This window comes from Panacibacter ginsenosidivorans (assembly GCF_007971225.1).
GTDB classification, from domain to species: domain Bacteria; phylum Bacteroidota; class Bacteroidia; order Chitinophagales; family Chitinophagaceae; genus Panacibacter; species Panacibacter ginsenosidivorans.
The window spans coordinates 3753677-3869019 of the sequence record NZ_CP042435.1 but is presented as its reverse complement, the minus strand read 5'-3'; the positions used below and the strand labels follow the sequence as shown (position 1 = coordinate 3869019).

Sequence of the window (115343 nt, the reverse complement as noted above, 5' to 3'; positions counted from 1 at the left end):
GCAGCGCAAACAGAATGAATATGCAGTTGTATTGTAATTCGCTAACACAGATAAGCAGGCTAAAAACAAGGGAAGTAAAGATCGGCGATCTGCTGGTCGGCAATTTCCATCCTATACGTTTACAAACGATGACGACAACAGATACCATGGATACGATTGGTACGGTGGAACAAAGCATCCGTTGTATTGAGGCTGGTGCAGAACTGGTACGCATTACAGCACCCAGTAAAAAAGAAGCAGAGAATTTATTGAATATAAAAAATGAATTACGCAAACGTGGTTATAACACACCACTTGTTGCTGATATTCATTTTACACCAAACGCCGCAGAAATTGCTGCACGCATTGTGGAGAAAGTAAGGGTTAACCCAGGCAATTATGTTGACAAGAAAAAATTTGAGCAGATAGAATATACGGATGCAGAATATGCAGAAGAAATAGACAGAATAAGAGAACGTTTTACACCACTTGTAACTATCTGCAAAGAATATGGAACTGCCATGCGCATTGGCACCAATCACGGGTCTTTAAGCGACAGGATCATGAGCCGTTATGGAGATACAGCGAACGGCATGGTAGAGAGTGCCATGGAATTCTTACGTATTGCACGTGCAGAGGCTTACCACAATATTGTGCTTAGTATGAAATCCAGCAATCCGCAGGTGATGGTGCAAGCCTACCGCTTACTGGTGCAACAGATGGATGCAGAATTTGGCGAATGTTACCCTTTGCATCTTGGCGTTACAGAAGCCGGTGACGGGGAAGATGGCCGTGTAAAAAGCGCAGCAGGTATTGGAACATTATTGGAAGATGGTATTGGTGATACTGTTCGAGTGTCGCTTACAGAAGATCCTGAATTTGAAATTCCTGTTTGTAAAGATTTAGTAAAACGTTACCAGGTAAATAGTCAACAATCAACAGCTATAAGCATTCCTGTAACCGACAAAATGCCTTACTCAGCTTTTGAATATAAAAGAAGAGAAACTTTTGCTGTAGACAATATTGGAGCTCATCATGTGCCGGTTGTAATTGCAGACCTAAGTAAAATAGAAAATATAACACCACAACATTTAGAAAGTGTAGGCTACAAATATGATGAAGCAACAGACAAATGGAACATCAGCGATGCAGCGGCAGATTATATTTTTACCGGCCATAATTTGCTGGATTTTGAATTGCCCGGCACGCTTAAAGTGATTGTATATCCTGCTGCTTATAACCTTGCCACAGATAAAACAACATACTTTCCCATATTTGATGGTGGCGGATTTTTACATGGCAAATGGAAAAGTGATCGCCTGAATTTTGTGATGCTTGATTGCTTTAATGATGAAACGCCTTTGAATGATTTTACTTATTTAACAGAGCTCGCAAACAATCCTTCTGTAGTGCTGTGTTTAAGTAGTACCAATGCACATGCCATGCCTGCCGTTCGAAGAATGTTTATTGAACTGATGAATCGTGAAATAAAAAATCCTGTTGTAATTATTTGTGACAGCAACTGGCAAACTGCTGATGAACATTTGATACACTACGCCACAGAATGTGGTGCTTTGTTATTGGATGGTCTTGGTGATGGTGTTTGTTTGGGCATGAACCAACATGCATATCAAACTTTTACTGATGAAAATAATTCTTTAACGGGCCGTCGCTACTCCTCACCCACCGGGGGAGGCAGGGAGGGGGCTGAACAATTCATCAACAACACTGCATTCAGTATTTTGCAGGCCACACGTACGCGCATTTCCAAAACAGAATATATCTCCTGCCCATCCTGCGGCCGCACGTTATTTGATCTGCAGGAGACCACTTCACTCATCCGTTCACGCACCAATCATTTAAAGGGTGTTAAGATCGCCATTATGGGCTGCATTGTAAATGGCCCCGGCGAAATGGCGGATGCAGATTTTGGTTATGTGGGCAGCGGCGTTGGCAAGATCACTTTATACCGCGGTAAAGAAATTGTAAAGCGCAATGTTGACAGCGCTATTGCCGTAGATGAACTTATTAATTTGCTGAAAGAAAATGAAGCGTGGATAGAGCCTGCTTAATTTTTTTATGAGCCGGGCATTTGTATTTCAATTAAACTTTTGTTGCGTCGCACTCTTGTACGTTTTGTTTGTATGGCATCATATTTCAAACAGGAATTAATTCATCGCCCCAATCCCTGATGGCATACGACTATTCCTACAACATCACCATTTTGAATATACCTGTCAACAACAATTTTATGTCTTGGATAAACTGCCATTATTTGTTCCATTGTTGCACCGGATGATTCCCCTATAACAACTGTTTTCATGAGATTTATAAGTATGTGTTGTTTGAGCGCTTAGTTCTTTTCTCTATCGGTCAGCCTAAGGACACCAACCGATAGAAAAACGAACAAACCAAGCTATAAGATTATTTGCATTATAGCCATTAACTTTTAAAATAATCGAAGTGTTATTGATCTTTACAAAGGTTTTCGTACTTGTATTTATTATTTAAAACTTGTCTCTGCATTAAATTTTGTAAGGTATCTGTCATATGTGTCGAACACATATAGACTAATACTTTTTTTGATTTTAGTTGCTGTCCATTGATTTTGATAATTATACCTGTTCCGTCATAGAAATTTGGATTTTGATAACTATCTTTTAAAGTGTCATACGAAATTGATTTTAAAAAATTATAAATACTGTCACTTTCTGCTTGTGTCAACAATCTTTTATAAACATCTTTTGTATGTCTATCACTTCTTTTTTCAGTTCCGTTTACAATAATAGAGTTTTGTGTCAAATTGTATTTTGTCGGATAAGCCCAAGGTGATGAATACTCAATTGAAATGGAAAATGATTTCCTACTATTTGTTTTGCAGCTAAATGTCAGAAAAGATATTGCCAATAAAAAGAGATTTATTAATAGTCTCATAGTTTAGGAAGTCACTCTAAAATGATGCATAACGTTTGTATTGCCCCAATAAATCTATAAAAAATTACTGGGTGTCAATAATGTTTTATAGTAACCATAAAGTTTTCAACTTACATTTTTAAATTATATAAATGTTTAAAAAAGTGTATCCTATTTTGCTTCCTATTTATTCCGAATGTACAAGTGAGTGACACAACAGGCGATGCCATAAAAAACCACAGCGGGTACACAAATAAAAAAAGCCGGCAGCATAGCTACCGGCTTTATATATGGCACATGAGATATCTTAATAACCTTCGTTCTGCACAAGGTTTTTATTTACATCAACCTCTCTTTGCGGTATAGGTAATACCAGTTTGGGATCGTTGTAAGGAAGACCATCTATATCGAGCTGTAAACGTTTAAGTGTCCAAACCCTGTCTCCTTCAAAACCAAGTTCGCGGAAACGTTCATCAACAAAATCATCAGCACTTACTGCATCAAGGTCCGATGCAAAAGAACGTTCTCTTACAATATTAATATCATCCAAAGGATTAACGCCGCCAACAGGTGCGCCGCCTTTTCTTTTGTTTGCTTCACCTCTTGTCAGATACATTTCCGCAAGTCTTACAACAGGAATGGTTCTGTATATTTCTTTGAATTTTCCTGTATAAATACCACCACCACTTATACCATCGCCGGGATAATTAAATTCAGATGCAGTGCCTCCGGCACCCACTGTTGCTCTTGCATCCTGCTCTTCAAAATAGGAGAAATAGTTATTGTTTATAATCACATCGCCGCGTCCAACCGGATAGGCTGAATAAAAAGTTGGCAAGCCATTATTGGTAGTGCCCGCATTGCTTTGTGAAGATTGCAGTATACCAAAAATATCTTCGGGAGAATAACCGGAACTGATATTGAAACATTTGCTGTAATCGCTCAGCAATGTAAAACCACCATTGGTAATAACATCATCAGCCATTTCTGCTGCAGACTGGTAATCGGCCATCTGCATATAAACCCTTGAAAGAAAAGCTTCAGCTGAATATTTTGTAGCACGGCCTGCATCTGCACTGGTGGGCAATGCATCAGCTGCTGCTTTTAAGTCATCCAATACCTGCTGGTAAACTTCTTCTGTTGTGGCCCTGGAAGGTTTAACAGTGGAATCATAAGCATACGTTGGCTGCAGAATAAGTGGTACACCTGAATTAGCAGCGGTTGTATTACCTGCTGAATAGGGCTGCGCATAAAAGTTTATGAGTTCAAAATAAACAATGCCTCTTATAAATCTTGCCTCCGCCTGGATTGCAGGGCGGATGTCTTCATCAACAATACTTATTTTATCCAGAACAGTATTCATGCTATTGATAGTAGCATATGCATTGATCCAGATGCCGGAAGCAATAGAATTGTCATCGATCTGTGTCTTCGATTGTATCTCTCCGTAATTGGTAAAGGTGCCTATAAAATCTTCCTGGTCCTGTGATGCAAGAAGATCAGCAATTAAAAGATAACGTTCCCCAAAAGCGTTCGGGTTTTGCAATTGGCCATAACCGCCTAACATTAGTGCTACCACATCTGCGGAGGTCGTTATTTGCTCTGGTGTTACATTGTTTTGTGGCAATACATCAAGCTTTTTATTACATGCAAACAGGAGTGTTGCTGTAACAAGCGATAAGGAAATATATTTTAGCTTTTTCATTTGTTCATGTTTTAATTAAAGATCAGAATCTGACATTAACACCAACTGTTATAGTTTTTGGTTGGGGTATGGTATAGAAATCCTGTCCGCCGCCAATATTGCCGAGTGTTTGCGTATTTACTTCGGGATCGCCTGCATAGTTGGTGGATGTCCATAAATTAAGTCCTGCAACATATATTCTTGCAGAAGTGATCTTTAATGTGTTAATAACAGATTTAGGCAACGTATAGCCAAGTGATACAGTTCTTAATCTAATATAAGAACCATCGTATAGCCATTGTGAAGAATTGCGGTTACCTGAACCATAGAAGTAGCCAATTCTTGGAATATTGGTGATATCGCCAGGTTTCTTCCATGCATTTAAGATATCCGTTGTTTGATTATCGAAACCATTATAAAAACCATCTGACATATAAATGGCTCCTGCATTATATATGTTATTGCCACTTACAAAATTGAACAGCGCATTCAGATCGAATCCTTTGTAAGAAAATGTATTACTGAAACCACCGGTCCAATCGGGATTTGCCTTACCTACAACCATTCTTTCTGCTGCTGAATAATCACTCGTTGGTTTGCCATCAGCATCTGCATAAAGTGCATCACCGGTTTCAGGATCAACGCCTACGAATTTTTGCATAAAAAATACACCAATAGGCTGGCCTTCAACAGCTCTTTGCAAACCACCACCGCCTTGTATAATTTGTCCTTTGATATTCTTAACGGTATTCTTATTATACGCTGCGTTAATGCTGGATGTCCATTTAAATGCACCGTCAAAAATTCTTCCGGTCAATGAAAATTCCCAGCCTTTATTATCCATGTTACCAAGATTCTGTAAAATGGTGGTGTAACCTGTTGTAGCGGGTACATTAACAGCTAATAAAAGATCGCTGGTTTTTTTACTATAATAATCAACTTCTCCTGATATGCGGTTCTTTAAAAGAGCGAATTCAAGGCCCACATCTGCCTGTGCTGTTTTCTCCCATTTAAGATCAGGATTTGCTAACTGCAAGGGCACATAACCTGGAAAGCCCGGGTAGTTTGAGATGCCATATAATGCAAGAAAATTACTTTCCCCTATTTCTGCGTTACCTGTTAAACCGTAGCTACCTCTTAATTTAAGAAAGCTAATAGCTGCAATATTCTCCATAAATTTCTCTTCAGAAATTACCCAGCCTACAGAAGCGGCAGGAAACCAGCCATACCTGTTATTGGCACCAAAACGTGATGACGCGTCAGTTCTTACACTTCCGCTAAACAGGTATTTGTCTTTAAAGGAATATGTGCCACGCAAAAAATAAGACAGGAATGTAAAACGGCTTGCTGTGGATGTACCAAAAGTAATATTGGTAGCAGCAGAGAGATTCTTTATAGCATCTGAAGGATAATCTTCACCATTTACAAAAGCCTGCTTTACATTTCCCTCGAGATAACTCATACCCAGTACTGCATTTATCTTATTATTATCTCCTGTCTTTGGAGTAAATGTAAAATAGTTGTTGGTGTTAATGTTTACATTCTGTGTATTGATATATCCGCCTCTTCCTATACCTGCACCATCCTGCGTTTCTTTACCATTAAAAGATTCCTGCACCAGGTTTAATATATCTGTTCCAAACTCTGAACGAAAAGATAAAGAAGGTATAATATTGTAGTTGGCAAAAACATTTCCAAGCGTTCTAAATGTTACCTGGTTATCACTGTTGAATTGTGCATCGAATAATCCATTTGCATATAATGTGTGACCATTAAGCTTACCAGTATTGGGATCATAAACAGGAGAGATTGGCAGTTGTGCAACCAATTGACCTGGTGTAGAAAATGCATTATCATTACTTACCCTTTTTAATTCAGAACGGCTTATGGCCAAATTCATGCCGAGCGTAAGTTTGGATGTTGCATTATGCTCAAGGTTAAACCTGCCACCATAACGGCTGAATTTATTATTGATCACAATAGCTTCCTGGTCATTATAAAAACCGGAAACAAAAAATCTTGTTTTGTCCGAGCCCCCGGAAGCTGAAAGATCAACTTGCCTTGAAGGAGCATTTTTGTTGTATAACAAACTTTGCCAGTCTGTGTTTACTGCACCGTTACGATAATCAAGTCCTAATGCATAATCATCTAACGAAATACCATAAGTGGGATAATAAACGTCGCGGTAATCTGCAATGGCATCATCAAGATTATCATAACCGGATAAACCATTTGTGAAATCGTATGTGGCATCGCTGATTATAGCCTGGTCAAAAAGACTTACATATTGTTTGGCATCAAGAAAACTTCTTTTCCTGGTGGGGTTGCTCCAGCTATGTGTAACATTGAGTTCAATATTTGTTTTCTGGCTGTTCCTGCCCTTTTTAGTAGTGATCAAAACAACACCATTTGCAGCACGTGCCCCATAGATAGCTGCTGCAGATGCATCTTTCAAAACTTCAACAGATTCAATATCGTTGGGGTTAATGTCTGCCAATGGATTGGTCGCTTCATTATTGGGATCAGATTGAGAAGTAGACGTAACAGGCAATCCATCCACCACATAAAGCGGCTGGCTGCTGGCACTTATAGAAGATGTACCGCGTATGCGTATCTTAATACCCTGCCCCACTTTACCACTTCCTGATTCCACTACAACACCCGGCGCTTTGCCTTGTAATGCAGATTCAAAACTTGGAGCAGGAAAATTAGAAACATCCTTACCGGCAATTTTGGAAATAGAACCAGATACATTTTTCTTTGTAGCAGTACCATAACCCACTACCACTACTTCATTCAGGCTCTTTTCTGATGCAGACATTACTACTGCCATTTTATCTGATACAGGCACTTCAAGATCGCCATACCCAACGTATGAAAACTCAAGTGCAGTAGTTGAAGATGAAACATTAATCGTAAATGTTCCATCCACCTGTGTTGTTACAACCTGCGATTGTCCTTTTGCTTTTACTGTAACACCCGCTAAAGGTGCGCCATCTTTAAGGTCTGTAACTTTTCCGCTCACAGTACGGGTTTGCTGGCCAAACCCTGCAATACTCATAAGCAGGCCAAGCAACAATAAAATTCTCATTCTCATAAAAAAGTTTTTTTGTGAAACAATAAAAATTGCATCAACCTTACTTAACTGCTGTCAACAGTTACATTTATATAAACACACTTGTAAAGCCAGCCACATGCTTCACAGTATGTTTTATTTTTAAATGAGTAATGTGCATTTTAAGATTTAAGTATGCATCATAATTTCAGTCAACATCGCTTACTTTTTTGCAGCATTGTCAGTTAAGGACAAACCAATACCATTAGCATTACCAACATTGGCAATAACCTGTGTGCATTATATTTTTTTTGATTAACCGCTCAGGTGGAACCTGCGATTTTAATTAACAACAGCTTTTTCATGGTTAAGCACTTCTTATCACGTGATATTTTTCGAAGACTACAATTTTGTACAAACTGCTGTTTTATTCAACCCCATTATATGACCATTCATGTATTTTTTACAAATTCATTACAATCACATGCAGCATTTATAACGTAAAGCAACACGCATACGTTGGGTAACGTTTCTATTTATGCAATAACTATTTTTTATGAACCCAGCTTTTTGCTGCATTGAGCAGCATCGTTGCGTCGCACTCTTGTACTGAAGAATATAAAAGCGAAAGGGGTTGGCAGTTATTTCTTTTTTGTCTTTGCAGTTTCTAAGTTCTTTGCGATTCTGAATTTAATTATGTTATTGATAAGTGTCATTGGTAGTGGTTTATCAAGTGGAAACTGAACAGAGCCTTTTGCATTCTTATAAACAGAGAGTTCTTTTTTAAAAGCTGCTATTCCTGAAGGTGTCGGATAGAATCCAATATGCTTTTCATAGCCTGCATAAAATACCAACATTCCATTTAACTTGAATGCAGGCATTCCATAGCTGATCACTTCTTCGGCTGTTGGTGAAAGTTTTTTAACGGCGTTACGGATTTGCGCTAATTTCTTTTGTGTTTCTACCGGGAAACCTTTTATATATTCATCAACGCTTGCAGGCTTTAGCATGATCGTATTGTTTAGTACAATTTATAAAAATCAATTTAGTATTATTATAAAAATGTTCATGATTTATGCTTCAGTACAAGAGTGCGACGCAACAAAAGCTTCGTGCATATTCAACAGCTTAGTACAAAAAATTTATACACGCTTTATATCTGCACCAAGCTTTCGCAAACGTTCATCAATATATTGATAACCGCGGTCTATCTGTTCAATGTTCTGAATAGTGCTTTTACCTTCTGCACTTAATGCGGCAATGAGCAATGCCTGGCCTGCACGTATATCGGGACTGCTCATGGTGATGCCACGCAATTGATTTTTTCTTGCAAGCCCTATAACCGTGGCGCGGTGCGGATCGCAGAGGATAATCTGAGCGCCCATGTCAATAAGTTTATCTGTAAAGAATAAACGGCTCTCAAACATTTTCTGGTGAATAAGCACACTTCCAACCGCTTGTGTGGCCACTACCAAAACAATACTTAACAAATCTGGTGTAAAGCCCGGCCAGGGATGATCAGACACCGTTAAGATACCGCCATCAAGGTAAGTACTGATCTCATAACTTTCCTGTGCAGGAATATAAATATCATCACCACGAAATTCCATTTGTATACCAAGTTGCTGAAATTTTTCCGGAATAATACCGAGATGCTCTATGCCTGCATTTTTTATGGTGATCTCACTTTGCGTCATGGCGGCAAGGCCTATAAAACTGCCTATCTCGATCATATCCGGTAACATGCGGTGTTCTGTGCCGCCAAGATAATCTACGCCTTCGATCGTTAACAAATTACTGCCCACACCGCTGATCTTTGCACCCATACGATTGAGCATTTTACAAAGCTGCTGCAGATAAGGTTCGCAGGCTGCATTATAAATAGTGGTGGTGCCTTTTGCCATAACCGCAGCCATTACAATATTGGCAGTGCCGGTAACAGAAGGTTCATCCAGCAACATATAAGTACCCTGCAGGTTGGGGGCTACCAGTTGAAAATAATTATGCTCTTCATTGTATTCGAAGCGAGCCCCGAGCTTTTCAAAACCAATGATATGTGTATCTAATCTTCTTCTGCCAATCTTGTCACCACCGGGTTTTGGTATGTACGCTTTTTTAAAACGGGAAAGCATGGGACCTGCGATCATTACAGATCCGCGTAGCCTGCCACTCTTTTTTCTAAAAGCTTCTGAACCAAGAAAATCAACATCCACATTGTCTGCCTGGAAGATGCAGGTATGTCTTGTTGGGCGTTCCGTTTTTACGCCAAGTTCAATCAGCAGTTCAATGAGAAGGTTTACATCTACTATATCGGGGATATTGCTGATGGTAACTTTTTCCGGCGTAAGCAGTACTGCTGAAATGATTTGCAATGCTTCGTTCTTGGCGCCTTGCGGTATAATCTCACCACGCAGTTTTTTGCCTCCTCTTACTTCAAATGATGCCATGTATATAAATTATTGGTTGGTTATTATTTCTGGTTCACCAAACGAATGTATAAAAGGCCGGGTGTTTTTGCTCAGGTTACCGCATTTTAATTTTAGTGATCATTTTTTTTCTTAATAGTATTTTTTATGCGTACCTTTTACATTGCGAAACAACTACTGCATTTTCACGATCCTGTTGCCATTTAATTTTAAACACCAAAATAAATCAACGTCTAAAATTCGCACTTATGAAACGATTATTACTTGCCGCTTTTTTATTTGCATTTATAGTAAAAAGCGAGGCACAAACTGCAAAAGTTGATACAATTGTTACTGAGAAATGGACTGGCACTGCATGGCAGGACAGTGGCAGGACAGTAAGTACTTATGATGCAAATTGCCATTTAACAACACTTCTTCAGCAGCTATGGAATACAGGCTCATCCGCATGGGTGAATTCTTTTCAAATAAATTTTACTTACGCCAGTGGTGACTATGTTAGCGAAGCAATAACCCAACAATGGAACAAAAACAACAGCACGTGGAAAAATGTTTCAAGAAGTACATATACCTACGATGGCTCATTTAAAATATTAACGATAACAATCGACCTATGGCTGTCAAATACATGGCAAACATCAGCAATATCTACTTATTCTTATAACACAAATGGCTATGTTGATTCTATATTAACACAATCAGCGCTTATTATTTTACAAAACACGTCACTTGTTACTTACACCTATAACAGTGATAATACACCCAGTGTAGTATTAAATCAAACATGGGATGGCGTTTCAGCATGGGTTAATGCATCGAGAACTACTTATACTTACAATGGAGATAAAACAGTACATCAAACAGTAATAGAGACATGGTCTGGTTCAGCATGGGAAAACGAAGAAAGAATTACCTACACCTATAATGGATCGGCAAAAGTGCTGACAGAAACCACCGAAAACTGGGACACCGGTACCAGTACATGGGTAAACTCAGAACTCACCACCAACACGTACAATGGCAACGGCGATCTTGCAACTGCATTACATCAGTCATGGAATACCGGCACCAGTGCATGGGATAATGAAACGCGTGATACTTATACATACAGCACTTCCTGCACCCTCCCACTTACGCTACTCAACTTTACTGCCAGCAGGAACAACAATGTTATTTCATTAACATGGCAAACAAGCAATGAAGTAAACACATCGCACTTCAATATTCAGCGCAGTGCAGATGGTGTAAACTTTACCACTGCAGGAAATGTAACCGCCAAAGGCAACAGCGCACTTACGAATAATTACAGCTTTACAGATGATGCCAAAAAAATAAATGGTGATAAAGTTTATTACCGTTTACAGATGGTTGATAAAGATGGCAAGTACACTTTCTCAAAGATTGTTCCGATAACGCTGCTGGTTTATACAGGCAATATTAAAACTTACCCCAACCCGGTAAAAGACCAGTTGTATATTTTATTTAATGCACAGAATGCAGGCAAAGCAACACTGCGCATTTCAGATGCAAGTGGCAAAATAGTGCATGCAGAAACAATTAGCACAAGTGTTACAGCTTTAGGTGTAAATGTATCCCGCCTTGGTAAGGGCGTTTACTATGTGCAGCTAATTACAGATAAAGGCACGCAAAGAACACAATTTGTAAAACAATAAAACCTACCACCTTTAGTAAAGCAAGAGCGGCGGAAACTATTCCGTCGCTTTTATTTTATGTTACAGGCTGCAGTTTTTTATGGCATCGTTGGTTGTGTCACTCACTTGTACGTTCGGAACAGGTATAAGCAGTCATACATCAGCACTCAGTAATCAAAGTTAATTTAACTGAAACCTGAGGGCTGATTGCTGAAGCATGATCTTCAGTACAAGCGTGCGACGCAACAAAGCTTTATACATGTACAAATGCCGGGTCCATAAAATTCACCAAAGCATAATACCCTAAATCAGCTACTACTTTACTACATTTGCGCTCTAAATTTTTTGAGATGAATAAAGGTCCCGTTTCTCAATTTATACTGCATCATTACCGCCACTTTAATGCGGCAGCATTAATAGATGCAGCCAAAGGTTATGAAACACATTTACAGGAAGGCGGCAAAATGATGGTTACGCTGGCAGGTGCTATGAGCACCGCAGAGTTGGGTTTATCGCTGGCAGAAATGATACGCCAGGATAAGATTGCTATCATTAGTTGCACAGGCGCAAACCTGGAAGAAGATATTATGAACCTTGTGGCGCATAGCCATTATAAGCGTGTGCCTAATTACCGCGATCTTAGTCCGCAGGAAGAATGGGATCTTTTGGAGAACCATTACAACCGCGTTACAGATACCTGCATACCTGAAGAAGAAGCATTCAGAAGATTGCAGCAGCACATTCATAAAATATGGAAAGATGCAGAGACTGCGGGTGAAAGATATTTTCCACATGAGTTTATGTATAAGATGTTGCTGAGTGGCGTGCTGCAACAATACTACGAGATCGATCCAAAGAATAGCTGGATGCTTGCTGCAGCAGAAAAAAATATTCCTATTGTGGTGCCGGGTTGGGAAGATAGCACAATGGGAAATATTTTTGCAAGCTATGTTATCAAGAACGAATTGAAAGCAAGCACCATGAAAAGTGGTATTGAATACATGGTGTGGCTGAGTGAATGGTATCGTGCAAACAGTAGTGGCAAAGGTGTTGGTTTCTTCCAGATAGGTGGTGGTATTGCGGGAGATTTTCCAATTTGTGTAGTGCCAATGATGTATCAGGATCTTGAATGGCACGATGTTCCTTTCTGGAGTTATTTTTGCCAGATCAGCGACAGCACTACATCTTATGGCTCTTACAGTGGAGCAGTTCCTAACGAAAAAATTACCTGGGGTAAATTAGACATCAGCACACCTAAATTTATTGTAGAGAGCGATGCAACAATTGTTGCGCCGCTGATCTTTGCATATTTGCTGGGTTGGTAAAAAAGCCTCCTCCAACCTCCCCCGGTGAGGAGGCCTAAAAGATCCGAAGCATTAAGTGTTTCGGATTTTTTATGTACTTGGCTGCAGTAATATTATTAAGCTTTGTTGTGTCACTCACTTGCAGGTTCCGTTCTTTATTAAGCAGCATAATAACTTTATACGTGCAACTTATTTGGTAAAAAGCTTGCCAGCGGCGGTTCTGCTTTTAGAAAAATTCAGAAGATAACTATTTCGAAATCGTTGCTAAGAAAATAGTGCATTGTATTAAGCTTTGAATAGAGAGAACCATACGTCGCGGTTTTGCAGGATTTTTATATCTCACCTTTTGATCTGAAATAGTTACATTTAATCCTTCAAAAATTGCCTTATGAAATTATCAATACTGTTTATAGTATTTACATTCTTATTTGGCGTACACACAACTACCAACGATATGCAGGCCACTGTACTTCTTGCTGCCCAATCTCAGTTAGGCGAGGGTTCTTTCTGGCATCCTACAGAAAAGAAATTATACTGGATAGATATAGAAAGAAAAGAGTTGCATATCTATGATCCGGCAACCAATAAGGATATGCATTTTGATCTGCCGGCAAGAGTAGGTACAGTAGTTCCTGTAAAAACAGGTGGTGCATTGGTGGCTTTGCAAAATGGTATTCACTTTATTGATACCAAAACCGGCAAGCTTACTTTTTTAAATAACCCATTGCAGGAAAACGTAAGATTCAATGATGGCAAATGTGATCCTGAAGGAAGATTCTGGGTTGGTTCCATGCACCTGAGTTTTGTACAGGGTGCAGCATCGCTATACCGTTTTGATGCGGATAAATCACTGCATACAATGGTTACAAATGTTACCTGCTCAAATGGTATTGTATGGACTGCAGATAAAAAAACAATGTATTATATAGATACGCCTACAGGTAATGTAGATGCTTTTGATTATGATGATGCCACAGGCAATATAAGTAACAGAAGAGTGGTGGTTAAAGTGCCGGAAGGCGATGGTTATCCGGATGGCATGACGATCGATAGTGAAGATAAATTATGGGTGGCGCTTTGGGGCGGTAGTGGTGTGGGAAAGTTTGATCCTTTAACAGGAAAAATGTTGTTGAAAATACATGTGCCAGCACCCAATACAACCTCCTGTTCATTCGGTGGCAAAGATCTTAAAACACTATACATTACTACTGCAAAAGATGGGTTAAATGAAGCCCGGTTAAAAGAATATCCGCTAAGCGGCAATTTATTTTCTATTGACCTTGATGTCAAAGGCGTGGCTGCAAATTTTTATAATGGAACACCTTAAACACGAATTATTGGAATTACACGAATGAGCATGAATAGTTTTTTGCATAACGCTATAAAGTATAAGAGTGCGACGCAACAGGAGATGACAGCAGCAATGCAGCCCGGAAAAAAATAAATTATCAGAAAGGATAACCGATAGCAATATTAAGAATCAGGTTATTTCTGCGCCACTCATTATCTCCAAAATTGATCTGATCAAATACCCATTTGGAACCCGTTGTTATATAAGGCTTGCGTATTGGAAAGGCAAGATCTGCACGCAATACAAAAAAACTTACATCTACACGTAAGCCAATGCCGGTACCAACAGCCACCTGCGAAAGAAAATTGCCGGTGAATTTACCGCCTGGCCGCGATGGGTCTTCTTTAAACAACCAAACATTACCTGCATCCACAAACACTGCTCCGTATAAAAATGAAACGAGTTTTGCACGAAGTTCCGTGTTCATTTCAAGTCGTATATCTCCGGGCTGGTCCGCTACATATACATCTTTTGGATTGCCCGCATAATAAGAACCAGGCCCTAAGCCTCTTGCACGAAATGCACGAATACTATTTACGCCACCCGCAAAAAATTCTTTTACAAAAGGCATAGTCAAACTATTGCCCCATGCATAGCCTGCGCCTGCAAAAAAGCGGCTTGCCAGTACATTATTTTTCCCGATGCGCATGTAGTGCCTGAAATCTGCTTCGCCTCTTATGTACTGAGAAAATGGTGTACCTAAAATATTTTTTTGATTGCCGCTTTCAGCATTTGCACCTGTAATAATACCTAATACATTACCAGAAACATCTGCATTGCCATTAAAGTAATAATTATTTTTTTTCTTATTGGGTACAGCCTGTGAATTGTAATTGTAATTATATGTCATCCCAATGATGAACTGCTTTTCAATACTCCGGGCAAGTGTAATATTTGTATCAAGCCCCAACTGAAAATCAGGTTTAATGTTGGTGGGCCTGACATAATTAACTGAAAGGAATTTCCATTCATGTTCAGTACTAACACTTCGTTTCCAGCGATAACCCAGGCTTGCTTTTGCTGAACTTAATGTGTATTGTGTATCTCTTGAAAATAATTCATACCCAAGATTGACCACTGTCTGTGGCACAAATGCACTGTTGTTCTTTATAGGAACAGGACCAATAACCCTTGGTATTACAAGATTAAGATCTACACCACCTCTTATAGTATTTACCCGCTGCTGGGCAGACACCTGCTTTTCAAAACCACCAAATACAGTTGCTGTAAAAAGCTCTGCGCCTTTAAAAGCATTCCTGTTCTTCCAGTTGAGGGAAACATTAGTACCAGTGGCATTGTTTGATTTGGTAAGCCCCGACACTTCAAGACTGAGTGATTTTTTTGGCATCGGGGTAAGATAATAGAAAGCATTAAGCAATGGTCTGTTTGAGGTATCCACTTCCTCAAAACGCACTTTTACAAACTTATATACACCCAGACTAACCAGCCTGTTCAATGCCCGTGAGTGGTCTGATCTTTTATAAATTGACTTTGGTTTAAATACCAGTGTTTGAGGAAATATTTTTGGATTGAATTTTTGTTCCGGATCAATAATTGTGTACCCCTGGAATTTTTTGGTTTTATCTAATGCACGTGCAGCAGTGTCTGCATTTATGTGATAATCTGCATACACTACAACATCATTTATCCTGTAGTTTACAAGATGATTAAATGGTGTTTGCTTCTTTATACGCACATACATATCTATCTTATGCTGTCCCAGTGATGAATCAACATCTACAATGATATCATCGGGATTAAAATAATAAAAGCCATTTTCTTTTAACCGTGCATCAATTCTGTCCCGTTCATACATAATAGCCGAAAGATTATAAGGTCTGCCGGGCTTAAGTGGCGAGGCTTTAGTTATACGCCGTATGATCGTATAAATCTGCCCTGAATCTGTTGGGTAATACACATTACGTATAATATAACGCTGCAGTAAATTTGCTGCGTACGTAACGTTCATCTTCTTATTTTTTATAACAGTATCAACAGTAACCTCTGTTTTAAAGTAGCCGCGGTTCTCGATCCTGTTTTGCATAATGAGCCTGTTCTTCTCAAGGTTTACGCTGCTTGCCAGTACCGGTGGCTCTCCCACTTTATATTTAAGCCAGTGCATCAGACCATGATCTTTTTTTGGCGTATCAATCATATTAAAGATCATCAGCTTGAATTTTATACCGAGAAAACTTGCGTTAGGTTTTGGCCTTATCAAGTCTTCCAGTTCTTCTGTAAGCAGCTTTTTATTCAACTTAACGCTGTCTGACGAACGTTTAATTTCTACTTTAGACCCTGCGTATAAAGCATCATTCTGCGGCAACTGTTTTGTAACGCTGCATGCACAGAGTGATAATAAAAAAAATATGCCTGATATATTTTGTAAACGCATCATTACTGCTTGTAATAAAAAATCTTATTTTATAAACCGGCTGCATTAAATGCTGAATGAACTAAAAGCGTACAAGTGTGCGACGCAACGGAAGCTTAATATTTTTTACCCATGCCGGGTTCATAATTATTTTACCAGCTGCATTGCTGCCATTATGCTTTACTTGTGTCACTCACTTGTGCGTTCTTTTCTATACGCTACATTTAAAAAAAGACTGGTTTATTTATCATTCCTTTTTTTATTTTTCCTGCTTTTGTTGAATATTTCCCTGAACTGATCGTAATCTAAAGTGAATACAAATGTTAAGCCTGTTTCTACAACCTGGCCTTCTACTACGCCTTCATATTTATTTACGCGGTAAGCACGCAAACGATAACGGCCATCTCTTGTAAGCTGGTAATCGAGTTGCACATCGCCGGCAATGTTTGATGTGTTCTGATTTGTGGCAGCCGTGCCCTCTACCTGAAAATCGCTGCCTACCGTTACACGAAGTCTGTCGTTAAGTAAAGATTTTGAAACAGCTACACTAAGGTCGGTTCTGCTTTGTGCCGTGCCTGTTGAATAATCTTCATCAGAATTAAGCCCAACATTTATGTCTACACCTTTTACAAGACTACTCGCAAGCTTGTTTAACTGATCGGTCAATATTCTGCTTACACTTTGGCGAACAAGCGCTTCATTACTGCCACCGGCGGCAGAAACAAAAGGATCTTCCTGTGTAAAACGGCCCAGCAGGAGTAATGAAAAGACTTGTTTGTTCATTTCCGATTCATTTGTGCGCAACTGCGTTAATTTATCTTCCACATCTTTCCATTGCGAAGAGATAGAAGAGGGAAGCGCAATATCAAAAGTTATTGCCGGCTTCAGCAGGTCGCCACTCATTTTAAGAAATACCTGCACAGGTATTTTTTGTTTGAACTTATTAACATCGGTTTCAGACTTGCCTGTTAGCTGATCTTCCAGAAGATCTATAGGTGCTGTTTTTATTTCATACAAAGCAGTGATGTTTACATCTGCTTCTGTAGGATCGCCTTTCCAGGTGATCACACTGCCTTTTTGTATATCAAATTTCTTTTTGAGCACACTTAGCGTAACCTGGTAAGAGCCCTGCTGCAATTCATAATTGCCGGTCATGGTAAGTTTGCCACTTTGATCAATACCACCGGTGAGTTCTGCATCGCCTTTTACTTTTAATGCATCCCCATTTCTTTCATCAATAATAAGTGTAAATGCAGCCGCCGTGTCTGTCTCAAAAGTTACATCTATATCTGCTCCTGCCAGCGACTTGTATTGAATAGCAGAATCCAGCACTGCCTCAAGAGTTGTTGTATCTTCAATAGCTTTTGTATTTATAAAATTCACTACTCCTTCGCGACTGACCACTTCAGGATCATCTGATGGCAAAACCAAAACAAAATCAGTATTCCTGTTTGCTCTTATTGCTGCCTTAACAGTTGGCACCTCCATATTACCACCGATCTTTACATCCGCATCAATATTGAGTTTTCCATAGAAAAGCGGATTATCTGCTTTTGTAGAATTGATAGCAGTAAAATCATCAGCTTTAAAATTAAGATCGAAGGCATAATCAGTAAAATCTGTTGTTATTACTTTACCATTTAATATTGCTTTGTTGCCTGCAGAATCTGCCATGGTAAAGTTGTTAAATATAATACCTTCATTATTTACTTTTATTTCTTCATTCGTAAGCTTAAACTGTTCACCCAACATGGTTGGCGTTACGCTTGCATCGCTGAAATGTAAGCTGCCGTTGATGTCTGGCCTTTTGATTGTGCCGGCAATTGCAATATTTCCTTTAAGACTTCCGGATGCCTCTTTCAATTGCCCTGCGGTAAAATTCTTTACAGTGGAGAGATCGATATTATTGATATTGAGTTTGAGATCCATCCTGCTTTCTCCTGTAAAATATTGGCCGGATAACTGCACATCATTTCCGTGGCCTTCGATCTTCATATTAGTGGAGAAAGCATTGGCTGTTTCATTATCCACTTTTATAGATACATTACCGATGGTATCGGTTTTATAACTCATGTCTTTAATTGTTATATCAGAAGTAAAAACAGGCGCTGTTATTACATTCTTTATCATTGCTTTGCCATTGACTACACCATCTAAAAAAAGAGAATCCTGGTCAGCAAAATTTGTGAGTGTCTTTAAGTAAAAATCTTTGAATATTACATCGATTGGTGCTGTAGTTGATTTGGTTTCACTGTTAATCATCAATGATTGTTCATTGTGGCTAAACGCAAAATTGTTCGCTATAATTCCGGATGTATCATACTGAATATAGTTGTCATTGCTAACCTGCCATTTTTCATAATTCAATAAAAGGCTGTCTGCGTTTAATGACAACCGGTAAGCATGATTGCCCGGCTGATCAGCCTTAGCAGATAAATGATAGCGATCCTTACCTGATCTGTCTTTCAACAATATGTTTGCGAATAATTCATTATTAGCAAGTTTGCCATCCACGGAAGTATTATACAACCGGAATGACTTACTTCCCAACCGGTCTGCTTTTATTGCATAATTCAATTGCTGAGATGTTGTAGTAGTTGTTAGCACCAGATTATCTATACTTTGTTCTCCATACCTGATATGCGGGGAGCCTATTTTAATATTAAGATCATTTGCTTCACTGTTAAAAACAATATGTGCCCCCAATGTATCAGAACCTTTTAATCCAGGAACAAATTGTAGAACCAATGGTGCAGAAGGGTTAATAAGTATATTCATTACCCATTGCTGTGAAGAAAAAATTGTATCCGTTACTGTATTTGCAATATTGTAATAGTGTTTAATGCTTTGCATTAGCAATCCGCCTGTTTCTGTTAATTTGTATTTTCCTTTCCAGTCAATGTTTGCCGCTTCTGAATTAAGTACTATTGATTGGATATTCTCATTTCTTTCTGCAACAATTTTTATTGAATCTGTTGTGTGAGTTCCATCAATATTTAACAGGCTAGTATTGGTAATAAAGATATTCCCTATCAAAGAATCAGCGTTAGTGGAAGCCATATCAGCATTAATATTTGTGTGCAGTGTAAATAAGCTATCCATGAAATGTAGTGCATAAAGGTTTAGTGTATCCAGCTGTAATTGCATTTTTAGCGAAGGATAGGTGCTTTTTATGTTAGCAGTTGCATCAAGCGTGTAGCGGATATTAGGATCGTTAATAACAGACTTAACAATAGCCTCTCCGTTATTTAGTGTAGCATCAAGCTTAAGATCTTTATACGTATACCCGTTTACAGTTGCGGAATTGACATTTGCATTAAGAACTGTATTCATTGTCTTATAATCAACTCCGTTTCCTTTCGCGCTGACCTGCATAGTTACCGTGCCAAAGTTTTCCGGCTGCTTAAAAATATATCCAATATCTACTTCTTTCAAGGTTGCTTTTATGTTATACGTTTTGCCCTTGCCCGCTACATCTGCTACAAGATCAGCATTACCTTTATTAGTATTTGCCTTTAAATGACTACTGAAATTATTAATGGTGCCCTTGAAAAAACCGGAAGTATTGATTGCATCTGGTAATTGAATATTATCCGGGAGGGTGTTATCAGGAAGTACTGCGAGTATATCTTTTTTGGTTGTATTGAATTTGCTGAACTGCATATCATAGTAGGCAGTTTCAGCATTTGGCAACCCTTTAATTTTTCCTGCAAGTTGTATGCTTGTTTGTCCCAGACCACTTAAACTAAAGGAAGGTATAGCAATATTATTTACATAACCTTTGGCTTGTCCGTTTATTTTAATAACACTTGCTTCATTGCCTTTTAATTGTTCCTGCAGAGAAGGTTTGATTAACAAAATATCCTTTACAGCAACTGAAGTGTTTGATAAAGCAGCATCAACATAGAGCAATGCAGGGTTCTTTATAACAGCATCAATAGACGGGTATTTTGCCTGGAGATTAGTATTGATGACAGAGTTTCCTGTTTTTAATACCAGGCTTTTAAGCATTGCTTCTTTATCGTTGTATAAAAAATTAGTATGTAATTCCTTAACCTCCAGGCCACTTTGCTCTTTAAAATTGAGTTTTGCCAACATGCCTTTGTATTCTGCAGGAGTAATAGCAAGATCCTTTACAGCAAGTGAAAATCCTGTTATCGCAATATGATTGTAATCTATGCCCTGAGGGATTCTTTTAAAATTATTATCGTTATAATTAAGCTGGTTGTTGTCAAGAGCAATACCGGCTACTTCAATTTTCCATGGATTGTTTGCCTGTGCTGCTGCCTCTTTTTTTATTTCCTGTTTTGCAACTATGGCCTGTTGTGACTTGCCTAATTCAATATTAACAGCAGTATTGCTTAATTGAATTTTTTTTAGATCAATATATAATTTTGAAAGGTCAATTTTATTTACAACTATTTCAAGCTGCCCGAGGTTCAAACTACTTTTTACTGCTGAAACATCATTTATGTAATCGAATCGTATTTGTTTAAGACCAATATTATTTAACTGTAGATCTATATTAATGGGCTCATTGCTTTTTGCTTCTACAACCGCCTGGGGCTTTGGCTCAATTAATGGTTTATATTGCCTGAGTGAAGAACTAATATCTTCAATATTAATGTCTGGAATTGCATAATGAGAATTACCGGGATCAAAAGCTTTAATATTTGTTTCAAGTTTTCCCAAACGAAATATACCATCGTTACCAGTAACGTCATCTTTATACTTTAAACGGATATTTTTTAAAACAACCTCACCTAACTGAAAGGTCATAGAACTGCTTTCTGAAGAAGACGAAGTTGTATCTGAAGGCGCAAAAGCTTTAATAATATAATCGTAATTAAAAACATAACCAGGCTTTACCCGCTTTACATTTATATACATGTCCTGCAAGCCCAGATAATCTACCTGCACTTTATTGCTCAGGAGTTTTAGCATGGCAATATCTAACTGTATCTTTCCGCCTGCGAGTAACGTATCTCTTTGCTGATCTTCGAAATATACGTGCTCAAGTACGATCTGCTTAGGAAAAACAATAGAAAGTCTTTCAATTGAAACTTTTGTATGGATCTTATTTTCTAGGTAAGCAACAATTTTATCTTTTGCAAAATTCTGTACAGCGGGTATCTGTATAAGTATAAGTATAAGTAATAGCAAGGCAATAATGCTGCCCACGATCCATGCAACTATTTTTAAAGATTTGCGAAAGATTTTTTTTCCTGTCACTTAAATGGTGTTAATACTACGATAGCGTTATATCCTCATCTGCATCATCAATGATGAGTTTTTCTTTGAACTTCGCTTCAATTTTTACAAGCCTTTCCAATGCATCATCAATCGTTTCTGATGTAAGCTTTTTAATATCTGCCAAAATTTCCTTCCCTTTTTCTGTTTCAAAAAAAATGGCCGCAGCTACACCGGCTGCAGCACCTATAATAATTCCTGCGATTATCTTTTCTTTTTTCGTCATAATGCCGAAGTTATTTTTTAAATGTTTGCAACCTTATTTGTTTACTGCACAACTGCTGAATAGTATTGTTTTTGTACAAGTGTGCGACGCAACGAAAGCTTAATAGATGTTTCTGCTGTTTAGTGCAAAATCATTTCTTTTTTCTAAACAAATTATATCCGGCTCTTATAGCCGTAAAAAGGCCCAGTTTTTTTGCAGCACCCATTACACTCTTTGCCGTGTTTGATTTATCACCGCTTAGAATACTAAAAGCACTGCTTAAAACTCCCCATGATTTATCGAGCACTTTATTATTCAGGTAAAAAGGAACCACCCGCCTTACAACAAGTTTAAATGTTTCGGCAGGCAATTTTTTCCAATGCTCTGCTAATAACTGTTCATGGTTCTTAATGCGGGCCTTTACCAGCCTTATTTCCCGGTGCAGGTCTGCAAGATTATCTATATGCGAAAGATCTTTCTTACGCTGTTTCTCTATCGTCTTCTGTATCATCATTGTCAGCAGTTTGGTCAAAAATTGTTTCTATAACAGTATTCGTAATATAAGTATGCAGGATTTTTTTGCCTGCAAAAATTATAAAAAGAAGCAGCAATACGTAGAATCCACATACAATGCCAAAACCCAGATAGAGACTTTCTGTAAGGGCTGCAAAATAATAGCCCGCCATAAAACTAAGGAACAAAAGAATAAAAAAACTTAGTACAGTTATAAGCAGACCGATAAACATTACAGCAACAAGCTTGGATGTTTTTTCAACCATCTCAAGCTTTAGAAGTAATACCCTATCGCGAACATAATCTTCTATCTTATGTTTTGACTCAACAAAAAAGTCCGCTTCTTTTTCCATGGTTATATTTCCTTTTGTATTATGGAAAGTTAATAAAATCATGCCATTCTATTGTATGATGATAATCATATAATGGTCTGTATACTATAAGCCATTTTTTCAATTAATAAAAAAAGTGTAGCCCAAACTCTACACTTTTTTACATATTTGGTTTATGTTCAGATTTTATTGAAGCGTGCCAAACTTGCCTGCATGATAATCTTCATATGCCTGCATTATCTCTTCCTGCGTATTCATTACAAAGGGGCCATATGCAGCAAACGGTTCGTGAAAAGGAGTGGCATAACCAAAAAGCAACAACGCATCTGTAACAGCTTTTATCTCTATAGAAGAACCTTCATGGCTAAATTCTATAAGGTGGTGCATGTCCGCATCCTCCCCATTGATGCGGGTTTTCCCTTTTACAACGTAGAGAAATACAGTTTTGTCTTTCTCTATTGAGAAAGTAACCCTGCCACCTGCTTTAAAGGAAAAATTTGCAATATGAATATCTGTTAATGGTTGTACAGGCCCTCTTATACCATCCCAATCACCTGCAATTATTTGTGCAATAACTTTTCCTTCATCCCATGTTTTACGAGGTATCTCTTCTTTCTGCAAACCTTTATAAGCAGGTTTGGTCATTTTATGCTTTGCCGGCAGGTTTACCCATAGCTGAAGAATTTCAAGCGGGCCACCCTTTTTTTTAAACTCATCAGAAGAGATTTCTGCGTGCACCAAACCACTGCCAGCCGTCATCCACTGTACCCCACCAGTTTTTATAATACTAATTGTACCACTACTGTCTTTATGCATAAGATCGCCTTCCAGAATAAATGTTACAGTTTCAAAACCTCTGTGCGGATGTGGGCCGAATGGTAACCCGCTATTATTGGGCGGATATTCCTGCCAGCCATGATGATTTAAAAAAAGAAAAGGATCAAGTTCATTCATCGGCATCATTCGTGTGGGCATGGCACGAAAAGTAATGAGATCCGAAATAGGTTCATATGCTGCTTTGTGTTTTGCCCTGATCGTTTTCATTTGCCAACTTTAGTACTTAAATTTCGGATTAATATTTTATTCATCATAGTATTGAGAGGCATATTTTCTCTTATTACCTTAGCCCGCATAAAAAGCAAATTATGACAACTGTAAATTTGATCGTCAAAGGAAAAGTCCAGGGTGTTTTCTTTAGGGCAGAAGCAAAAGAAAATGCAGACAAACTGGGTGTAAAAGGCTGGATAAAAAATCAACCCGATGGCAATGTAGAAATTATGGCAAAAGGTTCGCAGGAAGCAATCGACGCATTTATTGCCTGGTGCCGCAAGGGTTCTAAAAGAGCAGCAGTAACAGATGTAATAGTAACCCCGCTGCACCTGGAAGATTTCGGGTCTTTTGATATTATCCGCTAGTATTTTTTTTAGCCGGACTGCATTACTGAAATGATGTTTCCGTTGCGTCGCACTCTTCTGCGTTCTGTTCATTACGGAGCTATCTTACAACCACACCTGTCAACAATAATCATTTTACAAACCTTGCCATTAAAGCTGATAGTTTTTGTATTACAGGTACAAAAAGAAACGGCAATACAATTGCCTTATAGCGCACTATAGCACCTGAAAAAGTAATGGTGTACCCTGCAAGCAATAAAAAAGAAAAGGAGAAAAATATACAGAAAATTATAAAGGCCGATTGTCTATCTGAATATTTTGTTTTAGTACGAATAACCAGAGAAGCTGCCACAACAATCCAGAATAATATTATTTCGGCTGCCGCAGGCACGTAACTAATATTTTTTATTTCAGTAACATGCGGCCTGAACAAGGCTATATCAATTGCAGTGGGAAGAAAAGTTACAAAGCTCCATAAATTATTTTCCAGCACAGGTACGTCAATGCTTGATGCACCGGAAAGCTGCTTAAACTCCGACTGCTTTTCAATTACATATTGCGGCATATCAACCGCTGCACTTATTTTACCTGAAAGAAAAAATGTTGCCAGCGATACAACTACAATTGAAGCAATAATAATTTTTTTTTGCTGCGAATAAAGAAAACACATTAGCCATGCAAAAAGGCTTCCTGCTAAAAGTAAGGCCATAAAATTGCGTAAGGCAAATAATACAACAAATAGCAGTAGCATTACTGCAACACGTGGCCACAATATTTTCTTTTCAGTAAGTTGTTGTTGAAAATGAAAAACAATAACAGCAGCACTACTAAAAATAAGGCCGTCTTTATGAATGCCACTGCACCAGAATATAAAAGAAGGTATCAAAAAAACGCCGGCAATAAGAAGCAAACGGTTTGACTCGAAAAGATTTTTCACAACACGATATAAGGCAACGGGGCCAAAAAAGAAAAGAAAATTGAACAACACTATATTGGCATAATAATTTTTCAGGGTAAGCACATTACAGATCGCCAGCAGTTTAATGATGACATTGCTTTTAAGATCATTCCAGTAAGAATTCTCACCCACAAATAAATTACCGCTGCGCTCATAGCCATACATAAATATGTCTTTAAAAAAAGCCAATGGGTCGTGTAACAACCAGTCTGTTTCGCCCTTGCTAAGCTCAAAGAAATGCCATGTATCGCTGGTAGCAAAATAGGCAGGCTGCTGGTAAAACCAGCCATATACAATACCTGCAAAAACTTTTAACGCAAACAAACCAATGATCCACCACTTATTTAACCCGGTCCTTTTTATAAACCCTGTATTGCAAAGTATCCATGTAAAAAAAACGAGGTAAAAAATAAATATCAAAGTTGTTTGCACAAGTAATTTTTATGAGCTGTAAAGTAAGTGTAAAATCTTTTCAGGAAGCGTAATGAATATTTTGTTGACTCAGACTTTTACCATTTTTTGAATAACCGCTGCCAGCATTATTGCCCATTCTGCATAGGCCTTACCAGAAGGATGCAGTCCATCGGTGGTAATTAATGCAGCATCATTTTTTGCGGTTCTGGAATTGGGTGTTATATCTACATATTTTATTTTGTTGCGCTCCGCAATGGCTTTATTGATTTTATTATATGCATCAATTTCAGCGGCTACCTTTTTATTGTCACTTTTTTTGGCAAAAGGAGTAACACTCCAGTCCGGAATAGAAAGTACAATAACATTTTCTTTTTTTTCAGCGGCAAAATGGATAGCCTTTCTCAACAAAAATTCAAAATCAGTTGCATAATCATCAATGCTTAATTCGCGGTATTGATTATTTACACCGATCAGCAGGGTTACAAAATCGTAATGTTCATTAAGCTTTGTATGCAATATATGTTCTGCAAGTTCAGCAGTTGTCCAGCCCGTTTTTGCCACTATTTCCGGTGCATGAAAATGCAGGTTTGCTTTTCGCAATAATTGAACGGTTTGATAAGGAAAGCTTTCATATAATGGTAATGCTTCACCGATTGTATAAGAATCTCCAAGCGCTAAAAACGAAAAGATGTGTTTGGTCATATTGCAGTTCTGTGAAATAAAGTTAACCTATAATCTCATTCAGAAGAATTTGCATTAATTATAGCTTAACAAAGACTGAGTTATCTTACAATATCATATTGTTCTATAATTTAGCCGCAGCCATAAACTCTTTGCTTATGAAACTAAAATTTTTTATTGTCTTCGCAGTTATTCCTGTCTTTGTATTTTCTCAATCAGGTTTTAAACCGGGATTTATCGTAAAAAACAATGGTGATACTGTAAGAGGTTTTCTTGAGTCAATAGAAACAAAAAAAATCAGTGGCAGGATTTCATTTTCACCAAGTAACACATCCAATCCAGCAACTTTTACAACGGCAGAAATAAAAAGTTTTGGTTATGACGGCGAAAACACATTCCGTAAAGTTGTTTATACAGATCCTTTTGAACTTACACAAAAAGAGCAATTTGCAAAGTTGTTAAGTTTGGGCTATTACAGCCTTTACACTTTCTGGAAAAAGGATGTGATGTATTTTATCATTAAAACCCCGGAAGACAGTTGTCATCTTTTATATGATGATGACAGAAGTTCAAATGGCTATATAAATCAAAAAGGAAACTTTCAAAATGAGTTGTTATTTTTTTCGCAATCATGCAATACGCTAAAGCCATTAATTGAAACACTTAACTATACAGAGGCTGATCTTATACAATATATTCAAAAACTCAATAAGTGCGTTTCTCCATCCACTGCCAGCCAAATTGTTTATAAAAAGGAAAAATCAAAGTTGAATATTTATGCTTACGCCGGTGGTATGTATTTTGGCTCGGGGCATGAATATACAGGAAGGATAATCGGTAAAATAACAGTTCCTGCTGTTGATAAAAACCTGGCACTAACCTTTGGTTTAAATTATATGACGCATCAAAACACAGAACTTGTAGATGTTTTGGGCTACAAAAAAGAGCAAACTGTAAATAAAAATATATTCAGCGTACCTCTTTCTATACAATATTATTTCACAAAAGGTATCATCAGGCCTTATTTGGATGCAGGTGTTACATTAGACTATCTTACCACCGATGGAGAACTTACATTTTACGGGAAGAAAATAAATGATTCAAAATTTGGCCCGGCATTTACCGCTGCATTAGGCATAGAAGGCTACATAACACAAAGACTTTTTATAAAAGCAGATTTTCGTTACGAATTATTTGTGCATTACCCAACCGTAGGTATTGCTTATACATTTAAGTAAAATATTTTTTAATCAGATGCCAGCTTCTCTGTTTCATAGCATCTTCGTTGCGTCGCAAGCACTTCATCGTTCGGATATGCTATTGAACACGCATATCCATTTCTTACATCCTTTAAATAAAATGTAGCAAAGTCATTGGCGGGTAAATGCATACTTCTAAATTTGCGAACAAATGTTAGGCGGGGCTTTGCTGCGCAAAGTTCTGAACGTACAAGGGAGTGACACAACAGAAGCTACATATTTGTTTCAACAGTTGGTCACCAAAAAATAAAATCAAACTTTTGCCATGGCCGTTAAAACAGATCTATTCCAGTCGCCGGATTATTACCTGCTGGATGAGTTACTTACCGAAGAACATAAACTCATACGCGAAACAGTGCGCAATTATGTGAAGAAAGAAATTTCGCCCATTATTGAAGATTATGCACAGCGTGCCGAATTTCCCGTGCAAATTGTAAAACAAATGGGAGATCTTGGTTGCTTTGGCCCAACTATTCCTGTAGAGTATGGTGGTGGTGGATTGGATTATATCAGCTACGGCTTAATGATGCAGGAGTTAGAACGCGGGGATAGTGGCGTTCGCTCAACTGCAAGTGTACAGGGATCGTTAGTAATGTTTCCGATCTATGCTTACGGCAATGAAGACCAGCGAATGAAATATTTACCAAAACTTGCAAGCGGTGAATGGCTGGGATGTTTCGGATTAACAGAACCTGATCATGGCAGTAACCCTGCAGGTATGCTTACGAATATAAAAGATGCAGGTGATCATGTAATATTGAATGGTGCAAAAATGTGGATCAGCAATGCGCCTTATGCGCAGGTTGCAGTTGTATGGGCAAAAGATGAAGCAGGTGATATTCGTGGTGTAATTGTAGAACGTGGCATGGAAGGTTTTAGCACGCCAACTACACACGGAAAATGGAGCCTGCGTGCAAGCGCCACAGGAGAACTTGTTTTTCACGATGTAAAAGTGCCCAAAGAAAATATATTACCAAATGTAAAAGGTCTGAAAGGCCCGTTAGGTTGTTTAACGAAAGCACGTTATGGTATTGCCTGGGGAGCCTTAGGTGCAGCCATGGATTGTTATGATACTGCATTGCGTTATAGCAAAGAGCGTATACAGTTCGACAGGCCAATTGGTGGTTTTCAATTGCAGCAAAAGAAGCTGGCAGAAATGATCACAGAAATCACCAAAGCACAATTACTGGTTTGGCGTTTGGGTATATTAATGAGTGAAGGCCGGGCCACACCACAGCAGGTAAGTATGGCCAAGCGCAATAGTTGTGAGATTGCCACCAATATTGCACGTGATGCACGCACCATGCTTGGCGGCATGGGCATTACCGGCGAATACAGCATTATGCGCCACATGATGAATCTTGAAAGTGTACTTACCTATGAAGGTACACATGATATACATTTACTTATTACAGGTATGGATGTAACGGGATTGAATGCATTTAAATAAATTATGCGTTTCGACAAAAACCTTATTATCATTTTAGGAGTTAGTGTATTAAGCGCTTTTGTTTGTTTTCTTTTAATGATAAATGTTGCTGATAGAAATGATTCTGGTATCATTGTTATTTTAGGATGGATTTTCTGGCTAGGTATTTATACAACTTTACTTCCCGTATTTGTTAACCCAAAATTTGCGAGGAACTGGTTTGAAAAAGATTTTTTTTGGGCAACTATTCTTCTTAATGCTGCTCACATAATTCTTATTATTGCAGCCGGGTATTATGCAGCAAAAATTTTAAATAAATGGTAATTCCTTAAGTGCTTATGTTATCACGCATCTTCCTCATCGGTATGATGGGCACCGGAAAGTCCTACTGGGCACAACGTATCGCTGCTTCAAGAAATATTGACTGGATGGATCTTGATGCTCAAATTGAAAAAGAAGCTTTGATGACCATCAAAGAAATATTTGAAACACAGGGCGAAATTTATTTCCGCAATAAAGAAAAAGAAGCATTACATCAACTGGCTTCTTTTAAAAATATTGTTATAGCCACCGGCGGCGGTACACCTTGTTTTCATGATAATATGGAATGGATGAATAAACATGGTATCACTATCTGGATCGATGAACCTGTAGAAGTATTAGCAGTAAGATTAAAAAAAGAAAAGGCACACCGTCCATTGATCAAAGACCTCAGTGATGAAGAACTCCTGCATTTTCTCTCCATCAAATTGTCAGAACGGAGTAAATTTTACAGTCAATGCCAGCATCATTTGAAGGCTGATAAAATTTCTGCCCATAGCTTTGCAGAAATCCTGGAACAACATGCATAAAACATTTTTAATTACAGCGGCAATTTTAGGAGCCATTACAGTAGCACTTGGAGCATTTGGTGCACATGATTTAAAAGAAAGAGTGAATGAATACACGCTGGCTATTTTTGAAACTGCTGTAAAATACCAGTTCTATCACGTGTTTGCATTGCTTGTTACGGCCATTTTATTTCAATACTTCAATCCTACGTGGCTGTTATGGAGTGGTAGGCTTTTTATAACAGGCACTATATTCTTTTCAGGCTCTCTTTATCTCCTCACTTTTTTTCTGGCTAATGGTAATGAAAACATGAAATGGCTTGGTGCCATTACGCCCATTGGTGGTCTGTGTTTTATTGCCGGCTGGATATGTATGGCCGTTGCTGTCTGGAAAAGTTAGCATTATTATTTATGCCGGGCCGTATTGCTGTATATTAAAATTTTTGCGTTGAACAATTCAAAGCTTTACTCAAAATACAGCAATAAAACCTCTGCATTCATAGGCTAAATTTAGATACTCAGAAATGTTTCTGTTATCTGTTATTACCAGCGCTTGTGGCTTTCTACTTCAGTCATCTCTCCTTCGTAAATACCTACAATTTTAAAATGGCTCTCATTTTGAATGTGGACCAAATACACAGGTACATCATCAAAAGAAACTTCTGCCACGCCTAAAACTGAATAATCGCTGTACCCTTTTTTGATCATGTAATTCGCATCACCAGGCAATTTCTTTTGGTCATAGTAACGTATGGTTTCTAACCATCTGCCTTTTTTGTTATAATCAACTCTTGTAAAAACAGAATCTTTTGTAAAGCTGGCAAAATAGCTTTCTCCATTTTTTGTCCACTTTTCGCTACTAACATCTTTAAATGATTTTTGAAAATTTTCCAGCGCACGTGGGTGAATATTATCGAATACATGGCTATTCTTTTCTTCATCGCCACCAGTAGCATTTGCATGCTGCAGGTTTAGTGATAAAGTATTATCGTATGGGTTCGATGCTGCTGTTTGGGCGGTAGCATTGTAATTTACCAGAAACATAGCAGCGATAACTGTAAAAGTCTTAATAGTGTTTTTCATTATCACCTTTTTTAAATTAATTATGATAGAGTATATCTCAGTTCAGGGAATCTTTCCCGTAGCTTTCCCTGTTTTATGTATGTTTTATTTTTTAAATTATCTAAGTAAGAACTTCTGTACCGCAAGGGCACTGGTTAATTATTTACGGCGCCATTATCAATCCAACATAGAAGTGCATTTTTTTCAGCTGTTGTCAACGTGCCGCCTTTAGGCATAACACCTGTTGCAACGGCAGTACGAATAGCAGTTCGTGCATTGAATATTTCCGGATATGTAAGCAACTCGCCCGGCCCGCTGTGGCTACCTGAACCATGACAATCTGAGTCTGTTGCACAGGATGTTTGAACAATTGAATTTACATCGCCACTAAAAGATTTTACTGGCCCGCTGCAATCAACAGAAGTTGAAACAGGTGCAGTTTTTTTACAGGCAAACATAAAACCTGCAATTGCAGCAGCAACAAAAATTCTTTTTAATATTGAGAAAGATGAATAATAAGTGATCAGTGTTTTCATGTTTATTTTTTTTATTTTATTTATTAAGAGATCATTTAAGGCATGCATATAGTTTAAGCAGAGATAAACAAGCAAGATGGATCTTATTAGCCAGGGCTATATCTTGCTATTGAGCATCGTTGCGTCGCACTCTTGTACTTTTTTTCCTTGCTCTGCAAGTGGCCACCTTACTTGTTTATTCTATGCTATACCTGCTATGGGATTATTACATTTACCAAAGGGTTCGTTGGGTTAAACACGCCATCCGGGTTATACTTCCATACCCATGCATGAAGCAGCCATAAACCAAAATCTGCATTCGCATCCCAAACATCCTGCTTGCCTGTAAAACCTTTGGGTGCATTTACTGATTTATCAAGTGGTATTGCATATTCAACTGCAACAAGTTTGAAAGCCCCTGTGTTATCTTTATTATATACAAGCAATTCCGGGTGACTGATGTCGAATACAGAATCAACAATATCTAACCTTTGAAAATGATACCCCATATTAGGCATTGCCACACCAATATCTGCATAGCCATCTGCAAAGGCGCTATCGATATTCTGGTATTTTTCTGTAGCCTGCCTGGCCAGTTTTAATTCCTGTGCGGTAATGCTATGAGTGGCTAGTGATTCCATATCAGCATTTGCTGCTATAGACTGATCATTAATTACAGGTGCATCAACATTCTGTTTTTTACAGCTTGTAAATAAAATTGTGCCTGATAGAACCAGTGAAAATAAAATCCTTGTTGCGTTGTTTTTTGATTGATAAAGAAAAGGTGTAGCAACGGTTTTCTGTGTGCAGCTTGCGGCTGCATTAAATAAGTGTTTCATTTTTCTTTTTGTTTTTAATTAAAATTTTTTGTTCATAGGGAATGGTTTCCTGCGTGCATGCCTGTTACATGATGTAAGTCTGCAAACGCATTGTTGAAGAGCGATAAAAGCCCTGAAGTGTGCGACGCAACAATAGCTTAATAGCATTGATGCCGGCTGGCTCGACAAATTCTACTCACATTTATTGCCCCTGCTTTACTTCAAATACCTGGTCCGGAATAAGACCATGTGCTTCTTTATGTGTTTTAATAAGATCAGTTGAATCTTTTGCCTGTGCAAGACACATAACCACACCATCTTTTTCATTTACCCAATAGTTTATAAGATTTACGCCATGCTTTTTTTGTACGGCAAGATCTTTTTCATGAGCGGCTGCCACGTCTTTTGCAGTAACATGTCCTGCACCCAGGTAATGGATATCGAGATATAAATTTTCTTTGCCATGAACAGCAGCTTCTTTTCCATCAGTAACTTCATAAACGCGGGTTGGTAAAAGCCCATGCGCTTCAGCATGTGTTTTTGTTATAGATGCAGAATCCGTTGAAGAAGAGAGGCAGTATACCAGACCTTTCTCTTCATCTACCCAATATTTTAAAAAGTCTACCCCATATTTTTTTTCGGTAGCAAGATCCTTTGCATGTGCGCCTGCAACGTCTTCATATTTCACCTTACCCGGTTCCAGCTGGTGAACATCAATAAAAAGCTTTTTCGATTGCTTCGTTTGAGAAGATGTGTCTGACTTTACCTGCTGTGCAGATAAATGAGCAATAAAACTGAATGTAATAAGGAAGGCTGCTGTAAACCGTACCTTCATGATAGATTGCATAATGAAATTGTTTTTTTGTTTTAATAAATTTGAATTGCGGTGCAAAGCAACTATCAGTTTTGTGGGGAGCGGTAAGAAGTATTCCCTATTTTAGAATAATTTGCGCCTCATTTTACAAATCATGTAATATGGAGCTAATCGAAAGAGAGGGGTTCTTAAATATACTCCAATCACATTATGAAAAAATACCGGAAGGTGAGGGCCATTGTATTTTTATAAGCGGCGAAGCTGGCATTGGCAAAACATCTCTTGTAAAAGCCTTTTGTAAAAAAGTACGAAGCAGTTGCAACATATACCAGGGAATTTGCGATGCATTATTTGCGCCGCGACCATTAGCACCTTTATACGATATTTTGCTGCAGATCAAAAATGATCTACCTGATACAAACCCTGATATAACAGATCGCACCGCTTTTTTTTCCAGGTTATTTTATGAGTTGAAAAACCAGGAAAAAGTCAACATTATTGTATTTGAAGATATTCATTGGGCTGATGAAGCTACACTTGATTTTATAAAATTCCTTGCCAGGAGAATTACACAACTACAAACTCTTTTTATCCTTACTTACAGAGATAATGAAATTGATGCACATCATCCTTTGAGACATATATTAGGGCATTTAAATCCTGATTCATTTACCCGGTTGCCATTACTTCCTTTATCAAGACAGGCAGTTGAGAAAATGGCTGACGAAAAAGGATATAAAGGCGAGGATGTATACAGCATATCCGGTGGTAATCCATTTTATGTAAATGAAATATTAGCCAGTTATAGTTTGGGGGTTCCTGAAAATATAAAGGATGCTGTATTATCTACTTATAACCGGCTGGATGAGATTACAAAACATATTTGGGAAATACTCTGTATACTTCCTACATCTTTTGAGGTTAGTTATCTTGAAAAGATGGAGCCTGCCTATTCTGTTGCTATCAGCAGCTGTCTGGATTTTAAAATACTGGTAATTGATAATGGCCTTATTTCCTTTAAGCATGAATTATTCCGGAGAACGATCGAATTATCATTGTCTCCTTTGGTAAGGGTTGAACTTCATAGAAATATCCTTAATCTGTTCCTCGAAAGTTTTGAAAAGAATCAGCAGACCGAACGCATTATTCATCATGCTAAAAATGCAAATGAATACGATCTTGTAGTGCGCTATGCACCACTGGCAGCAAAACAAGCTGCCTCTCTTGGTGCCCATATAGAGGCATCGAAGTTATATTTATCTGCTATTGAATATTACCAGGGAAATGACAAAGACACCCTGATTGGTTTTTATGATTCATATGCATATGAGTGCTACCTCACAAACCAGATCAAAGAAGCTATTATTTATACAACTAAAGCCCTCGAGATAAGGAAGGGAAAAAATGATATCGAAAGTATAGGTAGCGCTTTACGTTTTTTATCGCGGTTATGGTGGTTTGATGGAAACCGGAAAAAAGCAGAAGCCTTTGCTGTTAAGGCTATTGAAGTGCTTGCTGATCAGCAATCTTCCAGGGCAAAAGCAATGGCGTTCAGTAATATGTCGCAGTTAAAAATGCTTGCGGATCAGTCTGATGAATGCATTTTATGGGGCGAAAAAGCCATAACGATGGCAAAAGAATTAAATGACGAGGAGATACTTTCTCACGCATTGAATAATGTTGGCGACGTATATATGCGCAGCCCATTTTCAAAACAAAAAGGTATTGAATTATTGCAACAAAGCCTTGATATTGCGCTAAAAAACGCCTATCATGAACACGCTGCGAGAGCATATACCAACCTGGGAAGTAGCGCCATTGTGATGAAAGATTATACACTGGCAAAAGAAATTTTAGAAAAAGGCATTCAATATTGTGAAGAAAGAGACCTTGACTCATGGACAGCTTATATGATGGCAGAAAAAGCGAGGGTTTATCTTAAGACAGGGCATTGGAATGAAGCATATATAATGGCAGATAACCTGCACAGAGATGAATATCTGGCGTCTATTGTTAAGACAGGTATTCTCGCCGTTATGGGAACTATAAAAGCCAGGAGTGGTGATAACGATGTACTTCCCATGTTACTTGAATCAAAGAAAATTGCGCTTGAGACAATGGAGCTGCAAAGAATAATTCCTGCATTTGTTGCTTTGTTAGAATATGAATGGATAACCAACAGGTTTTATATTGAAAAAGAAGATATTGACACTGCTATAAATATGGTTAAAGAAATGGGCAATATTTATGAAAATAATGAATTTGCATTTTGGTTATTAAAATCGCGTGGAGATCGTTTAGAACTTAAAGAAAAATTTGCCGGATACGAGATCAATAACGTGAACACCGCTTTAAAAGCAGCATCATTATGGGAACAATTACACTGTCCTTATGAACAGGCTCTTGCTTTATTTGAAGGAAAGGAAGATGACAAAAAAATTGCCGTTTCTATTATGCAAAAGCTTGGCGCTACTGCTGTATATGAAAAGATGAAATTTCATATGAGAAGCTCAGGTATTAAAAGTATTCCGCGTGGTATCAGGAAATCCACAAGAGCTAACCCTGCAAATCTAACAGAACGCGAACTCGATGTTTTACAACTATTAAAAGAGGGTTTACAAAACAAAGAAATTGCTGACAAACTCTTTATATCTCCCAAAACCGTTGATCATCATATCTCTTCCATTTTCTTTAAGCTGGAAGTGAACTCCCGTGCAAAAGCTGTACAGGAAGCCACCCGTAAAGAAATTATAAAATAGGGAACTCATTCTATTAAATAGGGAATACATCTGTCATTAAAGAAACAAGACGAATGCAATTTTGTACCCGTCAGTTCACCTTTAAATTCATTTGTATGGAAAAAAGCATATACCTCAAAAAGTTCGTTGTTGAAAGGAATTTGCCGGGAGCCGGAAACCTTACTCCTGAAGAAATACAATCCATTTCACAAACTTCCTGCGAAGTAATTAACCAGTTAGGCAGGCCATACCACTGGGTACAATCATTCATAACGGATGATAAAATTTACTGTATTCACATTGCCGAAAATGAACAGGTAATAAGGGAGCATGCAAAATTGGGCAAGTTCCCCGTTCATAAGATAACCGAGGTGAAAACGATCATCGATCCACTAAGCAGCAATCCCTTGCAATAATGAGCATTACAAAAAAACCTAGTCTAAAGATTTTTCGTAACAACATAATTCATTTTTAAAAACTTAGTTACAATTAAAAAAACAAATAAAAATTAACCGATGAAAAAAACCGCAGCCATCGCATTTTCCCTTTTTACATTTATCCTGATTGCAGAGTCATGCAAGAAAGATGCATCACTACCTTCAACTTCATACACTGAGAAGACGATCAAATTTCTTTTACATACAGAGCAGGATTATTCAAGTGATAATGATAGCATTACTTTCTCTGCATTTATAAAAAGCCACACAGCAGTACTTTTTGACTCTGTTCTATATTCCATGAAAATAAAAGACATTCCCGGGTTATCAAATCAACTGGCATTCGAAAAAAAGATTACCACTAACGACAATGATGATTTGTCAGTTGGCTTTCGTTACGAAATCAAGAGTGTGGGTATTTCGTGGTATAGAGACACTTGCCAGGCTGGTTTGCCATATAAAGTAGTTGATTTTTCTTTTCGCTAATCAAGTCAATGTTGCTTAAGATATTGCAGCATTAAATAGCTAACCGTTATAAAAGACACCAACAATTATTGTACTTCTATGAAATTCATAAAGAAAGTTTTGATGCAAATATCAAAACGAAAAAGATCCGCGTCACCTTTTGCAGAAGCAGTGTCAGAAGCGTGTAAAGAATTCTTTATAGAAATGGGTTATTCTGAAGAAACCGGGAACAACCATTAAACATCCCGTGGTATTTTTAGTAGCCCGGCTAAATATCACTGTGCAACATTCGTTGCGTCGCACACTTAGGCTTTCTGATTAGCAGGCAACAATAAAAAAGCCCCGATAGTCTATTATCGAGGCTTTTTTGTTACCCGACCTGGATTCGAACCAAGACAAGCAGAACCAGAATCTGCGGTACTACCGTTATACTATCGGGCATTACAAAACTTCTGTGACCCCGCAGGGACTTAGCGGACTTCACTTTATTGCTTTTACTTGCCCTCAAATGCAGTGTGGACAAGCATTTCAAAAAAATGAAAGAGCAATTTAAAGCAAACAAATGCATCTGAATGCATAAGATGTTTACCCCATTGTTTACCCCACTGTTATCAATAATTTCATCATTTTCCAATCAATAAAATTAAAAATATGGCCAGCGTTACAATGATTTTTCGCAAAGATAAGGTGAATAAGCAAAATTTAGCACCTATACACTTTCGAATAATAAAAAACAGAAAAATTTCTTATATCAGCTCAGGCATTATGATCCCAATTGACCAGTGGGACAACGATAAAAATAAAGTAAAATCAGCTCATAAAAGCAGTGCTCGTTTAAATTCATTTTTGGCTAACAAATTTGCTGAACTACAGGATAATGTACTTGAATTCGAAACCTCATCAAATCACTTGACGAGCAAAATGCTAAAAGAAAAGACGTTTGGCAAAAAGGAAACTGACTTTTTCCAATTGGCAAATGAGATTTTGAATTCATATATACAGGAAAATAAAATCGGAACCTATGATAAATGCACGTCTATTATCAAAAAAATGACGACGTATATGAAAGAGAAAGCTCTGCCGCTACAGGAAATCAATGTGGAATTTCTTATTAAATATGAAACCTATTTACGTCAAACCATGAAAAACAAAACAAATACCATCCACAAAGACTTGAAATTTATTCGTAGGGTTTTTAACGAAGCCTACAGAAGAGAATTAATAGAACATAGCCAAAACCCTTTTCTACGTTATCAACTTAAACAGGATAAAACTAATCGCGTTTTCCTTAATGAAACCGAATTAAAACTAATAGAGGATGTGCTTTTACCTATCAATACTCGTCTTGACTTGCATAGGGATATGTTTGTTTTTGCTTCGTATGCGGGTGGCTTGCGTGTATCTGATATGCTATTATTGAAATGGAGCATGTTTGACGGCAAAAATATTAATATCACTATCCATAAAACCAAAGAACAATTATCTATAAAAGTTCCTAATACAGGGTTAGAAATAATTAATAAATATGCAGAATTAAGAAACGACACAAATCCTTATATTTTTCCAATGCTGCCCGATTCGTTGGATGAAAAAAATGCCCGTGAGTTGGATTCGGCCATTTCCAGTGCAACAGCCTATATCAATAAAAATTTAAAAATAATCACAAAAAAATGTAATATTATAAAACCGTGCAGTTTTCATATAGCACGACATACCTGGGCTTGCAGGGCACTGCAAAAAGGCATCAGTATTGATAAAGTGCAAAAGCTTATGGGACACTCAGCAATAAGCCAGACACAGATATATGCCAAAATTGTAAGTACCGAACTTGATAATGCTATGGATGCTTTCAATTAATAATACAATGGCATATGGATTTATCAATTGTTAGTGAATGGGTTTCAGAACTTAATAATCAATGGTTTCTGGAAAAACAAAAGACTTTTGGGGAAGAATGGATTTATGACAAAAAGAAGGGCAAAATCTATGAAGTTTTTCCCAATTCAGACTATTATGAAGATGAAGACGAATGGAAGGAAATCAATCGTGATATTATTATTGATATAGATTTTATCCAATACTGCTGGGACAGCTATTTCAAACAAAGTTTTAGTGAACAGGATTTGTCTGATAAAGTGATTCCAGTTGATACAAGAAAAATAAGCAATAGGATTCTGAATTTTATTATTACCCACACGATAGACTTCACAGAGCCCACAGCAATAAATAATTTGATAATAGAAGTAATCGAAACGATAAGAAATGCTATGAAGCAATTGCTTATCGGTAATAGTGATGAGGTTTATGACAAAGTTCTTGATATTTTTTTCTTCAATACACGTAAAGAGATCTCTAGACGATTCGGGCATATTAAGCAAGAGGTTGAACTAATTGACGACTATAAATATCGGTTGGAGTTTGATCTTAATCAAGAACAGTTAGCGGCACTACTTTTTATACTTAATAAAGCTGAATTACTTAATACTTTAAACGTAAACGATACCAGTTTTTTACATTTCTGTCAGCAATTTTTCTATTTTAAATTTAAGGATGATTATAAACATCCTAACAGTTTTAGAACTATTTCAGATAAGTATAACGAATGCAAAGGAGGCCTAAATATAAAAAATGTAGATTTTGTAAAAGAAAAACTAAATAAAGCGCTAAAGGATCTTTGAAAAAAGGGGGTGTAAAAAACCCCCTTTTTTATGTACGGTATATTTCAATTTTGCTCCCGACGCAGGGAAAAGCAGTCAAATGGATATTACTAAATCGCTTCAAAAACCCTGCGTAAAAAAATTATGCAAACAAAAAATAAATTAAATGGAAACATTTAGCAGGCCACAGGATTTCAAAATGGTAATTGACAGATTGGACAAAATTGAAAATGTAATTAGCTCCAAGCAAATGCATTTGGGCGATCACTTTTTGGATAATCAGGAATTTTTACAACTGATGCACATATCCAAAAGAACAGCGCAAAACTGGAGGGATGATGGCGTAATCCCTTTCAGCCAAATTGGGTACAAGATTTACTACAGAATGTCTGATATCCAAAACCTCTTGGACAGAAATTATCAGGCACCGAGAAAAAGTTTTTCAAACAGTAAAAATGTTGGTTATGAATTTGCAAAATGAAAATGGGTTTTTAAACGCAATGGATGAAATGGAAATTGGTGAAAATTTAATTAAAAATGAAATGACAACAGAAACTACAACGGTGAAGGATGATACCGTTGAATTATCAGAAAGCAGAATTGAAATAAACAACGATGGCAAATTATCGGAACAAACAATCAAAACATATAATGAAAAGGCCACAACTTCTGAAATGCAAACAATAGTAACGCACAGTAACGTTTTAAATGCATTACTTAACGAATTAAAACCAATTGATTTTCGAGAACGAGCAAATCTTTCCGATGGAGAAAAATTAAAAAAGCAGCACAACGTCATAATGACCATCGAAGAAATATTGGCGGTAGCAAAGAAAAATAACTGGTCTCTATGCATGAATCACGGACAGGTATACATATATAACGGACAATTTTGGAAACAGTTATTCAAAGAAGAATTAAATAATTTTTTGGGCACAGCCGCTGAAATTTTGGGTGTAAATTATTACGAAGCAAAATACCACACCTACAAAGCTGATTTATCAAAACAGTTTATTTCGACTGGTTATTTACCACGTCCAGAAAAAAAGGCCGACGAGGTACTTATTAACCTGAAAAATGGAACTTTCGTCATTACGCCTCATGGATATCACATACGAGATTTTGCTGAAAATGACTTTCTTACCTATCAATTACCCTTTGAATATAATCCAGAAGCAACCGCTGAAATGTTTCAACGATATCTCGATAAAGTTTTACCGGATAAAAATCAGCAGGATATACTAGCAGAATTTATCGGGTATATTTTTATTGGACAACAAACCCTTAAACTGGAAAAATCCTTAATATTATATGGCACTGGGGCAAATGGCAAAAGCGTTTTTTTCATAATAATCCAAGCCCTACTAGGAAATGAAAACGTTAGTAATTTCAGTTTGCAAACCCTTACGAATGATACCGGATATCAACGAGCGAAACTTGAAAACAAACTTGTGAATTACGCTTCGGAAATATCTCCACGTATGGATTCAACGGTTTTTAAACAGCTGGTTAGCGGTGAACCAGTTGAAGCTAGGCTACCCTACGGCGACCCGTTTACCTTGGATAATTATGCAAAGCTTATTTTCAATACAAACGAATTGCCTAAAGACGTCGAACAGAATGATGCTTTTTTTCGCAGATTCCTGATATTGAATTTCGTGGTCACCATCCCAGAAAACGAACGTGATCCTGAATTGGCAAAAAAAATAACTGATAATGAACTTCCTGGCGTATTTAACTGGATGCTTGCTGGCCTAACCAGATTACTGAAACAGAAAAAATTTACAAAATCTGACGCTGTAGATGAAATGGTGAATCAATACAGAATTCAATCAGATTCGGTTCAATTATTCCTGCAGGACGACAATTATGAAAAATCGGATTTAGAATTTTCAATGACTTTGCTTTATGATCACTACAAAGCCTACTGCGCAGACAGCGGATACAAATCTTGTTCAAAAAGAAAATTTGGTGAAAGACTACGAAACCTGAATTATGAAATTGTCAAAAAAAATTATGGAATGGCAGTAAAAATCAAGAAAAATTATATTTAATAGTTAGCTTCACTTACTACACTGCTGCACTTTTAAAATATAGGATGGTGTAGTAAGTGTAGAATGTGCAGTAAGAAAAAACATTTTATTTTATAATCAAAGGGGCAGCAAAAAACTGCTCCTTTTTCACTTCCAATTGCTTGACTAACTCTCAATGCTATTCGATAATAAAAATTGTTGCTCACTAATACATTTGAAAGCATCGTTCCTAATAGAAGAAATAAATAATTAGAAATTTATGATCACTTCTGCCTATTAGGGAGTGCTGCTTGCCTAACTGCTAAAACCTTTTTGATTTCGCTTGGACACACAAACCCCTTTAAGGAACTTTTACTCCTTCTGTATTTATTCTTCAATTTCCTTTCTGCAGTACGTTAAATAAATTGCTTTACTTGTTCACCTACGAGGACACCTAATCTTCCTGTTAATTCAGGTCACTTTACCCATGTGAAATGCTCCTCCCAGAATTTATATGAAGAACTTTTTTGAAAGTGTCGGAGAAACATCAGGGTTTATGTTTTCTGTTATTTCAAGAGTAACCCTTACTATCCAACGTCTGACCCCAATCGTAATTATTTCTAATGGATACGGGGTGTAGAAGCTTCTAAAGGTTTTATTAGAAGCGACCTTTCATATATAGTATACAACTTCTATTTCTACTAAAAAAATAATACTCTTTATTAATTGATCCCCTACACTTACACTTTTTCAATCCACTATTTAATTTCTGAGGTTAATCAAATTAATAAGCTTCTGTACAATATATCACCATTTGTAGGCTTTATTTATATTAAGTGCATTTATGAATGCTAAATAATTTAGTTTTGCTTATGGATTTAAAAATCGTACCCTTTTCAATAACTATTCAAGTAGCTTTAAGAGGCTATCGCATGAAGGTTGAACAATGCCATTTGAGTAATCAAATAGAACGCTTTACAATAAGTGCAGGGAGCAAGTATATAATATTTGAAAGCGATAGACCAGCATCACGATTACAGGGATTAAAGAAAAGAAAACCTCAATGGAAACTAAGAGAAACTAGCGAAGGTTTAAATACCTGGAATCAATCAGCATTGGATGCAATTAAAGACGCATTATGGTCTCATATTAAGAGTATCGAGCAACCACCATTTAACTGGGACGAACATCCAAAGAATAAACCTTATTAAATTTCACTTATCTCAAAGATGAAGTATACAATCACAGCTAGTTCAATAAACCCAATAATAAGGGCTGCAAGTTTTTTAGATACTTTATAGGGAACAGGGATTTTAAAATATTCAACAGCTATTATTCCCAATACATAACTTGTAAGAAGTATACCGAAAGAGATTATTAATGACCATATGAAAGGATATATAATATCCATCACCCTTTTTTGAATTAAGGTAATACATTGTATTTAGCAATGCAATTTCTTTTATCTGAAATAAGTTATTACAATTTGATTTGCTGTTGAGTTTGCAAATTTGAAAAGTTCTCTTTATCTTCCAGATAAATCCCCCAAAGCCCATGAAGCTTTTAATAGCGATACTAACTTGCTTTACCCTTTCATCATTTACAAATAATCATAATTATTCTATTCAAGAAGAACAAGTTTTTATTTGTGTAAGTGGAACTGCACATGTTTATCATTCCAGAAAAGATTGTAAAGGATTAGATGCTTGTACTCACACCATTAAGAAAGTCACTGTATCTGAAGCGAAAAATGATTATAATCGGAGAGCTTGTAAAGTGTGTTATTAGAATTCACAAATTGTACATTATGGAAACTATACAATATTTTATATCCGCCCTAAATTATGTCTTATGACTGCTAAAAACATTTTCCTTTCTATCGCGTACGTATTAGTAGTACTGTTTGTATTATCAATTGTAAACTTTGCATTTATATACTTATTGAATGGTTTAGTTTTAGATATGTTCAATTGGTTTAATGGTCAATCATTTATTATAAAACTTCTTGTTCTATTTATTGGTGGTTCTTTGCTGATAGGGTTAATGTTCAATGTTTTTACTGGAATAGCCGCTTTTATATCTGAATGGATTTTTAATTTTTTCCCAAAGAATGCTTTTACAATTTGGACTTCTCTTATTCTTGCAGTTATTAATGCTTTTTATCTAATGATAAAATTATGGCAAACTCCAAATGAGTTTAATTTTTGGGTTGTTATAGAATTAATAATAATGACATTATTTGTATGGTCATTAAATTTAGCATTGGTGATGACAAACTTCGGTGATAAAAGAAAGAATTAAGTTATATACATAACATTAAAGGGACTATGAAATATATTACACTTATTAAAGTAGTGAATATAATAATGCTATTCGGTTGCTTGATGCCAATGCCTTATAGTTATTATCAAATTATGAGATGGGTTGTATGTATTGGTTTTGCAGCATTTGCTTACACTGAATATAAAGCACAAAAAATTTATATAGCTGTTCCCTGTATTGCTATTGCTATTTTATTCAATCCTATTGCCCCAATTCATTTCACTAAACCAACATGGAAACCTATTGATATTACAATTGCATGTCTGCTTATTGTATGGGTAGCAGCAGATATATTGTTAACTTTGAAAGAAGGCAAAGAAAAGACTAGTACTGAACTTAAAACTAAATAAATCTAAGCATCTTTTCCAAGGACTGACCCCCTTTTACCTCTATTTGAATGAGTGCTGTTGACTACCCCCGTCTCTTTTAATTTTAGAAATTATTTTAATCCTGCTTGTTCACGTAAAAAAGAAAGTGGCAAAGAAAAATTATGGATTTACTTTGAAATTGAATCTGTATAAGCAATTAATATGAAATCCTTTTATTTAATCATTGTAGCATGTTATAGTATATCCCAAGCAAATGGGCAAGTAATTGAGGGTACTACTCAGTTGATCGATCAACCTGCACTTCAAGGCACCATTCAAATAAAGACAAACGGCGCGACTGCGACTTCTTTCAATTACATGGGGACTGACTCCGCATGCTATCTTGTTACTGCAAAGCATGTATTTAAATCTCAACTTTCACGTCGCAAAATAGTGAATAAAAAGACCGTTTTGGAATACTATGACACTATAATATTTAAAGATGGTGCAAAAGTAGACGTAGAAATATCATATGGAGGTCAATGGCGAAAAATTGATGCAAGACTCTTTTATGACAATGATTCTAGTGATATCGCGATTTTAAAAACAGACCTACCTGTTGAAGGTAATAATTATTATTTTGAAGACAATGTAATACTAAGCCAGGATTGTTTTTTTTTAGGATATCCATTAGGTCTCAAACAAGATTTTTCTAAATTTTTGAAAAATCCATATCCCTTACCTTTTGTAAAAAAAGGCATCATTTCAGCTTGGAAACAAGGTACAAACGGAGTTGATATTTATTATATAGATGCAAGTAATACTTACGGATTCTCTGGCGGGCCAGCCCTATATTATGATTACGCTAGAAAACGGTTAAATACTTTTGGTGTTGTAAGTGGTTATTTGTTGCAAACGAACAAAATTTCTAAAAGCGACGGCACGTTAGAATATACAACAGAAAATAGCGGAATAATGCAAACGTGGAGCATAAGATATGCGGTTAAGATTTTAAAAAGACTTAGTGTATTATGGCCACAATAAAGATACTGACGATGAAAAATTATGGATTATAAAGGCTGTTTGTTATTTTGTTGGAAACTTGATGCTAATAAGATATAAAATGAAATTACTATCAATATTGATCCTCGTTTTTATTACGAACGCCTTATCATGTAATTCGTCTGCGCCTGTAATAAGCAATTCATTTTCGTTGTCATCGTATCAAGAAGGGAAAGCAGGAATTGTTACAGCTTACCACTCTAAAGATGGACATTTTTTTATCAACGGAGTTGGCTTTGTAGTAAAGTTGGATTCAATCTATTTAGTAATCACAAATAGGCATAATGTGTCTAATAATGATTTTTATACTAATAAACCAGGCCTTTCACAAGAGGAATTATTATTTGTGAATTTTTTCACTTTTAAAGATCAAAACTATACTGCATATGATCTCCCAGTGCGCTCAGGTGGAACAGATCTTTTTTTTGGGAATTCGTATAATTCCAATTTAACTGATTTGATAGGAATACCCTTCAAGCCTAATATTGAGGATATTAAATTTGATCCCATTGATCTTAATTCAAATGTGCAGATAAAAAAAGGAGACGAAGTGTTTTCAATTTCTGTCATTACAACAGAGAGTAAGATGTTTAGTTCATTTGTGAAATTTGCTACAATTGTGTCTGATCCTGCTAAAGAAGATAGCTCCGAATTTGGAATACTCCCAATTGTTCTTTTAGACAAGTACTCATTGCCGGGCAATTCAGGATCACCCGTGTTTACATGGCCTGATAAAAGTAAGAGTCCAATTTTTGTAGGTATACTTTCCGGAAATGTACATGGAAATGGTTTTTTTTGGAGAAAAGATATTTTAGTCAATTTGCTAAATGACATTCGTAAGGAATTATAACTAAAAAATATTCTTCAACTTATCTGCCTCGCTCTTAAGTTTGCTTTCTTTCAAATGCAGTAAGTCTTTATCCCTTTTCGGTTTTTTTCGAACGTTAAGGAAATTGATATTTTTAAAAAAAGTTCCTAATAGAACAACAGAGAACATATAATTTCATTTGAAATAAAACCAACATCTGACAATTAAAAGAAAAATACTTTTTTAGTGCACACTATAAGGAACTACAAACGTTACACTAAATTTTGGGAAAAAGACTTTATATATATCGACTTTAAAAGTTTGCTTTTTATAACTAAATATATTTATACCAAAAAGAAATAATTCTACTATGTGTATATTTATTGTATTAGCCATAAAACAAAAATATGAAGGGACCTGAGTTTTTAAGATACATAAATCCTGTTCTTACAACTCTTCAAGCCAATGGAGGAGCAGGAGATTCCACAAACGTGATTGAAGAAGTAATAGAAAAGTTGGGGATAACCGATGAAGAATTAGAACAAACTACTTCTAATGGGCAATCGCGAATAAGAAATCAAATTCAATGGGCAAGATTTTATCTTTTTAAAGCTGGTTTAATTGACAATTCTCAAAGAGGAGTTTGGCGGTTAACGAATGAAGGTCTAGAAAAAAAACTCTCTGATGATGATGTATATTCTTTGTTCAAGAGTGTGCAAGAAAGTGTAAAAAAAGTGCCTACAATTGCAGTTCCTACGGATAAGCCAAAAAAATTAGAGAAAGAATTTGAAGAAACCACAACAGAAGATGAAGAACATTCGATTAGTTTACTAAATCTAATACATAATTTACCTGCTGCTGGTTTCGAAAAGTTGTGTAAGAGACTACTGACTGAAATAGGCATAAATGACATCGTAATAACTGGAGGATCGGGAGATCAAGGAATTGATGGAAAAGGCTTAGTAAAATTAAATGATGTAGTAAGTCTAAATATAGTTTTTCAATGTAAGAAATATAAAGAGACTGTTTCTCCGCATCATGTTCGTGATTTTAGAGGTGCAATGCAGGGACGTGGAGAAAAAGGATTAATTATAACAACGGGGAGATTTACAAAAGAAGCCAAAAATGAAGCAAATCGTGATGGTGTTACACCAATTGAATTAATTGATGGAGATAGACTAGTACAATTATTTGAAAAGCATCATTTAGGTCTTAAACCTGTAACGGTTTTTGAAATCGATCATGAGTTCTTTAAAAGCTTTTATTAATTTTCCCAACTTGTCCTATTAAACGAGTGTGTTGCACAAACCCCACAGTATGAAAATAAATATAGCGATCACGTCCTGTAATCGTAACCTTTGACAACATTACCAAATTTTAGTGTACCCTATAAGGGAAATAAAACCCTGCACTAAATTTTGGCAATTGTGTAAGTTTCCGGCTAACTGACGCTATGTAATTCTTAGCTACTAATACCCCAGGTTAAAAAATTCAGCTAGAAGTATACAATATATAACCATTATGGAAGTGTATGCCCCTATAGCTGACCATAAAAACAACCCCCTCCAATAATTAGTGTTGACCTCCCCCGTCAATTTAATTCAGTAAATTAAAATAATCCTACTTATGAAAACACCAAGAATTGTTTGGTACGGTTTATATCGTGCTAATAAAAAACAACGATTTCGTTACCGTTACTTTTGCAAAGATTATAATTCTGAAATCCTTGTATTAGGAATAAATGATTCCAAATACGAGCACAGAATCATTAAAAAGAATCGCTCGTTTTGGTCTTCACTTCCGTTTTGAATTGATTTGTCATCAACGTTATTACAATAGTTTTTTCCATCATTATATCAAAGATTTATCTTAGCACCTAGATGCAAAAAAATTTCAAGAATGTTTATTAAAATTGGTGATGAAAAAATAGGTATAAAACAGTACATCCCTGATTTGTGGAGGGCTCGACGTAAATTAAGAATGGCTGTTACAGCTTACTATTTAAACCCTTCTCCTCAAATTAATATTAATAAGGTCGTTCTTCTAGATGTTTTAAATTCCAGAATTATTTTTTTTCATGGGCAAGTTGCATATTATGGGTCAAATGTCAATAAGGTCTGCTTTGCTGGTGATACTCCAACTTTAAATCATGAAACACTATCTAATGAATCGAACATCGTTTTGTGCATGTCTATTTTGTTGGATGATCACTATACAGAAACCATAGCAGATTCAAGTATCGGAATTTTGGGATACATCTTTCATCCAGATATATTTGAAGAGAGGATATTTTATTTATTTGTTGACGTTGAATTTGAAAAAAGCGATGCAATTTATAGCAGTGATGTATCGATTCATGTGTTACCCAAAAAAGACGTTCCAATATTTAATCAGGATACGCTGGTGAACGCTATTGAAATTTCTAATGCGATTTTAAAGCTAGATGGAATAACCGCAACAAAAGTCGCGATGTCTCACCATTGGTTTATGAAAAGTTTAAACCAGAGTCGTATTGATTCTTTTCTAATGTTATGGTTTGCAATTGAAATACTTGCCACGTCTTCAACCAACATAAGTGAGATAAACACTTTATTAAGCAAAAACTATAATTTACCACTTTTGCAAACGCAAAATCATTTTGCCGTAGGTAAGTTGTTTGGAATGCGGTCTAAAATTGTACATTATGGTTTTACTTATCACCTTGATTTGAATTTTTTAAACTATGTCAGGGCTTTATATTTAACAATTTCATCGATAATAATAGGAATTCCTTTCAAAAATTATTTAGCTGACTTTGAAACACGTCAACCAAAGTTTGAAATAAACACTTATTTGAAAAACATAGGATATTCAAAATAAAATGAACCAGATTTTAATGCACTTTATGTAGGTTTCATAAAGATGCACTAAATTTTGGATCGAAATAAATGTTTTCTTCATGATACACTCACATCACTACTGCACTACCTACGTAAAAATCAGGAAAAGCGGTGAGCAGTAAAGGCTTATTCGGCAAATTGATGTGCCAGACCAAAGGACTAAATTCAATTGTCTGTTATTTTATTTTAGTATTGAATTAAATCCTTTGTCTTTAGGGTTAGCACCCTTTCAGATAAAGTCTGTCACACAATTGTGCAGCTCATAATGCCTTTCTGCTCTCCAGCCCTTATGTATCTGTGCTAAAGCAACCTTTGCACAGACCTGGGCTTTGCATTAGCACATCTACAGGGCTTCCACCATTTTCTTATCGCCACCTGCGTGCTCCTTTCTGCGTTTCGGGTTAACCTTCACAATGCTACGCTTATACCTTCGGTATGCTTTACGGTTAACCCTCACTGTGCAAATATCACATCAATGATGTTTTACTATTTGCCCCAGAAAGTCGCATGGCGAAGAAGGTGGCGAAATACAAAGTCTGTTGGAATATTTCTCAACTGTGGGTTATAGCCACTATCAATTTGCACACTTTGCAACTTTGCAAGCATTATTCCTAAATAGAAATCCCATCACAATAATTGATTGAACAGGAGATTTAGAATATTATTTAGCAGAAGAACACACAATGCAATTATTGCTCTGGGATAAAGAAAGTGCCTGTATAAGAATTTCGCTTTTTGAAAATAGTAGAATTCATCTACTCCAAAAGCGAAAGGTTAATTGATTGAAAACCTCAAATATCAGTAAAAAAGTTTTGTATATTTAATTGTTAGCCGTAATTTAAAAGACAAATTCTTTAAATTAAATAACATACTTATGATTAGTGACACAATTATTGATATGTATTCAAAAAAGAAAAGTATTCCGTTTGACTTATCTCTTGAACTACATCAAAAACTTGAAGATTTTTTAACAACCGCTATAGAAAAAGGAGCACCAATTTCTCCAACCAAAGAAGTTGATGAAGTTTGGCACAACTTAATTCTAAATACAAAATATTATCATGAATATTGCACTCAGAAATTCGGCAAATTCATACATCACACTCCATTAAATGGTGATTGTAAAATTGATTGTACTTCCAACTGCACCCAAAATATTGACTAAAACTAGTTCATGCCATACGACATTCTTGTAAATTTAATTGCAGCATTTTTGGCTTTTATTATTGGCTTTCTATGGAAAGATTATATCAGTAAAAAAATAGCTGATTTTGTTTACAGAGGCATTAAAATAAATGGAACTTGGAGAGCAATTGAAAAAGAAATAACTGCTAAAGGGTACAAACTCGCTTATCCTTCAATTTATAATATAGAGCTATTCCAAAAGGCAGACATAATATCAGGTATTGTAAAAGCGGAATTCGGAAAAGAGCAAATAGAAGTTGTCAGCTATAAAGTTCAAGGTACAATAAAGGATAGATTTGTTTCACTTTCTCTTAAACTCCAAGAAAGAAATAGAATGGCACATATTAATTTCTTACTGGAAATCGTAGGTAATGGCGAAACAATGATTGGTTATATGACATTTTACGGTTTGCGAGCCAAAGAAATTAATGCTATTGAAGTTATTTGGAAAAAAACGAGTAGATGAAATAAACTTCAGCCAACATTGGCTTTTGCACAACTGGAGCGGACGAAATAATAATCGGCAATAAATCATTTTCTTAAATTCTCTTAGAAGGTTCAATCCACTTAACACCTAGCCACTCAAAAAATTCTTCTCCCTAGCTCCCAATAGAAGGGAAGTTTCTATTAAGGATGGATGCTTAATAAATTCTCAAATTTTAGCTCCCTATAGAACTGATCAATAAAAATTTGCAAATGAGAGTAATTAGAGTTATTTTTTATGAATAATTGAAATCAACTCTGCCAACATGAAAAAGATAATTCTCACTTTATCAATCTTATTTTTTACAACAAAGGTTTTCTCTCAAACTTCTAGTTGCGATGAAGTGTTAGACTTTATAACAACCAATGGATATTACAAAGCAAGTCTTGCTAGTTACACTCTAAATTCCTCTTGGCTTTACAAAGTGACGGCATATACCTACGAATACAAGACATATGTCATAGCTGAAATAAAAAAAGATGAATATGCCATTACTACAAAAAAATACATATTCTGCGATATTCCAAGTAGCAACTGGATAAACTTCCAAATAGGAGCTTACGGAGATTCAAATTCATATGGAGAAAGGTTTCACAAGTATATTATGGATTATAAATGTGATTGTAACTAGCTTAATAGAAGACTAACCAATGCAATGCTCAAAGTTGGGTGCAAGTTTGGACTCGGCCTCAACACTCCTTAAATAGCAAATTTTTATGAAAGCAGACTACTTGCAGTTATGGAACTTATTTAAAAGTTCTTTATTAGAAGCTTTGAAAGAAACTAACACAGATGAATTCGACAAAGGGTGGAGCACAAGTCCTCAAAGAACTCTGTTTTATTTTGACACACTTCTTCCGAAGGTCGCTAAGAAAATGAATCTTAAGTATGAGCTTGAAACTTTTTTTAGAGTTGACATTACTTTCTATAAAGAGGCGGGACAAACGTCCAAAATTCCAATCGTTTATATCGAGTCAGAAAATGATGTTAGAACAACTGAAGGGGAAGTAATCAAATTATGTCGTTTGAATGCACCGCTTAAGATTATAATGGTTGTCAATGATTGGAATGACTCATCAAAAAAAATTATTTCAGAAGGGTTTTGGGAATACATAATAGAAGACTTTAAAGATGAAAGTTTATTGACAGGATATTTTGCATTTATAATTGGTGAAAGGAATAATGGCCTAAAATTTTACTCTTATGTATATAATGAACTAGCAGAAATAATCGAGGACAAGTTGTTAGTGGAGATATAATAAACCTAGAGCCAATAAAAGTAGCTACGATAGGAAAACTGGGCAGACCAGAATAATTATATTTAAAGTTTTATTCGGTTCGCTCAGAAGGTTTAATCCGCTAATACTTAACCACTCAAAGAATTCTCCTTTTGAATTCCAAATAGAAGATAATTGTCTATTAGGATTTAAATATTCCTATCAACATTTTTATTTCTAATTGGTGTGATTGGAAAGCATGATTGTCTACTCAATTTCTCTGAAGAACACACATTATAGTAGCAGAATTCATCTATCTTAAAGCGAAGGTTAATTGATTGAAAACCTTAAAATAGCAGTAAAAAAGTCTTGTATATTTAATTGTTATCGGTAACTCTAAAGGAACCTTACTATATTTGAAAATTACAATAAACCAAAACAAAAAGACCTAAACCAAAAAATGGATAATACAACTCTTATAACCGGTAAAAAATATATCAAAGACATATTTAGCCCAGAGCAATTTTTCAATATTCCTGAATATCAAAGACCATATGTATGGGGTGAAGAACAAATTACTGCATTGCTTGAAGATGTTAGCAAAGCCATGGAGAATGACAGCAATAAGGAGTATTTTTTGGGATGCATGATTTGGAATACAAGAAATGAGAAGACAGCAAAAAATATTGAATATACTTATCAGGACATATTAGATGGGCAACAGCGATTTATTACATTATTTCTTCTACACGGTGTTATTAGAGATATCTCCGCAAAAAAAAGTCTAAAGGACAATGTTCAAAAAAGACTTGTTCAAGAAGCTGATGATTATAACAACATCCCTGCCCGTAATCGAATAGAATTTGAAATACGAGATGATAAAGACTTTTTAGAAAAACACATAATTGAATTGGACGGAACACTTGATGTTGAAAAACTTAATGAAATAGCTGATAATCCCAAAGCTGGAGCTTCAATTAGGAGTATGGCAAGCGGTATTTTAATAATGAAGAAATGGTGGGACACAAAATTGGCTGAAAACATTGGTACAGAAGAACAATACCTAGCAGATTTTTATAGATATCTTTCAACTAAAGTTCTCGCTTTGTATTTAGCTACTCCAAACAATTTGGATGATGCGTACAATCTTTTCACAGTTTTAAATAGTCGTGGTTTACAATTACAGGTTAGCGATATTCTTAGAGCCCAAAATTTAAGAGTAATTGAGAATTATGAACTCCGAAAATTATATGCCCTGAAGTGGTCTGATTTTGAAAATTCTATTTCTGCACCTTATAAAGGTTTTGATGATTTCCTTTGGTCTCTTGTTTTTATCAAAATGAAGTATCGTAGTGATGATAATAAAAGCCTTACGAAGGCTTTCGAATTTATGTTCAAACGTAACCTACTTGTAAAAGGGACTGAAACTCTTGATTATGTCGGGAAATACCTAAAACATTATGAAAGCATAACCAATGGCAGTATTACTAATCGTGAAAGCCTAAATCTTTTTGGAAATATCAATTTCATTCTTTCAAGTGTTTATGGTAGTCAATATTTAACCCCATTAATGCATTATAGAGAATGTTTCGGGGACAAGCAGATTATTGAATTTTTAATAAAAATTGATAACTTATTTTCAGTGGGTTGGTTATTAGGTCGCAGGCAGTCTCAGACACGAACTTTTATTATTCTTAGAAAGATGGACTTCTATGCTGATGCTGTAAAAAAAAGAGAATCAACCCTTGACGAAGCAGTAGAAGATTTTCTGAATGACCCTTGTTTGAGATATGACTTTTACGATGAAGAAATCTCCTCTGAAAAGCCAATTAATATTGAAGAATTTGTAACGCTTTTGGAAAATGAAAAATGGGGTGGATTTTCTGGTACAAGGGTAAACAAAACAAGATATCTTTTGCTAAAAATGGATTTATTAATGGGCAATGCTGCCACTATTCTTCAGTATAATAAAGACTCATCATCAGTTGAACATATAATGCCGCAGAAAATTGAAGAAAGCCAGTGGAACATTGATGCTGCAAAACATAAAGAATGGATTCACCGATTAGGGAATCTTTCGCTAATTGACAAAAACAAAAATTCAGCCTTGAGCAATAAATTATTTCATGAAAAGAAAGTAAAGTATCAGGGCGCCATTGAAACTAGGGCAAATACAAACTATATTTTTATTACTAACCCCATCTGGGACACAGACGCAATAGAAGCAAATCACAAAAGAACAATCAACTTACTAACACAATATTACGTAGGCAATAACTTGAAAACTTTTTTACAAATCAAAAGGAATTTGAATAATCTAGTTCTTCTTTAAATACTAGTCTTATATTGACTGATAACAATATTAAAGTGAATGATCAATGACTGAGCAAGCTCATTAATGACCAACAAAAGTCAGCATCAATGACTGCTCTAAAATTGGTTGGCTTATAGCTAAGTATGGATATTTCTGATTCGTATGATTTATTACCGAAATGCACTGAAAGACTTAGGACAAATTATAAGTTACTCAGATTTAGCCCGACCAATAACTTGTTGGGTAAGTATGAAGATGACAACGCAGAAGACAAAATTCAGAAATTTTACAAGTTAGCTGTAATTAAAAAACAATATAATAAAATTTAAATAGCATGGAGACAAACCAAACAAAACAAACTATTAGACTTGAACGCGTTTTCGGGATTATTTTATTAATTCCACCAACTATTGGCGTTATTCTGTTTTTAATAAATCTAGTAAGTAACGACCCTGGAAGAATTCCTGAAATGAGAAATCTAAGTTCTAATTGGACTGGGGATTACAACTATGCAAGAGACAGTGGTGGTGGTGGTTACACATCAGCAGCGCCCATTTATCTTGGGCTTATGGCTATTGCTGGAGCGTTACTTCTTAAAGGAACGGATAAAAAGCTAGATTAAATGAGAATACATACGTAGAGCTTTTTACTTATTAACCTGTTAGTTACAAAGTTTACAATTTCACCCTTAATCCACCTAACAGTTAACGCATTAAGGACAATGACTCTTCAAATTAAATACTATTGTTTAATGTTGTCTACAGATTTTATAATGATTTAAACAATTCATTTAAATGTTTACCCTATGTTTACCCCAGAAATAAAAAATCCCCGCAAATTATTCATTTACAAGGAATTATTTATTGCATCTGTGACCCCGCAGGGACTCGAACCCTGGACCTACTGATTAAGAGTCAGTAGCTCTACCAACTGAGCTACGGAGTCGTAGCGGGCTGCAAATGTAAAGTGTTTCAGATAAATTTCAAACGAAAAATTTAGCTACTTAACCGCTCATATACTTTTCGAAAACAGGTAAAATAAATTACTGCTAATGCAACCGCAGCAATAAGCTGCTACTTTTGCGGCATGACAAATTTTGAAACACTACAGCACATTATAAAAGGCAGGCGCAGCAGCAAACCTGCGCTGATGAATGGAAAAAAGATCGATAATAGCATTATTCAGCAATTATTGGAACTGGCCGATTGGGCGCCTACGCATGGCCATACAGAACCGTGGCGTTTTGTTGTATACAGTGGAGATACAGTACAACAATTTTGTAACGATCATGCAGAGTTATACAAAGCAAATACACCTGAAGGAAAATTTCTTACCGCCAATTATGAAAAACTAAAACACCAGGGAGATAATTTATCTCACATTATTCTTGTGTATATGAAACGGGGCAACAATCCTAAAATTCCGGCATTGGAAGAAATGTCTGCTGTTGCCTGCGCCGTAGAAAATTTTTTACTAGGTGCCAGTACATTAAATATTGCAGTGTTATGGGGCAGTGGCGGCATGACCCATCACCCGGCTATGAAAAATTATCTTGGTCTTGCAGAAGAAGATATCATGATGGGTTTGTTGTACCTGGGATATACTGATGAACCAGTTAAAGAAGGCAAACGCATAGTGCCACTGGAAGAAAAAATAATATGGAAATAAAAGCTATTGCTTAATGCTGCTGAGTAATATATAAAACGTACAAGCGTGCGACGCAACAAAAGCTTAATAATTATTCTGCAGTTTGGTTCATAAATGTTTTCTTAGAAAACCACTATGGCACCAACACGGTTTTTAAAATATCATCAATGATCTTTTCTGTTGTTACATTTTCTGCTTCGGCTTCGTAAGTGATGCCGATGCGGTGACGCATTACATCTTTGCAAATTGCTTTAACATCATCGGGAATTACAAAGCCGCGTTTTTGCATAAATGCATGTGCCTTGGCAGCCATTGCAAGATTTATGCTGCCACGCGGAGAAGCGCCATAATTTATTAAAGCCTTTAATTTGCTAAGGTTGTATTGGTCGGGAAAACGGGTGGCAAAAACAATATCAACAATATACTGTTCAATTTTTTCATCCATATATACCTGCTTTACCAGGTCTCTTGCCTGCATTATTTCAGCAACGCTTGCCACTGTATTAATGGATGGCAACACTTCATTCTGCACCTGCTGGCGAATAATTGATTGCTCTTCTTTTTTGCTCGGATAACCAACAATGATCTTTAGCATAAACCTGTCTACCTGCGCTTCCGGCAAAGGATAGGTTCCCTCCTGCTCCAACGGGTTTTGTGTGGCCAATACTAAAAAAGGTTCATCAAGTTTGTAGGTGGTCTCGCCAATGGTTACCTGTTTTTCCTGCATGGCTTCCAGCAATGCACTTTGCACTTTTGCGGGTGCACGGTTTATTTCATCAGCTAGAATAAAGTTGGCAAAGATGGGGCCCTTACGCACCATGAATTCATTCTTATGCTGGTTATAGATCATAGTGCCAATAACATCGGCAGGCAACAGGTCTGGCGTAAACTGTATGCGGCTGAATTTTGCATGCACACCTTCGGCAAGCGATTTAATAGTAAGCGTTTTAGCCAGTCCCGGCACGCCCTCCAGTAATACGTGGCCGTTGCAAAGTAATCCTGTTAGTAAACTATCTACCATGTGCAACTGCCCTACCACTATTTTCGAAAGTTCTGTTCTAAGCCTGTCTATAAATGCAGATGCGTGTTCAATTTTCTGGTTAAGCAGTTTTATATCTTCTCCTGTTTGCATGATCAAAAATTATTGCCTGAAAATTACAAAGTAAATTTTGCTGAACGCGAAGTACAACAATTTAGTTGTTATTGCACAAATATTAACCAACAATTATGCCGATGAAGCCATTGCCGCTTAAGGAGACTATTTACGCCCGGCTTATTAAAGCTCTTGCTTTTTAGGATAGGTAAATTTTGTGTACCGGGAATTAGAACAAGTATTAAACTTTTGTTGCGTCGCACTCCTCAGCGCTTTTACCCTTATTGAGCAAACCGAAATGGTGAAAAATAAAATGCCTTAAACAAAATAGAATAACCATAATCAATAACACCCCTTTAGTGGCAGGGGTATTATCTTTGCGCCCTTATGACAAAGTTTGCACATGATGATATAGTGCCTGATAATACCAGCAGCCTGGATAAAAAACAACAGGTAGCGGGAATGTTTGACAATATTGCAAAACGTTATGATTTCCTGAACCGGTTGCTTAGCGGCGGCATTGATATTAGCTGGCGCAAAAAAGCCATTGCGCAATTAAAAGAGCTAAGACCTAAAACAGTTTTGGATGTTGCCACCGGCACTGCAGATGTTGCATTAATGACGTGGAAAGCTTTGAAACCTGAAAAAATAATTGGCATTGATATTTCTGACGGGATGCTTGCACTGGGAAGAAAGAAAATAGAAAAACAAGGTTTACAAAATGTTATCGAATTATTTAACGGGGATAGCGAAACCATAAAATATCCTGATAATTCCTTTGATGCAGTTACGGTAGCATTTGGTGTTCGCAATTTTCAAAATCTGGAACAAGGCCTTCGCGAAATGTTGCGGGTTTTAAAACCCGGTGGTAAGCTGGTTATACTTGAATTCTCAAAACCTAAACAAACAGGTTTCAAAGGTTTGTATAATTTTTACATGAAATCAATAGCACCAACAGCAGGCAGCATGTTTGCCAACAACAAAGACGCTTACCAATACCTGAATGATTCTGTGCAAGCGTTTCCGGAAAGAGAACAATTTACAGAAGTGATGAAACAAACAGGTTATAAAAACATTTATTTTAAACCACTCACGCTGGGTATCTGCTGTATTTATTGTGGCGCTAAATAGCTGCGCTAATCAAAGGAAAATAAAACAGCCCTTAAAACGTTATAAGTCTCAAACATTACTTTTGGGGATATAACCCCATCATCATTTTAAACATCAATATTTGATCCTTACTTGTACCCAACTACTTTAAGAATTAATACAAATGATTGGAAATAAATATGTTATGGGCGTAAGTTACTTGATTTACAAACAAGTGGCGCTCCTGCTAACAACCTGCATTCTTTTATCTGGAATGGCACATGCGCAATTTAAAGAGCCTAACAGGCCCGATCATGATGCTCTTCCTTACTATTTTGGAATTCATTTGGCATATAATAATACGTATCTCCATCCATCGAAGAGTTATAAATTTTTGCAGGACGATAGTATATTGACTGCTGAGCCAGGCGCCAGCGGCGGTGTGGCTTTAGGCTTTCTTGCTACATTCAGATACGACAACCGTTTTGAATTCAGGCTTAACCCCAACCTTGTTATTGGTGGTGCAAAATATTTTACTTACACGTTAAAAAATCCACTGCCGGGTGAAGCACTGACGCAAAAGAAAACATTGCCTTCCTCCATTTTTACATTTCCGGTGCAGGTAAAATTTAATTCTGACAGGATAGATAATTTTCGTGTGTATTTGCTGCTTGATGGATACGTATCTACTGATCTTATGGCGAATGCCGGTAACCGTAATGCAGAAGATCTTATTAAGCTAAAGAAAAATGATTATGGTGTGGAAACAGGAATAGGTTGCAATCTTTATATGAAGTTTGTTACACTTTCTCCTGAACTAAAGTTTACATACGGCATGGCCAATTTACATGCACGTGATGCAAATCTCAAATACTCCAGTGTATTTGATAAATTACAATCCCGAATGATAACTTTCTCTTTAAATATAGAACAGTAAGTCTATTGCATGATCAACTGATCCTAAAAGTTAAATAAAGATCAATTAATTAATGTAAGTGACATCTCTTGTAAAATTTTTAAAGAACAGTTGCATATTTGCATAGCTCGTTTTGGTAACCTATAAAAAACAACGAAGCCCTTATTACCGGGGCTTTTTTATTTTAATGATTCATGAATAATTCTTAGCTCTGTACTGTTTTGCCACACCTGCCAATTTACCACAATATGGATTCTTTGTTCTAATGATGTAACTGCTGTTAACAGCACTCTAAATACTATAACAAATAGTTTATACATGAAGCGTTTTAATTGGATAGTATAATAAAGAGAATTTTTATGTACCCGGCTGCAGAATATAATGAGGCTGTTGTTGCGTCGCACACTTCACCGTTTAGATCATTACCAAACAGGAAGTACAAGTGTGCGACGCAACGAAGCTGCTCAATGATATAAGGCCCGGCTTATAAAAATACTTTTCTGTTATTCAGCAAAACACTAAAAATAAAAGCTTGCAGTTTTTTACTATTATTGTGCTCTCACATGAGCGAAGTTCACCTAACAAGAAGGATCAGTTTATTACAGGCCACAGCCATCAACATGACAGACATGGTGGGCATCGGTCCTTTTGTTGTACTCAGCACCGTTGCAGACATCATGCATGGGCCATGGTTTTTATACGCATGGATTGCCGGTGCATTATTGTCTTTTGTTGATGCTACTATCTGGAGTGAATTGGGTGCTACATTTCCATTGGCCGGTGGCAGTTATAATTTTTTAAAAGAAGGCTACGGACCAAAATGGGGCAAGCTCATGAGCTTTTTGTTTGTGTGGCAAACAATGATACAGGCTCCGCTGGTTATTGCATCTGCAGCTATTGGTTTTGCACAATATTTTAATTACCTGGCACCCTTGGGTTATTATACTTCAAAAATAGTGAGTGGCTCGGTGGTAATATTGATCGTACTGCTGCTATATCGCAAAATCGAAAGCATTGGAAAAATAAGTGTACTCTTATGGCTGGGTGTATTGATAACAATGTCATGGATCATTGGTGGAGGCATTATGCATGGAAATTTTCTTGCACCGGTAGAACATGTGAATGATGGATTAAACATCAACTTTGCATTTGCTGCATTGCTGGGTACTGCTACTGTAAAAACTACGTACAGTTATCTTGGTTATTACAATGTTTGCCATCTTGGTGGCGAGATCATAAATCCGCAGAAGAATATTCCGCGCAGCATGTTCATTTCTATTATTGGTATTTCACTGTTATACCTGCTGATGAATATCAGTGTGGCTTCCGTTCTGCCAATGAGTAATATCCGCGACAGTGAATTTGTGGTAAGTGAATTTATACATGCTATTGCAGGACCAACAGCTGCAACCGTTGCAACAGGCCTTATTTTGTGGGTTGCTTTTGCTTCTGTTTTTTCTGCAACACTTGGCTATAGCCGCATACCTTATGCTGCAGCAAAAGACGGCGCATTCTTTAGTGTATTTGCAAAGCTTCATCCCAGCAAACATTTCCCTTATGTATCATTACTGGTGTTAGGCGCAGTTGCATTTGTATTCAGTTTGTTGTTTAGAATAAGTGATGTGATCAGTGCCATACTTGCTATGAGAATATTAATTCAATTTATTGGCCAGGCTGCAGGATTGCTGATATTAAGCAAACGAAAAGGCCGCAATTTTTTTAAATGGAAAATGCCTTTGTTTCCTATACCTGCAATATTAGCTGTGCTCATCTGGCTCGGCATCTTTTTCTCAACGGGTAAACAAATGATTCTAACAGGTCTTGGCGTTATTGCTGCAGGAATAATTGCTTTTTGCATTAAAGCAAGGTATAGCAAGGAATGGCCGTTTGATAAATAGTTTTTTTGAGCCCGGCTTTTGAATATCTATGAAGCTTTCGTTGCGTCGCACACTTGTACTGCTGAATGATGTGGCAACATTTTAAAATACAGGTGTAAGTGTTTTTAACCTCTCTGCTGCTGCAGCTTCGTGGGAAGGGATGAATATAGTTTTGTGTTCTTTTGCAAACGCAGTTACTGCTGCGTATGTTTTTTGTGCAAGCTTATGGCTGGCATTTGTACCGGAATATTTTTCATTGATCAGTTGCTGTTGAGAGTAGCAAATATCTGCACCAAAAAATATACAGCCTTCATCTGTATTGAATACAATCGAGCAATGCCCATAAGTATGCCCGGGTGTATGTACCATTAAAAGATCTTTAGCTTTTGTAAGATAAAAGGCTTTATCAAAAGCCTCGTATTGTTGATTCAACTCAATCAGGGTGGGTGCAAACCATGAGGGATAAAGTTTTGGAAGATCACCAAAAGGTTTATCATGCTCGTATTTGTTTACAATAATTTCTGTGGATGGAAAATATTTCAGTCCGTCAATATGATCAAGGTGAAGATGTGTTAACACAACAGCTTTTATTTTTTCAATGGGGATTTGGAGATCGTTTAATTGCGGACCAATTTCTTCTTCTTTATTTACAATGAATTTAAATTGAGTAGTGTCGAACCAGTTGGCAAAAAAACCAGAGCTTTTAAAATAATTTTTATCATTCACGTTTGCATTTTCGCCGGTATCAATTACAAAAAAACCTTCAGGATGTTCAATGATCATTACCCATATCGGCATCCATTCTGTAAATGTTTTGTCGAGCATAAAATCAAGCATTGCCAGCATGCCTGTTTTAGTGGCATCGCGGAATTTGGTTTTTACAGACACCGCACCAGTTGATACGAGATGAACTTTTACAGGCATGCCTTTTACATGAACTGCTACTGTTTGTTTGCTAAACATGCTGTAAATGTAAAAATGATTTCTGCTAATTGCTTTTTAATTCAAGCCACTACTCAGTGACTCCTTATTTTTTATTTGTGTTTTGCAGACAAAAATTTCATCCTTTCATTAGCGTAACTTTATAGGTAGTTGGTTTTACTTCACTCAAAAAAATATGCAGTATGACTTATGAAAATATCGTTGCCCTTATTGGCAAGGAAAATGAACCGCTTTTAACGCATGCCTGCACAACAGTAACAAAAGATCAGTTACATCTTCCATCACCGGATTTCACCGATAAGATTTTTCTTCCATCTAACAGAACGGTTCAAACGCTTCGCAATATTTCCGCGCTGTTCCACAACGGGAGACTCTCCGGCACCGGCTATTTATCTATCCTGCCTGTTGACCAGGGAATCGAACATAGTGCGGGTGCATCCTTTGCACCCAATCCGCTTTACTTTGATCCGGAAAATATTGTTAGGCTTGCAATAGAAGGCGGCTGCAATGCAGTGGCAACAACATTTGGCGGCTTAGCGATGGTAGCAAGAAAATATGCACATAAAATTCCTTTCATTGTAAAGATCAATCACAATGAACTCCTCACTTATCCAAACAGGCATGACCAGGTAATGTTTGGTTCTGTAAAAGATGTGTGGGATCTTGGTGCTGCTGCCGTGGGTGCGACTATTTATTTTGGTTCGCAGGAATCAACAAGACAAATTGGTGAAGTATCTGCGGCATTCGAAGAAGCGCATAACCTGGGCATGGCAACGATTTTATGGTGCTATTTACGCAACAATGCTTTTAAACAAGACAAAGCGGATTATCATGTTTCAGCAGATCTTACAGGCCAGGCAAATCATCTTGGCGCAACAATCCAGGCTGATTTTATTAAACAAAAGCTTCCCGAAAACAATGGTGGATTTAAAGCACTCAACATGGGTAGCAGCAGCTATGGCAAACTGGATGAACGCATGTACACACAATTAGCTGCTGATAACCCGATAGATCTCTGTCGTTACCAGGTATTAAATTGTTATATGGGCAGGGCTGGATTGATCAACTCCGGTGGTGCTTCTTCAGGTGCTTCAGATCTAAAGCAAGCCGCCATCACTGCCATTATAAATAAACGTGCAGGAGGCATGGGTTTGATTTCCGGGCGAAAGGCTTTTCAACGCCCATTTAAAGAAGGTGTTGAACTGCTGAATACCATACAGGATATTTACCTTGAGAAAAAAATTGATATCGCTTAAAGAAAATTTTATGAAATTTTATGTACCCTGCTGCAGAAAATCTATGATGCTTATGTTGCGTCGCACTCTTGTGCGGTGCATGTTGTGGGAACAAAAAAAGATCATGCAGATACCAAGAGTATTCACAGAGCCGTATTGAAACAACTCTGTGAAAATGTGATCTTATACTCCTTGTTTTAGTTTGCAGAAATAACAGGCAGATCCATATTATGCATGATAAGGATGAACCACTCGTCGTTATCAAATTTCATTACCAGGTTCATTAATCCTTTTCTGTCTCCCCATGAATTACCAATCATATCAATTGCACCACTCATTGTCCATGTAACATCAACTGCTGCAAAAATCTGGTCAATCAGTCTTACTGTTGGCTTCATAGAAGTAATGCGACTGTCTTTAAAAATGGTGGCAAATATTGGTGCGTGCTGTGCTTCAATTGCTACCCTTCCATGAAAGGTTTGTCCAAATACATTTGTAAAATCCGCATTTACTGCAAATAGGTTTGCATATGCTTTTGCATCATGCGTGTTCCATGCTTCTGTGAATCTTTCAAGCACTGCGTTAATTGCTTGTTCTGTTCTTCCTGTTTTCTTTGTCATAATGGTGTTTTTTAAAATTATTGATTAGCAAAAATCAGGTGCTGCTTTTAACCACGAAAACACATGTTGGATAAATTGGAGGAAACAGTGTATCAGCAGTACTGTTAGCGATATTATTTGAAAACTATTTCAGTATAAGACAAAACCCGCATTTTGTTAAACGGTACATGCGTCGTATATGCGTAGTACTTACGTCGTACATAAGCCATTCAGGGGTTTAGATGAACTTAAACGGGGAAATATGTCAGTTTTAGCCCGGGACCGGTTGCATTATCATTTCAATACAGTTTGTTCTTGTAGCTCGTTATGCATTTTTCTTCCTTCTCTTACTAATATCTCTATCACTTCTTCAATATCTTTTTTTGAAGTGCGGAAATTTACAATGCAACACCTTAAACAATATTTGTCGTTTACAACAGCATTGGATAAAAACACTTCACCGTCTTGCTGAAGTTTGTTCACCAATGCTTCATTTAATTTATTGAGATACATCTCCTCAATATCTTTCGATGGTATATACCTCAATGTTGTAATGCTCAGGTTTTGCGTTACAGCTTCCAGTTCAGGATGATCATTGGCAAGATCAAACAACAATTTAGAAAGCGCTATATCATCGCCGATCATTTTTTCATACCCACTTCTGCCAACCTGTTGTAATGCTATCCAGACTTTTAATGCCCTGAAGCCACGTGAATTCTGTAGCCCATATTCATAATAGTTCTGTGTAGAAGGTTCATCACTGCTGAAATTATAATACACCGGATGCGAACTATATGTTTCAATTAAATGATTGGGATCTTTTACCAACGTACAACCCGCTTCCAGCGGGCTATACAACCATTTATGCGGATCAAGCGCAATAGAATCTGCTTCCTCAATTCCTGCGAACAGATCTTTAAGACCAGGAATAACAGCAGCGGGTATGCCATAAGCACCATCTATGTGAAACCACAGGTCATACTTTTTACAAACAGCAGCAATGGCTTTCATATCATCTACTACACCTGTACTTACATCTCCGGCATTACCAACTACTATAATGGGTTTGTATCCTGCTTTTTTATCGTCGCTTATAGTTTGCGCCAGCACTTCAATGTTCATTCTATTGTCTGCACCGGTTTCTATCCAACGTATAGCCTTAGTACCAATACCAAATAAAACAGCCGCTTTCTCTATCCATGTATGTGTGCTCTTTGCGCAATAGACAAGCAGCTTTTGTGCATCCATGGATATGCCATTTTCCTTAATTGATTTAGGCGCTTTAACCGTTCTTGCCGCTAAAAAAGCCGTGAAGTTTGCCATATTACCACCGCTCACCAAAATACCCCCATACGATGATGGGACACCTATAAATTCAGCCAGCCATTTTACTGTTTGCTTTTCGATCTCTGTCGCCATTGGGCTTAAAATATTAGCTCCCACATTTGGGTTTACCGCAGCCGCTAACAGGTCCGCCAGTGCGCCAACAGGTGCTGCAGAGGAAGTAATATATCCAAAGAATTTAGGATGGCCATTCAATAGTGAATGATTAAACAACAGTTCTGACGCCTTGGCAAATATTGTTTCAGCAGGTGTTCCATTCTCTGGTAACGTGTCATTACCAAGTATTGCCTGTAATGCTTTTGGCGGCTCTCCTGTTGTTACCTTTTTTTCCGGAATGCTGTCTATAAAGTCTGCAATAGAATCTATTAGCTGGTACCCGATCTTTTTAAATTCAGCTTTGTCCATTTCAATGGAAGCCCGGCGGTGGTCTGTCATATCATAAGGTTGTAGTGGTGTTGAGCTACTGTTAAGTGTATGAATATATAAAATACTCATTTTTAAATCCGGCTATAATAGCTTGCATTACGTTTTTAGAAAGTCATAAAATATTTTGAGCCCGGCTGCAGCAACAGCATGATACTTTTGTTGCGTCGCACTCTTGTGCTGCTGAATGGAGATCTCAACAATTGCCCTTAAGAGTAATTGATTTTATTTCTTATCAAATTGTGTAAGGTTAAGCTTGGGATCCATGCGCTCATTTGTTGTAAGCACTTCATCCCATGTAAGCGGTTTATTATTTTCAGCAGCTTCCCTGCCTAATATTGCAGTAAGTGTAGACTCAACACCGGATCTTATCTCATTCACATAATTACCTGTTTCTATACTGCTGATAAAATGTTGTTCTTTATTTTTATCCGCATCACCCAGTGCAGAAAGAAATGCGCCTGAAGTTCTTTGCTCAGGGGTTATTTCAGCTTCTGTTCTTGCAACACCGGAATCCCATGCATTATCGCCATTAATAAATACGCCACCACTGTAATGCGCTTCTGCAATGCCTTTCGTGCCCAGGAACCTGCAACATACATCGCCAAATGCCGGCCCCATCTGTGTTGAATGAATACTTACGTTTATATCGTTAGGGTATTGATATAATACCTGGTAATTGTTCCATGCATCACCAACCGGTAATGGATCTTTTTTACCACCACGGCCAATAGCATTTATTGCATGCGCATTTAGTGCCCAGTTGCAAACATCCAGCATATGAATACCCTGGTCTAATAAAATGCCGCCAGATAATGCATTGAAATGAAAATGATTTCTTATACGCAACTCATCATCAGATGTGCCTATTGGTTTATGTATCTCAGAACCGGAAGAAAAATAATAAAGCTGTACCGTTATTATATCACCAATATCTCCACGCTGAATTCTTTTTACCATTTCAACATAAGGCGATGCGTGCCTTATCTGGAAACCGATCACCACGCTTTGTTTACTGCCTACTTTTCCTGCTACTTCCAACGCTCTTTTGCAACCTGCAGTATCAGGCGCCACAGGCTTCTCGCAATACACATGTTTACCCGATGCTACTGCCGCTTCAAGAAACATAACATGTGCATAAGCCGGCGTTGATATATGCACTGAATCCACATCTTTATTTTCCAGCAGTTGCATATATGCTTTTGATCCCTGGTACATGTTTGCCGCAGCTATTGCAGGCATTTGTTTATCCGTATTTAGTTTATTGTATTTGGGCAGTGCGGTTTGCAGTTTATCTTCAAAAATATCTGCCATGGCTACAATCGCTGTGTTGGTATTTTGCACCATCGACGAAATAACAGCTGTGCCCCTGTTACCACAACCTATAATACCAAGTCTTATGGCAGAGTTTGCTTTTGTACCAAAAACAATGGAAGGTTTTAAAATAGATACTCCGGATATTACGGCAGCATTCTTCAGAAATAGTCTGCGATTATTTTTCTTCATATGGCTTATTTTTATAAGAAGCCATAAGTTAGAAAATTTTTATGAACCCGGCTTTTGTAATTTCAATTAATCTTTTGTTGCGTCGCACACTTGTACGGTGGATTAGTGCTGAGCAGATCATTCAAAGACGAGCCTGCCCGAATTATTTTGAAACTCAATTTGAATATGCACCGAAATTTTTTCAGTTCCGCTGTGTGGTTCATTGCATTCAAACGACACTGATTCTACAGCATACCTGTCATTTTTATTTCTATCCTTAAAATGAATGATAAAATCTTCAGGTGAAGCAAAGCTATGTTCATCAATTTTTTTATACCCACAGCTTAAAAGAAAACCCGACAGCATATTTTTTTCCTGCATCGTTGTTTTAAGTGTTATACCGGTAAACCTTTTGAATATCTTATTTTTTCTTTCTGCTGCATACTGACTTAAATAAGTAGTCCTTGTTAGCTGGTTGTTGGTATACTTCCAATGATTGTAATCATAGTACTCCGGTTTGTATTCCATTACCCACCAATAAATATGGGTTTGCATATTAAAAGCAGAATCATCTATATCCAGCAAAGTGGACCAGGGCACCTTTTTATCATCGTATTGTTTTTCTCTTGCACGTGTTTCTATTTTATATTTCTTACTTAGTATCGTATCAAGTTGTTGAATCTCTCCAATTCCATCAACACTAAAACCTATGCCGGCGATGCCTGTTGGCTCGCCGACACCGCTGCTATCAAATATTTCAAAATAATTATCCAGCCCAAAGAGATAAGTGCCTGTCCATGTAGCTGCACTGTCTGCTATGGTTGTTTTTGTTTGCATTGCCGCAAACTCGTTTTTTATAAAATCTGAATTTTTTATTGCAACCAGGTCTGCTGAATCTATCACCAAATAAAAATGATTGAAGTTTACTTTAGGAAATTTTTGTGCATGTGCAGATAAAGAAAACAGGCTAAACAGGAATAAACACATTCTCATAGCAGGTGCATTTATTAGTAAATATAATTCTTCTGTTCAAGCCACAGGGCTTCGTTGTCTCAACGGCGCTGCATTTGCTTCTTTCTGCGGATATGGCTGCGCCATCCTTTGAATCATGCCTGCGGCATGACCAAACCGAAAGAGGCGCCTTATGAAACAACTAGTGAAGAGTGCGAGTGGAGGTGTGAAGTTGGTGTGCTGATGAGCGAATGTTATTTATTAATAAAGCAATCGAATTCGTATAATGTCGTATCAATTTTCTTGTCTGAACTTAACTGATACAAAAACAATTTATTGATACCCTCATCTTTAAGTAACAGAGTCTTTGAATTAAGGAATCCATCTTCCGGAATTTTAGTTAGAGTTATTAAACTATCATGAAATGTGTATTTTCCTTTTACTTCTTCATTTGATAAAAATGTAGATACTTTTATAATATAAGTGCTATCATCTTTAAAATCTATTGTTATTGTAGTGAGCCCTTCTAATCTATCAGCAGAAATAACAACCTTTGCGTTTTTAGAAGAACATGAAAGTAAAAGAATGAGAAAAATGGTAGTAATAAAACAAGATAAATGAATCATCCGCATGTTTAGGAAGTTGAATTGATGATGCACGAATATAGAAAATATAATTACTACCGAGGCACAGGAAGCTAAACACAAAAGCAACGCCTCATTCCTGCACCAACAAAGGGTTTATATTCTTGCGCTAGGGTTAGCGATTCGATAGAGAAAACTATTGCATAGTTCCATCCGGATCTATCTTCATTAAGTAGAGTGAAAATTCATCGTCTATATTACGCCCGTAAGAAAGAGCAATTATTTCATTATTTGATGTATAAATAGCTTTTTGACAATATCTATCAACATTCAATAAAGTTGAATAACAGGATGTGTAAATAACATCGTCAATCTTTAGTTGCCATTCTTCAACTCCGTCGAAGGAGAATTTTCCTACTGCGCTTTCCGGTGATGAATAGACATAGAAATTATTTCCTGCTGTAAAACCGCCCTTTCCGGAAGAAAGCAGCATTTTTACTTTAAAATCAAGCGAAAGATCATTTTTAAAATAGTAAAAATATTCGCTTGTCGGAACAAGAAATTCATTTGAATTATAAATTATGAATGGGGGTTGATATACGTGATAATATCCAAAATTGAACAAAACCATATTTGTAATATTCCCCTGCAAGTCCATCTTACACAAATAAGTATTCTGAGAGAAGTTTGAAGTAGTTGCAGCAAATGCATATCCATCGGTCGTTTCAACAATGTTATTAAGTACTGCAAAACTATCCAGCTGCTTTCTCCAAATCTCATTACCGTTTCCGTCGCATTTAACTATTGTAGCTAATGGTTTCAATGCTGGTGTGTAAGAAGTTCCTAATGTTAAAAAGCCACCATCCGAAACTGTTGTCGTGTAAGTATTCAAACCAGGTAAGTTATTTAGATATTTATTCCAGATAAGCTTACCGCTTGCATCAATTTTAGATAAGCAAAATTCCTGAGTACTTCCGGGCGTATAGTTGCCAGACAAGATAAATGCATTGCCGTCGATTCTTTTCATGCTACTTAATCTAACAGTATTATCATCGCCCGCTATGTCATAATTCCATTTGGAATTAAATAAACTATCTACCAACATAAAACCATAGGTATAAGGATTAGCGCCATAATTTTTCCGGTACAGAACGAGATAGCTATTATTATTAGCTTCTTCCATGTCTACACCATATGTGTCAACAGATAATCTAAACTCTCTATTTCCTAACACAACATGGAGACGTTGTGTAGAAGAATCAGATAAATGATCCTCTAAGTAGGAGTAGAGTTTTACTGTATAAACACCAGGCTTCGCATACTTATGAGTCGGCTCTTTTTCAGTGCTACCATTTTGATCACCAAAATCCCACAAATATGTGTCTTTCGGTCTATAGCTCTGCTCTGATGAATCCTGAAGATGCGATAAGTTGATAAATTGCAATGAAGAATCTACAAAAGCACTTTGAGCGGGAAGAACTGATGAACATTGCTCGGTAATAGCGAACGCAGCGATATCTTTATTTTTAGTTATAAGATCCGACGAATTCTTTTTGCAAGAAGCCAGGAGCACTACTGTTACAAAGAGGAAGGGTTGAATTTTCATGCAAAAAATATTATTAAAAATCAAGTTAAAGAAAATCTGGATTCAAATATCCGCATTAAGTTTTTAAATTTCAATGTTGTTGAAATGTGCCGTAAAACTTCAAAGCAAAAATAAAAATTATTCTTAGATCGGATTCAAAGAACAGAACGCACAAGTGTGCGACGCAACAGGCGATGCTATGAAAAACAAATGCCGGGCTCATAAAAATAAAAAAGTGCCCACTCAAACGCAGACACTAAAATCTGAAATCCGAAATCTCAAATCCGAAATCATTCCGCCCAGCTCATTACATAACCTTCGTTCTCTATATCGAGTGCATCAACGGTTAACTGCAACGGAGTACAAGATTGCCGGTCTGACGGCTTTGAGCCGTCTGACCAGGGGCGTTTCCTTTGCGCCAATACTTTTTTCTACAGCCCCGGGATGCGGACCATGCGGAATGCCACCGGGATGCAGCGTAAGCATACCACGTGTTACATTCTTGCGAAGCTACCCGGTCAGACGCTTCCAAAGCGTCAGACCGGTATGCACGAAGCTCAAAAAATAGCGCTTAGGTCTTGTTTGTTTTTATAAAACTCATAGGTTTCAGTTGCAAGATCATTCCAGTTTGTATCTATCAACTGCCCCGCTAATTTCTTGTTGCACAATGTTCCATTTCTTAAGCCTGTATAGTCTTTGAAAGAAGAATATTCCCAATCGTTCAATGATGTTACCAATTTCGCTCCCAGAGGATTCTGATGAATATAATGAAAGGCTGTCAAGGTGTAGTTGTCTGATCCATTGTCAAGCGGTTTTGCTTTGGTCTTTTGCCTGAACAATGAACCTGTTGTATGTTGCTGTCTATTGATTGCAGTTGCATAACTACTCAATAACATTCTGATGCCATTTGATAATGCAGATAGTGTGAGGCTACCAACTTTTACCTGCTGTACAGATTGTTCGTTTGTGCTTATGAGAAAATGAAAATGATTTGGCATAAGGCAGTATGCAATTGTATCTGCGTGTGGCGCAACTAAGGTTCGGTAAGCTTTTAGAAAGTATAAGTAGTTTTCGTTGGTAAAGAAAATCGGTTGTTTATTGTTGCCCTGGTTATAGACGTGATATATTTTGCCTTGGTAAAACTGCATGGTTTAAGATACAAAATATTTTGAGTTGTTGCTGTTATCGGTCTGACGGCTTTGAGCCGTCTGACCGGGGTGGCTCCTATACCGGTCAAACGCTTTGGAAGCGTCTGACCTGGAGTGCACCTTGTTGATGAATGAATAGAATGTACAAGAGTGCGACGCAACGATGCTTAATAGCCTTACTTCAGCTAAGTACATAAAAATAAAAAAGTGCCCACTCAAACGCAGACACTAAAATCGCAAATCCGAAATCATTCCGCCCAGCTCATTACATAACCTTCGTTCTCTATGTCGAGTGCATCAACGGTTAACTGCAACGGGTGAAATGTATCTACCATTACGGCGAGTTCCTTTGTTTCTTTTGCGCCAATACTTTTTTCTACAGCGCCGGGATGCGGACCATGTGGAATGCCGCCGGGATGCAGCGTAAGCATACCACGTGTTACATTTTTGCGGCTCATAAAATCGCCGTCAACATAATAGAGCAACTCATCGCTGTCTATATTGCTGTGGTTGTATGGCGCAGGAATACTTTGGAGATGATAATCGTACAAGCGCGGCACAAAACTGCACACCACAAAATTGTGCGCATCGAATGTTTGATGCACGGGTGGCGGCTGGTGCACACGACCGGTAATGGGTTCAAAATCGTGTATGCTGAACGCGAAAGGATAACAGCAACCATCCCAACCAATAACATCAAAAGGATGATGACCATAATGAATATGATACATCATGCCACGCTTCTTTGTTTTGATGATGAAGTCGCCTGTTTGATCTATTGTTACAAGATGTTCTGGTGCACGGATATCACGTTCGCAGTAAGGTGAGTTTTCGAGTAGTTGCCCGTAATTACTTAAATAACGTTTTGGAAAACGTATGGGCGAAAAACTTTCAACAATGAAGAGCCTGTTGTTATCATTATCAAACTGCAATTGATAAATACTGCCTCGCGGAATGATGAGATAATCGCCGTATGCAAACTGCAACTCTCCATATTGTGTAAGCAGTTTGCCACTGCCTTCATGCACAAAAAGCAATTCATCTGCATCTGCATTTTTGTAGAAATAATCTGTCATGCTTTGTTGCGGTGCAGCGAGCGAAATATGGCAATCGTTATTCACCAAAATTGGTTTGCGGCTTTCCAAATAATCTGCTGCTGGTTTTACTTTAAAGCCCTCAAAGCTGCGGTGGCGCAGCATTTTTTCTTCGGCAATCTTTGGCGCTACACTATACTGCGCTTCTGTCTTTATAATTTTTGTGGGCGGGTGACAATGATAGAGTAAAGAACTATCGCTGTTGAAGCCTTCTGTTGAAAATAATTGTTCAGAATATAATGTTCCATCCGGTTTGCGGAATTGTGTGTGGCGCTTGTGCGGAATGGTACCGAGCGTGTGATAGTGTGGCATATGGCAATTTGAAAATTTGAAAATGAGATAATGTGAAAATGTGCCGATGTATAGATGTGCAAATGAAAGAAAATAATTATTTACCGATCTGCATTACTACTATGATGCTTTTGTTGCGTCGCACACTTGTACTGCAACAAATCTATTGAACAATTATTGCTTTGATAATTCTAATGACGACAAAAGGAAAACATATTTCCATTTGCGTTTGTCTATGTAGTAGGTAAAGTTTCTGTGGAATGGCATTGGTTAAAGGTAAGGAGATTTTATAAGCCTCACTTCATGGGGACCTGGAGGGTTTCGCTCCAGTAAGTGGTCCATCTTTGTTTTACTTCTTCTTCTGATAATCCTGTATCATAAGCAGGTGAAGTAATTTCATGTACACGATGCACATTTACTGATACAATATGTTTGATAACATGTTTCGAGCCTGCCACTCTATAATATGCTATTACTTCATCGAAGAATCGTCCTCTTGAAAACACAGTGGCAATGCCTTTGAAACGGTAGCCTTTCCTGGTAAAAATATCAACGACATTTATTTCAATAGCGGGATTACTTAGCAGGTTGGTAATTGTTCCGGGAGAATGAATGTCGGCAAATACAATGTGTTCATTATCCCATGCAATGGTTGTTCCTTTTGGTGAAAGGTTTGGCGTGCCATCGGGGCATACAGTTGCTATAAAGCCAAGCTTTTGTTTGTTGACGAATTCCCTGATTTGTTCGGTTAAGATTCCCATATCAAGATCTTTTGTGTTTTCCTGCAAGCAATTTACTGAATGAAGTATCTTAATGCTCTTTTGTAAATTGCAGTGAAAACAAAATTATTAAAAAATAACATCCCTGTTTTGGGATAATGCTATTATGGAAACATCACTACGATCAAGAATGCAATACCAGCCTGATGCACTGCAGCAATTGTTATTTGGTGTGCATGATGAGAATGCAAAGCAAAGACCTATACCAGATAAATGGAGCGTTGCGGAAAACATTGCACATTTGGGCAGGTACCATGAAGTGTTTATGGAACGCATGTTGCGTGCAACACATGAACATGACCCGCTGTTTGAAAGATATGTTGCAGACAACGATGAATATTTTTTGGAATGGTGCAAACTGGATTATGACGCGTTGCTGAATAAATTTTATGCAACAAGAAAAACACTGAATGATTTTTTGTTTGGTTTATCTGATGAAGATTTGAGAAAAACTGCAAGGCACCCTTATTATGGTCAATGGACGATTTGTGGCTGGTGCGAATTCTTTTTGCTGCATGAGAGCCACCATTACTTTACGATATTGAAATTATTGCCACAGATAAATGCGCCTGAATAACATTCTTTACTTTTTTGCCTGTCCAAAAAAGTAACGAAAAAAGACAACCGAAAACGATATACAGCCCGTTATCGGTAACGCCCTGATTGAGCCTTTGTGCTACTGTGATGAAGAGCTGTAGAACATTAATGAACAAAATTTGAAATTTTAGCGAAGGATAAAAAGAATGAAGAAGATTGGTTTAATTTCTGACACGCACAGCTATTTAGATGAGAAAGTGTTTGAACATTTTAAAGCTGTAGATGAGATATGGCATGGCGGTGATTTTGGTAATGCTGCAATTGCAGATGCTTTAAAGGCATTTAAACCATTGCGTGGTGTGTATGGTAATATTGATGGATATGGTATAAGTTCCGAATTTCCGGAAGAGCTGATCTTTATGTGTGAAGAGGTGAAAGTTTTTATGAAACATATTGGTGGTTACCCGGGAAGATATGAACCCGGAGTAAAGAACACAATTATGAAAGAGAAGCCGCAACTGTTTATCAGCGGGCACTCGCATATTTTGAAGATAATGTATGATGATAAATTGCAATGCCTGCATATTAATCCCGGTGCTGCTGGTTTACAGGGTTGGCATAAAGTAAAAACCTTGGTACGCTTTGTAATTGATGGAAATAAAATAAAGAATTGTGAAGTTATTGAATTGGGGAAAAGAGGAAGTACCATTTAAACAATCACTTCATAATGCTGCGAGGTTGCATCAAAACGTTTTAACAGCTTACGAGCTTTATCAGGAACAACAGCTGTCTCATAATTTTCTCCTGCAAATACTTTAACTGATTCGATGGAATCAAACATCATCAACGTAATAAATTCTGTCTCCTCTGCAAGATTTCTTCTAAGCAACTGTATGCTTTTAAATCCTTCGATCTGTCTGCTATGTATGCCTTCAAATATTTCTTCGCGTAATAAATGCTCGTAACTATCTGCATTTTCAAATACAGTATAACCGTGCCATATTCTTGCTATCATAGATAAATATTAATTTTGTTGAGTAAAGAAAAATAAGTTGAAGTGAGTGACACAACGAAAGCTTAATAGTAGCACTAAAGTTTGCAAAGTAAATTATTTTGCTTTTTCTTCCGTATCGAACCTTGTTACACTTTGTATACCATTGAGCTGCATTAGGCGTTTTACAAGCTCATCCAGTTCTTCTTTATCGTGCACGAACACTTTTATAGTGCCATGAAAAATTCCTTCACCCGATTCGATGGTAAGTGCTGAAATGTTGATGCGCATATCACCACTAACAACATTCGTGATCTTATTGATTACACCCACATCATCAATTCCAATGATCTTAAGACCAGTGAGGAATGAAATCTCTTTATTCTTTGCCCATTTTGTTTTAACGATACGGTGACCATAGTTGGCCATCATTTGTGCAGCATTTGGACAATTGGTTCTGTGAATGGTTAGGCCTTTGCCGGTTGTTACAAAACCAAACACATCATCGCCTGGAATTGGGTTGCAACACCTGGCAAGATTATACATGATCTTGTCGCTGCTTTCGCCAAAGATGATGAGTTCAGAATCTTTTTTGGAAGCCGGTGTTTTAGTTTCTGTTTCATGCTTATGTTCAACAACGGGTTTAATTGGTTTGGGCGCTTCCAGTTTATCGCCCAATACATGGAACTCTTTCAGTTCTTTAAGATCAGTATGCTTAACGGAGATATTATAAAAAAGATCAAGCTGCGAAGTGACTTTATAAAAATCTACCAGCACATCAATATTGTGCTGATTGTAAGCAGCGCCCATGCCTTCCAGCTTGCGTTGTAAAATGTATTTGCCTTCATCTGCAATTTTTCTTTTCTCTTCTTTTAGCGCATCTTTTATTTTGCTTTTTGCTTTTGCAGTTACAACAAAATTTAACCAGTCTTCTGTTGGCTTTTGTTTGTTGCTGGTAATGATCTCCACCTGGTCGCCGCTTCTTAATTTATGACTGATAGGAACCAGCTTATGATTAACTTTTGCGCCAATACATTTGCTGCCAACTGCAGAGTGGATAGAGAACGCAAAGTCTAATGCAGTTGAACCAATAGGCAACATTTTTACATCGCCTTTTGGAGTGTACACATAAATTTCTTCGGCAAGAAAACTGGTTTTAAAATCCTGCAGAAAGTCAACACTGTCTGTATCCTGGTTGCTTATCACTTCGCGTATCTGGCCAAACCATTTATCAAACCTGTCTTCATCATTACTGCCTTCTTTGTATTTGTAGTGTGCAGCCAAACCTTTTTCCGCAATCTCATTCATGCGTTTACTGCGGATCTGTACTTCTACCCATCTTCCCTGCGGGCCCATTACTGTTGTGTGCAAAGCTTCATAGCCATTTGCTTTGGGATTACTAAGCCAGTCGCGCAAACGTTCTGGTGATGGGGTGTACTCATCTGTTATCATGGAATACACTTTCCAGCAATCCTCCTTTTCTTTTTCAGGTGCAGAATTAAGAATAACGCGAATGGCAAAGAGATCATATACTTCATCGAAGCTTACACCTTTTTTTGCGATCTTGTTCCAAATGGAGTGTATGCTTTTTGGTCTGCCATAAATCTCAAAATCCAAACCTGCAGCAACTAATTTTTCCCGAAGTGGCTTTATGAATTCATTAATATATCTTGAACGTTCTCTTTTTGTTTCCGAGAGCCTGCGTGCAATATCTTTATATGCTTCCGGTTCCAGATATTTCATGGAAAGATCTTCCAGCTCCGTCTTGATATTATACAAACCCATTCTGTGTGCAAGCGGTGCATAAACCCAAACCGTTTCACTGGCTATCTTTAATTGCTTTTCCCGCTTCATGTAATCAAGCGTACGCATGTTATGCAAACGGTCGGCTAGTTTTATGAGTATTACACGGGGATCATCAGTAAGTGTAATAAGTATCTTTTTAAAATTCTCCGCCTGCTGACTACTGCTGGCATCTATTACAGAAGATATTTTGGTAAGTCCGTCAACAATTCTGGCTATTTCACTGCCGAATTCACGCTCTACATCTTCAAGTGTTATGTCTGTGTCTTCCACTGTATCATGCAGCAGAGAACAAATAGTGCTGCGCACACCAAGGCCAATTTCTTCAACACATATTCTTGCAACTGCCAATGGATGCAATATATATGGCTCTCCACTTTTACGCCGCATTGTTTTGTGCGCTTCAACAGCCATTTTGAATGCTGTACGCACCAATTCTTTATCGCCCCGTTTCAATTTTTCCCGCAAGGCGCGCAAAAGTGCACGATACTGTCGCAGTATTTCCTTGCGTTCCTGCTCTTCATTTAAAGTATATTTTGGTAAAATATTCTCAGCAATCCTTACCTGCTCTTGCTCCATATACACGAATTTACAAAAAAGGCGGCCAATAGTGCCTGCGGTTGTTTTAGTTAAACACTAAAATAAGACAGAAGTTTAATATGTTAACTGACTGCTTAGTGGTGAAATTAATACAGGCGCTGAAGTGTGCGACGCAACGATGCCTTATAGCAGCAATGATGATGGGTAACTAATGTAAAAAAATAGCCGGTAAAATTTTACCGGCTATTGATGTAAAATCAACTAACTGATTATTTTGTCGTGCCTGAAAAGATATGGAATGAGAAATAATGCAAGGCCTCCTATGATGACTTGCGTGCCAATTACCAATACGCGGAATTCGTAAGGTATTACGTCCTGGATAGTGTGACGAAGATTGATACCGGTAATTACGATAGCGATAGTCACTATCACAACCATTATGCGATATAACATAATGCCTTTATTGAGGTAGTGTACAAAGAAATAAAACATGGCACCACATGCAATCGATAGTAATATGGTTCCAAAAACAATGGTAGTTATATCTATGGCATTAAATTCATAAAACTGCGTAATGCTTCTATAAGTAACCGTAAAAATGAGATTGGTAATTGTTGCTACAATACCGGAAAATAAACCGGCAAGAATAGACCTTGACAGATCACTTTGTTGATAATCATAATTCATAAACAAGGTTTTAATAGTGTGAAGAAAAACACTAAACCTGCAGAAGTATTCAATTGATCCTGGCAAACGATCTCTTAAAGTGGCAATAATAACCGGCGGCCCTGTTTATTCTAACAGGAAAGTGCTTTTAAAGTTAACAACTTTAGCTGGCAAAAAATGAAAACTTTTTTATTTAATCTTAACTTTAAGGCACACAATTTGTCATATATAACATCATGAGCAGCCAGATAACACAAACCAATATTCAAAAAATAGAGTCAGCATTAAGAGCAGAAAAATCGAAGTTTGCCAAGGCTTTTCACCAGGGCAAAAGTATGTCTGAACTAAAAGATGTGGTTGATAAAATTCATACGCTGGAGAAAAAATTCAGTGCACTTACCCTGCAAAATTATAACAGACAATAAACTATACTTACCTAAATAAAGAAGCCACTTTTAAAAAGTGGCTTCTTTATTTTTATGCTTTTAAATCCAGCTTTATCTGCAATTCATCAAATTGTTTATCATCAATAGTAGAAGGTGCATCAAGCATCACATCTCTTCCCGAATTGTTCTTTGGAAATGCAATAAAATCACGAATGCTTTCACTGCCGCCAAGTATCGCACATAAACGATCAAAGCCAAATGCAAGACCACCATGCGGTGGTGCGCCATACTCAAATGCCCCAAGCAAGAAACCAAATTTATGCAATGCTTCTTCTTCACTCATACCGAGTGCTGCAAACATTTTTTCCTGCAGTTCTCTTTGATAGATACGAATAGAGCCCCCACCAATTTCATTACCATTTAATACCATATCATAAGCATTCGCTTTGATATTGGCATATGGATGTTCCAGGTACTTTGCAGCATCTTCAATAACAGGATTGTTATTGATCATCGTTTGTATATCGGATGGTTTTGGAGAAGTAAATGGATGATGACGGGCTACCCACCTGTTACCTTCTTCATCATATTCAAACAACGGAAAATCAAGTACCCATAATAATTTAAATTCATTGTCTTTACGGAACCCCAAACGTTTGCCCATTTCCAAACGCAGTTCGCTGGTGGCTTTGCGTGTACGCTCTTCTGCTCCTGCAAGAATCAATATTAAATCTCCACTTGAAGCATTGGTAACTTCAGCAATGGCTTTTAATCTTTCTTCGCTATAAAATTTATCTACACTGCTTTTGTACGTTCCGTCTGCATTGCATTTAATAAATACAAGACCTCTCATACCAATCTGCGGACGCTTAACCCATTCCGTTAACTCATCTGTTTGTTTGCGTGTATATTCACTGCAGCCGGGCACTGCAATTGCCAAAACAGTTTCCGCATCATCAAATACTTTAAAGTCTGCTCCGGTTACCAAAGCGGCATTGTCAGTTTTATTTACATATACAGAAGAAGGCTTTTTGATATTGCAGATCTTCATGCCATATCGAATATCAGGTTTATCATTGCCGTAATTCCACATGGCATCTTCCCATGTCATGCGTTCTACTTTTTCATGATAGTCTATGTTTTTTACGTCTTTGAAAATTCTTTTTACCAAACCTTCAAACATGTTCAGAATATCCTCCTGCTCAACGAACGACATTTCACAATCTATTTGCGTAAACTCCGGCTGACGGTCTGCACGCAGATCCTCATCCCTGAAACATTTCACGATCTGGTAATAGCGGTCGTAACCACTTACCATCAATAGTTGTTTAAATGTTTGCGGGCTTTGTGGCAAAGCATAAAATTGTCCCGGGTTCATTCTGGATGGCACCACAAAATCTCTTGCACCTTCAGGAGTAGATTTTATAAGAAAAGGTGTTTCAATATCCATGAAGCCTTGCTCATGTAAATAGTTTCTTGTGCTTCTGCTAACAGCATAACGTAATTCAAGATTTTTCTTTACGGCATTACGGCGCAGATCAAGATAGCGATACTTCATACGAAGATCATCACCGCCATCTGTTTCATCCGTTATAGTAAAAGGCGGAACAGCTGATTTATTGAGTATCGCAAATTTGTGTACCTGTATCTCTATTTCACCGGTTGGTATATTCAGGTTCTTATTGCTTCGTTCCTGTATAAAGCCCTCAACCTGTATCACAAATTCACGGCCAAGCGGATTAGCATCCAGTTCTGCCTGCAGGTCTTCGCCAAATAATAATTGGGTAATACCATAACGGTCCCGCAGATCAACGAAAGTGATAGCGCCGAATTTTCTTACGGTTTGCACCCATCCGGCAAGGGTTACCGTCATGTTTACATCTTTTACTCTAAGTTCTCCACAAGTGTGTGTGCGATACATAATTCATCAAATGTTAAAGTATCATTGACTCTCTCAGTAGTCAACTAAAACATTGAATCAGTATTTGCCAAACCAGAATTAACTGAGAAATCTCTGGGGCTCGAGTGTTTCAACGGGCTGCAAATATAAGCGGAATGAAGAACCTTTTAAAGTGAAGGGATATTACGATCTATTTAGCATGTAATAAATTTTGATACCAGCATTTGTTCGCTGTAGCATCTTCGTTGCGTCGCAATCCTTTCATCCGCAGTAGTACTATCAGGCTTTACCGAAGAGGGATTATTTTTTGATCTTATAATCAGTGATCGCAATTACTTCACTGCAGAAATTATATTCGTTGATATCGTTGCTGCTTACAACGATCAGTTTGTGTTTGCAGAATTCGTTAATGAGCCTGTGATAAAGTTCATAACCGGCAGTATCAAAGTTGGTGCAGGGTTCATCAAGCAAAAGAATGGGAACATCCGAAAAAATGGCTTGTGCCAGTTTAGTACGTTGTTTCATTCCACTGCTGTAAAAACGAATTTGTTTATTGGCAGCAGCCTGTAGCCCAATGATCTCCAATATTTCAGGGATAGTGATAGTTGACAATAATGGTTTAAATGATGTATGAAAAAGCAAAAATTCGGTTGCGGTCATTTCTTCTATCACTTCAAGATAGGGCGCAGCAATTGAAATATATTTGTATATGTTTTCCGGTTCAAGCTTCTTTTGTGCATTGTTGAATTCTATAGCACCTTCATTTACTTGTATTGATGCCGCAATGCACTGTAGCAAAGTACTTTTGCCGCTGCCGTTTGGTCCCGTAATAGCATAAGCATTTCCGCTTTGAAAGGTATAATCTACATGGCGGAATATCCATTCGCGGTTAAATCTTTTACCCGCATTTTGCAAACTAACGGTAATGGCATCCGTCTTTGAAAGTGTATGAACAGGATTTGTATTTGACGAAGATTGCATGTAATAAGAAAAGATTGCTTATAAAACCTAAAGCTGCCTAAACAACAGAACGATGAAAGTAATGTGACGCAACGAAGATGCTATGAAAAGGAACGCTCGTAACAAAATTCTTTAATCTTCATCATTAGCACCTTTGGTAAAGCGTTTTATAACGCCTCTGCCACTTTCGCGTATAAAAGTTACAATTTCATCGCGTTCATCTGTTGCAGGGAATTCTTCTTCAATATACTCAAGAGCCTGTGTAATGTTAAGGCCTTTGTTGTAAATAATTCGGTAAATATCAAGCACCTGGTTGATCTGCTGTAAAGTAAAACCACGACGCTTAAGCCCTACACTGTTTACACCACCGTAGCTTAAAGGATTTCTCACAGCTTTTATATAAGGCGGCACATCTTTACTCACCAGGCTGCCACCACCAACGTAGGCATGCTGCCCGATCTGCACAAACTGGTGCACCGCACAAACACCGCCAATAATGGCCCAATCTCCCACTATTACGTGGCCAGCTATCTGTGCGCTGTTGCTGAGGATACAATTATTGCCCACAATACAGTCATGCGCTATATGGCTGTATGCCATGATAAGGCAGTTGCTACCCACTTTTGTTTTAATACGATCTGTTGTACCGCGGTGTATAGTTACAAATTCACGGATCGTAGTGTTGTCACCTATTTCGACGTAGGTTTTTTCGTTATCATATTTCAGGTCCTGTGGAACAGCACCCAAAACAGCACCTGGGAAAATGCGACAATTTTTGCCAATGCGCACACCTTCCATAATGGTTACATTGCTGCCAATCCAGGTACCCTCTCCTATTTCAACATCCTGATGAATAACAGTGAAGGGGTCTATTTTTACATTTTGTGCCAGCCTGGCATTGGGATGTATGTATGTATGCGGATGAATCATGAAAGCGCTGAAATAACGTGTTTAATTATATTTTAGTTCTGTACGATACTACAAAAAAACCATCCGTCTTTCAACGAATGGCGCAAAATTAATGGTAATAATTTAATAAGCAGGTGTATGTTTTACTACTTGCTTTTCACAATTTGTGCAACCAGGTCTGCTTCTGTTGCTACTTTGCCACCTACATAAACAGTTCCTTTCATTTCACAGATACCGCGGCGTATAGGCGAAGCCAGCTCCATTTTAAGCAGCATGGTATCCCCAGGCACCACTTTTTGTTTGAATTTACAATTATCTATTTTTAGAAAATAGGTATCATATTTTCCATCTCCCATAGCGTTAATAGCAAGAATGCCACCAGTTTGTGCCAATGCTTCGATCTGAAGTACACCTGGCATTACCGGGTTTCCGGGGAAATGGCCCTGGAAGAATTGCTCATTGAATGTTACATTTTTTACCCCAACAATTTTTGTATCGGTAAGTTCGATGATCTTATCTACCAGCAAAAAAGGGTAACGGTGTGGCAATGTTTTTTCAATATGCTGCAGATCAAATACCGGCGGCTGAGATGCATCATACACCGGCACATCTTTTACATGCTTATTCTTTTTGATGTATTGCTTTATCTTTTTAGCAAAATCTACGTTGGTACTGTGACCCGGCCTGTTTGCAATGATCCTGGCTTTAATAGGATAACCAATTAATGCAAGATCTCCCACCACATCCAATAATTTATGGCGCGCCGGTTCATTGGGAAAACGCAGTTCCAGGTTGTTCAAATAACCTTCGCTTTTTATTTCAATTTTCTCTCTTTTGAAAGCCTTCGCCAATCGTTTCATTTCCTCTTCTGTAACAGGTTTGTCAACAACCACGATAGCGTTGTTTATGTCGCCACCTTTTACAAGATTATTATCCAGCAGCATTTCCAGTTCATGCAAAAAGCAGAAAGTACGGCAGGGAGCAATTTCTGTTTTAAATTCCCGCATAGATTTCAGGCCTGCATGCTGTGTGCCAAGCACCGGGCTGTTAAAATCAATTAAAGTGGTTATCTGGTATTCCATAGAAGGTAAGGCAACCATTTCAACCCTTTTAACTTCATCATAATGATAAATATTTTCATCAAGGCTATACCAGCTTTTAGCAGCCTCCTGTTCTGAAACACCAGCCTCCTCAATCAGTTCAATAAAAGGTTCGGAGCTTCCATCCATAATAGGTATTTCCGGGCCATTCAGTTCCGCCAAAACATTGTCGATGCCTTTACCTACCAATGCAGCAAGTATATGCTCTACAGTGCTAACTTTTGCATCTCCAACCTGTAAAGTAGTGCCCCTGCTTGTATCTGTTACAAGATCACAGTCAGCTTTAATTATTGGTTTATTCGGCAGATCCACACGCTGAAACTGTATGCCAAAACCGGGATTGGCCGGGATAAGTGTCATATCTACCAGTACACCTGTATGTAAGCCCGTACCACTGATCGTTACTTTGGAAGACAGCGTATGCTGCTTGTCAGGATTAAATGTTGCGTTCATGATATTTTTTTATGAGCCCGTCTGCAGCATAACAATGAGGCTTTACTTGCGTCGCACTCTTGTACATTCTGTTGCTCTTTCGGCTTTATCGGCTGCAAAAATAAGGTTTCGCGGGAAAGATAAAAGGCTATAATGCCAAGCTTATATATACTGATTAATAAACAGCATTTTTATATTGATGCCATTTGATGAAACGATGAACGAAATGCGACGCAAGGAACGACGCCACAAGGAACAACTGCTGGTATCCAAATAAATTAAATTATTACCCGTTCCTGCATGAGTTGCTGAACCAGTTTTTCGAGCTCCAATACCCTTTTTTCAAGATCGGGAAGATTGCGGCTTACTGCCTGGCTGCGTAATGCGCTGGTATATTCAAAAGCAGGGGAACCGGTTACTGCTGAATTAGGTGTTTTTATTGATTTGCTTACGCCGCTTTGAGCGTTGATGCGTGTACCATCTGCAATTTGAATGTGGCCTACAATGCCTGCCTGGCCGCCTATCTGCACATTGTTACCCACTTTGGTGCTGCCACTAATACCTGCCTGTGCAGCAATTACTGTATTATTGCCCACTTCTACATTATGGGCAATCTGCAAAAGATTATCGAGCTTGGCACCGGATCTTATAATTGTTGACCCAATAGTTGCACGATCTATACAGGAATTGGAACCTATTTCTACAAAATCTTCCACCACAACATTGCCAATCTGCGGAACTTTTTTATAGCTGCCATCCGGTTGTGGCGCAAAACCAAACCCATCGCCGCCGATAACTGTACCTGCATGAATGGTTACATTTTTTCCAATAACACAATCATGATAAATTTTTACGCCCGGGAGCAAGATTGAATTCTCACCTATTTTCACATTATCACCCAAAAAAACACCCGGATATATTTTTACATTATTGCCAACCTGCACTTTTTCTCCTATATAACTAAATGCAGCCACAAAAACATTTTCACCCAGTACTGCAGTTTTATGAATAAAACTTGGCTCCTGTATGCCACTGAGTTGCTGGCGCATAATTTCCTGGTACTTATGCAGAAGGGTTGCAAAAGCCGAATAAGCATCCGGTACGCGGATAAGCGCTGCACTTACCGGTTCTTTTAGCTCTTGTGTTTCATTGACTATAATAACCGCAGCCTTTGTGGAGTATAGATATTCCTCATATTTGGGGTTGGCCAGAAAGGCCAGTTGATTGGATTTGGCTTCTTCAATTTTGCCAAAGGAATCAACAGTTGCAGAAGCATTACCTTCTACCTGCCCGTTTATGAGCATGGCTATTTGAGCTGCGGTAAATTGCATATTGAACAGATGTTTAAATTTAGATATTAAAAATTGTTACGCGATAAAAATTTTATGCACGCAGGGGGAACAACCTAAACATTAAGATAGCAAATGTAGAATTTTTTCACAGGCACAGACAATGTTTGGTGGATAAGCGGGTTATCAACTTTTGAAATGTCTTTCACAGATTCATTTTTAAAAAGAATGTTGATGTGTTCATCTTCAAGCTTGTAGGTTGTGTTGATGGCTTCTCCTGTAAATACAAAATAACCTGCCTCTTCGAACGTAAGACCTAGTTGCTGCATCACTGATTTTTTCTTTGTTTGAATAAGCTCTTCGTCAAAACGTTGTGTTTGTAATTTACATTTTAGTAAATCTCTTTTTAACAGGTTTTTACATAAGGTGGAAAGCACTCTATCATTTTCGGTTGCCCATATTTTTATAGAACCAATTATATCATAATCATCAAGCTGGCAGAATTCGAATAATAATTGATAAACGGTTTCTTTAGAATGTTCTTTGTGCAGAAACTCATTGAGATAGGGTGAAAAAGAATTTGCTTTTATCTCTCGTGCTCTTGTAATAATTTTCACCAGCATTTTTTCTGCTGCAAGCACTGTTTTATGCAGGTAAACCTGCCAGTACATTTGCCTGCGTGCTACCAAAAACTTCTCCACACTGTAAATGCCTTTTTCTTCTATCATTAGCTGGTTGTTATACCCGATGAACATTTTTAGCAAGCGGTCATAACCAATTATTCCTTCGCTTACGCCTGTAAAAAAACTGTCACGTGTGAGATAATCCATCCTGTCTACATCAAGCTGGCTGCTGATAAGCTGGTGCAAAAAAAGTTTATGGTATTTGCCGGTAAATAATTGAATGGCTAGATCAAGTTTGCCATTTAATTCTTTATTCAGCACATGCATGATCTGCAAACTTAATTCTTCATGGCTAATGCCCGGCAGCAATATATTTTCCAGTGCATGGGAGAAAGGCCCATGCCCAATATCGTGCAACAATATAGCAGCCTTGGCTGCAACTTCTTCGTCGGGTGTTATTACTGCACCTTTACTTTTAAGTTCATTAATGGCAAGACACATTAAATGATAAGCACCCAATGAATGATGCAATCTTGTATGGACTGCACCAGGATAAACAAGTTGCGCCAATGCCATTTGATGAATCCGTCGTAACCTTTGATAGTATGGATGCGCAATAATGCTGAAAATAAGCGGATGCTCAATTGTGATAAAACCATGCACCGGATCGTTGATGATTTTTCTTTTAGGTATCTGCATGGCTGTTGCTAAATTGTTAATGTGTCGAATGTGAAATGTGAAAATATGCAAATGTGCAAATGAAAGCGCAGATTTGCAAAAATCGTCGCACTAATATTGCAAGGCTGTCGTTCTTATGTGGAATAAAGTACAAAGCGTACAAGAGTGCGACGCAACGATGTTTAATACTTATTCAGAAGCCTGGTTCATAAAAATCTAAAATTAAATTATGGCATTAGCAACTATACTTTGGGTAGATGATGAAATTGAAAGCCTGCAATCTCAAAAATTATTTTTAGAAAATAAAGGCTACGATGTGCAAACGCTTACCAATGGTTTTGAAGCAATTGATTTTGTAAGGGATAATGCAGTTGATGTGGTGTTGCTTGATGAAACGATGCCCGGCATTACAGGCCTGGAAACATTACAGAAGATAAAAGAAGTGAATAGCCAGATACCGGTTGTAATGATCACAAAAAATGAAACAGAGAACCTGATGGATGATGCAATTGGCAGCCAGATTACAGACTATTTGATTAAGCCTGTGAATCCGAATCAGGTATTGCTTAGTTTAAAAAAGATCATTGATAATAAAAGACTGGTTTCTGAAAAAACCAACACGGCTTACCAGCAACAGTTTCGTAATTTATTCATGGCGTTGAACAGCAACCCTGATTACAACGAATGGATGGATATTTATAAAAAACTGGTGTATTGGGAACTTGAAATGGAAAAGAGCGAAAGCCCTGAAATGCGTGAAGTATTGCAATCTCAAAAGCAGGAGGCCAATACAGAATTTTTTAAATTTATTTCAAGAAACTATGCAGGCTGGTTAAATCCTAAAGCTCCTGATGCGCCCGTAATGAGCCATGATCTTTTTAAAAGAAAAGTTTTACCGCATGTTGAAAAAGGCACACCAACATTTTTTATACTCATTGATAACTTACGTTATGATCAATGGAAAACCATACAACCGATTTTTGCAGAAACGTTCCGCATACTGGAAGAAGAAACTTTTTACAGCATATTGCCTACCGCCACACAATACAGCAGGAATGCTATCTGTGCAGGATTACTACCGGTAGATATTGAAAAGAAATATCCGGTGCAATGGAAAAATGATGATGATGAAGGTGGTAAGAATTTGTTTGAAGAAGAGTTTTTTAAAGGCCAGCTAAAGCGTTTGAACAGGGATGATATAAAGTTCAGTTATACAAAAGTGGTGAATCATAACGATGGTCAGCAACTGGTAAATAATATTCACAACCTTTTACGAAACGACCTGAATATTATCATCTACAATTTTGTTGATATGCTTAGCCATGCACGCACAGAAATGGAAGTGCTGAAAGAATTGGCTGCCGATGAAAGAAGCTACAGAAGCATTACAAAAAGCTGGTTTGAACACAGCCCGTTGTACCAGGCATTGAAAAAAATCGCAGATAAGAAAATTAATATAGTGCTTGCTACGGACCATGGTAGTGTGCGTGTGAAGACACCTTATAAAGTTATCGGCGATAAACAAACTACTGCTAACCTTCGTTATAAACACGGCCGCAATTTAAATTACGAACCTAAAGAAGTGCTTGCATTCCGCAACCCGCATGAAGCAGGTTTGCCTGTGCCCAATGTAAATTCTTCTTTCATTTTTGCAAAGGAAGATGGGTTTCTTTGTTACCCAAACAATTACAATTATTACGTAAACTATTACAAGAACACATTTCAACATGGTGGTGTAAGCATGGAGGAGATGATCATTCCTGTGGTGAAGATGATTAGTAAGTAGACGAAGATTCAAGTTAAAAGGTTCAAGAAGCATGTATTGAACAGAAGCATTTTTGAGCCGGGCTGAAGAATATAAATGATGCTTTTGTTGCGTCGCACTCTTGTACGCATTGGATAGTATTCAGCAATTCACAATTCTTAGTGATAGTTATTTTTTTTAAATTGCTGAATAATGTTTAGCTATGAAAAAATACATCTTTTTTGCATTGTTGATTACTTCCTGTTCCACTACCAAAGTATCTAATACAGAATCAGCACCAAATGTTGATTTCAATGATTATAAAACTTTTGATTTTTATAAACTGCATGCAAGCGGTGATACTATTAGTGCAAACTTCATATCTTCTACTTTACTGCTGCAAAATGCGATAGCAAGAGAACTGGAAAAAAGAGGGTGCGAAAGATCTGAAGCTAACCCCGATATACTTATAAACATCGGACTTGTTGTAAAAGAAAAGGTACAGACAAGAGAGACAAATCTTATGACTGACCCTCCTTTGTACATTGGACAGCGTAATTATAAATGGGAGAGCAAAGAGATAGAAACAGGCCGCTACAGGGTTGGCACCATGACCCTTGATATCGTAGATGCAAAAAAGAACATGATGATCTGGACAGGTGCTGTAGAAGATGTGGTTCCTGAAAAATCTTCAAAATTTCAAACTGCCATTGATAAAGGAGTAGCAGCTTTATTTAAACACTATCCTGTTGCGGTTAAATAAATTTTACTTACAAAATCTCTTTCAAACTTTCTTCTGCAGCTTTTATAGTATGATCAAGATCTTTTTTTGTCAATGCATTATTCAGGAACCAGCTCTCAAATGCCGATGGCGGTAAATACACACCACGATCTAACATGGCATGAAAATATTTTTTGAACAATTCATTGTTTGCAGAAGCCGCACTTGCAAAATCTGTAACAGGATGATCGCTGAAATGTATGCTAAGCATTGAACCGAGGTGATTAATAACATAAGGTGTACCTGATGCTTTCAAAACTTTATCTAACCCTTCTTTTAAGTAAGCAGTTTTATCGTCAAGTTCTTTTAGTAGTTGCGGTTGCTCTTTTAAAATAGAAAGCAATGTATAACCCGCGATCATGGCAATGGGGTTACCGCTCAATGTTCCAGCCTGGTACACACTACCCAGTGGTGATACTACTTCCATAATATGTTTCTTACCACCAAATGCACCAACGGGCATGCCAGCTCCAATTACTTTGCCATAAGTAATGAGGTCCGCATCAATACCCAGTTTTTCCTGAGCGCCACCCAGTGCAAGGCGAAAACCGTTCATTACTTCATCAAAGATGAAAACGATATTTTCTGCATCGCAAATTTTGCGAATGCCTTCAAGAAATCCTGGTTGCGGAATAATGCAACCCATATTACCAGCAACAGGTTCAACAATAATTGCCGCTACTTCTCCCTTATTTTCTTCCACCAATCTTTCAACTGCAGCAAGATCATTATACGCACAGGTGAGTGTATCAGCACTTACGCCTGCAGTAACACCGGGAACAGTTTGTATATTGAATGTAGCAACGCCACTTCCTGCTTTTACTAAAAATGAATCTGCATGACCATGATAACAACCTTCAAACTTTATGATCTTATTCTTTCCTGTATAACCCCGTGCAACACGTATAGCACTCATGCATGCCTCTGTGCCGCTACTAACCATTCTTATAAGATCAACATTTGGCACCATGCTTTTGATAAGCTCTGCCATTTTTATTTCAAGCTCTGTTGGTGCACCATATGAAGTTGAATAAACAGCTTGTTCCTGTATTGCCTTAACTACAGGTTCATATGCATGACCAAGAATCATTGGTCCCCATGAAGCGATGTAATCAATATACTTATTATCATCTGCATCGTAGAGATACGCAGCTTTTGCATGTTTGATAAACAATGGCGTTCCGCCTACACTTTTAAATGCACGTACCGGTGAATTTACACCTCCGGGAATTGAGTGCTGGGCGCGTTCGAATAGTTGCTTGCTATTTGAAATGTTCATGATTATTCTTCTTCTCCTCCAAAAGCATCATAAGCTTTTACTTTTTTTGTTGCCTTAAATTCTATGATGCGGTAATCTGCAATGCCTAGTTTATTAAAAGGATCTTCTGCAATAATTTCTTCTACTCTTTTCCTGCCTGATGCTTTTGCAAAAATAATTCCACCATCTCTTGGTTCTTTTCTGCCTGAGGCAATAAAGTGGCCCGACTTATAATATTTTTCAAGGAACTCAATATGTGATGCCATATGTGTATCTGCTTCGGCAAGCGGCACTTTGTATGTTAATTCAATTATAAACATGATCGTAATTTTTGTTGAATAGAATTGTGCAGTACAAGTGAGTGACACAACGAAAGCTCAATAGTAGCAATAAGTTTAGTTCATAAAATTATCCCAACAACATCACCGCGTCTTTTGCAAAATATGTTGCGATCAAATCCGCACCTGCACGTTTCATTGAAGTTAGTGTTTCGATGATCGCTTTGTTCTCATCTATCCATCCCATTTTTGCTGCTGCTTTTATCATAGCATATTCACCGCTGATGTTGTAGGCACTTACCGGAACATTGACCGCATTCTTTACTTCACGAATTATATCAAGATAAGCAAGCGCAGGTTTTACCATAACGATATCTGCACCTTCTTCCACATCCTGCAACGTTTCTTTGATTGCTTCAAGGCGATTGGCATAATTCATCTGGTATGTTTTTTTATCACCAAAGCCAGGCGCACTATCCAGCGCATCTCTAAACGGACCATAAAAACACGAAGCATATTTTGCGCTGTAAGCCATGATACCAACTTTTGTAAAACCACTCTCTTCAAGACCTTCACGAATAGCACCAATGCGACCATCCATCATATCACTTGGTGCAACAAAATCTGCACCTGCAACAGCATGACTAACACTCATCTTCACCAATGCATCAACCGTTTCATCGTTAACGATCTCACCATCTTTTACAATGCCATCGTGACCATAAGAAGAATATGGATCAAGCGCAACATCAGTCATAACAACCATTTCAGGGCAGGTATCTTTTATAGCTTTAATACTTCGCTGCATTAAACCGTCTGCATTCCATGCCTCTTTACCGGTGTTATCTTTTAATTCATCTTTTGCTTTTACAAAAAGCAACACACACTTTAAACCCATGCTCCATAATTCTTTTACTTCTTTAACCGTAACATCAAGACTGTTGCGATAATAGCCAGGCATCGAAGCAATTTCTGTCTTTACATTTTCACCTTCATCAATAAATAAAGGAACAATAAAATCGTTTGGCGTTAGTGTTGTTTCTGAAACAAGCGAACGTACCGGAGCCGACTTACGAAGTATTCTATTTCTTCTCTGTAGATACATAAAATATTTTTAGATCAACAAGTGTTAGATTTTTTTGCCCACACAATTGTAGCTTCTTCGTCTTCTTTTAACCAGTCACGTGGATGCAGACAAGCCTGCAATAATTTATCTTCTTCGCTTCCTGGCGTTGGCTGATAATTATATTCAAAACGCACTGTTGGCGGTAAACTCATCAATATGCTTTCTATACGTCCGTTTGTTTTTAAACCAAACAAAGTACCACGATCATGCACCAGGTTAAACTCAACATATCTGCCTCTTCTTATTTCCTGCCAATGTTTTTGTGCATCAGTATAAGCAAGATTTTTTCTTCTTTCAACAATGGGCACATAAGCATCAATAAAACCATAGCCACACGCTTTTGCAAGGTCCATCCAGAATTGAATATCCTGTTTTGCGTCCGGTCTTTTATAATCGTAGAAAATTCCGCCAATACCTCTACGCTCTTTATCGCGATGCCAGTTCACGAAATAGTTATCACAAGTTTCTTTGAACTGCGTGTAAAATGATGCGTCAAATTTATCGCATGCATTCTTATAAGTCCTGTGAAAATGTATGGCATCCTCCTCAAACAAATAATATGGCGTAAGATCCGTCCCGCCACCAAACCACCGGTCAAGCACATCGCCCCGTTCGTTGTATAATTCAAACATACGATAATTACAATGCACTGTTGGCACCATTGGATTCAAAGGATGTATCACCAAACTCAATCCACATGCAAACCATGTTGATCCAAATATCTTCAACTGGTTGCGCATTTCGGTGGATACTTCGCCATGCACAACAGAAGTATTTACGCCGCCTTTCTCAAACACATTGCCATTTGCAATTACACGTGTAATGCCACCACCCCCTTCAGGGCGTTCCCACTTATCTTCAATAAATTTTGCTTTACCATCGCATGCTTCCAACGCGGCACAAATATCATCCTGCAGCTGATGAATAAAATGTATCCAGGTATTTTTTACATGCATAAAAACTTTTTAAACAAAGGTCAAAGCAATCTGATAAATAAATTATGATATTGATCACTACAATTTTTTTTGAGCCGGGCTTTACATCTATGGCCATCTTCGTTGCGTCGCACTCTTGTACGTTCAGAACCTTGCACGACTTATTACTTAAAACTGTATTCTTTCACTGTTTCCACAAATGCTCTTGCATGATCAACAGGAACATTTGGTAAAATACCATGACCAAGATTTGCAACATGTCTTCCGGGGCCAAATGCCTGTAACATTTCTTTTACTTCTTTTTGTATAACAGGAATTGGCGATAACAATTTTGCAGGATCAAAATTACCTTGTAGTGTTACATTATTACCTGCAAATTTTCTTGCCAGTTGAGGTTTGATACACCAATCGATTCCAAGGCCAGCCGCGCCTGTTGCCGCCATTTCTTCCAGTGCAAACCAGGCACCTTTTGCGAAGATTATCGTTGGTACTTCATCTTTTAACGCGTTAACGATCTGCCTGATATATTTTAAAGAAATATTTTCAAAGTCCTGCGGACTTAATAAGCCACCCCAGCTATCAAAGATCTGGATAGTGTCTGCACCTGCTGCAACCTGGCCTTTCAAATAGGCAATGGTTGTATCAGTTATCATTTGTAGTAACTGGTGTGCAAGTTCAGGTTGCTGGTAGCAAAATGCTTTTGCTTCGTCAAATGTTTTAGAGCCCTTACCTTGCACCATATAACAAAGCAATGTCCATGGTGCACCGGCAAAACCTATCAATGGTACACGGCCATTTAATTCCTGTTTGATTAATTTGATGGCATCAAAAACATATTGTAATGTTTCATACACATCGGGAACGTGAATACGTTTTAAATCATTTGCCGTTTGAATTGGATCAGGAAGAATTGGCCCTTTGTTTTCTATCAACTGTACTTCTAATCCCATAGCCTGTGGTACTACCAGGATATCTGAAAATAAAATTGCTGCGTCTACACCAACGATATCAACAGGCTGAATAGTTATTTCGCATGCAAGCCCAGGTGTCTGGCACCTTTCAAAGAAACCGTACTTCTCTCTAAGTACTCTGTATTCAGGCAAATATCTTCCTGCCTGGCGCATCATCCATACAGGGGTACGTTCTGTTTGTTCTCCTTTTAGTGTTCGTAGTAGTAAATCGTTCTTAAGTTGTGACATTGTGTTGATGGTGAATAGTGAATTGCTGAAATATTTGTTGCAGCACAAGAGTGCGACGCAATAGGAGCATCATAGTAGTAATGACGCCTGGCTCATAATTCTCTATTTATGTTTTATAATAATCCAATACTAAATCTATCATATTTTCTTTGCCGGGCCACTCGCTTGTAATGATCTTATTGGTGCAATATGTTTTTATTGTGGCCGTTGTAGTGGTACCGATCGAAAACAATACTACACTTGTGGCAATTGTATTATCTGAAAAAAAACTATGCACAGCACTTGGGCTGAAAAAAATAATGCCATCGTAATTCTTAACAATGAAATTTGGAATAAGCCTTGTGGTATAGACAATTACTTCATTAACTTTTATATCATTTGCGTTGAGGGTTTCCGGTAACTCGTCGAGCCGCTGATCTCCGCAAAAGAAAAAAACCTCTTTGCTTTCACCCGTGAGAATTATTTTTTCTGCCAGCATTTTTGCATTCTTTGCTGTGCCTTCAACAGATTTCTCTCCAAAAAAATTGAAAACAGTTTCTTTGGTAACACCACCAACGCAAAAAATTTTCCAGTCTGGTATCTGCGTTAACTGCGCAGTAACCGCATCCACTGCATTCATGCTTGTAAAAACTACTGTTGCTTTTTTTGTTGCGATATTTTTTATCTTCTCAATAATATCCGTTGTTATAATTGCTTCCGTTTCTACAAACGATACTTCATCTATACTTATGCCTTTGTTAGCTGCTTTGTATATAAGCATGCTATCAAGAGGTCGTGTGCATAATATGTTGTATTTAAATGATGGCATTCCTGATAGCGGCTGTTATTTTATCTGCGCCTCTGTTTAATAATTCTTTAGCTGCATCAATACCTGAAGTAATTGCATTATTTATGTCAATTAATCTTTCTGTTTCTAAAAATCGGGTTCCATCTAATGAGAAAATATTTCCTTTGAAATGTATTTTATCATTTTCAATCTCTGCCAATGCACTTATTGGCGTTGAGCAACCACCCATCAATGTCTTTAAAAAATCTCTTTCAATTTTTGTGCAAGCTGCAGTTGTCTCATCGTTTAATGATGCACACACTGCTTTTGTTTCTGCATCATCTTCATTACATACAATCATGATCGCCCCTTGTGCAGGTGCAGGTAACATCCAGGTTATATCAATAGAATTTTCAGGACGCACATTAATACGTTCAACACCTGCCGCGGCAAAGATGGCGCCGTTCCAGTTATTGTCTTTAACCTTTTGTAAACGTGTATTTACATTACCACGAAGATTTTCGATTGTATGATTTGGGTATTGGTGCAACCATTGCGCTTTACGACGAATACTGCTTGTTGCGATTGTTGCAACTGAATTTTTCTCGTTGAGAAAACCTGTATCGTTTTTATAAACAAGAATGTCTTTATAAGAAGCTCTTTTCAACACTGCAGCCTGCACAATTCCTTTTGCAAGTTGTACGGGAACATCTTTCATGGAATGAACTGCAAGATCAATTCTTCTGCTAAGCAATGCGGCATCAAGTGTTTTGGTAAAAATGCCCTGCACGCCTATTTCATATAAAGGTGTAACCAAATCAATATCGCCTTCACTTTTGATGAAGACCAATTCACTTTCAATATTGTTTTGTGCTAATTGAGATTTTACAAGCTCTGCCTGCCAAACGGCTAACTGGCTTTCTCTTGTACCGATCCTTAAAACTTTGGACATGCGGCAAAATTAATGAACGCGGCTGGTAATGAAATCATTAATTGCTTCTATATAATTACACCCGGGTTTGCGTTGCTGGCGCATTTTAAGGGCCATATTATTAATAACTTTTTGAATAGAATCTGATGAAGCGTGATGTGTGTAATTTTCTCCAAGATTTGGATGCATAGCCATAAAAAGATTACATGCATGCATATCCTGAAGCTTTTGTTTTACTGCTTTTAAAACAGGAACATTCTTACGCATGCTGTACCATTCTGTAAATTCATCAATGTGCTCTGCTATAATTGCTTTTGCTTTGGGAACTTCTGCCTGACGTTTCTGTAAAGTGGCATCGTTGATCTTTGAAAGATCATCCACATTTACTAAAGTAATATGAGCAAGTTCTTTTGCTAATGGGTCAATATTATTAGGAATGGAAAGATCAATAAGGATTTTGGTATTACTGCTTTCAAGATCTGCTTTCATAATAACAGGTTGCTCTGCATTGGTAGCAACAATTATAATATCTGCTTCCGCAATATATTTATCAGCATCTTCAAATGATGCGTATTGTAACCCTAATTCATCTGCCAGCTCAACAGCTTTATCTGGGGTGCGATTGATAAGTGTAATATTCGTGGTGTGTAAATAATCAACAAGATTTTTACATGTGTTGCGGCCAATCTTTCCTGTGCCAAGCAACAGTATTTTTTTATTAGCAACATTTGTAACATTATCCATCAAAAACTGGATAGCTGCAAAAGATACAGAAACAGTACCACCACTTAATGCGGTCTGGCCTTTTACTGCTTTCGAAGATTGTAAAACAGTATTCACCATTCTTTCAAGAAAAGCACCAACGAAACCATGCTCTTTTGCAAATCTGGTAGCCTGTTTTATCTGGCCCACAATTTCATAATCACCAAGAATCTGGGAATCTAAACCAGAAGCTACATTGAAAAGGTGTTCAATTGCTTCTTCGCCTTGTTTTATATAAGCCAGTTCTTTAAATGTTTCAACTGAACCTTCTGTTTCGCTGCAAAGCAAATGAACCAGGCTGTCTGCACAAGGTGCAATTCCATAGATCTCTGTGCGGTTGCAGGTACTCAATATAAAAAGCTGATCAAGAAAATAGTCCGGAGCCTTCTGAAGTACAGAAGCATAATGATCATTATTAACAGCAAACAAACCTCTTACAGATGCATCTGTTTTTTTGTAGTTGATCCCGGCGATATAAAACTGGCTGATATGCATTTTCTTTATCTGCTGGTTAATTTTATTCTGACGCAAAAATACCCGATACGTTTACGTTTGAAACATGACCGGCGTCATTCCTGTGTCATTTCTCTGTCATGTTTTCGTTTGCCATTTAAAATGCTCTTACGAATGTTATGTGTATATACAATATTATTGACCCAACTATAAAACTAAATTAAGCTTCCGTTGCGTCGCACTCGTGTACTGTTGTGCTAAACGGGGCAAACTATTTAATGAGCAGTATTATTTACGTAATGAAATGGAACGAAGATTTTATATAAAACTTGTTATGACAAATTGATGACAAACAATCCTTGTTCGAAAATAAAATTCCAGCACAAAGCTTTATTATATTTAAGTTTTGCACTTTGCTGAAGCGCTTACAGAACGTACAAGTGAGTGACACAACAGATATCAAATAGTAATATTGGTGCTGGTTTCACACTACAAATAAAATATTTGAGCAAAATTTTTATTGAAAATCAGCAAATTATGAATGTTTAATAAAAATAACTTCCTTAATTCTTTGGAAGAATAAATGTATAACTGCACCTTTGCGCTCCATTTAAAAACCTGCGGGATAGCGCAGGCAGGATCAAAAACAAAATACAATGAGTAAACTACATTTCACCACAAAAAGTGCGAACGAGGCTACCGTACAGCGTGACTGGTACATAGTTGACGGTACTAATCAAACCGTAGGTCGCATTGCATCTAAAATCGCTGCTGTTCTTCGTGGCAAGAACAAGGCGTATTATACACCGCACGTAGATTGCGGCGATTATGTTATCGTAACAAACGCTGACAAAGTTGTTTTTACAGGTAACAAATTCCATGACAAACAATACATCAACTACTCTGGTTACCCAGGTGGTAAAAAAGAAGAAGCAGCACAGGATCTTATTAAACGCCGTCCTGAAGTGGTAATGGAAAGAGCTGTAAAAGGCATGCTTCCTAAAAACCGTCTTGGCCGTAAGATGTATAAGAAATTGTTTGTGTATGCAGGTGATAAACACCCTCACACAGCACAGCAACCTAAAGCATTTAAATTCTAAAAAATTGCTGAAAGCCCAAAGCTTAAAGCTCAAAGCAAAAAAATAAATGGAAAAGCAAAAAAACGCAGTTGGTCGCCGTAAAGAAGCTGTTACCCGTGTTTTCTTAAGCAAGGGTGATGGTAAGATCACTATAAACGACAAAGACTACAAAGAATATTTCTCGCTTGCATACCTGCAGAACCAGGTAGTTGCACCTTTAAAAGCCATTGAAGCTACTGATAAATTTGATGTAAAGATCAATGCAGCAGGCGGTGGTATTAAAGGCCAGGCAGAAGCTGCTAAACTCGGCATTGCACGTGCACTGCTCGAAGTAAACGCAGAATACCGCCCTGCTTTAAAAGCTGCTGGTTTTCTTAAACGTGACCCACGTGGTGTGGAACGTAAGAAATTTGGTCATAAGAAAGCTCGCAGAAGCTATCAGTTCAGCAAACGTTAATCTGGATGCCTGTTACAGGTTGCTGGTTACCGGTTTTAACTGGTATCTGGAAACCGGGAACCGGGAACAAACAATATTCAAAACAATTACAACAATAAAGTAAAATGGAACAAAATACTTCTTTACAGCAACAGTTGCTCGAAGCAGGTGTACATTTTGGTCACCTCAAGAAGAAGTGGAACCCAAAGATGTTGCCTTACATCTTCGCAGAGAAGAAAGGTATTCACATCATTGATCTTAACAGAACAGTTGACGGTTTGCAGGAAACTGCAGCTGCTATGAAGCAGATAGCTAAGAGCGGTAAAAAGATCATGTTCGTTGCTACTAAAAAGCAGGCGAAAGAGATCGTTAGCGAATGCGCCAAAAAAGTAAATATGCCTTACGCAACTGAGCGTTGGTTGGGTGGCATGCTTACTAATTTCAATACTGTTCGTAAGAGCGTTAAGAAAATGCAGAGCATTGAAAAGATGCTGAACGACGGCAGCGCTGAAAGTCTTACCAAGAAAGAACGTTTAACATTGAGCCGTGATAAAGACAAGATGGAAAAAGTATTGGGTGGTATCGCTCAGCTTGGCCGTCTTCCTGCAGCATTGTTCATCGTTGATATCGGACACGAGCACATTGCTTTGGCGGAAGCAAAACGTTTGGGCATTACCACATTCGGTATGGTAGATACAAACTGCGATCCTAACAAAGTTGATTACTCTATTCCTGCCAATGATGATGCTACAAAATCAATCGCTATCATCACTAATTATATTACTGCTGCCATTGCAGAAGGTTTGGCAGAACGCCAGGCTTCTAAAGATGAAGAAGTAGAAGAAACAGATAACGAGGCAGAAAAAAGAGCGGCGCGTTTACAGGCAGAGGCTGAAGCTGAAGCAGCACGTGGCGGTCGCGGTGGTTCCCGTGGCGGTGGCCGTGGTGGTGCAGGTGGTGGCCAACCTAAACGCCGTGTACCAGGTGGCGCAAGCCGCAGGCCACAAGGCGGCGGTGCACCAGGCGGTAGCGGTGCAGGTGGCGGAAGAAGATAATTGAATCACAAAAAATAATGGGTCAATAATCATTATCATTTGTGAGGTGATTATTGACCCAACTTTTATAACGCTATTCAACTTCCGTTGCGTCGCACTCTTGTACGCTTAGTTCTTTATGGACCTATGTGTTCAACTTTTCTTAACGCAGAAAATGATTGTTGTAAAAAAACTTTTGCCGCTCATTTTCAGATTTTCAAATTCTCAATCTTCAAATTATATTTTATGTCAACAACAGTTCAAATAACTGCAGCCGACATCAACAAACTTCGCCAGACAACTGGCGCAGGTATGATGGATTGCCGTAAGGCCTTAACAGAAACTAATGGCGATTTTGAAGCTGCCATCGACTGGTTGCGCAAACAGGGCCAGAAAGTTGCTGCAAAACGCAGCGACCGTGAAGCAAAAGAAGGTGTGATCATTGCAAAGACTTCAGCAGATAACAAAACAGGTTTTATTGTTTGTATCAGTTGCGAAACCGACTTCGTAAGCAAGAATGCAGACTTCGTTGCATTTGCACAGAGTATTGCTGATGCTGCAGTAGCCAACAATGTAAAGAGTGCAGAAGAATTAAGTGAAGTAAACGTAAATGGTTCTAAAGTAGCAGATCTTATCAACGATAAACTTGCTGCGATCGGTGAGAAAATCGGTATAGCTAAATTTGAAAGAATTGAAGCACCTTATGTTGCCTCTTATATACATGGTGCAAACAGGATGGGCGTATTGGTTGGCTTAAGCAAAGAAGCTGCTGAAGCAGGTAAAGATGTAGCTATGCAGATTGCAGCTATGAATCCTGTTGCAGTTGATGCCGCAAGTGTTCCTGCTGCAACAATAGAGAGAGAAAGAAACATTGTTATTGAAACAATGAAAGCTGATCCTAAGATGGCTGGTAAAACAGATGAAATGCTTGGCAAGATCGCAGAAGGTAAACTCAATGCTTTCTTTAAAGAACAAACTTTATTAGCACAGGCTTTTGTAAAAGATGCAGGTATAAGCGTAGAAACTTACTTGAAAAGCGTGGATCCATCTTTGAAAGTAACAGAATTTAAAAGAGTGGCTTTAGGTTAATTATTAATCTTATTTGTTATAAAAAAGGGGAACGAAATATTTCGTTCCCCTTTTTGTTTGCGTTTTATGATCATGAACCCATCATAAAAAATTTTAGACTCTTACTGATGACTTATATTATCCAGTACAAGAGTGCGACGCAACAAAGCATCACTCATATACAAAAGTCCGGCTCATAAAATGCTTACATATTAAAACTCAAATGCTGTATCAACGATGCGGGCAATGCAGGCAACTTACTTCTTTCAATTAAGAAACTGGTAAGCTGTGCAATTTCTTTAAAGATGTAATGCTTATCCAGCGCGGCTTTCAGGTAATCCTTTCCTGTACTTCCTCCGGTTCCAATGCGTGTGCCTATCATACGATGCACCATATTCATATGCCGGTAACGCCAGGTACTCATTTGCTCATCTATTTCTAATAAATTATTCAGCAATTCAAACGGCAAATGCAGAATTGGATAGCCACGATACAACATAATAAACAATGCTGCCCTTCTTGCTTTTGCAGATAACTGTCCACCCTCCTTGCCTTCAATAAAAATTTTGTCAAACGCATTCATGTTATTACGCTCTGCTTCTGCAAGGCTGTTGCTATATCGCATGCGATAAGTGCTCCAGTAAGGATGAATGTTTGCTTCATTACTTTCATTGGCAAAATCTTTCCAGTGATCAATGTTATCGAAGTAAGGCATACGTTCTAGCCATTTGTTTACCACGTGCAACAATGACTTTTCACTTTCTGCTGTTTTAATAATATCGATCTCTGGTTGCTTTAATTGCGAAGTATAATATTCTTTACCATAGCGTTCTGCATATTCCAGTCCCAGCCTTGCTTCCAGCGCTTTAAACTGCCAGCTTTGAAAACCGGAAGCAGGTCTTAGCAGATCTCTGAACTCAAGAAAATCCATCGGCGTCATGGTTTCCATAATATCAATCTGGTGTACCAAAACCTTTAATATCGTTACCACGCGGTTCAACCTGTGTACTACCGTTTGGAGTTGTGGTGTGTTATCATTAATGCTTTGCTGGCTCATTACTTCGATAGCAGAACTTACTTCAAACAACAATTGCTTGAACCATAATTCATACGCCTGGTGAATAACGATAAACAGCATTTCATCATGCGCTTTTTCGTTACCTTCTTTAAAACTTTCAGGGTGCTGGCTGTTCAAAATATTATTGAGTTGAAGGTAATCCTGGTAATACACGTTTGTATTTTTCATATGCAATCTTTATATAGCAAAGAAAGTGTTTTGTTGTTTATCGTTAATCTATCAGCCATAAATTTGCAGCCATGAGAAAAACACTTGCTGCTATCTTGTTTTTGTCACCCTTATTTTCATTGGCACAAAACAGGATAAACGAATACAACACAATCGGCTGGTACGCCTTTTTTATTACACCAAAGATCTCAAATAAAGTAAGCGCTCATATTGAATACCAATGGCGCCGCACAGGCATAATAAAAAACTGGCAGCAGTCTTTACCACGTGTGGGCATTAACTATAAGATCAACAGTAACCTTACTGTGCAGGCAGGTTATGCTTTCATTCATACCTTTCCTTACGGAACAACAACGCTTGCTGCTGTTCCCAAAACATTTCCCGAACATCGTATATACGAACAGCTCACTGTTACAACCCCTGTCGGCAAAACAAATCTTACGCACCGGTTACGTTTGGAACAAAGATGGCCCGGCCGTTTCAACAGTATTGAAAGTGAAAAACCTGATACATGGATTTACCTCAACCGAGTTCGTTATATGCCGAGATTAGATGTTCCTTTCAATAAGAAATGGTACGCCGCCGCTTATGATGAAATATTCATTGGCTTTGGAAAAAATGTTGGCGAAAATATTTTCGACCAAAACCGCATCGCATTAATGGCAGGTTTCAAATTCAATCCAACTATTCGCATAGAAGCAGGTTACATCAACCAGATTGTTCAGTTGGGCAGAGAAGTAGACAACAAAAATGTGTTCCAGCAAAACAATGGCATTGTACTTAATACTTATATCAATATCAATTAGCTTTTGCCGTTGCCGAATTTTTTACTGTTATTTGCAAACAATTTTACCTTTAATAACACTTTACTTATGTCTTTAAAGTACAAGCGCATTCTTTTAAAATTATCCGGTGAAAGCCTTAGTTCCCAAACTGCAGACCCATTCGATCCACAGATCATAGAACAATATGCAAGAGATATTAAAGGCATTACTGACCTTGGTGTAGAAGTAGCGCTTGTAATAGGCGGTGGCAATATTTACCGTGGTCTTAATGAAAGCGAAACAGGTATTGAACGTGCACACGGAGATTATATGGGTATGCTCGCCACTATGATCAACGGCATGGCACTGCAGGCAATGCTAGAAAAGGTTGGCGTAAAAACACGTTTGCAAAGTGCCATTAAAATGGAGCAGGTTGCCGAGCCATATATCCGCCGCCGCGCCATGCGCCATCTTGAAAAAGGTCGCGTAGTAATTTTTGGAGCAGGCACCGGCAATCCATATTTCACTACAGATACCGCAGGTTCTCTCCGTGCCATCGAAATAAAGGCCGACGTAATTCTTAAAGGCACACGTGTGGATGGCATTTACACAGCCGATCCCGAAAAAGATCCCACCGCAACCAAGTACGACCATATTACTTACCAGGAATGCATCATGAAAAACCTGAAAGTAATGGACATGACTGCCTTTACGCTTTGTATGGAAAACAAACTCCCTATCATTGTTTTCGACATGAACAAACCCGGCAATTTAATGGATGTGGTAGAAGGCAAACACGTTGGTACTTTGGTGAGTTAATTTTTTGTACTAAGCGATAGAATAAGCATTGGGCATTCGTTGCGTCGCACTCTTGTACGGTTGGATTGGCTATTGAGCTGGAGAAGAACTATAAATGTATTTTATCATCTAACCCTGCAAACTCAAGTAAGTATTTACAAAATCCTGTCATTTTAATATTATCACTCCGCGATCGGTAGCAAAGAAAAATTTTGTATTTATTCTTAGTGTTTGCTTCAAAACAATAACCACCGCCATCCATAGTTACGTCCGGGGCTTCTATTTTCCACGGCAATTTCCAAAAATCTGTTTTGTTTAGTGAATCAACTAAAGAACAATATTGTTTTGAACTTAACTTAATGACTTTAGTTTCATACTCGAATTTTGCAGAATCATAATCAAGTGCTATATCATAAAGCTTTTTATACAATTGAATAGACAGTAATTCAGGGTGTACTTTTATCATTGAATCATAATATTCTTTTTGGGCAGGAGAAAGTGTCCCTATATCTCTGAAATAAAACTTTTTAAAAAATCTATATTCCCCTGCTTCGAAACTATCCAGTTTTCTTTGGTTCAACACCGGACTAATATTTCCGCTTTTAAACGTTTTGATAATCATTTCGTTTTTATTGAAAGTAATATTTACTTGTGGATCATGTATAAACCTAAATGTTTCCATACCAACAAATCGAAGGCTAAGATTCTGTTCATTGAGTTTTTTTAAATAATTCATTCCATAAGTCACATCAAAAAAAGAATCTCGTTGAGATACAGAATCTTTTATTGGATAAAATAAAATGTCAGTATCCTTTCTGTTTTGAAGGTCTGGATAATTATAAGCGTTCTGAAATCTATCAGCATCCGCAAAACATTCCGAGCTATTAATTTCTTTACAGGAAAGCATTTGTAAAAGAGTGCATAAGCAAAAAAATATTATAATGTTCTTTAAGCGCATATAAATTGAGTTGTACATAAATGTAATAACTACTTTTAGAAAGAAGTTGTTTATTATAGTTCCTGTGCATAATCATATAACATTTTCCACCTTGCAGCCTTCCATCACTTCCTTACCTTTGCCGCGTAAAAAATATGCGTTTGATCAATTCATATTCAATAGATGAATTGATTGCGACGCAACGAAGATGCCATACATCCTAAAAGCTGGTATCACAAAAAATCTACCGGGAACGAATAACCGGAAACTGGAAACTATAAAAAAATGGAAGTTACCGTTAAGACCGCCGAAGAACTTCGGTTAACCGCAGAAGAATTTGAACTGATTAAGCAAAAACTTGGGCGCACACCAAACTTTACCGAACTGTGTACGTTCAGCGCCATGTGGAGTGAACATTGCAGCTACAAAAACTCCATCAAATGGCTGAAAACTTTACCACGTGATGGTGGCAGAATGCTTGTTGCCGCTGGTGAAGAGAACGCCGGCTTAATGGATATGGGCGGGGGATGGGGCGTGGTGTTTAAGATCGAAAGCCACAACCACCCAAGCGCTATTGAACCTTTCCAGGGTGCAGCTACAGGCGTGGGCGGTATTCAGCGTGATATTTTTACCATGGGCGCAAGACCAATTGCATCATTAAACAGTCTGCGTTTCGGTAATATAAAAGATAAAAAAACGCAGCGCTTATTAAGCGGCGTGGTAAAAGGCATCGGTCACTATGGTAACTGCTTTGGTGTACCAACCGTTGGTGGTGAAATTTATTTTGAAGAATGTTATCATACCAATCCACTCGTAAACGCCATGAGTGTTGGTATTGTAAAAGTGGGTAAAACTATTTCTGCAACTGCAGAAGGTATTGGCAACCCTGTATTCTTTGTAGGTAGCGCAACAGGTAAAGATGGAATTGGCGGTGCATCATTTGCATCTGCAAACATCACAGAAGAAAGTACCGAAGAATTACCAGCCGTTCAGGTTGGTGACCCTTTCCAGGAAAAGAAATTATTGGAAGCATGTCTTGAAGTGATTGATACAGGCGCCGTAGTAGGCATGCAGGATATGGGTGCAGCGGGCATTATTTGCTCCACCGCGGAAATGAGTGCAAAAGGCAAAGTGGGTATGCGTATAGATTTGGACAAAGTGCCTACGCGTCAGAAAAATATGAAAGCATGGGAACTGCTGTTAAGCGAAAGCCAGGAACGCATGCTTATCGTGGTTGAAAAAGGCAAAGAAGAAGCCGTATTAAAAGTATTCGATAAGTGGGATCTCCCTTGTAGCGAAATTGGTGAAGTGACAGGCGATGGCATTCTCAATTTTTATATGCACGGAGAATTAGAGGCATCAGTTCCTGCATATGAATTAGTGCTTGGTGGTGGTGCACCTCAATACATAAGAGAATATACAGAGCCAAAATATTTTGCAGCAATAAAAGCGTTTGATCAGAACAGCATTGAAGATATTACAGATATCAAAGCTGTCGCAGAACAGATAATACAAATACCAAACATTGCCAACAAACGTTGGGTTACGGTTCAGTACGATAGCACTGTTGGCGCCGCAAACACCAGCACCAATGCACCAAGCGATGCAGCGATTGTTCTTGCAAAAGGCACGGGCAAAGCTTTGGCTGTAACAACAGACTGTAACAGTAAGTATGTTTTTGCAGATCCTTACAAAGGTGGCATGATAGCCGTTGCAGAAGCTGCACGCAATATTGTTTGCAGTGGAGGTGAACCGATCGGTGTTACCAACTGTCTCAACTTTGGCAATCCTTATAATCCTGAAGTGTATTATCAATTTGTAAAAGCTGTAACAGGTATGGGCGATGCTTCTCGCAAATTCAACACGCCTGTTACTGGTGGTAACGTAAGTTTCTATAATCAGCATCCTGAAGGTGCGGTGTATCCAACACCAACCATTGGAATGGTAGGTGTATTAGATGATTTCTATAATCGTATGACACTTGATTATAAAACAACAGGAGATGTAATTATATTGATTGGCGAACAACAAAATGATATTGCTTCATCAGAATATTTGCACAAACTGAAAGGCGTTGAATATTCTCCTGCTCCGCATTTCGAACTGGATGAAGAATTTGCAGTGCAGAAATTTGTTGCATCGATCATTCATGAAAAATTGATCAATAGTGCACATGACATCAGCGAAGGCGGATTGGCTGTAACACTGCTTGAGAAAGGTTTCAACCGAAACCTTGGTTTCGATGTACATGCAGATTTCGATATTCGAAAAGATGCATTCTGGTTTGGCGAAGCGCAGAGCCGCGTTGTTATTACCTGCTCCAAACAAAACGCTGAAAACATAAAACATAAAGCGGCTGCCAACAATATTCCTGTCACAATTCTTGGAACAGTAACAAACGGCGAAATAAAAGTAAACGGCGAAAGCTGGGGTAATATCGCTGCCTGGAAAGAGAAATATGATACGGCAATTGAGAAGATATTGAATGCCTGATAATTTCTTATTTATAAAAGCCCTGCAATTCCTCGGGGCTTTTTTTGGACCCAGCCATTATTCACCTATTAAACTTTGGTTGCGTCGCACACTTGTACTTTATGACCTTTTTGCTACAAATAAACATCTCCTATTATCTTTGTATCAATGGAAAAAGGTTATATCGTCGTTACCGGTGCAGCAGGTTTTATCGGCAGTTGCATGGTGCAATATTTAAATGAACAAGGTTATACCAATCTTGTAATTGTTGATGATTTTGGTGTAGAAGAAAAAAGAAAGAACTGGGAAAAGAAAAACTATGCGCATGTTGTAGAGCGCTATAATTTATTTGACTGGCTTGAATTACATCAACCAACAGTTGATATTGTTATTCACCTTGGCGCAAGAACAGATACTACAGAATTTGATTATGCTATTCACCAGGAGTTGAATGTTGAGTATTCGCAAAATGTATGGAACTATTGCACCAAACATAATGTACCATTGATCTACGCCTCATCTGCTGCAACATACGGCGCAGGAGAATTAGGATATAATGACGATCATGATGTGGTTGAAAAATTAAAACCGCTCAATCCATACGGCGTTAGCAAAAATGAATTTGACAAATGGGCACTACAACAAACAGTAACACCACCATCCTGGACCGGGTTAAAGTTTTTCAATGTGTACGGACCAAATGAATATCATAAAGCCCGAATGGCAAGTGTGATCTTTCATTCATTCAATCAAATCAATAAGGATGGTGTAGTAAAGTTATTTAAAAGCCATCGTTCCGATTTTAAAGACGGGGAGCAACTTAGAGACTTCGTTTATGTGAAGGACGTAGTAAAAGTTATTTGCTGGATGATGCAATCAATGGTCAATGGTCAATGGTCAATAAAACTGAATGGCTTGTTTAATCTCGGTACCGGCACAGCACGCAGTTTCTATGATCTTGCATCTTCAACATTTCGTGGAGTAGACAAAGAACCAAATATCGTTTTCGTTGATATGCCTTTAGATATTCGGGATAAATACCAATACTTCACAGAAGCAAATATGAACAAACTGCACAACGCAGGTTATACAGAACCATTTTATTCGCTTGAAGCAGGCGTTGATGATTATGTGCGTAATTATTTAAGTGCAGGAAAGATTTGGTAAATTTGTTTCCCTTTTCATTAATCAAGTTAAGAGCAATCAACATGAGCAAAAAAATAGCCATCATTGGCGGTGGCAATCTCGGCACAGCAATAGCTGAAGGATTAATAAACAGCGGCTTTACAAAAGCTGAACATATCATTGTTACCAAAAGAAATATCAGCACACTTGCATCACTTGAAGAAAAAGGTATATTAGTTAGCAACAATAATACTGAAGCGGTGCAGTTTGCAGACTGGATAATACTTGCAGTAAAACCCTTCCAGGTAAAAGAAATCTTACAACAATTAAAACCAAACCTTGATGCAAAGCGTCATGCATTAGTTAGCGTTATTACAGGTATCTGGATAAAAGACTTACAGGAAATAGTGGGTAAAGATTTTACTTTATTCCGCGCCATGCCAAATACAGCTATTGCCATACAGGAAAGTATTACCTGCATCTGCAAACACAATGCTACTGATGAACAGGCGAAATTTGTTTCCGATCTTTTTGACCAGCTTGGCAAAACTGCTTTAATCGAAGAGAAATTGATGGATGCAGCAACAGTACTTGGTGCATGCGGTACTGCTTATGCCATGCGTTATATCCGCGCAAACATACAGGGTGGAATTGAAATAGGTTTTGATGCAAAGACCGCCTCACTCATTGCAGCACAAACAGTAAAAGGTGCTGCAGAATTGTTGTTAATAAAACATACGCATCCGGAACAGGAAATTGATAAAGTAACTACGCCAAAAGGCTGCACCATTGCAGGTTTGAACGAAATGGAGCACCAGGGCTTCAGTTCATCGCTAATAAAAGGTGTGATAACAAGCTATAAGAAAATTATTAGTGATATGTAAACACAAGTTGTAATTAGTGAATAGTTGTGTAAACAACGTTACAGTAACTCATTTATTCACCACTCACAATTCACCAACCGTTATTACAGGAACAAAGCAGCAAGCACATAATCTGCAAACAGTATCATAATACAACTTACAACGACCGCTGTTGTACTTGCACGACCAATCTCCAATGCACCGCCTTTTACATGATAGCCGTAATAAGCAGGGATACTGCTGATGATAAAAGCAAACGTATAAGCTTTGTATAAAGCAAACGTAATATTATAAGTATTAAGATTCTGACGAAGACCATTATCAAAAATTTCTGTGGCAAGTATGCCAGACATATCGCCGGCGGTACGTCCACCCCAAATGGCAAGCACAGCTGATATTACAACCAAACAAGGCACCACTACCAATGCACCAACGATCTTCGGTGCAATAAGATAACTGCGTGTATTGATACCCATAATCTCCAGCGCATCTATCTGTTCCGTAGTACGCATATTGCCCAGCTCACTGGCGATCTTACTGCCCACAACACCAGCCAGTACAATACTTACAACGGTTGGAGATAATTCGAGTATCACACTGTCTCTTACTATTTGTGCAATGGTCGATTGCGGCACCAAAGGGCTTACCAGCTGATACGCTGTTTGCACCGTAGTAACCGCACCAAGAAATAATGAAATGATAATAACAATAGGTAAAGAACCTACACCAATCTCTACACATTGATGCATAAATTCTTTCCAATACATTTTAAAATTTTCAGGTTTGGTAAACATGCTTTTAAGCATGAGTAGGAACCTGCCAAGATGATTAAGAAATAAACCTATCACTATAAATATTTTTTATGTACCAAACTGTTGAATAAATATTAAGCTTCTGTTGCGTCGCACTCTTGTACTGAAACAAAGGTTTCGACTGGTTTTAAGTTTACATGTTCACGGGTTTCGGGGATCCGGACACATGTAAACACATAAACTGGTGAACCTGTAAACTTTTGTTCCTTATTGTTCAAAACGTATAAGTGAGTGACACAACAGGTGATGACCAAAAAACTAAAAGCCAGCTACAAAATGTTCTTATCATCCGCACATCCGCACATTCTCTCATCCGCACATCATTTCTTCTTTTTCTTCAACCGCTTCCACCACGGCGAACGCTGAATTACCTCTTCAGGATTTATACGACATTTTATCTGTGCATCCACTACTGCAATATTAGCCATATTAATAATGCTGCGCACACTGCTTCCCAATTGCAGTACGTGCACCGGTTTTTTTATACCAAGCAATATCGGGCCAATAGCATCTGCACCACCAACTTCTTTCAGCAGATTATAAGCAATATTACCCGCAGTAAGATTTGGGAAGATCAACACATTCACATCTTCATCCACAAGATCACTAAAAGGGAAATTGTCTTTTAGAATTTCTTTGTTAAAAGGAACCCATGCCTGCATTTCACCATCAACGATCAATGATGGGTTTCGCTGCTTAACAATCTTTGTAGCTTCGGCCACCAACCTTGCTTCCGGGGAATCGCTGCTGCCGAAATTACTATAGCTAAGCATGGCAATGCGTGGCACAATGTTAAAGTTGCGCACTTCTCTTGCAACCATAATAGTTATGTCTGCAAGTTCTTCTGCTGTTGGGTTAAAGTTTACGGTAGTATCTGCCAAGAACAACGGACCTTTCTTTGTTAGCAACAAATACATACCTGCAATTTTTTTTACACCTTCTTCTGTGCCTATTATTTGTAATGCAGGTTTAATAGCATCTACATAATTGCGTGTAAGCCCTGAGATCATTGCATCTGCATCACCTGTTTCCACCATCATGCAGCCATAATAAGTACGGTCACGCATCATTTTCTTGCTTTCATAATAATTGAAGCCTTTACGCTGACGTTTCTTAAAAAATAATTCAGCATAAAAATTTCTTTTCTCTTCCATCTCATCACTCTTAGGATCGATAATAGGAATATCAGAAAGGTCTATTTGATTTTCATCTGCGATCTTTCTTATTTTCAATTCATCTCCTAATAAAATAGGGTAAGCAATACCATCATCATAAATAATACTGGCTGCTTTTAGTATTTTCTGGTTATCTGCTTCTACAAACACAATGCGTCTTGGATCACGTCTTGCTTTGCTGCCCACGGCACGCATAACCTGGTTATCAAGACCCAGACGCTTATTTAAATCAACCACGTACTTTTCCCAGTCAGTAATGGGGTTTTTTGCAACGCCACTTTCAATAGCAGCTTTCGCAACAGCAGGTGCTATGCTTGCCAGCAATCTTGGGTCAAGTGGTTTTGGAATAATATACTCAGCGCCAAATACCATGTTCTTTTGATTGTAGGCAAGGTTAACAATGTCCGGCACTGCAGTTTTGGCCATATCTGCCAAAGCCCTTACAGCAGCAAGTTTCATAGCTTCATTAATTTGACTTGCACGTACATCCAATGCACCTCGGAAGATATAAGGGAACCCAAGCACATTATTTACCTGGTTGGGATAATCGCTTCTGCCGGTTGCCATAACAATATCTTTTCTTGCAGCAACCGCATCTTCATAACCAATTTCAGGATCAGGGTTTGCCATAGCAAAAACAATAGGGTTTTTCGCCATGCTTTTTACCATATCCTGAGAAAGAATATTACCAACACTTAAACCAAGAAAAACATCTGCGTCTTTCATGGCTTTATCAAGTGTGATATCATCTTTTGTAACAGCGAATTTTATTTTTGTTTCATCAAGATCGGTGCGACCTCTGTGTATCACACCATCTTTATCAAACATCGTAAAATTTTCATACTTCGCACCAAGCGCAACATACAATTGTACACATGCCATTGCTGCAGCGCCTGCACCGCTAACTACAAAATGTACTTTATCAATTTTCTTTTTTTGTACTTCAAGCGCATTAAGTAATGCAGCAGAGCTAATGATGGCAGTTCCATGCTGGTCATCATGCATTACAGGAATATGTAATTCTTCCCGCAACTTTTTTTCTATGTAAAAACATTCAGGCGCTTTAATGTCTTCGAGATTGATGCCACCGAATGTTGGCTCTAAAGCCTTTACAATCTGCACAAATTTTTCCGGATCGTTTTCATTTATCTCTATATCAAATACATCTATATCTGCAAATATTTTGAATAATACACCTTTGCCTTCCATTACAGGTTTGCTTGCTTCAGGGCCGATATCACCAAGACCTAAAACCGCGGTACCATTGGTTATTACAGCAACAAGATTTCCTTTAGCTGTGTATTTATAAACATCTTCTTTATCCTTAAAAATTTCTTTGCAGGGCTCTGCTACACCCGGGCTGTATGCGAGTGAAAGATCGCGTTGTGTTTTGGCTTCTTTGGTGGGCACTACTTCAATCTTTCCGGGTCTTCCTGTAGAGTGATATTCCAGCGCCTGTTCTTTTCTTAGATCTTTTTGCATGCTAAAAAAGTAAAAAATCAAAAATCAAAACATTGAAATATTTTAATTACCGGCTGTTGTGCTTTGTGGCATCGGCTTGCGTCGCAAATGAAATTCACAGATACTAAAATAAAAATAAATCCGTAATCCTTTCATCGTTCGGAACTATGATAGACAAAGTGAGAAGTGAAATAACTGCGCTATTTCATTTTTCACTTTTGCCATTTTACTTGTTGCTAAATATTTTTCAGTACAAGTGTGCGACGCAAGGGACGATGCTATTTGTTTTGATGCCCGGTAAAAAATACAACTGTTCGTAATTAAAAGCCGCAAATTAGTGTAAAGAGCCTGATTATACTAAACAGTCTTTGGCTCTTCCGGCGGTGTGATAGAGAAGATGACGGTTGTACCTTCATCGGGCTCTGTTTTAATGGTAAGGCTTTCATTGAGTTTTGCCAGCAGATCGTAACTGAACATTAAACCTAAACCGGTTCCTTTTTCATTATTAGTACCGCGTGTAGAAATAAATTCTTTCCTGCTGATTTTTTCAAGGATGCCATAAGAAATGCCTGAGCCTTCATCTTGTATATGCACCATCACTTCACCTGGCATTGGATAGGCATGCAGAGATATCTTTTTTCCGGGAGGCGTAAATTTAATAGCGTTTGAAATAAGATTGCGGAATACTGTATGAATGATCTCACGATCTGATACTACTTCAAGTTCAGGAGGAATTTCATTGCTTACTTCAAGGCCTTTATCTTTTACCGATTGGTTATACAAGCCCAGCACATCTTCTGAAAGATGATGCAGGTTGAATTTTACTTTGTCTATGTTCAATACATGAATCTGTTCTCTTGCCCAAAGCAAAGTATTATCGAGCATGCTTATAAGATGGCGGATATCATTATCGAGTATCTGGCTTAAATAAGCGAATTCTTCTTCATTGATGATCTTTTCACGTGTAAGGTATAAAGTGTTTTGCAGTGAAGTAAGCGGGGCACGTACGTCATGTGCAATCATAGAGAGAAGCTTATCTCGTATGGCATTAATTACAGCAAGCTCTTTATTTTTTGCTTCAGTGGTAGCCTGTTGTTCTTTTAACGAGTCAAGCGCAATTATTTTTTGCCTGTACATAGATGCAAGAAAAATACCCACAATAAACAGGATGATACCCATTATACCAACGATTATAACCCGCTGTCTTTCCAATCCATTCTGAATTTTCAGCTGTTCATTTTCTTTATCTTTTTTCTGTACTTCGAACTCGACAATCATGCGCTGCGCTGCCTTTGCCCTTTCCTCGTTATTAAAGCTGTCATTAAGGTTTGTATATTCCTGCATGTGCTGATATGCCTCCAGGTAATTGCCTTTAACCGAATCTACCTTTGCCATATATTTGAGATAATGCAATTGCTGTTCTACAATATTAGCTGCTTTAACTTTTGAAAATTCTTTGTGAAAGATACTGGATGCAGTATCATATTTTTTTTCTGATAAAGCCACTACACCAAGACCCATAACTGCAAGCGCATAGTCGGCTTCAGCTACATCATTCTTATTATAATTTTCAATGGTACGGTCATAATATTGTTTTGCCTGTTTAAAATTACCAAGCTGCACATACATATCCCCTATTTGCTGACATACATCTGCCACCTGGTAAGGCTCATCTAATATTGTGAAAATAGAGTCAGCATTATTAAAGTGAAATTTTGCAGAATCGTATTGTTTGGTAGCTACAAAAACTTTAGCGAGATTTATTTCGTTATTCGCATATTGATCTATGTAATCATTGTCAAAGTATAATTTACTGGCCAGTTTCAAATAATACTCCGCTTTGTCGATATTTTTAACACCCAGGTATTCAGAACCAAGATTGGTATATGCAAATGCTTTTACAAAAGGTTCATCAGATTTTTCAGCATAAGGCAATGCTTTCATTGTATAGGTTAATGCTTTGTCCCAATCATTTTCAAGTTCATATACATAACCGATCCCGAGATTAGCATCCTGCTGCCAATATTCATCTTTCATCTTTATAGCTATTTCCCTTTCCCTGAAATAAGTATTAAGCGCTTTTGCTGATGCCCGCTGCCAGGAATATACGCTGCCTAATTGAGATAATGATTGACAGATGGCATTGTTATCCTTTATTTTTTCTGCAGTTTGCAGCGCTTGCAAAGCATAATATTCTGATTTGCTAAGATTCACTGCCTGGTAGTAAGATGAAAGTGTTTTTAAAAGATCAACTTTTACAGAGTCTTCTGTGGTATGTTGTTGTAAGAGTGCTGCGATACTATCAATTGCCTTTTGCTGCGCATGCAAAAAACAGGGGAAGGCCAAAGCCCACACCAGCAAAAAACATAATTTTAGAAGCCTGACTTTTATGTAAATAACATTCATGAATTGGCTGACACGGGGTTTACTTTAAAAGTTTAACGTTGCTCCTAACCATGCCATTATACCCACTCCTGTCGCAATAGCATTCTCATCAATATTGAATTTAGGCGTATGCACATTATGAATAATACCCATTTCTTCATTGCGCACACCAAGACGAAAGAAGCACCCCGGAATTCTTTGCGTATAATATCCAAAATCTTCTGCTCCCATACGCATCTCAGTTTCTGAGACAAATGAAGCGCCCAAATATACTGATGCCAATGCTTTTGCAGCGTTGGTAAGTGATTCATCATTATCAACAGTTGGATAACCTACATCAATATGAATAGTTGCTTCTGCACCCATTGCTGTTGCGATACCAAGCACTTCCTGCTTTATAAGTTCATGTGCTTTAAATCGCCATGTTTCATCCATCGCTCTGAAAGTGCCCATCAGTTTAACCTCACTGGGAATTACATTTGTTGTATTTCCACCCTGGAATGAACAGATAGATAACACGGATGGAGAAAAGGGATTATTGTTCCGGCTGATAATCTGTTGCAGATTTACTATAATACTTGAAGCAATCAGGATCGTATCGGCTGTTAAATGAGGAGCCGCAGCATGACCACCCTTACTTTTAATGGTAATATAAATTTCATCGGCACTTGCCATTACCCGGCCCGATCGAAAACTAAGGTTGCCAGTTTCCAGCGCAGGGTTTACATGTAATGCGGCTATACCAAAAGGTTTAGGATTTTCCAAAACCCCCTCTGCGATCATAATACTGGCGCCGCCGGGATTTCTTTCTTCGCCAGGCTGAAAGATCAGTTTTACAGTGCCCTCCCATTCATCTTTCAATTCATTCAGAATTTTTGCAGCTCCTAATAAACAAGTGGTGTGTACATCATGACCACAAGCGTGCATAACGCCTGCATTCAATGACGTATAAGATACTTCATTTTCTTCTTTAATGGGTAGTGCATCCATGTCGGCTCGTAATGCTATTATCCGGCTTTCCGGGTTTTTCCCTTCGATCAATCCAACTACGCCGGTTACAGCCAGCACTTTAAACGGGATACCAAACTCAGTAAGTTTTTGTTTTACAAACAGCGATGTTTGAAACTCCTGGTAGCTTAATTCAGGGTGAGCGTGCAGGTGATGCCTGATAGCAATAAAAGAGGCGTTATAATCAGAGGCAAGTGCTTTTATTTTCTCTTTCAGCATAGCTTGTCGGTTTCGCTTAATTAGCCACCGGATCTTCATCATCCTCCGGGGTATATTCTATTATATCTTCCACAACATAAGCATTTTGCGGATACTTTTTTGCCAATTGGTTCTTGAATGAGAGGGCTTCCGACTTCTCTATAAAATTGCCTATCCTAACCTTGAAATAAGGTGATTGAAATAGTACATAAGTTTTTTGATCGGGAAACAATTGCAATAGTTGAGCTTTTATTTT

Annotated in this window: 102 protein-coding genes and 1 tRNA gene (1 of these 103 cut by a window edge); 49 read left to right on the top strand and 54 right to left on the bottom strand. The window is 37.7% G+C overall.

What is annotated here, in order from left to right; all coding sequences use genetic code 11:
- The first annotated feature begins 20 nt into the window (after positions 1 to 20).
- On the top strand, positions 21 to 2051 hold the full coding sequence (ispG, locus tag FRZ67_RS16240; RefSeq protein ID WP_147191146.1) for a (E)-4-hydroxy-3-methylbut-2-enyl-diphosphate synthase: 2031 nt from the start codon (positions 21 to 23) through the stop codon (positions 2049 to 2051).
- Positions 2052 to 2445: 394 nt separating this feature from the next.
- Here ispG and FRZ67_RS16235 read toward each other — a convergent pair whose 3' ends face one another.
- The 5 genes from FRZ67_RS16235 to murA all read right to left on the bottom strand — a co-directional run bounded on the left by FRZ67_RS16235 (position 2446) and on the right by murA (position 10078).
- On the bottom strand, positions 2446 to 2913 hold the full coding sequence (locus FRZ67_RS16235) for a hypothetical protein (RefSeq protein WP_147191144.1): 468 nt from the start codon (positions 2911 to 2913) through the stop codon (positions 2446 to 2448).
- A gap of 286 nt (positions 2914 to 3199) precedes the next feature.
- Positions 3200 to 4597 (bottom strand): RagB/SusD family nutrient uptake outer membrane protein, encoded by a 1398-nt coding sequence (locus tag FRZ67_RS16230; RefSeq protein ID WP_147191142.1) that lies wholly within the window; start codon positions 4595 to 4597, stop codon positions 3200 to 3202.
- Positions 4598 to 4619: 22 nt separating this feature from the next.
- Positions 4620 to 7673 carry a SusC/RagA family TonB-linked outer membrane protein gene (locus tag FRZ67_RS16225; protein ID WP_147191140.1) on the bottom strand — a complete coding sequence of 1018 codons (3054 nt, stop codon included), beginning with the start codon at positions 7671 to 7673 and terminating at the stop codon, positions 4620 to 4622.
- 599 nt (positions 7674 to 8272) lie between these two features.
- Positions 8273 to 8641 carry an iron chaperone gene (locus tag FRZ67_RS16220; RefSeq protein ID WP_147191138.1) on the bottom strand — a complete coding sequence of 123 codons (369 nt, stop codon included), beginning with the start codon at positions 8639 to 8641 and terminating at the stop codon, positions 8273 to 8275.
- 132 nt (positions 8642 to 8773) lie between these two features.
- Positions 8774 to 10078, bottom strand: coding sequence for a UDP-N-acetylglucosamine 1-carboxyvinyltransferase (gene murA, locus FRZ67_RS16215; protein WP_147191136.1), 1305 nt, complete (start codon positions 10076 to 10078; stop codon positions 8774 to 8776).
- Positions 10079 to 10305: 227 nt separating this feature from the next.
- On the opposite strand from murA, the gene FRZ67_RS16210 reads away from it, so the two are divergent.
- The 3 genes from FRZ67_RS16210 to FRZ67_RS16200 all read left to right on the top strand — a co-directional run bounded on the left by FRZ67_RS16210 (position 10306) and on the right by FRZ67_RS16200 (position 14340).
- Positions 10306 to 11730: a T9SS type A sorting domain-containing protein gene (locus tag FRZ67_RS16210; RefSeq protein WP_147191134.1), complete on the top strand. Its 1425-nt coding sequence runs from the start codon at positions 10306 to 10308 to the stop codon at positions 11728 to 11730.
- A 329-nt stretch (positions 11731 to 12059) separates the two neighbouring features.
- Entirely contained in the window at positions 12060 to 13034 is a 975-nt protein-coding gene (locus tag FRZ67_RS16205) for a deoxyhypusine synthase family protein (protein WP_147191132.1), read from the top strand.
- A gap of 367 nt (positions 13035 to 13401) precedes the next feature.
- On the top strand, positions 13402 to 14340 hold the full coding sequence (locus tag FRZ67_RS16200; protein ID WP_147191130.1) for an SMP-30/gluconolactonase/LRE family protein: 939 nt from the start codon (positions 13402 to 13404) through the stop codon (positions 14338 to 14340).
- A gap of 121 nt (positions 14341 to 14461) precedes the next feature.
- On the opposite strand, the gene tamL is transcribed toward FRZ67_RS16200, so the two are convergent.
- From tamL to FRZ67_RS16170, 6 genes are all read right to left on the bottom strand, one after another.
- Complete coding sequence (tamL, locus tag FRZ67_RS16195; RefSeq protein ID WP_147191128.1) at positions 14462 to 16759, bottom strand: translocation and assembly module lipoprotein TamL; 2298 nt, start codon at positions 16757 to 16759, stop codon at positions 14462 to 14464.
- A 216-nt stretch (positions 16760 to 16975) separates the two neighbouring features.
- Positions 16976 to 21967, bottom strand: a complete 4992-nt coding sequence (locus tag FRZ67_RS16190; protein WP_147191126.1) for a translocation/assembly module TamB domain-containing protein — start codon at positions 21965 to 21967, stop codon at positions 16976 to 16978.
- 16 nt (positions 21968 to 21983) lie between these two features.
- Positions 21984 to 22211, bottom strand: coding sequence for a YtxH domain-containing protein (locus FRZ67_RS16185; protein ID WP_147191124.1), 228 nt, complete (start codon positions 22209 to 22211; stop codon positions 21984 to 21986).
- A 130-nt stretch (positions 22212 to 22341) separates the two neighbouring features.
- The gene (locus tag FRZ67_RS16180; protein WP_147191122.1) at positions 22342 to 22704 is read right to left on the bottom strand and encodes a hypothetical protein; all 363 of its coding nucleotides are present in this window, start codon (positions 22702 to 22704) and stop codon (positions 22342 to 22344) included.
- Positions 22670 to 23098 carry a phage holin family protein gene (locus tag FRZ67_RS16175; protein ID WP_147191120.1) on the bottom strand — a complete coding sequence of 143 codons (429 nt, stop codon included), beginning with the start codon at positions 23096 to 23098 and terminating at the stop codon, positions 22670 to 22672. The genes FRZ67_RS16180 and FRZ67_RS16175 overlap by 35 nt, the downstream gene beginning before the upstream one ends.
- A gap of 123 nt (positions 23099 to 23221) precedes the next feature.
- Entirely contained in the window at positions 23222 to 24079 is an 858-nt protein-coding gene (locus FRZ67_RS16170; protein WP_147191118.1) for a pirin family protein, read from the bottom strand.
- A gap of 101 nt (positions 24080 to 24180) precedes the next feature.
- Between FRZ67_RS16170 and FRZ67_RS16165 the strand changes: the two genes are divergently transcribed.
- Complete coding sequence (locus FRZ67_RS16165) at positions 24181 to 24450, top strand: acylphosphatase (RefSeq protein WP_147191115.1); 270 nt, start codon at positions 24181 to 24183, stop codon at positions 24448 to 24450.
- Positions 24451 to 24559: 109 nt separating this feature from the next.
- Here the strand turns inward: FRZ67_RS16165 and FRZ67_RS16160 are convergent, their stop codons facing one another.
- Both FRZ67_RS16160 and FRZ67_RS16155 read right to left on the bottom strand, forming a co-directional pair.
- A complete protein-coding gene (locus FRZ67_RS16160) occupies positions 24560 to 25819 on the bottom strand; it encodes a hypothetical protein (protein WP_147191114.1) in 1260 nt (419 codons plus the stop codon).
- 69 nt (positions 25820 to 25888) lie between these two features.
- Positions 25889 to 26503 (bottom strand): SGNH/GDSL hydrolase family protein, encoded by a 615-nt coding sequence (locus FRZ67_RS16155; protein WP_147191112.1) that lies wholly within the window; start codon positions 26501 to 26503, stop codon positions 25889 to 25891.
- 137 nt (positions 26504 to 26640) lie between these two features.
- Here FRZ67_RS16155 and FRZ67_RS16150 point away from each other — a divergent pair, with 137 nt between their 5' ends.
- Positions 26641 to 27720, top strand: coding sequence for an outer membrane beta-barrel protein (locus FRZ67_RS16150; protein WP_147191110.1), 1080 nt, complete (start codon positions 26641 to 26643; stop codon positions 27718 to 27720).
- Positions 27721 to 27728: 8 nt separating this feature from the next.
- On the opposite strand, the gene FRZ67_RS23440 is transcribed toward FRZ67_RS16150, so the two are convergent.
- Positions 27729 to 27872 carry a hypothetical protein gene (locus FRZ67_RS23440; protein ID WP_158638386.1) on the bottom strand — a complete coding sequence of 48 codons (144 nt, stop codon included), beginning with the start codon at positions 27870 to 27872 and terminating at the stop codon, positions 27729 to 27731.
- Positions 27873 to 28006: 134 nt separating this feature from the next.
- Between FRZ67_RS23440 and FRZ67_RS16145 the strand changes: the two genes are divergently transcribed.
- From FRZ67_RS16145 to FRZ67_RS16130, 4 genes are read left to right on the top strand one after another with little or no spacing between them, the layout of a single operon-like run.
- Complete coding sequence (locus tag FRZ67_RS16145) at positions 28007 to 29191, top strand: acyl-CoA dehydrogenase family protein (RefSeq protein WP_147191108.1); 1185 nt, start codon at positions 28007 to 28009, stop codon at positions 29189 to 29191.
- A gap of 3 nt (positions 29192 to 29194) precedes the next feature.
- Positions 29195 to 29494 (top strand): hypothetical protein, encoded by a 300-nt coding sequence (locus tag FRZ67_RS16140; RefSeq protein ID WP_147191106.1) that lies wholly within the window; start codon positions 29195 to 29197, stop codon positions 29492 to 29494.
- Positions 29495 to 29508: 14 nt separating this feature from the next.
- Positions 29509 to 30021, top strand: coding sequence for a shikimate kinase (locus FRZ67_RS16135; protein ID WP_147191104.1), 513 nt, complete (start codon positions 29509 to 29511; stop codon positions 30019 to 30021).
- Positions 30014 to 30400 carry a DUF423 domain-containing protein gene (locus tag FRZ67_RS16130; protein WP_147191102.1) on the top strand — a complete coding sequence of 129 codons (387 nt, stop codon included), beginning with the start codon at positions 30014 to 30016 and terminating at the stop codon, positions 30398 to 30400. Before FRZ67_RS16135 ends, FRZ67_RS16130 begins: the two co-directional genes overlap by 8 nt.
- 143 nt (positions 30401 to 30543) lie before the next feature.
- Here the strand turns inward: FRZ67_RS16130 and FRZ67_RS16125 are convergent, their stop codons facing one another.
- From FRZ67_RS16125 to FRZ67_RS16110, 4 genes are all read right to left on the bottom strand, one after another.
- Positions 30544 to 31083, bottom strand: a complete 540-nt coding sequence (locus FRZ67_RS16125) for a hypothetical protein (RefSeq protein WP_147191100.1) — start codon at positions 31081 to 31083, stop codon at positions 30544 to 30546.
- A 134-nt stretch (positions 31084 to 31217) separates the two neighbouring features.
- Entirely contained in the window at positions 31218 to 31598 is a 381-nt protein-coding gene (locus FRZ67_RS16120) for a hypothetical protein (RefSeq protein WP_147191098.1), read from the bottom strand.
- Between the two features lie 194 nt (positions 31599 to 31792).
- Positions 31793 to 32416: a hypothetical protein gene (locus FRZ67_RS16115; protein ID WP_147191096.1), complete on the bottom strand. Its 624-nt coding sequence runs from the start codon at positions 32414 to 32416 to the stop codon at positions 31793 to 31795.
- Between the two features lie 181 nt (positions 32417 to 32597).
- Complete coding sequence (locus FRZ67_RS16110; RefSeq protein ID WP_147191094.1) at positions 32598 to 33242, bottom strand: DUF4242 domain-containing protein; 645 nt, start codon at positions 33240 to 33242, stop codon at positions 32598 to 32600.
- Positions 33243 to 33370: 128 nt separating this feature from the next.
- Between FRZ67_RS16110 and FRZ67_RS16105 the strand changes: the two genes are divergently transcribed.
- The 20 genes from FRZ67_RS16105 to FRZ67_RS16005 all read left to right on the top strand — a co-directional run bounded on the left by FRZ67_RS16105 (position 33371) and on the right by FRZ67_RS16005 (position 54719).
- A complete protein-coding gene (locus tag FRZ67_RS16105; RefSeq protein WP_147191092.1) occupies positions 33371 to 35968 on the top strand; it encodes a helix-turn-helix transcriptional regulator in 2598 nt (865 codons plus the stop codon).
- Positions 35969 to 36063: 95 nt separating this feature from the next.
- Entirely contained in the window at positions 36064 to 36363 is a 300-nt protein-coding gene (locus tag FRZ67_RS16100; RefSeq protein WP_147191090.1) for a DUF4242 domain-containing protein, read from the top strand.
- A gap of 99 nt (positions 36364 to 36462) precedes the next feature.
- Positions 36463 to 36870 (top strand): hypothetical protein, encoded by a 408-nt coding sequence (locus FRZ67_RS16095; RefSeq protein WP_147191088.1) that lies wholly within the window; start codon positions 36463 to 36465, stop codon positions 36868 to 36870.
- A 630-nt stretch (positions 36871 to 37500) separates the two neighbouring features.
- Positions 37501 to 38706, top strand: coding sequence for a site-specific integrase (locus FRZ67_RS16085; RefSeq protein ID WP_147191086.1), 1206 nt, complete (start codon positions 37501 to 37503; stop codon positions 38704 to 38706).
- Between the two features lie 14 nt (positions 38707 to 38720).
- Entirely contained in the window at positions 38721 to 39527 is an 807-nt protein-coding gene (locus FRZ67_RS16080; RefSeq protein ID WP_147191084.1) for a hypothetical protein, read from the top strand.
- Between the two features lie 145 nt (positions 39528 to 39672).
- The gene (locus FRZ67_RS16075) at positions 39673 to 39987 is read left to right on the top strand and encodes a helix-turn-helix domain-containing protein (RefSeq protein ID WP_147191082.1); all 315 of its coding nucleotides are present in this window, start codon (positions 39673 to 39675) and stop codon (positions 39985 to 39987) included.
- Complete coding sequence (locus tag FRZ67_RS16070; protein ID WP_225975369.1) at positions 39971 to 41560, top strand: DNA primase family protein; 1590 nt, start codon at positions 39971 to 39973, stop codon at positions 41558 to 41560. The genes FRZ67_RS16075 and FRZ67_RS16070 overlap by 17 nt, the downstream gene beginning before the upstream one ends.
- Before the next feature lie 830 nt (positions 41561 to 42390).
- Complete coding sequence (locus tag FRZ67_RS16065) at positions 42391 to 42729, top strand: hypothetical protein (RefSeq protein ID WP_147191080.1); 339 nt, start codon at positions 42391 to 42393, stop codon at positions 42727 to 42729.
- Between the two features lie 640 nt (positions 42730 to 43369).
- Positions 43370 to 43819: a hypothetical protein gene (locus tag FRZ67_RS16060; RefSeq protein ID WP_147191077.1), complete on the top strand. Its 450-nt coding sequence runs from the start codon at positions 43370 to 43372 to the stop codon at positions 43817 to 43819.
- Positions 43820 to 43845: 26 nt separating this feature from the next.
- Positions 43846 to 44190 carry a DUF6804 family protein gene (locus tag FRZ67_RS16055; protein ID WP_147191075.1) on the top strand — a complete coding sequence of 115 codons (345 nt, stop codon included), beginning with the start codon at positions 43846 to 43848 and terminating at the stop codon, positions 44188 to 44190.
- A 180-nt stretch (positions 44191 to 44370) separates the two neighbouring features.
- Positions 44371 to 45192, top strand: coding sequence for a S1 family peptidase (locus FRZ67_RS16050; RefSeq protein ID WP_147191074.1), 822 nt, complete (start codon positions 44371 to 44373; stop codon positions 45190 to 45192).
- 79 nt (positions 45193 to 45271) lie between these two features.
- Entirely contained in the window at positions 45272 to 46060 is a 789-nt protein-coding gene (locus FRZ67_RS16045) for a S1 family serine peptidase (protein ID WP_147191072.1), read from the top strand.
- Positions 46061 to 46425: 365 nt separating this feature from the next.
- A complete protein-coding gene (locus FRZ67_RS16040; protein WP_147191070.1) occupies positions 46426 to 47286 on the top strand; it encodes a restriction endonuclease in 861 nt (286 codons plus the stop codon).
- Positions 47287 to 47917: 631 nt separating this feature from the next.
- Positions 47918 to 48877: a hypothetical protein gene (locus FRZ67_RS16035; protein ID WP_147191067.1), complete on the top strand. Its 960-nt coding sequence runs from the start codon at positions 47918 to 47920 to the stop codon at positions 48875 to 48877.
- An 894-nt stretch (positions 48878 to 49771) separates the two neighbouring features.
- Entirely contained in the window at positions 49772 to 50062 is a 291-nt protein-coding gene (locus FRZ67_RS16030; RefSeq protein ID WP_147191065.1) for a UCP032817 domain-containing protein, read from the top strand.
- A 9-nt stretch (positions 50063 to 50071) separates the two neighbouring features.
- Positions 50072 to 50548 (top strand): hypothetical protein, encoded by a 477-nt coding sequence (locus tag FRZ67_RS16025; protein WP_147191063.1) that lies wholly within the window; start codon positions 50072 to 50074, stop codon positions 50546 to 50548.
- A gap of 283 nt (positions 50549 to 50831) precedes the next feature.
- Positions 50832 to 51197, top strand: coding sequence for a hypothetical protein (locus FRZ67_RS16020; protein ID WP_147191061.1), 366 nt, complete (start codon positions 50832 to 50834; stop codon positions 51195 to 51197).
- An 85-nt stretch (positions 51198 to 51282) separates the two neighbouring features.
- On the top strand, positions 51283 to 51825 hold the full coding sequence (locus FRZ67_RS16015; protein WP_147191059.1) for a hypothetical protein: 543 nt from the start codon (positions 51283 to 51285) through the stop codon (positions 51823 to 51825).
- A 418-nt stretch (positions 51826 to 52243) separates the two neighbouring features.
- On the top strand, positions 52244 to 54115 hold the full coding sequence (locus FRZ67_RS16010; RefSeq protein ID WP_147191057.1) for a DUF262 domain-containing protein: 1872 nt from the start codon (positions 52244 to 52246) through the stop codon (positions 54113 to 54115).
- A gap of 316 nt (positions 54116 to 54431) precedes the next feature.
- Complete coding sequence (locus FRZ67_RS16005; RefSeq protein WP_147191055.1) at positions 54432 to 54719, top strand: hypothetical protein; 288 nt, start codon at positions 54432 to 54434, stop codon at positions 54717 to 54719.
- 250 nt (positions 54720 to 54969) lie between these two features.
- Here the strand turns inward: FRZ67_RS16005 and FRZ67_RS16000 are convergent.
- Positions 54970 to 55042 (bottom strand) — tRNA-Lys (locus FRZ67_RS16000).
- Positions 55043 to 55183: 141 nt separating this feature from the next.
- Here FRZ67_RS16000 and FRZ67_RS15995 point away from each other — a divergent pair.
- The gene (locus FRZ67_RS15995) at positions 55184 to 55765 is read left to right on the top strand and encodes a nitroreductase family protein (protein WP_147191052.1); all 582 of its coding nucleotides are present in this window, start codon (positions 55184 to 55186) and stop codon (positions 55763 to 55765) included.
- Between the two features lie 112 nt (positions 55766 to 55877).
- Here the strand turns inward: FRZ67_RS15995 and FRZ67_RS15990 are convergent, their stop codons facing one another.
- Entirely contained in the window at positions 55878 to 56876 is a 999-nt protein-coding gene (locus tag FRZ67_RS15990; RefSeq protein ID WP_147191050.1) for an AAA family ATPase, read from the bottom strand.
- A 348-nt stretch (positions 56877 to 57224) separates the two neighbouring features.
- On the opposite strand from FRZ67_RS15990, the gene ubiE reads away from it, so the two are divergent.
- From ubiE to FRZ67_RS15975, 3 genes are all read left to right on the top strand, one after another.
- Positions 57225 to 57968 carry a bifunctional demethylmenaquinone methyltransferase/2-methoxy-6-polyprenyl-1,4-benzoquinol methylase UbiE gene (ubiE, locus tag FRZ67_RS15985; protein WP_147191048.1) on the top strand — a complete coding sequence of 248 codons (744 nt, stop codon included), beginning with the start codon at positions 57225 to 57227 and terminating at the stop codon, positions 57966 to 57968.
- 163 nt (positions 57969 to 58131) lie between these two features.
- Complete coding sequence (porT, locus tag FRZ67_RS15980) at positions 58132 to 58863, top strand: type IX secretion/gliding motility protein PorT/SprT (protein WP_158638385.1); 732 nt, start codon at positions 58132 to 58134, stop codon at positions 58861 to 58863.
- A 542-nt stretch (positions 58864 to 59405) separates the two neighbouring features.
- Positions 59406 to 60740, top strand: a complete 1335-nt coding sequence (locus FRZ67_RS15975; protein ID WP_147191044.1) for an APC family permease — start codon at positions 59406 to 59408, stop codon at positions 60738 to 60740.
- 81 nt (positions 60741 to 60821) lie between these two features.
- Here the strand turns inward: FRZ67_RS15975 and FRZ67_RS15970 are convergent, their stop codons facing one another.
- The gene (locus tag FRZ67_RS15970) at positions 60822 to 61682 is read right to left on the bottom strand and encodes an MBL fold metallo-hydrolase (RefSeq protein ID WP_147191042.1); all 861 of its coding nucleotides are present in this window, start codon (positions 61680 to 61682) and stop codon (positions 60822 to 60824) included.
- A 161-nt stretch (positions 61683 to 61843) separates the two neighbouring features.
- On the opposite strand from FRZ67_RS15970, the gene FRZ67_RS15965 reads away from it, so the two are divergent.
- Positions 61844 to 62917: a class I fructose-bisphosphate aldolase gene (locus tag FRZ67_RS15965; protein ID WP_147191039.1), complete on the top strand. Its 1074-nt coding sequence runs from the start codon at positions 61844 to 61846 to the stop codon at positions 62915 to 62917.
- 176 nt (positions 62918 to 63093) lie between these two features.
- Here the strand turns inward: FRZ67_RS15965 and FRZ67_RS15960 are convergent, their stop codons facing one another.
- From FRZ67_RS15960 to FRZ67_RS15915, 9 genes are all read right to left on the bottom strand, one after another.
- Entirely contained in the window at positions 63094 to 63516 is a 423-nt protein-coding gene (locus FRZ67_RS15960) for an SgcJ/EcaC family oxidoreductase (protein ID WP_147191037.1), read from the bottom strand.
- A 273-nt stretch (positions 63517 to 63789) separates the two neighbouring features.
- Positions 63790 to 65334 carry a pyridoxal phosphate-dependent decarboxylase family protein gene (locus FRZ67_RS15955; protein ID WP_225975368.1) on the bottom strand — a complete coding sequence of 515 codons (1545 nt, stop codon included), beginning with the start codon at positions 65332 to 65334 and terminating at the stop codon, positions 63790 to 63792.
- A gap of 153 nt (positions 65335 to 65487) precedes the next feature.
- The gene (locus tag FRZ67_RS15950; RefSeq protein ID WP_147191033.1) at positions 65488 to 66768 is read right to left on the bottom strand and encodes a Gfo/Idh/MocA family protein; all 1281 of its coding nucleotides are present in this window, start codon (positions 66766 to 66768) and stop codon (positions 65488 to 65490) included.
- Between the two features lie 117 nt (positions 66769 to 66885).
- Positions 66886 to 67740, bottom strand: a complete 855-nt coding sequence (locus FRZ67_RS15945) for a DUF5829 family protein (protein ID WP_147191031.1) — start codon at positions 67738 to 67740, stop codon at positions 66886 to 66888.
- Positions 67741 to 67952: 212 nt separating this feature from the next.
- On the bottom strand, positions 67953 to 68330 hold the full coding sequence (locus FRZ67_RS15940) for a hypothetical protein (RefSeq protein WP_147191030.1): 378 nt from the start codon (positions 68328 to 68330) through the stop codon (positions 67953 to 67955).
- 148 nt (positions 68331 to 68478) lie between these two features.
- A complete protein-coding gene (locus FRZ67_RS15935) occupies positions 68479 to 69888 on the bottom strand; it encodes a PKD domain-containing protein (protein ID WP_147191028.1) in 1410 nt (469 codons plus the stop codon).
- Between the two features lie 536 nt (positions 69889 to 70424).
- Positions 70425 to 71015, bottom strand: a complete 591-nt coding sequence (locus FRZ67_RS15925) for a transposase (protein ID WP_147191026.1) — start codon at positions 71013 to 71015, stop codon at positions 70425 to 70427.
- Between the two features lie 248 nt (positions 71016 to 71263).
- Positions 71264 to 72421 (bottom strand): homogentisate 1,2-dioxygenase, encoded by a 1158-nt coding sequence (locus FRZ67_RS15920; protein WP_147191024.1) that lies wholly within the window; start codon positions 72419 to 72421, stop codon positions 71264 to 71266.
- Positions 72422 to 72696: 275 nt separating this feature from the next.
- Positions 72697 to 73161, bottom strand: coding sequence for a pyridoxamine 5'-phosphate oxidase family protein (locus tag FRZ67_RS15915; protein WP_147191022.1), 465 nt, complete (start codon positions 73159 to 73161; stop codon positions 72697 to 72699).
- Positions 73162 to 73285: 124 nt separating this feature from the next.
- Between FRZ67_RS15915 and FRZ67_RS15910 the strand changes: the two genes are divergently transcribed.
- Together FRZ67_RS15910 and FRZ67_RS15905 are read left to right on the top strand one after the other, a co-directional pair.
- Positions 73286 to 73756, top strand: a complete 471-nt coding sequence (locus FRZ67_RS15910) for a DinB family protein (RefSeq protein WP_147191020.1) — start codon at positions 73286 to 73288, stop codon at positions 73754 to 73756.
- Between the two features lie 166 nt (positions 73757 to 73922).
- Positions 73923 to 74429, top strand: coding sequence for a metallophosphoesterase family protein (locus tag FRZ67_RS15905; RefSeq protein ID WP_147191018.1), 507 nt, complete (start codon positions 73923 to 73925; stop codon positions 74427 to 74429).
- Here FRZ67_RS15905 and FRZ67_RS15900 read toward each other — a convergent pair.
- The 3 genes from FRZ67_RS15900 to FRZ67_RS15890 all read right to left on the bottom strand — a co-directional run bounded on the left by FRZ67_RS15900 (position 74426) and on the right by FRZ67_RS15890 (position 77737).
- The gene (locus FRZ67_RS15900; protein ID WP_147191016.1) at positions 74426 to 74731 is read right to left on the bottom strand and encodes an antibiotic biosynthesis monooxygenase; all 306 of its coding nucleotides are present in this window, start codon (positions 74729 to 74731) and stop codon (positions 74426 to 74428) included. The two genes, FRZ67_RS15905 and FRZ67_RS15900, sit on opposite strands and share 4 nt — an antisense overlap.
- Before the next feature lie 93 nt (positions 74732 to 74824).
- Positions 74825 to 77089 carry a RelA/SpoT family protein gene (locus FRZ67_RS15895; RefSeq protein ID WP_147191014.1) on the bottom strand — a complete coding sequence of 755 codons (2265 nt, stop codon included), beginning with the start codon at positions 77087 to 77089 and terminating at the stop codon, positions 74825 to 74827.
- A gap of 222 nt (positions 77090 to 77311) precedes the next feature.
- Positions 77312 to 77737, bottom strand: coding sequence for a hypothetical protein (locus FRZ67_RS15890; protein WP_147191011.1), 426 nt, complete (start codon positions 77735 to 77737; stop codon positions 77312 to 77314).
- Positions 77738 to 77952: 215 nt separating this feature from the next.
- Here FRZ67_RS15890 and FRZ67_RS15885 point away from each other — a divergent pair, with 215 nt between their 5' ends.
- Positions 77953 to 78141 carry a hypothetical protein gene (locus FRZ67_RS15885; RefSeq protein WP_147191009.1) on the top strand — a complete coding sequence of 63 codons (189 nt, stop codon included), beginning with the start codon at positions 77953 to 77955 and terminating at the stop codon, positions 78139 to 78141.
- Positions 78142 to 78193: 52 nt separating this feature from the next.
- Here FRZ67_RS15885 and aspS read toward each other — a convergent pair whose 3' ends face one another.
- From aspS to FRZ67_RS15855, 6 genes are all read right to left on the bottom strand, one after another.
- A complete protein-coding gene (gene aspS, locus FRZ67_RS15880) occupies positions 78194 to 80023 on the bottom strand; it encodes an aspartate--tRNA ligase (protein WP_147191007.1) in 1830 nt (609 codons plus the stop codon).
- A 279-nt stretch (positions 80024 to 80302) separates the two neighbouring features.
- Positions 80303 to 80983: an ABC transporter ATP-binding protein gene (locus tag FRZ67_RS15875; protein WP_225975367.1), complete on the bottom strand. Its 681-nt coding sequence runs from the start codon at positions 80981 to 80983 to the stop codon at positions 80303 to 80305.
- Between the two features lie 111 nt (positions 80984 to 81094).
- Positions 81095 to 81892: an acyl-ACP--UDP-N-acetylglucosamine O-acyltransferase gene (lpxA, locus tag FRZ67_RS15870; RefSeq protein WP_147191005.1), complete on the bottom strand. Its 798-nt coding sequence runs from the start codon at positions 81890 to 81892 to the stop codon at positions 81095 to 81097.
- Between the two features lie 125 nt (positions 81893 to 82017).
- Positions 82018 to 83424: a bifunctional UDP-3-O-[3-hydroxymyristoyl] N-acetylglucosamine deacetylase/3-hydroxyacyl-ACP dehydratase gene (locus tag FRZ67_RS15865; RefSeq protein ID WP_147191003.1), complete on the bottom strand. Its 1407-nt coding sequence runs from the start codon at positions 83422 to 83424 to the stop codon at positions 82018 to 82020.
- 257 nt (positions 83425 to 83681) lie between these two features.
- Complete coding sequence (gene lpxD, locus FRZ67_RS15860; RefSeq protein WP_147191001.1) at positions 83682 to 84734, bottom strand: UDP-3-O-(3-hydroxymyristoyl)glucosamine N-acyltransferase; 1053 nt, start codon at positions 84732 to 84734, stop codon at positions 83682 to 83684.
- Positions 84735 to 84808: 74 nt separating this feature from the next.
- Positions 84809 to 86014 (bottom strand): HD domain-containing protein, encoded by a 1206-nt coding sequence (locus tag FRZ67_RS15855; protein WP_147190999.1) that lies wholly within the window; start codon positions 86012 to 86014, stop codon positions 84809 to 84811.
- A gap of 208 nt (positions 86015 to 86222) precedes the next feature.
- Between FRZ67_RS15855 and porX the strand changes: the two genes are divergently transcribed.
- Positions 86223 to 87779: a T9SS response regulator signal transducer PorX gene (porX, locus tag FRZ67_RS15850; protein WP_147190997.1), complete on the top strand. Its 1557-nt coding sequence runs from the start codon at positions 86223 to 86225 to the stop codon at positions 87777 to 87779.
- A 181-nt stretch (positions 87780 to 87960) separates the two neighbouring features.
- Complete coding sequence (locus tag FRZ67_RS15845; protein WP_147190995.1) at positions 87961 to 88500, top strand: DUF4136 domain-containing protein; 540 nt, start codon at positions 87961 to 87963, stop codon at positions 88498 to 88500.
- Between the two features lie 7 nt (positions 88501 to 88507).
- Here FRZ67_RS15845 and hemL read toward each other — a convergent pair whose 3' ends face one another.
- From hemL to hemA, 8 genes are all read right to left on the bottom strand, one after another.
- Positions 88508 to 89797 carry a glutamate-1-semialdehyde 2,1-aminomutase gene (gene hemL / locus FRZ67_RS15840; RefSeq protein WP_147190993.1) on the bottom strand — a complete coding sequence of 430 codons (1290 nt, stop codon included), beginning with the start codon at positions 89795 to 89797 and terminating at the stop codon, positions 88508 to 88510.
- 2 nt (positions 89798 to 89799) lie between these two features.
- Entirely contained in the window at positions 89800 to 90096 is a 297-nt protein-coding gene (locus tag FRZ67_RS15835) for a YciI family protein (RefSeq protein WP_147190991.1), read from the bottom strand.
- A gap of 88 nt (positions 90097 to 90184) precedes the next feature.
- Positions 90185 to 91159, bottom strand: a complete 975-nt coding sequence (hemB, locus tag FRZ67_RS15830) for a porphobilinogen synthase (protein ID WP_147190989.1) — start codon at positions 91157 to 91159, stop codon at positions 90185 to 90187.
- 14 nt (positions 91160 to 91173) lie between these two features.
- Entirely contained in the window at positions 91174 to 92136 is a 963-nt protein-coding gene (gene hemF, locus FRZ67_RS15825; protein WP_147190987.1) for an oxygen-dependent coproporphyrinogen oxidase, read from the bottom strand.
- 143 nt (positions 92137 to 92279) lie between these two features.
- Complete coding sequence (hemE, locus tag FRZ67_RS15820) at positions 92280 to 93314, bottom strand: uroporphyrinogen decarboxylase (RefSeq protein WP_147190985.1); 1035 nt, start codon at positions 93312 to 93314, stop codon at positions 92280 to 92282.
- Positions 93315 to 93420: 106 nt separating this feature from the next.
- Entirely contained in the window at positions 93421 to 94074 is a 654-nt protein-coding gene (locus FRZ67_RS15815) for a uroporphyrinogen-III synthase (protein WP_158638384.1), read from the bottom strand.
- A gap of 34 nt (positions 94075 to 94108) precedes the next feature.
- Positions 94109 to 95032 carry a hydroxymethylbilane synthase gene (gene hemC / locus FRZ67_RS15810; RefSeq protein ID WP_147190981.1) on the bottom strand — a complete coding sequence of 308 codons (924 nt, stop codon included), beginning with the start codon at positions 95030 to 95032 and terminating at the stop codon, positions 94109 to 94111.
- A 9-nt stretch (positions 95033 to 95041) separates the two neighbouring features.
- Positions 95042 to 96304 (bottom strand): glutamyl-tRNA reductase, encoded by a 1263-nt coding sequence (gene hemA / locus FRZ67_RS15805; protein ID WP_225975366.1) that lies wholly within the window; start codon positions 96302 to 96304, stop codon positions 95042 to 95044.
- A gap of 578 nt (positions 96305 to 96882) precedes the next feature.
- Between hemA and rplM the strand changes: the two genes are divergently transcribed.
- The 4 genes from rplM (at position 96883) to tsf (ending at position 99864) form a co-directional block, all read left to right on the top strand.
- The gene (gene rplM / locus FRZ67_RS15800) at positions 96883 to 97326 is read left to right on the top strand and encodes a 50S ribosomal protein L13 (RefSeq protein WP_147190979.1); all 444 of its coding nucleotides are present in this window, start codon (positions 96883 to 96885) and stop codon (positions 97324 to 97326) included.
- 46 nt (positions 97327 to 97372) lie between these two features.
- Positions 97373 to 97762, top strand: coding sequence for a 30S ribosomal protein S9 (gene rpsI / locus FRZ67_RS15795; RefSeq protein ID WP_147190976.1), 390 nt, complete (start codon positions 97373 to 97375; stop codon positions 97760 to 97762).
- Positions 97763 to 97866: 104 nt separating this feature from the next.
- The gene (rpsB, locus tag FRZ67_RS15790) at positions 97867 to 98796 is read left to right on the top strand and encodes a 30S ribosomal protein S2 (RefSeq protein ID WP_147190975.1); all 930 of its coding nucleotides are present in this window, start codon (positions 97867 to 97869) and stop codon (positions 98794 to 98796) included.
- A gap of 225 nt (positions 98797 to 99021) precedes the next feature.
- On the top strand, positions 99022 to 99864 hold the full coding sequence (gene tsf / locus FRZ67_RS15785) for a translation elongation factor Ts (RefSeq protein WP_147190973.1): 843 nt from the start codon (positions 99022 to 99024) through the stop codon (positions 99862 to 99864).
- 184 nt (positions 99865 to 100048) lie between these two features.
- On the opposite strand, the gene FRZ67_RS15780 is transcribed toward tsf, so the two are convergent.
- Positions 100049 to 101089, bottom strand: coding sequence for a tryptophan 2,3-dioxygenase (locus FRZ67_RS15780; protein WP_147190971.1), 1041 nt, complete (start codon positions 101087 to 101089; stop codon positions 100049 to 100051).
- 71 nt (positions 101090 to 101160) lie between these two features.
- Between FRZ67_RS15780 and FRZ67_RS15775 the strand changes: the two genes are divergently transcribed.
- Together FRZ67_RS15775 and pyrH are read left to right on the top strand one after the other, a co-directional pair.
- Positions 101161 to 101895: a DUF2490 domain-containing protein gene (locus tag FRZ67_RS15775; protein ID WP_147190969.1), complete on the top strand. Its 735-nt coding sequence runs from the start codon at positions 101161 to 101163 to the stop codon at positions 101893 to 101895.
- Between the two features lie 66 nt (positions 101896 to 101961).
- Positions 101962 to 102672 (top strand): UMP kinase, encoded by a 711-nt coding sequence (pyrH, locus tag FRZ67_RS15770; protein WP_147190967.1) that lies wholly within the window; start codon positions 101962 to 101964, stop codon positions 102670 to 102672.
- A gap of 88 nt (positions 102673 to 102760) precedes the next feature.
- On the opposite strand, the gene FRZ67_RS15765 is transcribed toward pyrH, so the two are convergent.
- Positions 102761 to 103609 carry a hypothetical protein gene (locus tag FRZ67_RS15765; protein ID WP_147190965.1) on the bottom strand — a complete coding sequence of 283 codons (849 nt, stop codon included), beginning with the start codon at positions 103607 to 103609 and terminating at the stop codon, positions 102761 to 102763.
- 264 nt (positions 103610 to 103873) lie between these two features.
- Between FRZ67_RS15765 and purL the strand changes: the two genes are divergently transcribed.
- The 3 genes from purL to proC all read left to right on the top strand — a co-directional run bounded on the left by purL (position 103874) and on the right by proC (position 108069).
- Positions 103874 to 106081, top strand: coding sequence for a phosphoribosylformylglycinamidine synthase subunit PurL (gene purL / locus FRZ67_RS15760; protein WP_147190963.1), 2208 nt, complete (start codon positions 103874 to 103876; stop codon positions 106079 to 106081).
- Positions 106082 to 106228: 147 nt separating this feature from the next.
- Positions 106229 to 107227 carry an ADP-glyceromanno-heptose 6-epimerase gene (gene rfaD, locus FRZ67_RS15755; RefSeq protein ID WP_147190961.1) on the top strand — a complete coding sequence of 333 codons (999 nt, stop codon included), beginning with the start codon at positions 106229 to 106231 and terminating at the stop codon, positions 107225 to 107227.
- Between the two features lie 41 nt (positions 107228 to 107268).
- Positions 107269 to 108069 carry a pyrroline-5-carboxylate reductase gene (proC, locus tag FRZ67_RS15750; protein ID WP_147190959.1) on the top strand — a complete coding sequence of 267 codons (801 nt, stop codon included), beginning with the start codon at positions 107269 to 107271 and terminating at the stop codon, positions 108067 to 108069.
- A gap of 83 nt (positions 108070 to 108152) precedes the next feature.
- Here proC and FRZ67_RS15745 read toward each other — a convergent pair whose 3' ends face one another.
- The 5 genes from FRZ67_RS15745 to FRZ67_RS15725 form a co-directional block, all read right to left on the bottom strand.
- Positions 108153 to 108896, bottom strand: a complete 744-nt coding sequence (locus FRZ67_RS15745) for an MlaE family ABC transporter permease (RefSeq protein ID WP_225975365.1) — start codon at positions 108894 to 108896, stop codon at positions 108153 to 108155.
- A 284-nt stretch (positions 108897 to 109180) separates the two neighbouring features.
- Positions 109181 to 111517: an NADP-dependent malic enzyme gene (locus FRZ67_RS15740; RefSeq protein WP_147190958.1), complete on the bottom strand. Its 2337-nt coding sequence runs from the start codon at positions 111515 to 111517 to the stop codon at positions 109181 to 109183.
- A 336-nt stretch (positions 111518 to 111853) separates the two neighbouring features.
- Complete coding sequence (locus FRZ67_RS15735) at positions 111854 to 113902, bottom strand: tetratricopeptide repeat-containing sensor histidine kinase (protein ID WP_147190956.1); 2049 nt, start codon at positions 113900 to 113902, stop codon at positions 111854 to 111856.
- 24 nt (positions 113903 to 113926) lie between these two features.
- Positions 113927 to 115108: a M20 metallopeptidase family protein gene (locus tag FRZ67_RS15730; protein WP_147190954.1), complete on the bottom strand. Its 1182-nt coding sequence runs from the start codon at positions 115106 to 115108 to the stop codon at positions 113927 to 113929.
- 16 nt (positions 115109 to 115124) lie between these two features.
- Positions 115125 to 115343, bottom strand: the 3' portion of a protein-coding gene (locus FRZ67_RS15725) for an SPOR domain-containing protein (RefSeq protein WP_147190952.1). The gene runs 216 nt beyond the window's last position; 219 of the gene's 435 nt are visible here — the last part of the coding sequence; its start codon lies off the right edge, out of view; the stop codon is at positions 115125 to 115127.

Excerpts from the sequence above, each read along its gene's own strand:
- ispG (WP_147191146.1), top strand. The coding sequence starts at position 21 with ATGCAGTTGTATTGTAATTCGCTAACACAGATAAGCAGGCTAAAAACA.
- FRZ67_RS16235 (WP_147191144.1), bottom strand. The coding sequence starts at position 2,913 with ATGAGACTATTAATAAATCTCTTTTTATTGGCAATATCTTTTCTGACA.
- FRZ67_RS16230 (WP_147191142.1), bottom strand. The coding sequence starts at position 4,597 with ATGAAAAAGCTAAAATATATTTCCTTATCGCTTGTTACAGCAACACTC.
- FRZ67_RS16225 (WP_147191140.1), bottom strand. The coding sequence starts at position 7,673 with ATGAGAATGAGAATTTTATTGTTGCTTGGCCTGCTTATGAGTATTGCA.
- FRZ67_RS16220 (WP_147191138.1), bottom strand. The coding sequence starts at position 8,641 with ATGCTAAAGCCTGCAAGCGTTGATGAATATATAAAAGGTTTCCCGGTA.
- murA (WP_147191136.1), bottom strand. The coding sequence starts at position 10,078 with ATGGCATCATTTGAAGTAAGAGGAGGCAAAAAACTGCGTGGTGAGATT.
- FRZ67_RS16210 (WP_147191134.1), top strand. The coding sequence starts at position 10,306 with ATGAAACGATTATTACTTGCCGCTTTTTTATTTGCATTTATAGTAAAA.
- FRZ67_RS16205 (WP_147191132.1), top strand. The coding sequence starts at position 12,060 with ATGAATAAAGGTCCCGTTTCTCAATTTATACTGCATCATTACCGCCAC.
- FRZ67_RS16200 (WP_147191130.1), top strand. The coding sequence starts at position 13,402 with ATGAAATTATCAATACTGTTTATAGTATTTACATTCTTATTTGGCGTA.
- tamL (WP_147191128.1), bottom strand. The coding sequence starts at position 16,759 with ATGATGCGTTTACAAAATATATCAGGCATATTTTTTTTATTATCACTC.
- FRZ67_RS16185 (WP_147191124.1), bottom strand. The coding sequence starts at position 22,211 with ATGACGAAAAAAGAAAAGATAATCGCAGGAATTATTATAGGTGCTGCA.
- FRZ67_RS16180 (WP_147191122.1), bottom strand. The coding sequence starts at position 22,704 with ATGATGATACAGAAGACGATAGAGAAACAGCGTAAGAAAGATCTTTCG.
- FRZ67_RS16175 (WP_147191120.1), bottom strand. The coding sequence starts at position 23,098 with ATGATTTTATTAACTTTCCATAATACAAAAGGAAATATAACCATGGAA.
- FRZ67_RS16170 (WP_147191118.1), bottom strand. The coding sequence starts at position 24,079 with ATGAAAACGATCAGGGCAAAACACAAAGCAGCATATGAACCTATTTCG.
- FRZ67_RS16165 (WP_147191115.1), top strand. The coding sequence starts at position 24,181 with ATGACAACTGTAAATTTGATCGTCAAAGGAAAAGTCCAGGGTGTTTTC.
- FRZ67_RS16155 (WP_147191112.1), bottom strand. The coding sequence starts at position 26,503 with ATGACCAAACACATCTTTTCGTTTTTAGCGCTTGGAGATTCTTATACA.
- FRZ67_RS16150 (WP_147191110.1), top strand. The coding sequence starts at position 26,641 with ATGAAACTAAAATTTTTTATTGTCTTCGCAGTTATTCCTGTCTTTGTA.
- FRZ67_RS23440 (WP_158638386.1), bottom strand. The coding sequence starts at position 27,872 with ATGCATTTACCCGCCAATGACTTTGCTACATTTTATTTAAAGGATGTA.
- FRZ67_RS16145 (WP_147191108.1), top strand. The coding sequence starts at position 28,007 with ATGGCCGTTAAAACAGATCTATTCCAGTCGCCGGATTATTACCTGCTG.
- FRZ67_RS16140 (WP_147191106.1), top strand. The coding sequence starts at position 29,195 with ATGCGTTTCGACAAAAACCTTATTATCATTTTAGGAGTTAGTGTATTA.
- FRZ67_RS16135 (WP_147191104.1), top strand. The coding sequence starts at position 29,509 with ATGTTATCACGCATCTTCCTCATCGGTATGATGGGCACCGGAAAGTCC.
- FRZ67_RS16130 (WP_147191102.1), top strand. The coding sequence starts at position 30,014 with ATGCATAAAACATTTTTAATTACAGCGGCAATTTTAGGAGCCATTACA.
- FRZ67_RS16125 (WP_147191100.1), bottom strand. The coding sequence starts at position 31,083 with ATGAAAAACACTATTAAGACTTTTACAGTTATCGCTGCTATGTTTCTG.
- FRZ67_RS16120 (WP_147191098.1), bottom strand. The coding sequence starts at position 31,598 with ATGAAAACACTGATCACTTATTATTCATCTTTCTCAATATTAAAAAGA.
- FRZ67_RS16115 (WP_147191096.1), bottom strand. The coding sequence starts at position 32,416 with ATGAAACACTTATTTAATGCAGCCGCAAGCTGCACACAGAAAACCGTT.
- FRZ67_RS16110 (WP_147191094.1), bottom strand. The coding sequence starts at position 33,242 with ATGCAATCTATCATGAAGGTACGGTTTACAGCAGCCTTCCTTATTACA.
- FRZ67_RS16105 (WP_147191092.1), top strand. The coding sequence starts at position 33,371 with ATGGAGCTAATCGAAAGAGAGGGGTTCTTAAATATACTCCAATCACAT.
- FRZ67_RS16100 (WP_147191090.1), top strand. The coding sequence starts at position 36,064 with ATGGAAAAAAGCATATACCTCAAAAAGTTCGTTGTTGAAAGGAATTTG.
- FRZ67_RS16095 (WP_147191088.1), top strand. The coding sequence starts at position 36,463 with ATGAAAAAAACCGCAGCCATCGCATTTTCCCTTTTTACATTTATCCTG.
- FRZ67_RS16085 (WP_147191086.1), top strand. The coding sequence starts at position 37,501 with ATGGCCAGCGTTACAATGATTTTTCGCAAAGATAAGGTGAATAAGCAA.
- FRZ67_RS16080 (WP_147191084.1), top strand. The coding sequence starts at position 38,721 with ATGGATTTATCAATTGTTAGTGAATGGGTTTCAGAACTTAATAATCAA.
- FRZ67_RS16075 (WP_147191082.1), top strand. The coding sequence starts at position 39,673 with ATGGAAACATTTAGCAGGCCACAGGATTTCAAAATGGTAATTGACAGA.
- FRZ67_RS16070 (WP_225975369.1), top strand. The coding sequence starts at position 39,971 with ATGAATTTGCAAAATGAAAATGGGTTTTTAAACGCAATGGATGAAATG.
- FRZ67_RS16065 (WP_147191080.1), top strand. The coding sequence starts at position 42,391 with ATGGATTTAAAAATCGTACCCTTTTCAATAACTATTCAAGTAGCTTTA.
- FRZ67_RS16060 (WP_147191077.1), top strand. The coding sequence starts at position 43,370 with ATGACTGCTAAAAACATTTTCCTTTCTATCGCGTACGTATTAGTAGTA.
- FRZ67_RS16055 (WP_147191075.1), top strand. The coding sequence starts at position 43,846 with ATGAAATATATTACACTTATTAAAGTAGTGAATATAATAATGCTATTC.
- FRZ67_RS16050 (WP_147191074.1), top strand. The coding sequence starts at position 44,371 with ATGAAATCCTTTTATTTAATCATTGTAGCATGTTATAGTATATCCCAA.
- FRZ67_RS16045 (WP_147191072.1), top strand. The coding sequence starts at position 45,272 with ATGAAATTACTATCAATATTGATCCTCGTTTTTATTACGAACGCCTTA.
- FRZ67_RS16040 (WP_147191070.1), top strand. The coding sequence starts at position 46,426 with ATGAAGGGACCTGAGTTTTTAAGATACATAAATCCTGTTCTTACAACT.
- FRZ67_RS16035 (WP_147191067.1), top strand. The coding sequence starts at position 47,918 with ATGTTTATTAAAATTGGTGATGAAAAAATAGGTATAAAACAGTACATC.
- FRZ67_RS16030 (WP_147191065.1), top strand. The coding sequence starts at position 49,772 with ATGATTAGTGACACAATTATTGATATGTATTCAAAAAAGAAAAGTATT.
- FRZ67_RS16025 (WP_147191063.1), top strand. The coding sequence starts at position 50,072 with ATGCCATACGACATTCTTGTAAATTTAATTGCAGCATTTTTGGCTTTT.
- FRZ67_RS16020 (WP_147191061.1), top strand. The coding sequence starts at position 50,832 with ATGAAAAAGATAATTCTCACTTTATCAATCTTATTTTTTACAACAAAG.
- FRZ67_RS16015 (WP_147191059.1), top strand. The coding sequence starts at position 51,283 with ATGAAAGCAGACTACTTGCAGTTATGGAACTTATTTAAAAGTTCTTTA.
- FRZ67_RS16010 (WP_147191057.1), top strand. The coding sequence starts at position 52,244 with ATGGATAATACAACTCTTATAACCGGTAAAAAATATATCAAAGACATA.
- FRZ67_RS16005 (WP_147191055.1), top strand. The coding sequence starts at position 54,432 with ATGGAGACAAACCAAACAAAACAAACTATTAGACTTGAACGCGTTTTC.
- FRZ67_RS15995 (WP_147191052.1), top strand. The coding sequence starts at position 55,184 with ATGACAAATTTTGAAACACTACAGCACATTATAAAAGGCAGGCGCAGC.
- FRZ67_RS15990 (WP_147191050.1), bottom strand. The coding sequence starts at position 56,876 with ATGCAAACAGGAGAAGATATAAAACTGCTTAACCAGAAAATTGAACAC.
- ubiE (WP_147191048.1), top strand. The coding sequence starts at position 57,225 with ATGACAAAGTTTGCACATGATGATATAGTGCCTGATAATACCAGCAGC.
- porT (WP_158638385.1), top strand. The coding sequence starts at position 58,132 with ATGGGCGTAAGTTACTTGATTTACAAACAAGTGGCGCTCCTGCTAACA.
- FRZ67_RS15975 (WP_147191044.1), top strand. The coding sequence starts at position 59,406 with ATGAGCGAAGTTCACCTAACAAGAAGGATCAGTTTATTACAGGCCACA.
- FRZ67_RS15970 (WP_147191042.1), bottom strand. The coding sequence starts at position 61,682 with ATGTTTAGCAAACAAACAGTAGCAGTTCATGTAAAAGGCATGCCTGTA.
- FRZ67_RS15965 (WP_147191039.1), top strand. The coding sequence starts at position 61,844 with ATGACTTATGAAAATATCGTTGCCCTTATTGGCAAGGAAAATGAACCG.
- FRZ67_RS15960 (WP_147191037.1), bottom strand. The coding sequence starts at position 63,516 with ATGACAAAGAAAACAGGAAGAACAGAACAAGCAATTAACGCAGTGCTT.
- FRZ67_RS15955 (WP_225975368.1), bottom strand. The coding sequence starts at position 65,334 with ATGAGTATTTTATATATTCATACACTTAACAGTAGCTCAACACCACTA.
- FRZ67_RS15950 (WP_147191033.1), bottom strand. The coding sequence starts at position 66,768 with ATGAAGAAAAATAATCGCAGACTATTTCTGAAGAATGCTGCCGTAATA.
- FRZ67_RS15945 (WP_147191031.1), bottom strand. The coding sequence starts at position 67,740 with ATGAGAATGTGTTTATTCCTGTTTAGCCTGTTTTCTTTATCTGCACAT.
- FRZ67_RS15940 (WP_147191030.1), bottom strand. The coding sequence starts at position 68,330 with ATGCGGATGATTCATTTATCTTGTTTTATTACTACCATTTTTCTCATT.
- FRZ67_RS15935 (WP_147191028.1), bottom strand. The coding sequence starts at position 69,888 with ATGAAAATTCAACCCTTCCTCTTTGTAACAGTAGTGCTCCTGGCTTCT.
- FRZ67_RS15925 (WP_147191026.1), bottom strand. The coding sequence starts at position 71,015 with ATGCAGTTTTACCAAGGCAAAATATATCACGTCTATAACCAGGGCAAC.
- FRZ67_RS15920 (WP_147191024.1), bottom strand. The coding sequence starts at position 72,421 with ATGCCACACTATCACACGCTCGGTACCATTCCGCACAAGCGCCACACA.
- FRZ67_RS15915 (WP_147191022.1), bottom strand. The coding sequence starts at position 73,161 with ATGGGAATCTTAACCGAACAAATCAGGGAATTCGTCAACAAACAAAAG.
- FRZ67_RS15910 (WP_147191020.1), top strand. The coding sequence starts at position 73,286 with ATGGAAACATCACTACGATCAAGAATGCAATACCAGCCTGATGCACTG.
- FRZ67_RS15905 (WP_147191018.1), top strand. The coding sequence starts at position 73,923 with ATGAAGAAGATTGGTTTAATTTCTGACACGCACAGCTATTTAGATGAG.
- FRZ67_RS15900 (WP_147191016.1), bottom strand. The coding sequence starts at position 74,731 with ATGATAGCAAGAATATGGCACGGTTATACTGTATTTGAAAATGCAGAT.
- FRZ67_RS15895 (WP_147191014.1), bottom strand. The coding sequence starts at position 77,089 with ATGGAGCAAGAGCAGGTAAGGATTGCTGAGAATATTTTACCAAAATAT.
- FRZ67_RS15890 (WP_147191011.1), bottom strand. The coding sequence starts at position 77,737 with ATGAATTATGATTATCAACAAAGTGATCTGTCAAGGTCTATTCTTGCC.
- FRZ67_RS15885 (WP_147191009.1), top strand. The coding sequence starts at position 77,953 with ATGAGCAGCCAGATAACACAAACCAATATTCAAAAAATAGAGTCAGCA.
- aspS (WP_147191007.1), bottom strand. The coding sequence starts at position 80,023 with ATGTATCGCACACACACTTGTGGAGAACTTAGAGTAAAAGATGTAAAC.
- FRZ67_RS15875 (WP_225975367.1), bottom strand. The coding sequence starts at position 80,983 with ATGCAATCTTCGTCAAATACAAATCCTGTTCATACACTTTCAAAGACG.
- lpxA (WP_147191005.1), bottom strand. The coding sequence starts at position 81,892 with ATGATTCATCCGCATACATACATACATCCCAATGCCAGGCTGGCACAA.
- FRZ67_RS15865 (WP_147191003.1), bottom strand. The coding sequence starts at position 83,424 with ATGAACGCAACATTTAATCCTGACAAGCAGCATACGCTGTCTTCCAAA.
- lpxD (WP_147191001.1), bottom strand. The coding sequence starts at position 84,734 with ATGCAATTTACCGCAGCTCAAATAGCCATGCTCATAAACGGGCAGGTA.
- FRZ67_RS15855 (WP_147190999.1), bottom strand. The coding sequence starts at position 86,014 with ATGCAGATACCTAAAAGAAAAATCATCAACGATCCGGTGCATGGTTTT.
- porX (WP_147190997.1), top strand. The coding sequence starts at position 86,223 with ATGGCATTAGCAACTATACTTTGGGTAGATGATGAAATTGAAAGCCTG.
- FRZ67_RS15845 (WP_147190995.1), top strand. The coding sequence starts at position 87,961 with ATGAAAAAATACATCTTTTTTGCATTGTTGATTACTTCCTGTTCCACT.
- hemL (WP_147190993.1), bottom strand. The coding sequence starts at position 89,797 with ATGAACATTTCAAATAGCAAGCAACTATTCGAACGCGCCCAGCACTCA.
- FRZ67_RS15835 (WP_147190991.1), bottom strand. The coding sequence starts at position 90,096 with ATGTTTATAATTGAATTAACATACAAAGTGCCGCTTGCCGAAGCAGAT.
- hemB (WP_147190989.1), bottom strand. The coding sequence starts at position 91,159 with ATGTATCTACAGAGAAGAAATAGAATACTTCGTAAGTCGGCTCCGGTA.
- hemF (WP_147190987.1), bottom strand. The coding sequence starts at position 92,136 with ATGCATGTAAAAAATACCTGGATACATTTTATTCATCAGCTGCAGGAT.
- hemE (WP_147190985.1), bottom strand. The coding sequence starts at position 93,314 with ATGTCACAACTTAAGAACGATTTACTACTACGAACACTAAAAGGAGAA.
- FRZ67_RS15815 (WP_158638384.1), bottom strand. The coding sequence starts at position 94,074 with ATGCTTATATACAAAGCAGCTAACAAAGGCATAAGTATAGATGAAGTA.
- hemC (WP_147190981.1), bottom strand. The coding sequence starts at position 95,032 with ATGTCCAAAGTTTTAAGGATCGGTACAAGAGAAAGCCAGTTAGCCGTT.
- rplM (WP_147190979.1), top strand. The coding sequence starts at position 96,883 with ATGAGTAAACTACATTTCACCACAAAAAGTGCGAACGAGGCTACCGTA.
- rpsI (WP_147190976.1), top strand. The coding sequence starts at position 97,373 with ATGGAAAAGCAAAAAAACGCAGTTGGTCGCCGTAAAGAAGCTGTTACC.
- rpsB (WP_147190975.1), top strand. The coding sequence starts at position 97,867 with ATGGAACAAAATACTTCTTTACAGCAACAGTTGCTCGAAGCAGGTGTA.
- tsf (WP_147190973.1), top strand. The coding sequence starts at position 99,022 with ATGTCAACAACAGTTCAAATAACTGCAGCCGACATCAACAAACTTCGC.
- FRZ67_RS15780 (WP_147190971.1), bottom strand. The coding sequence starts at position 101,089 with ATGAAAAATACAAACGTGTATTACCAGGATTACCTTCAACTCAATAAT.
- FRZ67_RS15775 (WP_147190969.1), top strand. The coding sequence starts at position 101,161 with ATGAGAAAAACACTTGCTGCTATCTTGTTTTTGTCACCCTTATTTTCA.
- pyrH (WP_147190967.1), top strand. The coding sequence starts at position 101,962 with ATGTCTTTAAAGTACAAGCGCATTCTTTTAAAATTATCCGGTGAAAGC.
- FRZ67_RS15765 (WP_147190965.1), bottom strand. The coding sequence starts at position 103,609 with ATGCGCTTAAAGAACATTATAATATTTTTTTGCTTATGCACTCTTTTA.
- purL (WP_147190963.1), top strand. The coding sequence starts at position 103,874 with ATGGAAGTTACCGTTAAGACCGCCGAAGAACTTCGGTTAACCGCAGAA.
- rfaD (WP_147190961.1), top strand. The coding sequence starts at position 106,229 with ATGGAAAAAGGTTATATCGTCGTTACCGGTGCAGCAGGTTTTATCGGC.
- proC (WP_147190959.1), top strand. The coding sequence starts at position 107,269 with ATGAGCAAAAAAATAGCCATCATTGGCGGTGGCAATCTCGGCACAGCA.
- FRZ67_RS15740 (WP_147190958.1), bottom strand. The coding sequence starts at position 111,517 with ATGCAAAAAGATCTAAGAAAAGAACAGGCGCTGGAATATCACTCTACA.
- FRZ67_RS15735 (WP_147190956.1), bottom strand. The coding sequence starts at position 113,902 with ATGAATGTTATTTACATAAAAGTCAGGCTTCTAAAATTATGTTTTTTG.
- FRZ67_RS15730 (WP_147190954.1), bottom strand. The coding sequence starts at position 115,108 with ATGCTGAAAGAGAAAATAAAAGCACTTGCCTCTGATTATAACGCCTCT.